Raw genomic sequence first — 112,338 nt, 5'->3', positions numbered from 1 at the left:
GATAAGGACTGCCTTACCTTCGTGACTCCCTTTCGGGATCGCACGTCACCTTCGCTCCGGTCGTTCGTTGGGCCAGCACGGGGGTCGACAGGGCGACCCCCCCCACCATCGAGGTTCCTCACTCATGCTTCGCACTCTCCGCCGTACGGCGGGCGCCGCCGTCGCCACCTCGCTGCTGGCCCCGGCACTGCCGCTGGCCGCCGCCGCGACGGTCGTCGCACTCGCGCCGGCCGCGCAGGCCGCCGACCCGGCGCCGTCGTTGACCTGGAAGATCTCCGACCGGTTCGACGACCACCTCTCCACCCACGTCCTCGCCGACGGCGCCACCGAGGCCTCCAACGGCGTGATCACCTTCCCCAACGGGGCCGGTACCTACGACGCGGCGACCAAGACCGCGACGATGGCCTACCAGGGCAAGGTGTCCGGCTCCTTCGTGATCCTCGGGGCCACGCAGTACACGGTGACCCTCGAGGACCCGATCGTGTCCGTCGACGCGACGGGCAAGGGGCAGATCACGGCCCTGGTGTCGGCCTCGAACGCCGGAGGCATGGGCAACCAGGCCGCCACGACGCAGCCCAAGCGCGTCGTCGCCACGACCTTCACCGCGACCCCCGTCACCACCGTGTCGGGCACGTCACTGCTCGCTGAGACCGCCACGCCCGACTGGGCGGGGGTGCTCCCGTCCACCGATGCCCGCGCCCGGGCGCTCGGCATCCCCGAGGGCCAGCCGATCGACGGCAAGTCCTGGCACCCCGACTTCCTCGGCCAGATCACCCCGGGCGTCCGCGCGCACTTCTACGCGAGCGGCTCGAGCTCGGACGAGGCCAAGAAGCCGTCGCCGTTCACTGCGCAGCTTCCGTCCTCGACGACGCCGACGACGCCGACCGACCCCAACGCACCGACGACCCCCGACCCGGCGGACACGCTGGCGTGGAAGGTCTCCACGGCGTTCGACACCACCACCGCGAACCACACGCTCGCCGACGGGGCCACCGAGGCCAACGACGGCGTCATCAGCTTCCCGCGCACCGGTGGCACCTACAACCCGCGCACCGGCGTCGCGACGGTGACCTACAAGGGGGCGGTGACGGCGGCGCGCACGCGCTCGACCAACCCGCTGCCGATCCCGTTGCCAGGCTTCCCGACCGAGACGGTCTACACCGTCAAGATCGCCAACCCGACGGTGATCGTCACCGCCGACGGCAAGGGCTCGATCACGGCCGACGTCTCGTCGTCCGCCAAGAGCGCTCCGCTCGGTGCCGCCAAGCGCGTCACGGTCACCACGTTCACTCCCGGGAACGACCCGTGGGTCGACACCAAGACGCTCGGCACCCTCAGCAAGACCCCGGCGTGGGACAACGTCCTCCCCCCGAGCACCGTGCAGTCCACGCAGCTCGGCATCCCGTCGGGCCAGCCGGTCAAGGGCCGTTCCTTCGCCCCGGAGTTCATCGGCCAGCTCGTCGCCGACGCCCGTCCGCAGTTCTACTCCACGGCGGAGGGCGACAGCGCTGCCAAGGCCCCGGCGCCGTTCAAGGCGGTCGCGCTGCGCGGCGTCGACGACCAGCCCACCGCCAAGCCCGTCGTGGGTGCTCGGATCACCTCCAAGAGCAAGGACGGCGTCACCTGGAAGGTCGCCGGAGTCGGCTTCACTCCGAAGGTGAACGCCTCCGACGACGGCGTCTTCGTGGGGCTGTTCAAGTCCGGCGGTCTGCCGGATGTCTCCAAGCAGGAGAACACCTCGCTGTTCGCGGCCGTCACCAGGGTCCCGGCCGCCTCGATCACCGACGGCTCGTTCGTCACCGATCTGGTGCTCGACGGCGACAAGGGTCGCGCGCTCGACCGGACGGTCGACTACGCGATCTACACCTGGCAGGCGCCGACGCACTCCAACACCACCCAGGACACCCAGACGCAGGTCACGGTGCCCTTCGCCACCCTGGACGACACGGGCAGCGAGCCCGGTGACGGTGACGTCGACTTCACGGCCACGGGTTCGATGAGCAAGGCCTACGGTGTCGCCGGCTCGATCGTCCTGCGAGTCAGCGGCCCGACGTCGGGTCGCGTCACGATGACCGGCCTGGGCGCCGCGCAGTCGGCCGCGATCTCCGGCGGTCGTGCGACGTTCACCGTGCCGGCGAAGCTGGCGGCCGGTCGCTACCGCGCGACGTTCGACTACGCGGGTGGCGGTGACTTCGCCGCGCACCGAGAGACGATGACCTACCTGGTCAGCAAGGCCGTCACGTCGCTGAGCTCGCGCTTCCTCAGTGTCAGGCAGGTCGAGGTGTCGCTCACCACCGCCAAGAACGCGGGCAAGCCGACCGGCAAGGTGACGATCAAGGCCAAGCGCAAGGGCGGCGGCGGCTCGTTCAGTCGCTCGGGCACCGTGAAGAACGGCAAGGTCGTCATCTCCATCCCGACACTGCGCTCGGGCACGTGGACCTACGTGATCCGGTACGCCGGCTCGAAGGTCTACGCCAAGACCTCCGTCTCGGGGAGCGTCAAGATCCTGTGATGCGGTGCGTGCGGGTTTCACCGGCCGACCGGTGAAACCCGCACCGCCGCTCTGCCGGTTTCACCGGCCGGCAGGCAAAACCAGTACGGGACGGGCGAACCTTCGCCCGTCCCGTGCTGGTTTCGAATGTCCGGATCCGGATCCCACGTGGTCCGCCGGGTGCTGGCGGGGCTGTGGCAGTGGCGCCCGGCGCCGTCAGATCAGCGGCACGATCCGGCCGAGCAGGTCGCCCATCCGCGACGCCGCGGCGCGCCCGGCGTCCAGGACCTCCTGGTGGTCGAGCGGCTCGCCGCTGATACCGGCTGCCAGGTTGGTCACGAGGCTGATGCCGAGCACCTCCAGTCCCGCCTCTCGCGCCGCGATCGCCTCGAGCGTGGTGCTCATGCCCACCAGGTGGCCGCCGATCGCGCGGACCATCCCGATCTCGGCCGGTGTCTCGTAGTGGGGGCCGGGGAACTGCACGTAGACGCCCTCGTCGAGGGTCGGGTCGACCTCCCGGCACATCGCGCGCAGTCGCGGCGAGTAGAGGTCGGTCAGGTCGATGAACCGTGCGCCGCGGATCGGTGAACGACCGGTCAGGTTGATGTGATCGCTGATGAGCACGGGAGTGCCCGGCGACCAGGTGTCCTTCAGCCCACCGCAGCCGTTGGTCAGGACGACGGCGCGACAGCCGGCGGCGGACGCCGTCCGGACGCCGTGCACGACGGCGTCCACACCGCGGCCCTCGTAGTAGTGGGTTCGGCTCAAGAAGACGAGCAGGTTCTTCTCGCCGGCGCGGATGCTGCGGATCTTGCCGGAGTGACCTGCGACCGCCGCGGCCGAGAAGCCGGGCAGGTCGGTGGTGTCGATCTCGGCGGTCGCACGGCCGAGGGCATCTACGGCCGGTAGCCATCCGGAACCGAGAACTAGTGCGACGTCGTGTCGTTCCACGCCCGTCAACTCCGCGAGGCGGGCTGCGGCGTCGTCGGCCAACTGGTACGGGTCGGTGGTCTCGCTCACGTGGGTGAGACTAGTTCGTCGTGAGAGACACGGCGGCCCGCGTGGTGACTCCGCCCGACCCAGGTGGTGAGCAGACAGTCCGCCAACTGCCGACATGGGCCGCTGTAGGGCGTTCGTCCACAGCCAACACCCGGCGCCGACGAAGCGCCGTCGGGTTCGCGCGAGAACTGAGGTCATGCCCCTGAACTCGACGCCCCGCGTGAGCCAGCTTCCCGACGTCGTCTTGGCGCGTGATCTGAAGCGACTCGGCCACGACGACCGCAGTATCGCCAGGCTCCTGCGCGGCGGCTCCCTGCGTCGCGTGCGTCACGGTGCCTACGTCGAGGACATCGCCACCTGGGATGCGATGTCGCCGCACGAGCGCCACCGCGTTCGGGCCCGTGCGGTGCTGCGCCAAGCGCGCACCGACGTCGTGCTGTCGCACGCGAGCGCTCTGTTGGAGTACGGCGCGCCCACGTGGGGCGTGCCGTTGGACTACGTCGATCTGACTCGCACTGATGGTCGATCCGGGCGCAAGGAGGCGGGCGTTCGGCAGCATCGCGGCGCAATCACGCCGTCCGAGATCGTGCTGCGGTCGGGAGTGCCGGTGACCGCGGCCACCAGGCTGGCGGTAGAGGTGATGTGCTGTCTCCAGGCCGAGGCGGCCCTCGTCGCGGTGAATCATCTCCTCGGTACTGGCGAGGCCGATCTCGACGTCATCCGCCGTCTCGCCGCCGAGCGCTCCTCGTGGCCCGGCTCGCTGAGCTCGCACGTCGTCCTTCGCCTGGCTGACGGAGCAGTCGAGTCCGTGGGTGAGAGTCGCACGGTCTTCGCTTGCTATCGAGCCGGCATCCCGTCGCCGGTCCGCCAGTACGTCGTCTACGAGAGCGACGGCACTGTGGTGGCAAGACTCGACTTCGCCTGGCCGGAGCGAGGGATCTGGCTGGAGTTCGACGGCCGGATCAAGTACGGCGCGGGCCATGCCGGCTCCTCGAGCGACGTCGTTTTTCAGGAGAAGCGGCGCGAGGATCGTGTGCGCCAGCTCACGGGGTGGAGATGTCTCCGGATTACGTGGGCCGACCTCGAACGCCCGGCGCGCTTCGTGGCCGAGTTGCGGGCCGCTCTCCAGATCGCCTCGTGAGGTTCCTGGCCGGGGGACGTCGGCGGCGTGGTCACCGGCAGTGGGGGTAGGCGCCGGAGTCTGACGGGCATGACTGTCACTGGGCGGGCATTCCTTTCCCCGTCCAGGGCAGGTTTTGCCTGCTGGCCGGGGAACCCGCACACGCACCCCCGCGGGTTTCCCCGGCTGACCGGGGAAACCCGCACTGGACGGGCAAACCCGCAGGCCGTCGACCCGCGACGAGCGAGGTCTACAGCCCGGTCGAGCGGCAAGGGCGACGACGGAGGGCGTCGACGTAGTCGGCGGGGGCGCCGGCGGCCTCGGCGGCGCCGGCCAGGACGCCGAGGGTGACCGCCGACGGCAGACCGCCCTCGTAGGCGTCCAGCACGTAGGTCCAGGTGACCTGCTCGCCGGCCATGGTCGAGACCCGCACCTTGGTCTTGCGGTAGAGGCCGGTGTCGGCCTGCTCCCACTGGTCGAGCACGTGCTCGTCCTCGCGGTTGACGTCGTAGATCGCGACGAAGACCTGCTCGAAGGGGTCCTGGACGATGGTGGCGAGGGCGCCGTCCCAGCCGTGCTCCTCGCCGCCGAACGTCAACCGCCAGCCGGTCAACCACCCCGTCGTCTGCAGCGGGGAGTGCGGGCAGCGGTCGCCCATCCGGCCCGGATCCAGGTTGCTCCCGTAGGCGGCGTACAGGGTCACGCGCAGCAGGGTAGTGCCCCGCGGGTCGAGCGGGATGCCCGTACTCGGTAGTACGCGCAGGCAGCACTACGCTGGAGAGCGTGAGCCACTTCGACGTGATCGTCCTCGGCGCGGGCCCTGGTGGCTATGTCGCCGCCATCCGTGCCAGCCAGCTCGGCAAGTCCGTGGCGGTGGTGGAGGAGAAGTACTGGGGCGGGGTGTGTCTCAACGTCGGCTGCATCCCCTCCAAGGCTCTGCTCAAGAACGCCGAGCTCGCCCACGTGCTGACGCACGAGAAGAAGAAGTTCGGCATCGAGGGCGACGCCACCATGTCGTTCGGGCCGACGCACGCGCGCAGCCGCCAGGTCAGTGCGGGCATCGTCAAGGGCGTCCACTTCCTGATGAAGAAGAACAAGATCACCGAGATCGACGGCTGGGGCACGCTCACCGGAGGGGCGGGCGGCAAGCAGGGCATCGACGTCAAGGGTGCCGACGGGTCGACGACGTCCTACACCTGCGACGACCTGATCATCGCCACCGGCGCCACCGTGCGACTCGTGCCCGGCGTCAGCATCAGTGAGAACGTGGTGACCTACGAGGAGCAGATCCTCGAGGAGAACCTGCCGAACTCGATCATCATCGGGGGCTCGGGCGCGATCGGCGTCGAGTTCGCCTACGTGATGAAGAACTTCGGCGTCGACGTGACGATCGTCGAGTTCGCCGACCGGATGGTGCCCACCGAGGACGCCGACGTGTCCAAGGAGCTCGCCAAGCACTACAAGAAGCTCGGCGTGAAGGTGCTGCTCTCCACGGCCGTCAAGAACGTCGAGGACACCGGCTCGGGCGTCCGTGTCACCGTCGAGCCCGCAGGCGGGGGCGAGAGCACGGTGCTCGAGGCCGACAAGATGCTCGCCGCGTTCGGATTCGCGCCGCGGGTCGAGGGCTACGGCCTCGACGCTGCCGGGGTCTCCCTGACCGAGCGCGGTGCGATCGACGTCGACGCACGTGGGCGCACCAACGTCGAGCACGTCTACGCGATCGGCGACGTCACCGGCAAGTTCATGCTCGCCCACGTCGCCGAGGCGATGGGCATCGTGGCGGCTGAGACGATCGCGGGTGCGGAGACGATGGAGATCGACTTCGTGATGATCCCGCGCGCGACCTACTGCCAGCCGCAGATCGGGTCCTTCGGGCTCACCGAGGCCCAGGCCGAGGAGCAGGGCTACGACGTCAAGACCGCGACCTTCCCGTTCTCGGCCAACGGCAAGGCGCAGGGGCTCGGCGACGCCGTCGGGTTCGTCAAGATCGTCGCCGACGCCGAGCACAACGAGTTCCTCGGGGCACACATGATCGGACCGGACGTCACCGAGCAGCTCCCCGTGCTGACGCTGGCCCAGCAGTGGGACCTGACCGCCGACGAGGTCTCGCGCAACGTCTTCGCCCATCCGACGCTGTCGGAGGCCGTCAAGGAGGCCGTCCACGGCATCGCCGGCCACATGATCAACTTCTGATGACCGGCACGCTGGCCGGCGAGGTCGTCATCCTCGGGGGCGGGCCTGGGGGATACGAGGCGGCCCTCGTGGCCGCCCAGCTCGGCGCCCACGTCACCGTCGTCGACTCCGACGGCCTCGGTGGGTCCGCGGTGCTCACCGACTGTGTGCCCAGCAAGACCCTGATCGCCACCGCCGAGGTGATGACCGAGGTCGGCGCGGCCGCCGAGCTCGGCGTCCAGTTCCACGACAGTGACGGCGGCGCGGCGACGGGTCTGCGGGTCGACCTGGCCCGGGTGAACGCCCGCGTCAAGCAGCTCGCCGCCGACCAGTCGGCCGACATCGCCCGTCGGCTCGCCAAGGAGGGCGTCGATGTCGTGCAGGGGCGCGGTCGCCTCGACGGGCCCTCACGCGTCGTGGTCGGAGACCGGACCCTCGACGCCGACGCGATCCTGATCGCGACGGGCGCCGCACCCCGCACGCTGCCCACGGCGCAGCCCGACGGGGAGCGGATCCTGACCTGGGAGCAGGTCTACGACCTCACCGAGGTACCGACCGAGCTGATCGTGGTCGGCTCGGGCGTCACCGGCGCCGAGTTCGCCAGCGCCTACCTTGCGCTCGGCATCCCCGTCACCCTGGTCTCCTCGCGCGACCGCGTGCTTCCGGGCGAGGACGCCGATGCCTCACTGGTGCTGGAGGAGGTCTCCAAGCGTCGCGGCATGACCGTCCTCTCACGCTCGCGGATGGAGTCGGTGACTCGCGACGGCGACGTCGTCACCGTGGCCCTGACCGATGGCCGCACGGTGCAGGGCTCGCACTGCATCCTTGCCCTCGGCTCGGTGCCCAACACCACCGAGATCGGCCTGGAGGAGGCCGGCGTGATCCTCAAGGACGGCGGCTTCGTCAACGTCGACCGCGTCTCGCGCACCTCCGCCCGGGGCGTCTACTCCGCCGGCGACTGCACCGGCGTGCTGATGCTCGCGAGCGTCGCGGCGATGCAGGGCCGGATCGCAATGTGGCACTTCCTCGGCGACACCGTCCACCCGCTCGATCTGCGCAAGGTCTCCTCCAACGTGTTCACCGCACCGGAGATCGCCACGGTCGGGTGGTCGCAGCAGGCCGTCGACGCCGGCGAGATCCACGTCGAGTCGGTGACGCTGCCGTTCGCCGGCAACCCACGCGCGAAGATGCAGGGGATCCGTGACGGGTTCGTCAAGCTCTTCTGCCGTCCCGGCACCGGGATCGTCGTCGGCGGTGTGGTCGTGGGACCGCGAGCCAGCGAGCTGATCCACCCGATCTCGCTCGCTGTCGCGGAGTCGTTGACCGCCGACCAGCTCGCTCAGGCGTTCACCGTCTACCCGTCCAACAGCGGGTCGATCGCCGAGGCCGCGCGCCGCCTGCACCGGTTCTGAGGAGACACCAGGCTCCCGGGCGCATCGCCCGGTCGCGTGCGTCGAGTCTCAGCCGATCGCGCGCAGCACGGCGTCCATCCGCGCGATCTCGGCGCTCTGTCCGGCGATGATGTCGGTGGCCAGCTCCTTGACGCGCTGATTGCGACCCTCGCCGATCACCTCGCGCGCCATCGTGAGTGCCCCGCGATGGTGGGCGATCATGCCGCGCAGGAAGAGCTCGTCGAAGCGGGCGCCGCGAGCGGCAGCGAGGGCGTCGAGCTGGGCCTCGGTCAGCATGCCGGCCATCGCGGAGTGATCGGCGTCGTGGCCGTCGTGCCCGAGGGGGGTTCCGGCGTCGGCCAGCCACGACTCCATCAGTGAGATCTCCGGCGCCTGGGTGACGGCGATCCGCTCGGCGAGGGCACGCACGCTGCGGCTGCGTGCGTGCAGGGCGGCCAGATCGGTGAGCACGAGCGCCTGCTGGTGGTGCGGCACCATCTGCTGCAGGAATGCGATGTCGCCCGGGTTCAGGCTCGGGAACGGCTCCGGAGCCGCGGTAGCGGTGCGGACGGGGTCACCGGGGCCCCCGGGCTGCAGCTCGACCGTGCCGTCGTCGCGCAGGGCGCCCGGGTACGGATCGGACGCCGATCTCTGCTCGCCGTGCTCGCCGTGCTCGCTGTGCGCGGCGACGGGCGGTGCGGCGGATCCGGCTCGATCGCCGGCACAGCCGGACAGCGCGGCCAGTACGAGGCACGTCGCGAGTGCGGTCGCACCGCCGCGGCGCATCGACCGTGGACGGGCGGGAGGGGGAGGGTCGGACTGCACGGACCCAGGACATCACGCTCCGCTCCCGTGTGGCAGCGATACTCGTCCTTGCGGTGTGAACAACCTCATCCATAACCCATCGCCGGATGTGGGGTTAGACCCGTGCCGACTCCCTGCTCGAAAGGCCGTCCGATGACCTCTGCAGCACCCCGACCCGCTCGGCCGCGCACGCTCATGACCGTCGTCGGCTCTGCTGTGGTGGCCCTCGCTCTGGCCGCCGGCCTGGGCGTCGCCGCGCTGCCGTCGGCGACGGGGGAGTCCACGGGCACTCCGGACACCGGCGCGCGCGTCGCGAGCGAGCAGGTGGCCGCCGAGAGCGGTGTCCGCAGCAGCCGGATGAGCCTGATCGCCCGCTCGCCCCTCTCGGGATCCTTCCGGGCCGGCGACGCGTACGGCACCGACCTCGCCTTCAAGGGCAAGTACGCCTTCGTCGGCAACTACTACGGATTCAGCGTCTACGACATCGCCCGGCCGTCGCGCCCGCGCCAGGTGGCTCAGGTGCTGTGCCCGGGCGCCCAGAACGACGTGTCGGTCTACGGCGACATCCTGGTGCTGAGCGTCGATGCGAGCCGCAGCGACGACTCGTGCTCGAGCAAGGACATGAGCGAGACGAAGAAGAAGGCCTGGGAGGGCATCCGGGTCTTCGACATCTCCCGGCCGGCCAGACCGCGGTACGTCGCTGCCGTGGAGACCGCGTGCGGCTCGCACACCCACACGCTGGCGCCGTCGAAGAACGGCAAGGACCTCTACGTCTACGTCTCCTCCTACTCTCCGAGCGAGGACTTCCCCGACTGCAAGCCGCCCCACGACATCATCAGCGTCGTCAAGATCCCCGTGGCCAAGCCGTCGGCGGCTCGCCTCGCCGCAACGCCGGTGCTCTTCCCCGACGGCGGTAACCCCGGAACCGGGCTGCCCACGCTCGGCATCGGTCCCAGCGAGACCAGCGGCTGCCACGACGTGACCGCCTATCCGTCCAAGGATCTCGCGGCCGGTGCCTGCATGGGCGACGGCATCCTGCTCGACATCTCCAACCGTGTCCGTCCGAAGGTGATCGACCGCGTCACCGACGACACGAACTTCTCCTTCTGGCACTCCGCGACGTTCAACAACGCCGGCACCAAGGTGATCTTCACCGACGAGCTCGGCGGCGGCTCCCTGCCGACCTGCACGCCGCTGCTGGGCTCCACCCGGGGCGCCAACGGCATCTACGACATCCAGGGCCGCTCGCTGGTCTTCAAGAGCTACTACAAGCTGCCGCGCAGTCAGGCGCTCACCGAGAACTGCGTGGCGCACAACGGCTCGCTGATCCCGGTCAAGGGGCGCGACATCATGGTGCAGGCCTGGTACCAGGGCGGCACGTCGATCTTCGACTTCACCGACTCCTCGAACCCCGTCGAGCTGGCCTACTTCGACCGTGAGGCGATCTCGAAGACGAATCTGGTACTGGGGGGCTCGTGGTCCTCCTACTGGTACAACGGCTTCGTCTTCTCCAGCGACATCACCCGCGGTCTCGAGGTCTTCCGCGTCAACACGGCTTGGGCCAAACAGGCCGCCCGGGTGAAGATGGGCACCTTCAACGCTCAGTCGCAACCCTCGTACAACGGATAGCGAGTCCTTCATGCGGCCTTCTCGGGTCACCGCGGTCATCCTCAGCCTCACGACGTCGGCTGCGGCCCTCGTCGGGTTCACCTCGTCCCCGACGGCCTCCGCGGCCTCCGCGGCAGCGGGCGGAGGAGGGATATCGCTGGTCGGCAACGGATATGGCCACGGCCGCGGGCTCTCCCAGTGGGGCGCCCACGGCGCAGCATCCCAGGGGGCGAGCTACGAGCAGATCCTGCGGTTCTACTACCCCGGCCTCAAGGTGGGCCGCCAGCGCGGCACGGTGTCGGTGCTGATCAGCGCCGACACCAGCGACGACGTGATGGTCGCGGCGCGCACCGGGCTGCAGGTCACGAGCCTGGGCTCAGGCCGCACCTATCGACTCAACCGTTCCGCGGCCCGGTGGTGGAGGATCACCGCGGCACAGGGCGGCAAGCGCAGCGCGATCGCGTGGAAGCCCTCGCGAGGCGGCTGGCGCACGGCCCGCACCGTGCCGGGCGAGGCGCAGTTCGAGGCCGGCGGTGCCCCGATCATGCTCCGGACCCCGGCGGGGAACCGCTCCTACCGCGGAATCCTCCGCTCGGCGTCGCCCGGGCCGGGATCGGGGCAGCGCGACACGGTCAACGTGGTGCGCCTCGACGACTACCTCAAGGGCGTCGTGCCACGTGAGGTGCCGGCGCTGTGGCCCACCGAGGCCGTCCGTGCGCAGGCGGTCGCGGCCCGCACCTACGCCGCCTTCGAACGTCGCCAGCCGCTGGCTCGGCACTACCAGATCTGCGACACCGCGCAGTGCCAGGTGTACGGCGGCTACTCCGATGAGTTCCCGGCATCCAACCGTGCGATCCAGGCGACGGCGGGCCAGGTACTCCTCGACGGCGGCAAGCCCGCTTTCACGCAGTTCTCCGCGAGCAACGGCGGGTACACCCTGGGCGGCACCGTGTCCTACCTGCCGGCCAAGGAGGACCCCTTCGACACCGCCTACCGCGGGTGGCGAGCCACCGTCACGGGCACCGCGATCGCGCAGGCGCTGCCCGCCATCGGCACCTTCCAACGTGCCGAGGTGATCGAGCGCGACGGTAACGGTGCCTTCGGCGGCCGGGTCGTACGCATCCGCATCGTCGGTTCGAAGACCTCGACCGTGATCAGCGGCGACAGCTTCCGCTCCTGGTTCGGGCTCCGCTCGACGATGTTCCGGATCACGGGCTGAGTCCACTGATCGGCGCGTCGCCGGCGGGCATCGGTGGGGTCGGCCGTGGCCGCACGCCGACGCCGGTCAGGCGAGCACCGCGATCAGGTCGCCACCTTCGACGGCCTGGGTGCCGGTGACGGCGACCCGCTCGACACGCCCCGCGACGGGAGCGGTGACCGATGCCTCCATCTTCATCGCCTCGATGGTGGCGACGGTCTGGCCGGCTTCGACGACGTCGCCCTCCGCGACGTTCAGCGTGATGACGCCCTGGTACGGCGCGGCGACGTGCCGCGGGTTGCCCGGCTCGGCCTTCTCCGCGGCGGCGACGTCGGCGGCGATCGTCCTGTCACGGACACTGACGGGGCGCAGCTGACCGTTGATCGTGGTCATTACCGTCCGATAGCCACGCTCGTCCGGCTCGCTGATGGCTTGGAGGCCGATCAACAGGGTCTTGCCGGGGTCGATCTCGACGGCGTGCTCCTCCCCGTACTGCAGGCCATAGAGGTAGTCCAACGTCGGCAGCACGGAGACGTCACCGTAGGTCTGCCGCAGTTCGTCGAAGGCACGTGTGGGCCCGGGGAACAGCAGGTGGTTCAGGGTGCGTCGTCGGCTCGGTGAGCTCGTGGTGACCTGGGCTTGGAGCGCCTCGGACTGCCCGGGGTCGAGCGCGACGGCGGGCGGGGTCCAGGAGCGACCCTCCAGGGCGCGGGTGCGGAACGGCTCCGGCCAACCGCCAGGTGGGTCGCCCAGTTCGCCGCTCAGGAACCCGATGACGGAGTCGGGGATGTCGAAGCGAGCAGGATCGGCGGCGAACTCGGCCGGGTCGATGTGCTGTCCGACCAGGGCGAGGGCCAGGTCTCCCACGACCTTCGAGGACGGCGTCACCTTGACGACGTTGCCGAGGATGTCGTTGGCGGCAGCGTAGGTGTCCTCGATCTGCTCGAAGGCGTCGCCGAGCCCGAGCGCGATGGCCTGCTGGCGCAGGTTCGAGAGCTGCCCACCGGGGATCTCGTGGCGGTAGACGCGACCGGTGGGGGCCGGCAGGCCCGACTCGAACGGCGCGTACACGCGGCGGGTGGCCTCCCAGTAGGGCTCGAGCGCGTTGACGGCGGCCAGGTCGAGCCCGGTCTCGCGCCCGGAGTGGTCGGTGGCGGCGACGAGCGCGGACAGCGGTGGTTGCGAGGTGGTGCCGGCCATCGCCGCCGAAGCGGCGTCGACGGCATCGACTCCGGCGTCGATCGCGGCGAGGAGGGTGGCGAGCTGACCGCCGGTCGTGTCGTGGGTGTGCAGGTGCACCGGCAGGTCGAAGCGCTCCCGCAGCGCGCCGACCAGGGTGCGGGCGGCGGGTGCGCGGAGCAGGCCGGCCATGTCCTTGATCGCGAGCACGTGAGCGCCCGCCTCGACGATCCGCTCGGCGAGCCGGAGGTAGTAGTCGAGGGTGTAGAGCTTCTCGTCGGGGGAGGAGAGGTCGCCGGTGTAGCAGAGCGCCACCTCCGCCACCGTGGTGCCGGTCTCGCGCACCGCCTCGATGGCCGGGCGCATCTGCTCGACGTCGTTGAGGGCGTCGAAGATCCGGAAGACGTCGAGCCCGGTGGCGGCCGCCTCCCGGACGAACGCCGTGGTCACCTCGGTCGGGTACGGCGTGTAGCCGACCGTGTTGCGCCCGCGCAGCAGCATCTGCAGGCACACGTTGGGCACGGCCTGCCGCAGCGCGGCGAGTCGGTCCCAGGGATCCTCGCCGAGGAAGCGGAGCGCGACGTCGTAGGTCGCTCCTCCCCAGCACTCCAGCGACCACAGCTGCGGCGTCGTCCGGGAGACGTGGCCGGCGACGGCCAGCAGGTCTCGGGTACGCACCCGGGTGGCGAGAAGCGACTGGTGAGCGTCGCGGAACGTGGTGTCGGTGACCGCGACCTGGTTCTGGGCGCGCAACCGCCGAGCGAACTCGTCGGGACCCAGCGCGAGCAGGAGTTGCCGGGTGCCTTCGGGAGCGGGCACGTCGAGGTCGACGTCGGGCAACTTGGTCGCCGGGTCCAGGCTCGCCGGCGCGGGTCCGTGGGGTTGGTTCACAGTGACGTCCGCGAGATAGCTGAGCAGCTTGGTGCCACGGTCGCCGGAGCCGCGCGCGGCCAAGAGCTGCGGGTGGGTCTCGATGAACGACGTCGTGACGCGCCCCGCGGAGAAGTCGGGATCGTCGAGGACGGCCTGCAGGAACGGGATGTTGGTGGAGACGCCGCGGATGCGGAACTCCGCGACGGCGCGGCGCGCCTTCTCCACCGCGGCCTCGAAGGTGCGACCTCGGCAGGTCAGTTTCGCGAGCATCGAGTCGAAGTGCGCCGAGACCTCCGCCCCGGTGTAGACGGTGCCTCCGTCCAGTCGTACGCCGCCGCCGCCGGGTGATCGGTAGGTGGTGATCACGCCGGTGTCGGGGCGGAAGTTGTTGGCCGGGTCCTCGGTGGTGATGCGGCACTGGAGCGCAGCACCGCGCAGCCGCACGGTCTCCTGGGCGAGACCGAGGTCCGCGAGGGTCTCACCGGCGGCGATCCGCAGCTGGGAGGTCACCAGGTCGACGTCGGTGACCTCCTCGGTCACGGTGTGCTCGACCTGGATGCGGGGGTTCATCTCGATGAAGACGTAGTCGCCGGCCGGGTCGAGCAGGAACTCCACGGTGCCGGCGTTGCGGTAGCCGATCTCCCGGGCGAAGCGGACGGCGTCGGCGCACATGCGATCGCGGAGCTCGGGGTCGAGGTTCGGCGCGGGCGCGATCTCGACGACCTTCTGGTGGCGCCGCTGGACCGAGCAGTCGCGTTCGAAGAGGTGGATCACGTCCCCTGCGGCATCGGCGAGGATCTGCACCTCGATGTGGCGCGGCTCGACCACGGCCTGCTCCACGAACACCGTCGGGTCGCCGAAGGCGCCCTCGGCCTCGCGCATGCAGGTCTCGATCGCCTCCCGCAGCAGAGCCCCGTCGACTCCGGGGTCATCGACACGCCGCATGCCGCGGCCGCCGCCACCGGCCACGGCCTTGACGAACAGCGGCGCCGGGATCTGCTCGGCGGCGGCCACCAGTTCCTCGACGTCGGTCGAGGGCGGCACCGAGGCCAGAGTCGGGACGCCTGCGGCCTTGGCGGCCGCGATGGCACGCGCCTTGTTGCCCGTCAGCTCCAGCACCTGAGAGGTCGGACCCACGAAGGTGATGCCGGCGTTGGCGCAGGCCTCGGCCAACGCGGGGTTCTCCGAGAGGAATCCGTACCCGGGGTAGACGGCGTCGGCGCCGGCACGCCGGGCGACCTCGACGATCGCGTCGGGGTCGAGATAGGCCCGCACCGGGTGGCCGCGCTCACCGATCTCATAAGCCTCATCGGCCTTCAGTCGGTGCTCGGACCACCGATCCTCATACGGGAACACCGCGACGGTGCGGGCTCCCACCTCGAAAGCCGCCCGGAACGCGCGGATGGCGATCTCGCCGCGGTTGGCCACGAGCACCTTGGAGAACATGTCACCCAACCTAGGGCCGTGCCGGGCCCTGGGGTCACGCCCGCCGGGTTGCGATCGGCGAACGGTGCGATCACGCGGTGAACGCGTCGAGGAGTCCGGGGGTCGTCTCGTCGGCCAGGGCGAGCGCCGCTGCCCGCGGTACGTCGAGCGCCACGACCCGGCCGTTGCCGCCGGCGGTGGTGGCGCAGAGTGTGACGAGGCCGGCTCGACGCTGGAAGTAGGTGCTGCGCATCGTCCACCCGATCACGTGCCGGTCGCGCAGCACCTCCCGCCGTCGGGTCAGGCTTCCCGAGCGCACCACGAGGCGTCCCCCGATCGATGCGCTGCCCAGCCCACGGGCCCGGTCGAAGGCGAGGGCCGCGGCGATCGCCACCGCGGGCACGCCCAGAGCAGCCGTCCACCACCATGCGGGGGAGCCGGCTACGGCGACGTCGCTCGCAGCGAGGGCGACCAGCGCCGCGCCCAGGATGACCGCTGTGATCCCGAGAGCCCGGATCCAGCGACGTCGTTCAGCGGCGGCGCCGTGCCGACGCAGGGGGGCGTCCACCGGCGCGGAGTCTCCGGCGACCCGTCGTGCTGCGTGCTCGACGTCGGTCGCGGGCGCGGCGGGCACCAGCGTGGCGCTGCTGCTGTCGCTGCGATCGACCCCGGTGACGATCGCCCGCAGCGAACGACCGCCGGCCACGCGCAGCGCCCACGACTCGCCGAGGGAAATCCCCGCGACGCGCTCGCCGTCCACCGTGGTCTCCCGGGTGGTCAGCAGGCCTCGGCGGACACGCCACGAATCGGGCTCGCGAGTCAGCAGGAAGTTGCCGTTGGTGACCAGGTAGCCGAGCACCGAGGCGACCAGCAGGACCACCGCTCCACCGAGGGCCAGCAACGTGATCAGCAACGACGGGGAGAGTGTCAGGCTGACGTCGGTCCGCTCGACGTCGTCGTAGAGGTTCAACATCTCGGCGAGCTGCGCCAGGCCCCCCACCAGCGCAGCGGCGACCACGACGCCTGCCGCGGTGAAGGGCGCGAAGCGCAGCCACGCGGGGCTGAAGGCGGCCACCACGTCCGGTGCGGCCGGCCGAGCCGCGGTCGGCAGGACGCCGTCGAGGTCCGGAGCCGGCGTCGCGAGCGGCCTCCCGGGCGTCCGAAGAAGTTGCTCACGCAGTGCGCGAGCTCCCACGGCGTCCAGCGCATCGAGCTCGAGCTCGTCGTCGTCGCCGCTCTGGGCCAGCCCGGTACCGATGCGGACCGCCGTCAGGCGCAGGATCCGGTGCACGGGGCTGGCGGTGAGGTCGACAGCACGGATCCGGTCGCGGGGGATCGACACGGTGCGTCGCTCGAGCAACCCGCGCTTGAGCTCGACCGTCGCGGCGTCGATGCGGTAGCTCGTGGTCAGGTACCGCACGACGCCGAGCACGATCGGGATGGCGACGCCACCGACCTGCCACCAGGTGCCCGACGCGGTCCCTGCCACGACCAGGCCGATCAGCAGGGGGAGGAACTTGCCGAGCTCGCGTACCGGGTGCACCAGCAGCATCCGCCGGTCCAGGCGCTCCCACGCGCCACCGCCCCGGCCGGCTCCGGGGGCGCCCGGTGCGATCTGGGGCTGCGTCACGTCGCGTCGCCGCCCTCCGCCTCGGCGCGCCGGGTCAGGCGCTCGACCAGCTCACGCGCGAGTCGGCGGTCGAGCCCGGCGATGGTCAGGGCACCCGCCGCCGACGCCGTCGTCACGGTCACGGTCGCGAGACCGAAGAGCCGCGCGAGGAGTCCCTCGGTCAGGTCGACGGTCTGCACGCGACTCATCGGTGCGATGCGCTGCTCGATCGCCCACCACCCGCTCTGGGTGTAGACGGCGGTGTCGGTGGTCTCCCAGCGGTGCACGCGGTAGCGCCACTCCGGCAGCCCGATCGCCCAGGCGACGCCGAGGGGGATCGCCAGGGCGGGCGACCACGACGGCACGTCGTCCCACAGCCACGGCGCGAGGACCGCTGCGCCGATCACGATCGCGGCCTCGATGCCGGCCTCGGCTCGCCACATCCACCGCGCCCGAGGGCTGACCCGGTGCGCGGGCTCGCGCAGCCGCAACGGCTCGTCGTCCATGCTTCGAACCTAGCCATCGCCTCCCACCCCGATGCGTTGACCCGTCTTTCGATCAAGACGGGTCAACCTCGAACTGGGCGTTGACCCGTCTTTCGATCAAGACGGGTCAACGCCGAGGGGCCTCAGAGCCGGGCGACGGCCCGGCCGGCGGCCCGGCCGGAGAAGATGCAGCCGCCGAGGAAGGTCCCCTCGAGTGCGTTGTAGCCGTGGACGCCGCCTCCGCCGAAGCCGGCGACCTCGCCGGCCGCGTACAGCCCGGGCACCCGCCCGCCACCGGGAGCGATCGCCTGTGCGTCGAGGTCGGTCTCGATCCCGCCGAGGGTCTTGCGGGTCAGGATGTTGAGCCGGACGGCGATGAGCGGGCCGTGATCGGGGTCCAGGAACCGGTGCGGCTTGGCGACCCGGACGATCTTGTCGGTGCGCGAGCGGCGGGCGTTGGCGATCAGCATGAGCTGGGCGTCCTTGGAGAAGTCGTTGCCGGTCTCCCGGTCGCGCGCCTCGATCATGGTGCGGATCTGCTCGACGTCGAGCTGCGGCCCACGCGCGATCTTGTTCATGCCCTCGACGAGCTCGTCGAGGGTGTCGGCCACCACGAAGTCCTCGCCGTGCTGCTTGAACTTCTCCACCGGCTCCGGCGCGCCCTTGGCCAGGCGCGCCTTGAGAAGCACCTTGATGTCCTTGCCGGTGATGTCGGGGTTCTGCTCCGAGCCCGAGAGGGCGAACTCCTTCTCGATGACCGTCTGGGTGGTGATGAACCAGGAGTAGTCGTAGCCGGCGGCGAGGATCTCCCGCATGGTGCCCAGATTGTCGCAGCCGGGGTAGTTCGGCGCGGCGAACCGCTGCCCGGTGGCGTCGAGCCAGAGCGAGGAGGGGCCGGGAATGATCCGGATGGCGTGGGCGGGCCAGATCGGGTCCCAGTTGTGGATGCCTTCGGTGTAGTGCCACATCCGATCGCGATTCACCAGTCGGGCGCCGGCGTTCTCGGAGATCGCGAGCATCCGACCATCGACGTGGGCGGGCACGCCGCTGATCAGGTGCTCCGGTGCCGGGCCCATGCGGTCGACCGGCCACGTCTCGCGCACCAGATCGTGGTTGCCGCCGATGCCGCCCGAGGTGACGATGACCGCCGGCGCGCTGAGCTCGAACGAACCGACGACGTCGCGGTTGGAGGCGAAGCCGCGCTCGGAGTCGTCGGGGGCGAGGGTCGCACCCCGGACGCCGGTGACGGCGCCGTCCTCGACGATCAGCTTGTCGACGCGGTGCCGGAACGCGAAGGTGACCAGGCCCTTGGCCTCGGCCGCCTCGACGGGCTCGCGGAAGACCCGCACCACCTCGGGTCCGGTGCCCCAGCTGAGGTGGAAGCGCGGCACGGAGTTGCCGTGGCCCTGTGCGCTCGCGGCTCCTCGCTCGGCCCAGCCGACCATCGGCAGCACCTTCAGGCCGAGGGCGCGCAGGTAGTCGCGCTTCTCGGTCGCCGCGAAGCGGACGTAGGCCTCGGCCCACTGCCGGGGCCAGTGATCCTCGCCGGGCTGGTCGGCGGTGCCCTCGGTGCGATCGAACTGGGCCGAGCCCTGCCAGTCCTGCCAGGCGAGCTCGAAGGAGTCCTTGATGCCCATCCGGCGCTGCTCGGGAGAGTCGACGTAGAACAGACCGCCGAGGGACCAGAAGGCCTGGCCGCCGAGGTTGTGGCGGTTCTCCTGATCGAGCACCAGGACCCGCTTCCCGGCGAGCGCGAGCTCGTGGGTGGCGACGAGCCCGGAGAGGCCTGCTCCGACGACGATGGCGTCGAAGGTGGTGGAGTCCAGATCAGAGGCGGTGGCGTCGGTCACGGGGTGAGGCTATCCGCATCACGCCCATCAGGAGGCCGCCGGCGACGAGCGCCCAGAACGCGGCGCCGATTCCGGCCAGCGTGAGGCCCGACGCGGCGACCACAAGCGTGAGCGCGGCAGGCTCGCGGCTGCGCTCCTCCGCGAGAGCCGACGTCGCGGCGGAGGCGAAGGTGCCGAGCAGCGCGAGGCCCGCCACCGCGGTGATCACGCCGGACGACGTCGCGGCGACGGCGGTGATCGCCGCGGCCGTGAGGCCGAGCACGAGGTAGGAGACACCGGTCGAGACACCGGCGATCCAGCGACGTCGCGGATCCTCGTCGGCGGTCGGGCCGGCGGCCAACGCCGCGGAGATGGCCGCGAGGTTGATCGAGAAGCCGCCGGCGGGCGCTGTCAGCACCGTGGCGACACCCGCGACGCCGAGGGCCGGTCGCAGCGGGGCCTGATAGCCGAAGGAGCCGAGCACGGCGACGCCCGGGATGTTCTGGCTGGTCATCGTGACCAGGTAGAGCGGAACTCCGATCGCGACCATCGTCAGCGGATCGAAGGTGGGAGAAGTCCAGGTCAGCGACGGCGTCAGCATGCCGGCGTCGAGGGAGCCGAGCGCGCCATCGAGCGCGATCACCACCAGAGCGACGGCGAACGCCGCCGGTACCGCCCACCTGCGGGCCAGACGCTGCATGACCAGCCAGGTCGCCAACACCGGCGCGATCACAGCGGGGTCGTCGGCGAGGGCGCGGAACGGAGCGACGCACAGGGTGAGCAGCACCCCGGCCAGCATCGCGTTCGCCAGCGGCGCAGGGATCGCCCGGACGGCGTCGCCGAGCGGGCGTACGGCGGCGGTCAGCAGATAGAGCAGCCCCGCCACGACGAACGCCCCCACGGCGTCGGCGTACCCGCCGTCGGGGATGGTGGCGCCGGCGAGCAGCGCCGCGCCGGGGGTCGACCAGGCCATGGTGACCGGTGTCCGGGTGGTCCAGGACAGCAGCACGCAACCGATGCCCATCGTCACCGAGAGCACGAGCAGGCCCGACGAGGCCTCGTCGGGGCTGGCGCCCATCGCGGCGAGCCCGGTCAGCACCACCGCGAAGGACGACGTGAAGCCGACCACCGCCGTGATGACTCCGGCGATGATCGGCTGTGCACGCGATGCCCGGCGTCGCGGGCCGGACACGGTCAGTCCTTGAGTTCGCAGATCACAGCGCCGTTGGTGACAGTCTCACCGACGGTCGCGGCCAGGCCGGTGACGGTGCCGGCCTTGTGCGCCTTGAGCGGCTGCTCCATCTTCATCGCCTCGATGACCACGACGGTGTCGCCCTCGGCGACGGTCTGGCCCTCCTCGACGACGACCTTGACGACCGTGCCCTGCATCGGGCTGGTGACGGCGTCGCCCGACGCGGCCGCGCCGGCCTTCTTGCCGCCGGCGCGCTTGGGCTTCTTGCCGCCAGCGCCTGCGGTCGGACCGCTCGCCAGACCGCCGAGACCACCGGGCAGGACGACCTCGACCCGCTTGCCGCCGACCTCGACGACGACCTTCTGCCGCTCACCGGCCTCCTCGGCCTCGGCGGAGTCGCCGGAGAACGGCTCGATCTGGTTGTCGAACTCGGTCTCGATCCACTGCGTGTAGACGTCGAAGGAGCCCTCGCCGGTCGGGTTCGAGGCGCCGACGTAGGCGGGGTCGTTGAGCACCGCGCGGTGGAACGGGATGACGGTCGGCATGCCGTCGACCTCGAACTCCTCCAGGGCACGGCGCGAACGCTCGATGGCCTGGGTGCGGTCGCGACCGGTGACGATGAGCTTGGCGATCAGCGAGTCGAACGAGCCCGGGATGGTCTGGCCGTTCTCGTAGCCGCCGTCGACGCGGACGCCAGGCCCCTGGGGCGGCGTCCAGGCGGAGAGCGTGCCGGGGGCGGGCATGAAGTTGCGGCCGCCGTCCTCGGCGTTGATCCGGTACTCGATGGAGTGTCCACGGACCTCGGGGTCGCCGTAGCCGAGCTCCTCGCCCGCCGCGATGCGGAACATCTCGCGCACGAGGTCGATACCGGTGACCTCCTCGGAGACGCAGTGCTCCACCTGCAGGCGCGTGTTGACCTCGAGGAAGGAGATGGTGCCGTCCTGTGCGACGAGGAACTCGCACGTGCCGGCTCCGTAGTAGCCGGCCTCCTTCAGGATGCGCTTGGAGGACTCGTAGAGCTCGGTCATCTGGGCGTCGGTGAGGAACGGCGCCGGTGCCTCCTCGACGAGCTTCTGGTTGCGGCGCTGGAGCGAGCAGTCGCGCGTGGAGACGACGACGACGTTGCCGTGCTGGTCGGCCAGGCACTGGGTCTCGACGTGGCGTGGCTTGTCGAGGAACTTCTCCACCAGGCACTCGCCGCGACCGAACGCCGTGACGGCCTCGCGGACCGCCGACTCGTAGGCGTCGGGGATCTCCTCGATCGTGCGGGCGACCTTGAGACCGCGACCACCGCCGCCGAAGACGGCCTTGATCGCCACCGGGAGGCCGTTGGCCTTGGCGAACTCCACGACCTCGTCGGCGTCGGCGACGGGGTCCTTGGTGCCCGGCGCGAGCGGCGCCTTGGCCTTGTCGGCGATGTGCTTGGCCTTGGCCTTGTCACCGAGCGCCTCGATGGCGGCCGGCGGCGGGCCGATCCAGATCAGCCCGGCGTCCATCACGGCCTGGGCGAAGTCGGCGTTCTCGGCCAGGAAGCCGTAGCCGGGGTGCACCGAGTCGGCGCCGGCCTGCTGGGCGACCGCGATGATCTTGGCGATGTCGAGGTAGGACTCGGCAGGCGTCGCGCCCCCGAGGGAGTAGGCCTCGTCGGCCATGCGCACGAAGATGGCGTCGCGGTCGGGCTCGGCGTAGACCGCCACGCTTCCGATGCCGGCGTCCTTGCACGCCCGGATGACCCGGACGGCGATCTCGCCACGGTTGGCGATCAGGACCTTCTGCAGCGGCTTGACGTCGGGCACGGGTGCTCCTGCTTCCTGGTGCGACGAGCGCTTGCTCGCCGAGCGTGCTGGGGGTGGAGTCCGGCGACTCCCGGGGCAGGCTATCGGCACTCGGTGGATCGCTCGGCAGGTGGCTCTCGTCGTGGACGAGAGGCCCCGCGTTCTCGTGCGGGCACTCCGTTCTATGCTCGCCGACGTGTCCGAGTACCAGCAGGAGCGCAAGGGTTTCTGGCACGAGGCCGACGGCCGCGGCACCTCGGAGGCCATCGCTCTCGAGGCGTGGGCGCGCGCGGCCCATCCGATCCTGGAGGAGGCGGCGCAGCGCTACCACGCCGTCGTCGAGGACCACGTGCTCGCCGAGCAGGTGCAGGTCGAGTCCGGCATCCGCACGACCAGGCATTTCGACAAGTGGCTCGTGAAGGTACTCGTGCCGCTCGCCGCACTCCACGAGCGGGACGGCTACCCGCTGCTCGCCGCGCTGGTGGTCGACGGCAACGGGTGGGTGGGCGAACGCCATGACGACGTGCTGCGGGCGCTGAGCCGCCCGATCCCGGGTGGTGTGGCCGTGCGGGAGCAGCAGGCCGCCCACGATCGTCTCGCGTGTTACCAGTGGGCAGGCTCGGCCCCCGAGGACGGCGGCGTGGCCGCACCCGTCGCGCTCCGCGCCGGCGGTCGGGCGCGGAGGGCCGCGAGCGGCTCGACGTCCGCTGCGGGACGCGCCCCGCGGGCGTCCCGGGAGCCGAGGCCCGCCAAGCCGGCACGGGTCGCCGCGACCGACCGGCCCGTGACGATCTGTCCGCGCTGCTTCATGGCGCTCCCGGCCACGGGTGTGTGCGACACCTGCGACTGAGGCCGCGCAACGACCGCCCGCCGTGGTTAACAATCGCTAACCATCGGGCTAGGCTCGCCGCCATGACCTATGAGTTGTCGCCCGAGCACGAGGCGTTCCGGCGCAGCGTGCGGGAGTTCGCCGAGGCCGAGATCGCTCCGCATGCGGCGCAGTGGGACCGGGACCACCACTTCCCGGTCGACGTCGTGCAGCAGATGGGCGACCTCGGTCTCTTCGGACTCACGGCTCCCGAGGAGTTCGGCGGTGCCGGCGAGGACGGCGACTTCACCAGCCTGTGCGTGGCGATCGAGGAGTTGGGCCGCGTCGACCAGTCGATGGGCATCACGCTGCAGGCCGGTGTCGGCCTCGGCATCAACCCGATCCTCACCTACGGCACGCGCGCTCAGCAGGAGACGTGGCTGCCCGACCTGGTGGCCGGGCGCACCCTGGCCGGATTCGGGCTCACCGAACCTGGTGCGGGTTCCGACGCCGGCGCCACCCGCACCCGTGCCGAGCTCGACGGCGGGGAGTGGGTCGTCAACGGGGCCAAGCAGTTCATCACCAACTCGGGCTCCAGCATCACCAGCCTGGTCAACATCACCGCCCGTACCGGCACGCGCGACGACGGCCGCCCGGAGATCAGCACGCTGATGATCCCCAGCGGCACGCCGGGATTCGTCGCGGAGAAGGCCTACGACAAGCTCGGGTGGCACGCCTCCGACACCCATCCGCTGGCCTTCTCGGACTGCCGCGTGCCGGAGGAGAACCTGCTCGGCGAGCGGGGACGCGGCTACGCGCAGTTCCTCGCCACCCTCGACGACGGGCGCGTCGCGATCTCGGCGCTGAGCGTCGGCTGCCTCCAGGCCTGCCTGGACATGTGCGTCACCTACGCGGGCGAGCGTCAGACCTTCGGCGGTCCGATCGGCCGCAAGCAGGGCGTCGCCTTCCAGATCGCCGACATCGCGGTGATGCTCGAGGCGAGCCGACTGCTCACCTATCGCGCCGCCGCGATGAAGGACGCCGGGGCGCCGTACCGGCAGTTCAAGCAGGCGGCCTCGATCGCCAAGGTCTACGCCACCGAGTCGGCGGTGACCGCCACCCGGATCGCCACCCAGGTCTTCGGCGGCTACGGGTTCATGGAGGAGTACCCGGTCGCGCGGTTCTACCGCGACGCCAAGGTGCTCGAGGTCGGCGAGGGAACCTCCGAGGTCCAGCGCATGCTGATCGCGCGGGGACTCGGCCTGCCCGTGGAATGAGTGCCTGTCGGATCCCACGCGCCCGATAGGGGAGGATCGGCTGCGTGAGCGACCGGTGGAAGCGACTTCTGGGCGAGGTCTGGCGGTTCTTCGCCGTCGCCCAGGCCGCCACCTGGGTGTCGTTCCTGCTCTTCAACGTGCTCGTGCACGGATGGGTGGTCGGCGACGCGCTGATGCCGCAGCACGCTTTGACGGCCTACGTGCTGGCCAACAGCGTCGGCATGGTGATCAGCTATCACGGCGCGCGGGGATGGGTCTTCCCGCATCGTCCGCCGCGTCAGGCCGACGGCGGGTGGACGGCCTACGTGATCATCAACCTGGCAGCGATGGCGTTCCCGGTCTCGTGCCTGGCGCTGAGTCGTCACGTGCTCGGCCTGGAGTCGGCACTGGCCGACAACGTCTCAGCGAACCTCGTCGGTCTCGTGCTCGCGTTCGGGGCGCGGTTCTACCTGTTCCGTCGGTTCGTGTTCCGCCGGCCCGAGGGTCATAGCGCCCAGAGATCCGTCCAGGTGTAGCCGAGCTCGCGCACCAGGTCGCGCAGCAGCGGCAGACTCACGCCGACCACATTGTGATGGTCGCCGTCGATGCGTCGCACGAACGCCCCGCCGAGGCCGTCGATCGTGAACGATCCCGCGACGTGCAGCGGTTCGCCGGTGGCGACGTAGGCGTCGATCTCGTCGTCGTCGACGACGGCGAACTCGACCGTCGTCGAACCGGTGCTCACGACCTCCTGGCCCGACGTCGTGTCGATCAGGCAGTGCCCCGAGTGCAGCACGCCGGAGCGCCCGCGCATCTGGCGCCACCGCGCCGTCGCCGTCGCGGCATCGCCGGGCTTGCCGAGTGCCTCGCCGTCCAGCTCGAGCACCGAGTCGCAGCCCAGCACCAGCGCGCCGCGGGGGACGTCGGGGCGCGAGGCCACGGCCTGCGCTTTGAGCCGGGCGAGCCCGGGCGCGAGGTCGCGGGGGGCCTCGCCGTCCAGCACGCTCTCGTCGACGCCGGACACGATGACCGCCGGATCCAGTCCCGCGCGACGCAGCGTCGCCAGGCGAGCCGGTGAGGCGGAGGCGAGCACGAGCGACGTCACCGCACTCACAGGTCGGCCTCGATGAGTTCGGCGACGGCGGTCATGAACGCCGGGAGCGGGTGGAACGGGGCCGCGCCGTCCTTGGCCTTGAACTGGCCGTTGACCCACGGTTCGGGGGAGCAGATGGTGTGATCCGCGCTCGCCGTCCAGATGTCGACGAATCCGATGTCGGCGCTCTCGGCGGCGCTCCTGATCGTCTGGTCGATCTGCTCGTTGAGCCCCCGGGCCCACGGGTAGTCGCGCCGGGCGATCGGCAGCTGCCCACGGCACACGCCGTCTTCGGGCACCACCTGCGGGTAGCCGACCGCGAGGATCGTGGTGTCGGGGAACCGAGAGCGCAGCTCGGAGAATGCCGCGCGCAGGTTCACGCCCATGGAGACGATGCGCTCGCCCATGTCGAAGTCGGCCGCCCGGTCGGCATCGGCGCACGGCGTCCCGTCGGGGTCCTCGACGCCCAGGGCCGAACAGCCGCTGAGCGCGAGGCCGGAGATGTCGTGGTCGTTGCCGCCGATGCCGATCGTGATCAGCTCGGGGTCGACGTCGCTCAACGCGTTGCCCTGGGGCGGAACGGTGGTGAAGTCGCCGAACTCCTGCTCGACGACGAGGTCGGCGGTCTTCGCGCCGCTGCAGCTCACGTCGACCAGCCGCAGGCCGGTGGCCTCGGACACCAATCGCGGGTAGTTGGCCAGCGACCGGCCGCAGTGCGGCTTGCCGTCCTGCGGCTCCAGTCCCAACCCCGCGGTGTAGGAGTCGCCGAGGGCCACGTAGAGGCCCGGTTCGACCGGGGTGTCGTCGCCGCACGCCGCGAGCGTCGCAGTGGCGGCGACCAGGATCGCCGCCACGCTCCAGCGCGCGGGGATTCTCATCGCGGCAGACCGCTGCTCCGCCAGCCGCCGACGCCGTGGTGCAGCGTCTGGCGCGCGAGACGCGCCGGGTGGTTCCACTGCGGACGCCGCGGCGGCGCGGACGGCGCACCGCCACCCATCGCGCTGAACAGCGCGACGATGGTCGCGATCTCCTCGGGCGTCGCATCCGGGTTCACGATGCGCAGCAGGGGAGCCGCNCAGGGGAGCCGCCGAGACCTCGGTGGTCTCGGCGGCGGCCTCGCTTGCGGCGGTGTCGCCGGCGTCGGGGTTCGTCACAGCGGGATGTTCCCGTGCTTCTTCGCCGGCAGGGTGGCCCTCTTGGTGCGCAGCAGCCGCAGCGCGCGAACGATCTCGACCCGCGTCTCGTGCGGCTGGATGACCGCGTCGACGTAGCCACGCTCAGCGGCGATGTAGGGGTTGGCCAGCGTGGTCTCGTACTCGTCGATCAGCTCGGCGCGCTTGGCCTCGACGTCGCCGCCGTCGGCCTCGATGGCGGCCAGGGTCTTGCGGTGCACGATGTTGGCCGCGCCCTGGGCCCCCATAACGGCGATCTGCGCGGTCGGCCACGCCAGGTTGATGTCCGCGCCGAGGTGCTTGGAACCCATCACGTCGTACGCGCCGCCGTAGGCCTTGCGGGTGATGACGGTGACGAGCGGGACGGTCGCCTCGGAGTAGGCGTAGATCAGCTTGGCGCCGCGGCGGATGATGCCGTTCCACTCCTGGTCGGTGCCCGGGAGGAAGCCGGGGACGTCGACCACGGTCAGGACCGGGATGTTGAAGGCGTCGCAGAAGCGGACGAAGCGCGCGGCCTTCTCCGAGGCGTCGATGTCGAGGGTGCCGGCGAACTGCATCGGCTGGTTGGCCACGACGCCGACCGGGGATCCCTCGACCCGGCCGTAGCCGATGATGAGGTTGGGGGCGAAGAGCTCCTGGACCTCGAGGAACTCGCCGTCATCGAGGATGGCGGTGAGCACGTCGTGCATGTCGTAGGGCTGGTTCGCGCCGTCCGGAATGATGGTGTCCAGCGCCCGGTCCTCGTCGGTGACCTCCAGGATCGGGTCCTCGGGGAAGGTGGGGAGCTCGTCGAGGTTGTTCTGCGGGAGGTAGGACAGCAGCGCCTTGACGTACTCGATCGCGTCCTCCTCGTCGGAGCCCATGTAGTGGGCGTTGCCCGACTTGGTGTTGTGCGTGCGAGCGCCGCCGAGGTCCTCCATCGAGACGTCCTCGCCGGTGACGGTCTTGATCACGTCGGGACCGGTGATGAACATCGCCGAGGTCTGGTCGACCATGATCGTGAAGTCGGTGACGGCGGGGGAGTAGACGTGGCCGCCCGCGCAGTTGCCCATGATCATGCTGATCTGGGGGATGACGCCGGAGGCGTGGACGTTGCGGCGGAAGATCTCGCCGTAGAGGCCGAGGGAGACCACGCCCTCCTGGATGCGGGCGCCGGCGCCTTCGTTGATGCCGATGATCGGGCAACCGGTCTTGATGGCGAGGTCCATGACCTTGGTGATCTTCTCGCCGTAGACCTCGCCGAGCGAGCCGCCGAAGACGGTGAAGTCCTGGGAGAACACGCAGACCTGGCGCCCGTCGATCGTGCCGTAGCCGGTGATGACGCCGTCGCCGTAGGGGCGGGTCTTCTCCAGGCCGAAGGCAGTGGAGCGGTGTCGCGCGAGCTCGTCCAGCTCGACGAAGGATCCCTCGTCGAAGAGCATCTCGATGCGCTCGCGGGCGGTCTTGCGACCCTTGGCGTGCTGCTTCTCCACGGCCTTGGCGGAGCCGGCGTGCACGGCCTCGTCGAGACGTCGCTCGAGGTCGGCGAGCTTGCCCGCGGTGGTGTGCAGGTCGATGCCGGCGTCCTCTGAGGGGACGTCGGTGCCTTCTCCTGGCTGTGCGCTCACTGTCGTATTGCTCCGCTCGTTCCTTGGCCTACCGAGTTCGGTAGGACAGGCTAGTGCGCGTGACCTCGGACTCTGCCGCGCGCCCACCCCTCGATAGTTCGCGCCTCATCGACGGCGACCCGGCCCTGATGCCGGAGTTGAGTGTCGAGGTGGTGCAGGTCGTCGCATCGACCAACGCGGCCCTGGCGGATCGTGCCCGTGCTGCCGACCTCGCTGACACCCCCGACGGGCTGGTGCTGGTCGCCGAACAGCAGGAGCGGGGACGCGGTCGCCTCGATCGCACCTGGGAGAGCCCGGCGCGCGCCGGACTGACCTTCTCGATGCTGGTGCGGCCCACGGTGCCGACCCGGGCGTGGCCCTGGCTTCCGCTGCTCGTCGGCTACGCGGTCGACAAGGTGCTCAAGGCGCGCGGCCTCGACGCCGGTCTGAAGTGGCCTAACGACGTGCTCGTCGGCGAGGAGAAGGTGGCGGGTCTCCTGGTCGAGCGGATCGAGACGCCCCAGGGGCCGGCCGCGGTCGTCGGGGTCGGGCTGAACGTCTCCCAGACCCGCGAGGAGCTGCCGGTCCCGCACGCCACGTCGGTCGAGCTGGCGCTCGGCGAGCCGGTCGACCGCACCGACCTGCTCATCGAGATCCTCAACGCGATCCGGGAGGCGTTCGACGCCTGGGAGGCCGGTGGTGACGACGGTGGCATGCGCCTGGCCGAGTCCTACGCCGCCGCCTGTCGCACGGTCGGCCAGCGGGTACGCGTCGACCTGCCGGGGGGCGCGGTGCTCGAGGGTGAGGCGGTCGCGATCGACCCGGCCGGGCAGCTCGTCGTCGACGTCGACGGTGTGAGGCACGCAGTTTCGGCGGGCGATGTGATGCACGTGCGTGCCACGAGGTGAGAGGCTGCTCGCCGTGGTCATCTCCCAGAAGCTGCTGAATCCCGGCGAAGAGATCCTGGTCAGCACCCGCACCCATGCCAAGGTGCTGATCCTGCCGATCATCACGCTCGCGCTGCTCCTCGCAGCCGGCGTCCTCTTCCAGATCAAGATCGACAACGGCACCGCCCAGTTGGTGGTGTGGGGCGTCATCGGCGTGTTGATCCTGTGGCGCGTCGTCGGGCCGTTCCTGGTCTGGCTGACCGCGTCCTACACGATCACCAACCGCCGCCTCATCACGCGGCACGGTGTCATCACCCGTCGCGGTCACGACATCCCCCTGGGCCGCATCAGCGACGTCGCCTACGAGCGGGATCTGATCGACCGGGTGCTCGGATGCGGCACCCTCGTCGTCAGCGACGCCTCGACCAACGGTCAGGTGCTGATCTACGACATCCCGCGGGTCGAGGAGACCCAGCGCGAGCTCAACCAGCTGCTGCACCGTCTCCACGGAGGCGAGACGCGGACCCACGAGGGACACTGAGCCCCGGTGGTCCCCGAACCCACCGATCGCCCGCCGGAGCCGTCGGCGACGGCGGACGAGGCTCCGCTCGTTCCCGTCTCGGTCGACCCGCTCGCCTCCGAGCTCCTCGCCGCCTCGGCCTCGGGAGCGCGGGCCGCGGATACGGCCGAGGCCGTCAGCGACCTGACCCGGGCGATCCTGGGTGAGGATCCTGTGCTCACCGCGGCCGAGGTCGCCGCGGTCGCAGGACTCAGCGTCGACCAGGCGCGCAGGCTCTGGCGGGCTCTCGGGTTCCCCGAGGGCGAGGGCGCCCGCCTCTACACCTCCTCCGACGCCGAGGCGCTGGCGACCCTGGTCTCCTCGGTGCACCGAGGGCTTCTCGACTTCGATCTCGCCGTGGCGGTCACCCGGGCCCTGGGCCAGACGATGGCGCGGCTGGCCGACTGGGAGGCCTCGGCGCTGGTGCACCGCATCGAGGAGCTGCACGAGGCGGAGTCGGACGGATCGGAGGAGAGCACGCCCGAGCGCGTCGCGCTCCGGATGTTCTCCGAGCTCGGGATGCCCTTCGAGGAGCTGATGATCTACGCGTGGCGGCGACACCTCGGGGCTGCTGCCGCCCGGATCGTGGGGCTCAGCGACGTCGATCCGCACACCATCGAGCTCACCGTCGGCTTCGCCGACCTGGTGAGCTTCACCGCGCTCAGCAACGAGCTGTCACGCGAGCGGATCGGCGACCTCGTCGAGCTCTTCGAGTCCCGCTGCGCCGACGTCGTCGCCGGGCAGGGCGGCCGCGTGATCAAGAGCATCGGCGACTCCGTGCTGTTCGTGAACGACGATCCGATCCGGGCCTACGACACCGCTGAGGGCATCATCGCGGTGATCGGGCGCGACCCGCGGATGCCCGACGTGCGGGTCGGTCTGGCCAGCGGATCGGTCGTGACCCGCCTCGGGGACGTCTTCGGCCCGCCGGTGAACATGGCGTCGCGGCTGACCCACGTCGCACGGCGCAACCGGATCATCGTCGACGCCGCCCTCGCCGCGCTGCTGCCGGACGACCAGTTCGAGTCCCGGCTGCTCCCGGCGCGTCCGGTGCGCGGCTTCGGAATCGTCGAACCGGTGGCCGTGCGGCGGATCTGAGGTCCGCGGGCGGCCGGCGCTGACCCACTCACCGGGTACGTGGACCTCAGACGGCTCCTCTACCCTTCCTCCGTGCCCGACCTCGCGCCCACCGTCGCCGTCATCGGCGGCGGCCAGCTCGCCCGGATGATGGCCGAGCCCGCCGCGGCGTTGGGCATCCCGCTGAGACTCCTCGCCGAGGCGCCCGGTGTCTCGGCCGCGCAGGTGATCCCTGATCAACGCATCGGCGACCACACGGTGCTGGCCGACCTGCGCAGCGTGACCGACGGCGCGGCCGCGGTCACCTTCGATCACGAGCACGTGCCGACCGAGCACCTGCGCGCCCTCGCCGCCGACGGCGTCGCGGTGCGCCCGGGCCCGGATGCCCTGGTGCACGCGCAGGACAAGGCCGTGATGCGTGAGGCCGTCGAACGCCTCGGGCTGCCGAACCCGCGTCATCGGGTGGTCGCGACGGTCGAGGAGGTCTCCGGTTTCGGCTTCCCGTGCGTGCTCAAGACGACGCGGGGCGGTTACGACGGGAAGGGCGTGTGGGTCGTCCACGACCCGTCCGAGTGCGTCGAGCCCTTCGCGGTCGCCGAGGCGGCCGGGGTTCGGATCCTCGCCGAGGAGCTGGTCGACTTCCGTCGCGAGCTCTCGGCTCTCGTGGCTCGGTCGCCGAGCGGGCAGGCGGCCGCCTACCCGGTGGTGGCCTCGACGCAGCTCGACGGGATCTGTCACGAGGTCATCGCCCCCGCGCCCGAGCTCGACGAGTCGCTCGCCGGGCAGGCCCAGCAGATCGCGCTCACGATCGCCGGCGCGCTCGACGTCACCGGTGTCCTCGCGGTGGAGCTCTTCGAGACCCGCGACGGGCGCATCCTGATCAACGAGCTCGCCATGCGGCCCCACAACACCGGGCACTGGACGCAGGACGGCGCCGTCACGTCCCAGTTCGAGAACCATCTGCGCGCGGTGCTGGACCTGCCACTCGGCTCGCCGACCCCCCGCGCGAGGTGGACCGTGATGGTCAACATCCTCGGTGGGCCCGACACCGGCGTCGGGCGTCTCTACGACGGCTACCCGCACGCTCTGGCGCGCGACCCGCACCTGCGTGTGCACCTGTACGGCAAGGAACAGCGCCCGGGCCGCAAGGTCGGGCACGTCAACGCCTACGGCGACGACCTGGACGACTGCCTCGAGCGTGCCCGGCACGCGGCGGCGTGGTTCCGGGGCGACCTGGGCAACGAGAGCGAGTGAGGTGACCGCCATGGTCGACGCAGTCGAGGCCTCCGGCAGCAGCGCTGCCGGGAGTGGGGACGTGGCCCCGCGAGTCGGCATCGTGATGGGCTCGGACTCCGACTGGCCCGTCATGAAGCTCGCCGCGGAGGCCCTCGCCGAGTTCGGCATCGCCTACGAGGCGGACGTCGTCTCCGCTCACCGGATGCCCGCCGAGATGATCGCCTACGGCGAGGAGGCCGCGAGCCGCGGACTGTCGGTGATCATCGCCGGAGCCGGCGGCGCCGCGCACCTGCCCGGCATGCTGGCCGCGGTGACGCCGTTGCCGGTGATCGGTGTCCCCGTCCCGCTCAAGTACCTCGACGGCATGGACTCGCTGCTCTCGATCGTGCAGATGCCGGCCGGCGTCCCTGTCGCCACGGTCGCCATCGGCGGCGCCCGCAACGCCGGCCTGCTCGCCGTCCGGATCCTGGCGGCAGCCGACCCCGGATTGCAGCAGCAGATGGTCGAGTTCCAGGCCGGGCTCAAGGCGGCGGCCCAGGAGAAGGGCTCGGCCGTGCGCGGCGAGGCCGGCGGTCGCCGCCTCGGCTTCTGACCGAGCCCCCAGGGTCTTCGTCAGGAGGGGCCCGACCGACGCCACTCGATGGCGGGGCAGGTGTCCATCACCATCGGCACGCCCGCGGACGTCGTGCGTGCGAACGCGTCGGCGTCGATGACGCCGAGCTGGAACCACACCGCCCGTGCGCCGACGTCCACGGCCTGGTCGGCGAACTCGCCGGCGGATTCCGAGCGCCGGAACACGTCGACGACGTCGATCGGGAACGGCACGTCGGCGAGCGTCGCGTAGCCGGTCTCGCCGAGCACGGTCGGCGCGGCCGGGTGGATCGGCACGATCCGCTTGCCGCGCGACTGCAGGAGCGCGGCGATCGAGTACGCGGTGCGCGAGGAGTCGTCGGACAGGCCCACGATCGCCCACGTCTGACAGTCGTCCAGCATGAACCGCACGACGTCGGGGTGCTGCCACTCGGTCGTCGAGACCGGGCCGGGTGTGGAGGCGGGCGTACTCATGAGGGGAGAACGCGGGGCAGCTGCGAAGCCTTCCCGGTGAACCGCGGTGCCCGCTTCTCCAGGAACGCGGCCACCCCCTCCTTGCCGTCGCCGACCGAGGTGTGCCACATCGCCACCGAGTCGGCGAGGTGGGCCTCGAGCGGGTGTGCGGCGGCGCTGCCGCTGTAGAGCAGCTGCTTGGCGAGGCCGAGCGCGACCGGTGAGCGGTCGACGACGAACGAGCGCGCCAGCTCGTAGGCCGCCGGCAGCAGGTCCTCGGGCTCGTGGACCGAGCGCACCAGGCGGCCCGCGAGGGCCTGGTCGGCGGTGAGGATGTCGGCGGAGTAGACCCACTCGAGGGCCTGCTGGATGCCGACGATGCGTGGCAGGAACCAGGTCGAGGCCGCCTCGGGCACGATGCCCAGCCGTCCGAAGACGAAGCCGATCCGGGCCTGGGTCGAGGCCAGGCGGAGATCCATCGCGAGTGTCATCGTGGCCCCGATGCCGACGGCCGGCCCGTTGATCGCCGCGATCACCGGCTTGGGCAGCGCGTGGATGGCGAGCGTCACCTTGCCGCCGGTGTCGCGCACGCCGTCGTCGTAGGCGGGATCCTCGAAGTGCTCTCGCAGGGTCTCCGGGGTCACCTCGAGCGACTCGTCGAGCCCGAAGACGTTGCCCTCGGCGCTGAGGTCCATTCCGGCGCAGAACGCGCGGCCCTCGCCGGTCACCACGACGGCGCGTACGTCGTCGTCCCACGCGTCGGTGGTGAAGACGGCATACAGCTCGCGCGCCATCGTCAGGTCGAAGGCGTTGAGCGCGTCGGGGCGGCTCAACCGCAGCGTGGCGATGCCGTCGGCATCGACTGACCAGTCCAGGGTCTCGTAGCTCATGTCGTCCTTCGTGGTCGTCGGCCCGGTGCCGGGCCGGACTCGTTCGGGCGGTGAGTGGTCACCGCACGATGCCGTTGCCCGTGCACTGGCGGCGGGTGATCCGGTCGGTGTCGTCGGCCTTGATGGCGTCGAAGATCGGTTGGGCGCGGTCGGTGTCCCAGGTCTCTGCGGAGAGGTCGGTCACCGGCATCGTGCAGGTCAGGCCGACGTGGGTCATCGCCCACGCCCACCTCATCGCGTCGAGCTTGGAGGTGTCCTTGCCGAAGACGAAGAAGTTCGGCACGGCCTTGTTCAGGTCCCACCAGCGGAACGGATTGAGCACGGTCCAGGGCGAGAGCACCTTGTCGCCGATCGCGGCGACGACCTCGCGCTGACGTCGGACCCGTTCGAGGTCGCCGTAGGCGGAGAACTTGCGCGAGCGCGAGTAGGCCAGCGCCACTCGGCCGTCGACGGTCTGGCAGCCCTTGCGGATGTTGAGGCCGGCGAAGGGATCCTTGATGCGTTCGCGCGGGCAGACGTCGATGCCGTCGACGGCATCGACCACGTCGGCGACGCCGCCGAGACCGATCTCGACGTACTTGTCGATCCGGATGCCCGTCTCGTTCTCCAGGGTCTGGACCAGCAGTTTCGCGCCGCCACGCGGGTAGGCGGAATTGATCTTGCTCGCGCCGTAGCCGGGAATGTCGACGATGGAGTCGCGTGGCACCGAGAGCAGCACGTTCGGCCCTGATCCGCTGTGCAGGATCATGATGGTGTCGGTGAGCTCCGAGGTCGGGTTGCCGGTACGGAATCGCCGGCGCTCCTCGGCGCTGAGGCCCTTGCGGGAGTCGCTGCCGACCAGCAGATAGGTGGTGCCGTCCTGCTCAGCCGGGCGGTCGCCGACCGGTTCGAAGGCGCGTTGGTCGGCGCTGCTCCACGTGACGAACGGCACGGTGACCACGAAGATCACCCAGACGAGCAGCAGCACCAGCACCGACCGGATCCAGAACCGCGGACGTCGCAGCCGCCGGAGCAGCGGGTTCCCGCCGCCACCACCACGGCCGGCCCCCGCCGGCGCCGGCATCGGGGCCGGCGGCTGGTGCTGTGGGGGGACGGCCTGCCGCGGCACGGTGTCGCGCGGGCGTGCGGGGCCAGCCTCTCCGTCGCGGGGCTGGACGCGGATCGCCCGGGTGGGGTCTGCCGGAGGAACCGATCCATCAGGGGCACTCGGTCTGGCCGACTCGGCGTTCTTGCCGTAGAGCCACCCGAACTCCGACCCGTGGCCGGTTGCTCGGCGATCATCTGACACGGTCCAACGCTACATCGTCTCGGTTGTGTGACTTCCGACCGCAGGCACCAGTCAGCGGGCGAAGTCGCTATCCGCCGGTGACGAACCATCCGATGGTGACTACTAGGGCATACACCAGAAAGAGAATGACCGGAATGAGCATGATCATGCACCCGCATGAGATAAGTGCGTTACCCACAATGTGCCTCTCGTATGGCCAGACATATATGTTCCCATCGTAGGGCAGCCCTTCCCCTTTCGTCGTGTCTTCTCGCGTTGCGCTTGTTGAGTTCTGCGGTGCTATGTAGGTCGATGCTGTCACTCGTCGGCGCGTCGTGACGCATGTGACGACTGAGCCTGGTGATACTTGCCGACAGTTTCTGCGTCCTTCCCCAGCAGAGAGTGATCCATCGTGACCCCCGACAGCCGTCCCGTGCGTCATCCTGCGAGCTCGCCGACCTCTCCGGCCTCCGAGCGCGCCGCGCGCGTCCGCTTCCGTCGCGCACTCTCGCTGATGGCGATGACGCTGATCGCGCCGGGCACCGCGCAGATCGCCGCCGGCAACGCGAAGGTCGGCCGGGCCGCGTTCCGGATCTGGCTGGGTGTGCTCACGGTGGCGTTCTCGGTGCTCCTCGTCGTCCTCGTCCACCGTGAGTTCGCGCTCTGGCTGGTGACCAACACCGCCGTCCTGGGATGGCTCAAGCTCGCGCTCATCGTGGGAGCGATCGGGTGGGCGCTGCTCTTCCTCGATGCCTGGCGCCTGGGCCAGCCGCTCTCCTTCGGCCTCCGCGAGCGCCGCGCCGCCGTCGGCATCAACGGGATCCTCTGTTTCAGCGTGGCGGGCACGTTGCTGTTCGGAGCCCACATCGTCGGCGTCCAGCGCGACTTCATGGTCACGATGTTCGGCGACGGATCCGCGTCCGCGGCGAACCACGGGCGCTTCAACGTGCTGCTGATGGGCGGCGACTCCGGCGCGGGTCGTTGGGGGCTCCGCCCCGACTCGATGACGGTCGCCTCGATCGATGCCGAGACCGGCCGCACGGTGCTCATCGGCCTGCCGCGCAACATGATGAACTTCCCGTTCGCGCCCGGGTCGGTGATGGCCGAGCAGTTCCCGAACGGCTTCGACTGCGAAGGCTGCATGCTCAACGGGGTGAGCACGTGGGCAGGCGACAACACCGAGCTGTTCGGGAAGTCCAAGAACCCCGGCGTCGACGCCACCATCATGGCGGTCGAGGGCATCACCGGCCTCACCATGAACTACTGGGCGATGGTCAACCTCCAAGGCTTCAAGGACCTGGTCGATGCCGTCGGCGGCGTCACGCTCACCGTGCGCCAGTCCATCCCCGTCGGTGGTCTCGGGTCCGACGTCACCGGCTACATCGACCCGGGCACGCGCAAGCTCAACGGGTTCGAGACGCTCTGGTACGCCCGCGCCCGCGAGGGGTCCGACGACTACTCGCGGATGGCGCGCCAGAAGTGCGTGATGAACGCGATGCTCGAGCAGATCAGCCCGCAGAGTGCGCTGCGCAACTTCTCCCAGATCGCCAAGGCGTCGGCCGCAATGATCTCGACCGATCTGCCGGGTTCCGAGGTCGACCGCTTCATCTCCCTGGCGCTGAAGGCGCGGGGGCAGAAGATCTCCACGGTCTCCCTGGTTCCGCCCCTGGTGAACACCTCGGCGCCCGACATCGCGCTGATCCAGACCAAGGTCGCCGAGGCGATCGACCGCGCCGAGGGGAACGCGCCGAAGTCGCCCACGACCCGACGGACGAAGAAGGACGCCGCGGTGACGGGCGGCTCGATCGGTTCGCTGTCCACCGGATACGCCGCCAACCAGGCCGAGGACCTCGACGCGACCTGCTGACTCGCCGAGTTCAGCCGCGTAGCCACTCCGCCGCGGCCAGCCGCTCCAGGACGACGTCGACGGTGGCGGCATCACGCGCCACCACCAGAGGGCCGATGACCTCGTCGCGGGGCTGGTACGGCGCGCCGTCCAGATGCGCGGCCGCCCCGCCCGCCTCGGTGACGAGCAGGCTGCCGGGAGCGTGGTCCCACGGCTTGAGGCCCCGGTACAGCACGTAGTCGGCCTCGCCGGAGAGCAGCCGGGGGTAGTCCACACCGCAGCAGGCCCACGTGATCTCCAACGGCGCGAGCCCGTCGCCCTGCTCGCGGACCCAGGGCCAGCGCGAGGTCACGCCGCGCCACGACGCCGGGTCGGGCGGCGTCGGAGCGGCTGTCAACCTCACGGCGTTGCAGAAGGCGCCGCTGCCCCGCTCGGCGACGTAGGTCGCGGCCCACTGCGGCTGGTAGATCCAGCTGCGGACCACGGCGCCGTCGCGCAGCTCGGCGACCATCACGGCGTGATCGGGCGACCCGTGCACGAAGTTGCGGGTGCCGTCGACCGGGTCGACGGTGAAGGCGTGGGCAGCGTCGCGATAGCGGTGCATCACGCGCGGGTCGGCCGCATGCGCCTCCTCGCCGAGCACCACGGCATCGGGGTAGGCCGCCTGCAGCGCCGCCGTCAGGAGCACCTCGGCCTCGCGGTCGGCCACCGTGACCAGGTCGCCCGGGTTCTTCTCGTCCACCTCGCCGTCGGCGAGGGCCCGGAACCTGGGCGTGATCACGTCGGCGGCCACCTCGTGCAGCAGCGCCGTGATCGCGTCGGTCTCCACACGACCACCGTAGACGTCGGGAGGCGCGGGTCGCGCCTCGGGATCCGTCGGCCTGGGCGCACCCCGCGCGCCCGGCGCAGCGCGTCAGCGCTTCCCCTAGGGTTGCGCCGTGTCCACCGCCCCCGCATCCCGGCCGAGCCGGATCGCCGCGGTGGTCGTCACCTTCAATCGGCAGCCACTGCTCCAGCGACTGCTGGCGCGGCTGGCCGAACTGGACGCCGTCAGCGAGGTGATCGTCGTCGACAACGCCTCCACCGACGGCACGTCGGCCTGGTTGACGACGACGGCCGCCTCGCCCGACAGCCGCGTGGTGGCCCTGACGCTCGAGACCAATCGCGGCGGCGCCGGCGGGTTCGAGGTCGGTACCCGGACCGCCGTCGAGCGCGGCGCCGACCTGGTGTGGCTGATGGACGACGACGGTGTGCCCGACCCCGACTGTCTCGACCGACTCCTGGAGCGGTCCGGTGATCTCGACTTCTGGGGCCCAGCCGTGCTCGCCGAGCAGGATCCCTCGCGACTCTGCTTCCCGATCCGTCTGCCGGGCGGCACCCGGGTCGTCCACGCGATGGCCGACGTCGAGCGCGCCGCCGCCCAGGGCAACGGGCTGATCGAGGGCGTCGTGATCCCCTTCAACGGCGTGCTGGTGACGCGCGACCTGGTGATGCGCATCGGGGTGCCGCGCGGTGAGCTCTTCATCTGGGGCGACGACGTGGAGTACCTCTGGCGTGCCCAGCGCGCCGGTGCCCGGATCGCCACGGTCGTCTCGGCCCACTTCCAGCATCCGGCGACCGACGACCTCGGTACGCCGATGATGTTCGGCCGCACCACCTACAACCACACGGCGAGCCAGCTCAAGCACTACTGCATGGCGCGCAACAACACCGTCAACCTGCGCACCTACCGGGGGTGGCCCTTCGTGCTGCTGTTCTGGCTGAAGACGATGTGGTTCTACCTGTTCACCCGACCCCAGCCCGCGCGGATCGCGATGAGCGCGCGCGCGGCTGTCGCCGGTCTGCGGGGCGACTTCACCGGACACACGAGGTACCTGACATGAGTGAGGCGGCCCCGGGGTCGACCACCGAACGCGTCGCCGTCGTCGTGGTGACCTACAACCGCGCCGACCTGCTCGCCGCGATGCTGCCTGCCCTGGCCGCCTCGGAGCGGCTGCCCGACGCGGTGATCGTGGTGGACAACGCGAGCACCGACCACACGCCGTCCGTGCTGGCCGCCGCGACGAACCCGGGCCTGCAGGTGATCCGCACCGAGGAGAACCTCGGGGGAGCGGGTGGTTTCCACCGGGGTATGCAGACCGCCCACGAGCAGGGGTTCGACCGCGTCTGGCTGATGGACGACGACGTGCTCCCGGCGCCGGACTGCCTCACCCGCCTGCTCGAGCACGACCTGCCAGCGTTGATGGCGGTGCGGGAGAACCGCGCGGGAGAACTGTGCGAGAAGGCCGCGACCCGGTTCGACCTGGCCAACCCATTGGCGATCCGGCCCAAGACGGCGATGGTCGAGACCGATTTCGGGCGTCGTGACGCCATGCCCGAGCTGGTGCCGTTGGAGAACGTGGCGTTCGAGGGCTTCCTGGTGCGACGCGACGTCATCGACGCGATCGGTCTGCCCGACCCGAGCTTCTTCATCTTCTACGACGACGTCGACTACGCCGTCCGCGCTCGACGAGCCGGATTCACCGTCCATGCCGTCCGCGACGCCGTCCTGGTGCGGCAGCTGGACTTCGACCAGCAGCACGACCTGGCGGGATGGAAGGGGTACTTCATGTACCGCAACCTCTTCGTCGTCCACTTCCGGCACGGGGAGAACGCCGCGGTGCGGTTCAAGCCGTGGCTGATCGCCCTGGTCGTCGCCGTGCTCAGCCCGCTGCGCGGCGGCCGCGCCGAGGCCCGCAACGTGCTGCGCGCCGTCCGCGACGCGCGCCGGATGCGCTGACGGGACGACGCGCCGACCGGCCCGCGATGCGGTCCCGGGTCGCGGACCGGCCGTCTCGGACCGTTCCGCGTCAGCGTGGGGCCGACGTCGAGGGCGTCAGGTCGTGGTCGGTGGTGTCGAGCTGCGGGCGGAGGCCGACGTGATTCCCCGTGACCATGGCGGCCAGCCAGACCGTGACCGACCCGACGGCCGCGCCGCCGATCACGTCGATGAAGAAGTGCCACCCGAGGTACAGCGTGGCGATCACGGTCAGCCCCAGGAACACCCAGGCCGTGACACGGATCCACTTCGCGAGGCGGAAGTAGGTCACCATCAGGCAGATCGTGACCATGATCCCGGTGTGCAGGGACGGGAACGCTGCGATGGTCTGCAGCGTGTGTGCACCGAAGCGATCGGCCCAGACAGCCACGCGCTCGTCCCACATGGAGTCGGCCAGCGCGGTGTTGTAGGTGTCGGGGAGGCTCGAGAAGTCCGCCGCGCCTGCGGTGTTGCCGTTGCGCTCCATGTAGATGGGCCCCACCGAGGGGAACATGATGTAGACGGCGGCACCGAGCAGCCAGTCGAACGCCAGCGCGGTGACGTACCAGGAGCCCGCGCGGGTGTGCCGGGTCCAGACGAGCGCGATCGCGATGCTGACCGGCACCAGGGCGATCCAGATGAAGTAGACGGCGGAGAAGAAGTGCGCCGCCCATCCGGTGCCGAACAGGTGATGCATCACCGTCGCCGGGTCGTGGCCGAACCACAGTTCGCGGTCGAGGCGGGCGAACTCGTCGTCCCAGTTCTTGCCGTTGATGAACGGCGCCATGCTCTTGAGGTTGCGGAACGCCGCGTAGCAGACGTACCAGGCGGTCACGCCTCCGATGGCGAACACCCAGTGCGACCGTGGCCAGCGCTCTCGCATGATGTCGCGCCAGACCTGAGGCACCGACGAGATCGATGTCCGGCAACGCCACACGAGTCGGGGCACGACGTCGAGTGCGATCGCACCCAGCACGATGGCGGGGAAGCGGATGTATCCCGGGATGAACGCATCGGGATCACGCATCGGCAGTTCGCGGATCGCGGCGAAGACGACCATCGCCACGACCATCGCCAAGCCCGCAGCCCACGCTCCCGCGAAGTTGCGCTCCAGGAGAGCGCGGACAGAACCTGACTGTTGCACGGAGACAGGGTAGACGCAGGAACCGTCGCGGCAACGATCTGCGCGGGTGTGGTCTGAACCTCATGGTGGCCGACGCCACCGCGTGCCAGAGCCACGGAACGCTCCTCTCGACCGTAGACTGCTGCCTCGTGTCTAGTCCCTCCGCCCCCGGCCGGCCCGCAGATGCCGAGCACCTCAGCTCGGCTGGCCTACCCGATCTGGTCGTCGTCGGCTCCGGCTTCTTCGGCCTGACCATCGCGGAGCGCTGCGCGACCGAACTCGGTCTGCGCGTGCTCGTCATCGAGCGCCGGGCTCATCTGGGTGGCAACGCCTACAGCGAACGCGACCCGCAGACGAACGTGGAGGTGCACAAGTACGGGGCGCATCTCTTCCACACCTCCAACGAGAAGGTGTGGGAGTACGTCAACCGGTTCACCAGCTTCACCGACTACCGGCACAAGGTCTTCGGCAAGTACCGGGGACAGGTCTACTCCCTGCCGATGAACCTGGCCCTCATCAACCAGTTCTTCGGGACCAGCCACACCCCCGACGAGGCACGTGCGCTCATCGCCGAGCAGGCCAGCGAGTTCGACACCGCCACCGCGTCGAACCTGGAGGAGAAGGCGATCAGCCTGATCGGCCGGCCCCTCTACGAGGCGTTCATCAAGGGGTACACCGCCAAACAGTGGCAGACCGACCCGCAGCAGCTCAGCGCCGACATCATCACGCGGCTGCCCGTGCGCTACACCTTCGCCAACGGCTGGTTCAGCGACACCTACGAGGGTCTTCCGGTCGACGGCTACACCGCGTGGCTGACGCGGATGGCCGAGCACGAGAACATCGAGGTGCGCCTCGAGACCGACTTCTTCGATGTCGCGGAGAGCTACAAGGGTCAGGTGCCGATCGTCTACACCGGACCGGTCGACGAGTACTTCGGCAACGCCGAGGGGCGGCTCTCGTGGCGCACGGTCGACCTGGAGGAGTCGGTCGTCGACGTCGACGACTTCCAGGGCACCGGCGTGATCAACTACAACGACCAGGACGTGCCCTTCACCCGGATCATCGAGTTCAAGCACTTCCACCCCGAGCGTGAGAAGACCCACCTGCCGGGCAAGAGCGTGATCGTGCACGAGTACAGCCGCTTCGCCGAGGAGGGCGACGAGCCGTACTACCCGGTCAACACCGCCGAGGATCGTGCCAAGCTGCTGAAGTACCGCGATCTCGCCGAGAAGGAGCCGATGGTGCTCTTCGGCGGCCGTCTCGGCACCTACAAGTACCTCGACATGCACATGGCGATCGGGTCCGCGCTGTCGATGTTCGAGAACAAGCTGCGCCCGCACTTCGCCGAGGGTGCGCCGCTGAAGAGTGGGGGAGTGGACGAGTGAGCACCAGGGAAGCGACCGCAGGAGCGACCGTCGCCCGGCTCCTGCAGCGGCAGATCATGCCGCTGGACCGCGACTTCGACGTGCTCGCCCTCTACGTCGACCCCGAGGACGCGCGTCTCGATGCCGACAAGTACGAGGTCGGTGGCAACCGAGCCGCCAAGGACCTCAACAACGCCGCGATCCGGCAGTCGACCTCGACCGGCCGCGCCCTGCACCCCGACCAGATCGAGTCCCGCACCGCCCTGCGGGTGAAGTCGGGCGAGCGTCTCTCCTTCGGTACCTACTTCAACGCCTTCCCCGCCAGCTACTGGCGGCGGTGGACGGTCGTGGACGCCGTCCGGTTGAGCGTCACGGTGTCGGGCCACGGCACGACGGTGATCGTCTACAAGTCCATGGCCAACGGTCGCTCCCAGCGCGTCGACAGCGCGATCGCCTCCTCCGCGGAGTCGGAGACGTTCACCTTCGACCTCACGCTGAAGCCCTTCGTCGACGGCGGGTGGTACTGGTACAACGTCGTCGCAGGTGACGAGGACGCCGTCGTCGAGAGCGCCGAGTGGACCGCCGAGGTCCCGGCCGACCGGGCCGAGCACGGCACGACCGACATCGCGATCACCACCATGAACCGCCCCGACTTCTGCGCCAAGCTCCTGGGCCAGATCGGCTCGGACGAGACCCTCGCGCCCTATCTCGACACCGTCCTGGTGATGGAGCAGGGCACCGACAAGGTGGTCGACTCGCCGGAGTTCGCCGCGGCGCAGGAAGCGCTCGGTGACCGGCTGCGGATCATCGAGCAGGGCAACCTCGGCGGGTCCGGCGGCTACGCGCGCGGGCAACTGGAGTCGCTGCGCAAGGGCACGGCGACCTACGCCCTGATGATGGACGACGACGTCGTCTGCGAGCCCGAGGGCATCGTCCGCGCGATCACCTTCGGCGATCTGGCTCGCCGTCCCACGATCGTGGGCGGCCACATGTTCAGCCTGTACGCCAAGTCGCGGCTGCACAGCTTCGGCGAGATCGTGCAGCCCTGGCGCTTCTGGTGGCAGACGCCGCTCGACGGATTCTCCGACTGGGACTTCGCGGCCCGCAACCTGCGGTCGGCGCGCTGGCTGCACAAGCGCTGCGACGTGGACTTCAACGGGTGGTTCATGTGCCTGATCCCGCGCGCGGTCCTGGCCGAGGTGGGCCTGTCGCTGCCGCTGTTCTTGAAGTGGGACGACTCCGAGTTCGGACTCCGAGCCCGTGCGGCGGGGTACCCGACGGTGACCTTCCCCGGCGCCGCGGTGTGGCACGTGCCGTGGACCGACAAGAACGACGCCCTGGACTGGCAGGCCTACTTCCATCAGCGCAACCGGTTCGTCGCGGCGCTGCTGCACTCGCCCTACCCGCGCGGCGGCCGCATGGTGCGCGAGAGCCTCAACCACACCATCGCGCACCTGGTCTCGATGCAGTACTCCACCGTCGAGCTACGCCTGATGGCCATGGAGGACGTGCTCGCGGGTCCCCAACGGCTGCACGCCGACCTGCCCACCAAGCTCGCCGAGGTCAACGCCTTCCGCAAGCAGTTCAGCGACGCCCAGCTCCAGCCCGACCTCGAGGCATTCGCCCCGGTGCGACGCGCCAAGCCGCCGCGCAAGGGCCGTGATCTCGCCGAGGTGCCGGGGCGCCGGGCGCAGTTGATCAGCGCCGGCCTGCAGCCGCTGCGGCAGCTCACGCGCCCGCGTCCGCTCTCTCGCCAGTACCCCGAGGCCGCGGTGCCTGCGATGGACGCCAAGTGGTACCGGCTCGCCGGCTTCGACTCGGCCGTCGTGTCGATGAACGACGGCACGTCGGCAGCGCTCTACCAGCGCGATCCCGAGCGCTTCAAGGAGCTCGCCCGCCGCATCGCCGCGCTGCATCTGCGGATGCGCAACGAGTGGCCCGAGCTCGCCGAGACCTACCGGGCCGGCCTCGCCGACGTCACCTCGCCCGAGACGTGGGCCGAGACGTTCCGTCCGTGGACGGGGGAGGCGTGAGCGAGTCCGCGACGCCGGTCGAGGACGCCGCGCCGACGTCTCCCGCTCGCCACGTCGACGCGGAGCTGGCGCCACCGTCGGCCGGCAACGGCCTGATGGCGGTCTTCCAACGCCGCTACCTGCTCAGACTGCTGGTGCGTCGGGAGATCAGTGCGCGCTACCAGGGCTCGTTCCTGGGTCTGCTGTGGTCCTACATCAACCCGTTGTCGCAGTTCTGCATCTACTACTTCATCATCGGCCAGATCTTCAACCTGCGCCAAGGCGTCCACAACTTCCCGCTGCACATCTTCTCGGCGATCATCATCGTCCACTTCTTCACCGAGACGTTCAACGCCGGAACCCGCTCGATCGTGCGGAACCGACAGATCGTGCAGAAGATGGCCATGCCGCGCGAGATGTTCCCGGTGGCCACGATGTTGGTCTCGCTCTACCACGTGGGCCCGCAGATGGTCATCCTGCTGATCGCATGCCTGGCGAGCGGGTGGTCGCCCGATCCGGTCGGCATGGTGGCGTTCGTGATCGCGCTGTTGATCATCATGGTGCTGGGGACGGCGCTGGCGTTGCTGTTCAGCGCCGCGAACGTCTTCTTCCGCGACGTCTCGAGCGTGGTCAACATCTTGACCAACCTGGTCCGCTTCGGGGTCCCGATGATCTACACCTACGAGATGGTCGACGACCGCTTCGGGTCCTTCGCGCCGTACTACCTGCTCAATCCGATCGCGAACGCGGTGCTGATGTTCCAGCGGGCGTTCTGGGTCGGCACCGCCGACGATCCCGACGCGCTCATCGCGACCGGGATGCCCGACCACATTCTCGAGCGGGGGCTGGTGATGCTCGGCGTGTCGATCATCGCCCTCGGCATCGGCCAGCTGGTGTTCAGCCGTCTGGAGAACAAGATCCCGGAGCGCCTGTGATGGGTGAGGAATCGATCCGTCTGACCGAGGTCACCAAGACCTTCACGCTGCGTTACCAGCGCACCGCGAAGCAGGTCGCGGTCGCCAAGATGCGCGGACAGCAGACCGTCCGCGCCTTCAATGCCGTCGACCAGGTCAGCTTCTCGGTGCAGCAGGGGGAGTCGGTCGGACTGATGGGGCTCAACGGCTCAGGCAAGAGCACGCTGCTGAAGATGATCAACGGCGTGATGCGGCCCGACTCCGGCATGCTGCTCACCCGGGGTCGGATCGCGGGCCTGATCGCTACCGGGGCGGGGTTCCACCCGCAGCTGACGGGCCGGGAGAACCTGGTGCTCAACGCCGCCATCCTCGGCATGAGCGAACGGGAGACCGCGCGCAAGTTCGACGAGATCGTCGACTTCGCCGAGATCGGCGACAAGCTGGACACCCAGGTGGGCCACTACTCCTCGGGTCAGAGCGCCCGACTCGGGTTCTCGGTCGCCATCCACGTCGACTCCGACATCTTCTTGGCCGACGAGGTGCTGGCCGTGGGTGACCGCCCGTTCAAGCGCAAGTGCCTGGCGAAGATGGAGGAGGTCCGCGACGGCGGTCGCACCCTGGTCTACGTCAGCCACGCCGCCGGGTCGGTGCGTCGGATGTGCAACCGGGTCATCGTCTTGGAGGACGGTCGTGTCGGCTTCGACGGTGACGTCGACGAGGGCATCAGGTACCTGAAGTACGACGACGACCGCACCGAGAACATGCCCGAGGGCATGGAAGACGAGCACGACAACGACTCCGAGTTCGGGGCCGAGCTGTAACCACGACCCCCCGACCGACGGGGCGAGACTCGTGTCGGGCCGGGAGTGCCGGTAGCGCGGTTGCGCGACGCCGTGGGCGACGGAGGAACGTCAGGACGGGCAGATCTCTGCGGAGGTCTGCCCGTTCTGCTGTCCGTCGGCTGCGGAAATAGGTGGATCAGCGGCGCATCCTGCCGATCAGACTCTCTGAGATCTATCGGCGTGTCGACTGGAAATTACAGAGTTGTAGTTACTCACGAACTCTTCCCAGGCCGTGTGACTGATGTGAAAGTTGCTACTCGTGTGACTCTTCCCCGCGCACTGGAGCTAGTGATTTCGATGTCTTCTCGCCATTCCCGTTTCGTCACGATGTGCCAGCAGATGCTGGTGCTCGGTGTGGTGTGCGCCGCCATCACGCCGGCGGCCACCATGCTGTCGCTGGACCTCGTGCCGAGCCCGTCGGCCGACCGTGCCCACAGCGTCGGCGCCGGCGGCAGCACCGCATTGGCCGCCTACGTCGCCGCCAACAGCACGCCGTCGGTGGTTCCCGACGCCGTCGTCGAGCCCGTCGTCCACGAGTACGCGCTGACGCCGCCTGAGGGTGCGCGGATCGCCGCCCGCTCGCTGGCCACGACCGCACGCCGGGTCGTCGGAGGGTCGGCCGAGTTGCTGAGCACGCCGCAGCCGGTCAGCGGCTACGGCGCGGTCGGCGTCACCTGGGCGCACGGCACGGACCTGGAGGAGGACGACATCAGCGTCGAAGTCCGCACCCAGGACGGTGACGACTGGTCGGACTGGTCGTCGATGGAGTACCACGACGAGCACGGCCCCGACCCCGACACTCGCGAGGCGCTGAGGGCCCGCCCCGGTACCGACGAGATGCTCGTCGGTCGGGTGGACCAGGTGCAGGTGCGCGTCTCGACCCGCTCGGCCGCACCGCCGGACCTCAAGCTCGCCGTCATCGACCCCGGCGTGGAGACCACCCACCGCCGCGAACGCGCCGCGATCGACACCGGCGACCTGCCCGCCCCGGCAATGCGCCAGGGAGGGGAGAGTGCGCCCTCGGCGGCGACGGAGAACGCCGACGTCCCGGTCGGAGAGGACTCGCCCGAGGTGCCGGCGAGCGAGCCCGACCTCAGCTCCTCCGACGGTGACCTGAACCTCGCCGCAGCGGCGTTCACGCCCAAGCCGGTCATCTACTCCCGCGCCCAGTGGGGCGCTGACGAGTCGATGCGCGACGCCTCGTCGCTGCGCTACTACGAGGTCCACGCGGGATTCGTGCACCACACGGTGAACGCCAACGACTACAAGGCCAAGGACGTGCCGGCGATCCTGCGCGGCATCTACGCCTACCACACCAAGTCACGCGGCTGGAGCGACATCGGCTACAACTACCTGGTCGACCGATTCGGTCGGATCTGGGAGGGCCGCTTCGGCGGCGTGGACCGTCCGGTCGTCGGCGCCCACACCCTGGGCTACAACGACGGTGCCTTCGCGATGTCGGCCATCGGCAACTACGAGATCGCCCAGCCGAGTCAGGCCATGATCCAGGCCTACGGCGCCCTGTTCGCCTGGAAGCTCTCGCTGCACGGGGTTCGTGCCGGCTCGGCGAAGCAGTGGGTGGTGAAGAAGAACTTCCGCGCCATCAACGGCCACCGGGACGCCGCCTCGACGGCGTGTCCGGGCAAGTATCTCTACGCCAAGCTCCCCGAGATCCGGAAGCTGGCGGCTCAGGCGCAGGTCGGGTTCACCGGCCGGCAGCTGGAGTCGAACCTCGCCAGCACCCCGCATCCCGACATCGTGGTGCGCCGTGCGAGCGACGGCCAGGGCTTCATCATCCCGTTGAAGCCGGCCGCACAGGCCAAGAAGAAGAAGGGCTCGGCGAACGCGGCGTACAAGGCCGGCAAGCCGATCCAGATGGGCGTCAACTTCTCCGGCGACAACCGGATCCTCAACGTCGGCGACTGGGACCGCGACGGCTACTCCGATGTGGTGAGCCGCCGCAAGAGCGACGGCGCGCTGTTCCTGCGCCGCGGCCTGGGCAACGGTGCGTTCGCTCCGGTGCAGCGGCTGGCCACCGGCTTCGGCAAGGTCGGGCTCCTCGCCGCCGTCGGCGACATGACCGGTGACGGTTGGCCCGATCTCATCGGCCAGCCCAAGGGCGGCAAGATGATGATCTACCCGGGCCTGGGTCTGCAGGGCCTGGGAGCCCCCTACGTCGCCTACAGCGCGGTGCAGGCTCAGCGCCAGGTGGGTGTCGGGCTCTGGGGGCCAGACGGCGCTCCGGACACCCTGATGCGCAAGGGCAAGAACCTCCAGGTCTTCAGCGGCAACGGGCCGGGCGGGTTGACCGGGGCGCGCACCCTCGATGTCGACCTCAGCTCCTTCGACTGGGTCGTCGGCATCAGCGACATCGCGATGGCAGGTCACCCCGACCTGGTGCTGCGCACCAAGAAGACCGGTCAGCTCTGGCTGGTCAACGGGACCCCGACCGGCGTCGAGCAGCCGCAGCTCCTCGGCACGGGGATGGAGATCTACGACATGGTCGGCTGAGTCGATCCCGACGTCCCGGTCCTCAGGCGGGGAAGCGGGCAGTGACGTGCTCGGCGATCTCGATCGCCTCGAGCCGGTCCTGCCCGGCCTGAGCGACCAGGACCAGCGAGCCGCCGCATGCGAGCGGCTCGCTGAACGAGGCGAGTCCTGGTGGGGAAGCCGGGACCGCCTCAGAGAGGAGGCGGCCGCCGTCCGCGACGAGAGTCGCGGCGGCGGCCGTCTNCAGGGAGGCGGCCCCCCCCGCCCCCGCGGGGGGGGGCGGGGGGGCGGCCCGTCTCCCACAGTTCGCGCTGCGTGGTGACCGACTCGCCCCACTGGTAGGCCGCGTCGTCGCCTGACGGCGGGTCCCAGGGCGTGAAGGCGTCGGGCTGCGACCAGATCTCCACGCCGACGTCGTGCACGCCGGGCGGTACGCCGTCGGCGAACCGGACTCCCAACGGCAACAGCGAGCAGGCCAGCACGCTCGTCGAATCCGCACGTGCCGCCCACGTCGGCAGCGTCGCGGGCCCGCACACCACGGCATCCGGCTCGTCGTCGTCGCTGATCACCAGCCCGGCCAGCCAGGCGGCGCCGAGGAAGACCGTGCCGAGCCAGTGGGCCGGCAGATCGATCCGAAGCCGTGAGCCGCGCTCGAGGTCGAGCTCGTCGACGAGCAGGCTGGCCGCCTTGGCCACCCAGTTCGCGTAGGTGATCACCGAGAGTTCGACGCGTTCGCCCGTCGCCTCGTCGTAGAAGGTGACCAGCGGCTGACCGGGCGCCTGCCGGACGCGATCAGCGAGGACGTCGGCGAACGTGGTGTGGCGCGGGCCCCTACTCATGGGCACCAGTGTGCCGAGGCGCTCCCGATGCCCTCTCGATAGCCTCCCGGCGTGGACGCGACGCATGAGACCCCTCACGACGTCCGAACCGCTCCAGAGGCCGGGGACGGGTCGGAGTTCTGGGCGGTGATCCCGGCCGGCGGTGCCGGTACCCGGCTCTGGCCGCTCTCCCGTGCGGCGTCGCCCAAGTTCCTCCTCGACCTCGTGGGCTCCGGCCGCTCGCTGCTCCAGGCGACCGTCGACAGACTCGCGCCCGTGGCGGGGGACCGCATCCTCGTCGTGACCGGTGCGGCGCACCGGGACGCCGTCGCCGCGCAGCTCCCCGAGCTGCCGTCCGGCTCCGTGGTGGCCGAGCCGAGCCCGCGCGACTCGATGGCGGCGATCGGGCTCGCTGCCGCGATGCTCGAGGCACGTGATCCGCGGGCGGTGATGGGTTCGTTCGCGGCCGACCACGTCATCGGCGATGCCCAGGGTTTCCGTGAGGCGGTCGCGGTCGCGGTGGAGGTGGCCCGTCACGACCTCCTTGTCACGATCGGGATCGAGCCGACCTGGGCGTCCTCGGCCTTCGGCTACATCCACGCGGGCGCGCCGCTCGACGGTCTCACGGGTGCTCTCGCCGTCGAGGCCTTCGTGGAGAAGCCGTCGCCCGAGGTCGCCGCGCAGTACGTCCAGGCCGGTACTCATCGCTGGAACGCAGGCATGTTCGTCGCGAGGTGCGGGGTCCTGCTCGACCTCCTGGCGGCTGGTGACCCGGACTTCGCGGCCGCTCTGCGCGCCATCGCCGCCGATCCGAGCACGTTGGAAAGCGTGTGGCCCACGCTGCCGAGGATCGCGTTCGACTATGCCGTCGCCGAGCCGGCGGCGGCTGCCGGCCGGGTCGCCGTGGTGCCGGCGTCCTTCGGATGGGACGACGTCGGGGACTTCGACGCCCTCGGCGAGATCGTGGACAGGCCCGGCGAGGTCGCGGTGCTCTCTCCCGGAGCCACGGCGTCCGACGTCGCCCCGGAGAGTCTCGTCGTGGTCGAGGGCGCCACCGGGCTTGTGGCCCCGGGCTCGGGACGCGTGGTGGCCGTCGTCGGCCTCGACGACGTGGTGGTCATCGACACCCCCGACGCCGTGCTGGTCACCACGCGCGAGCGCGCGCAGGACGTCAAGCAGATCGTGGCCCGACTGCGTGAGCGCGGGCGCGACGACGTCCTCTGATCCACGCCGCCCGGCCGCTCTGTCCGGAGACACCCGTGCCCGGGCCGTCACGGCCCGGGCACGAGTCGGGTCGGGCGCGCCGCGCCCTCTCGCGAGTCAGATCGCGTTCGGCTCCGGGGAGTCGGTGTAGGGGTACTCGTCCATGAAGTCGCGGACGGCCTCGCCGCTGAGCTCGGAGCAGTACTGCCACACGCCCGTCGACTTCTCGGCGTCGCCCTTCCAGTGGGTGAAGGCGATGTGCTGGCCCTCGGGGAACGACTTGCTGTCCTTGGCGAGCTCGACCTTGTCGTCGTCGGCGGAGGTCCACGGAGCCGCGATGAACTTCAGGCGGAAGTTGTCGTCGTCGGCCTTGAACTTCTTCGCGAGCGCCTGGATCTCGGTCATCTGGTCGTCGTCGGCGGCGATCGTCTCGTCGTACCAGAGGATCGTGTAGCCGTGCTCCAGATTGTGCACGAGGGACTCGAGCTCGGGCCGGTCCGAGTCGTCGTAGAACTTGTCGGCGAACGGTGCCGGGGCGACACCGGCCTCGTTCCAGTGCGGACCGAAGGCAGGTGGCGCGTCGGTGTAGGTCACCGACTGGCCGAAGGGGACGTGGTCGCTGACGCCCTCGGCGTCGTGGGTCACGATCTCCTGGCAGGCCGACGCCGGAGCGCCGATGTCGGCGAGCTCGAGGTCGTTGTACTGGCGGAGGTCCCACCAGTCCATGACGGGCCGCCAGGCGGCGGCGCCGACGATGAGGGCGGCGACCAGGATGCAGACGCCGACGATGGCGAAGCCGCGGCGCTTCTCGGCGCCGCGCTGCTTCTTCATCGCGTCGTCGATGAGCTTCTGGCGCTCGGACTTGGCGGACTTGCTCGACTTGGCCACGCTCGGCATACCTCATCAGTTCGCGCCGACCTCGGTCGGCTCACGGCGGATCGCGCAGAGTCTACGGACTGGTGGGGCGGAGGTGGCGGGTGCCCGCCCCGCGGTGGGCGTCGTCGACGTCCCACCCGTGGGTGAAGGCGACCAGGTCGACCAGCCGCGACGTGACGGCGTCGGGTGCCATGAGGCTCACGTGGGCCGGGGACTCCTGCACGGCCTGGATGCCGAGTGCCTGCGTGAGCGCCAGGACGAGCTCCTCGGCCGGGACGCTCGTGCCGAACGGACGGCGGTCCTCGGGCTCGCCCGCGATGGCACGCAGGACCGCCTCGCGCGCGCCGAAACCGAACAGGTCGGCGCCGTCGTCGCGGATCAGGGCGCCGGCGCCCGGGCCGGCGTCGCCCCGGGGGAGCACCAGGTCGCCGCGGCCCCCGACCCCGGCGACCCCGCCGGCCACGGCCGGTGCCGTGACGACGAGATCGTTGCCGTAGCCGTCGCGGCGTCCGGCGAAGTCCTCGCTGACGCGGAGCCCCGCCGCCCCGATCGCGATGTCGGTCTGCCCGTCGCGCCAGGCCCGGCCGGCGGTGTCGGTGACGACGACGCCGACGGTGGGACCGTCGTCGCCCAGCGCGGCGTGGAGGGCCGAGCGCAGCGCGCGGGCCGAGCCGTCGGGGTCGCGCGGCAGCAGGACGACGGTGCCCGCGACGGTGTTGGAGGCGTCGATGCCCGCTGCGGCGAGGGTCAGTCCGTGGTGGGTGCGCACGATGGTGGTCGGGCCGCGGCGTGCGACCACGCGCGCCGTCTCGGCAGCCAGGTGGTCGTCGCGGGTGCCGTGGCCGGTGCGTCCCTCGCTCTTGCTGACGACCTTGCTCGTGACCACCACGACGTCGCCGTCACGCAACCTCGTCCGCGGGTCGATCTGCGTCAGCCCCAGCAGGATCGCCGCGAGGTCGTCTCCTTCTCGGACCTCCGGTGCGCCGTCGGGTGCGTAAGCGCTCACGACGACGCCGCCACGGGGAGCCCCGGACGCGGCGTCGGTCACCGGGCGTTCCGCGCGAGTGCGACCGCCGCCGCGGCCATCGCGGCCGTGGCGTCGTGGTCGGTCATCATGAGCGGCACAGCGTCGCAGGCGATGCCGGCGGCGCGGATCTCCTCGACGGCGTCGTGGTCACGGCTGTCGATCAACCAGCCGTCGAGGACGCCGCCGGCGGTGCGTGAGCCGTAGTGGCGCGCCACCCCGGCAGCGCTCACCTCGACACCGATGGAGGTGAGCATCTGCTCGGCCATGCCGCGCACGTGGGTGCCGCCGACGATGGGCGAGAGTCCGACGACGGGCGCCGGCGTCGACTGCAGGGCCTCCCGCACGCGCGGGACTCCCAGGATCGTGCCCACCGAGACGACGGGGTTCGAGGGCGGCAGCACGACGAGGTCGGCGTCGGTGATCGCGTCGATGACACCAGGCCCCGGGCTGGACTCGTCGAGGCCCACCACGACGACCATCTCGGCCGGGACGGCGGCGCGCAGGCGCACCCAGTACTCCTGGAAGTGCACGACACGACGTCCGCTGGGCGACTCCTCGTCGGCGATGGCCACATGCGTCTCGACGCGGTCGTCGGTCATCGGAAGCAGGGTGACGCCGGGATTCCAGCGGTCGCAGAGCGCGGCGGTGACCTGGGAGAGCGGGTAGCCGGCGTCCAGCATCTGGGTTCGCACGAGGTGGGTGGCGATGTCGCGGTCGCCGAGGCCGAACCAGGTGGGCTCGACGCCGTAGGCGGCCAGCTCCTCCTTCACGTGCCAGGTCTCGGCACGCCGTCCCCAGCCCCGGTCGGTGTCGATGCCGTCGCCGAGGGTGTACATCACGGTGTCCAGGTCCGGGCACACCTTCATCCCGTGGACCCAGATGTCGTCGGCGGTGTTCGCGATCACGGTCACGTGCGCGTCGGCGTCGAGGCCGGGCACGGTGCCGTTCGCGATGCCGTGCAGCAGCCCCTGGAGGAAGCGGGCGCCGCCCATCCCGCCGGAGAGCACGGTGATCTTCTTCATGGACCTAACTCTGCCGCCCCGTCCCGGCGCGTCCGGACGGGGCCCGCTGGATGGTCTTCGCAGGTGCCATTACCAGAAGGGGGCTTGACTGCGGGTGTACGACAGGCATGTAATTCTCACGTTGTACTTCCAGCGTGTCCGGTGTGCTGGTCCAGGGTCGAGAGGACGCAGAGATGAGGGAGTTATTTCTCCTGACGCCGGAGACGGACGAGGCCGGGTGGCAGGAGCGTGCATTGTGCGCGCAGACCGACCCGGAGGCGTTCTTTCCGGAGAAGGGCGGTTCCACGCGAGAGGCCAAGAAGGTCTGCCTCTCGTGCGATGTGCGAGACGACTGTCTGGAGTCGGCGCTCATGAACGACGAGCGTTTCGGTATCTGGGGCGGTCTGTCCGAGCGCGAGCGACGCAAGTTGAAGAAGCGGGCCGTCTGAACGGCCGCGCGGCGTCGCGCCGCACAACAGCAGGAGGGTGACCCCGGCCGAATCGGCCGGGGTCCCTCTGCGTTCACGGGGCTTCGAGACCCGGCGAGCCGGTCGCCCGCCTCGGGCATCTCGATCCCCGTGCGCGGGCGGTAGTGTCCCTCCTCGTGGCGGCTTCGGTTCCGCACGGCGCCGTGGCCGTGCTCCTGGTCAGTCACGATGGCGAGCAGTGGTTGCCCGGAGTGCTCGAGGGTCTCGCCGAGCAGGGAGATCTGGTCGGCCGGGTGATCGCGGTCGACACCGGCAGCCGCGACCAGAGCCCGCAGCTGCTCGAGGCTGCGTTCGCCGACGCGCACGCCCCGTGCGAGGTGCTCGCCGCCGGTTCGGGTACGAGCTATCCGACGGCGGTCGCGCTCGGGATGGCGCGCCTCGCCGAGGTCGACCCCGACCAGGCCACGCCGTGGGTCTGGCTGCTCCACGACGACGCGCGCCCGGCTCCCGACGCGCTGCGGCAGCTGCTGAACGCCGCGCGCCAGCGCGAGGACGTCGCGGTACTCGGGCCGAAGCTGCGCGAATGGCCCTCGTTGCGTCGGATCCTCGAGATCGGTGTGACGATCTCGGGCACCGGGCGGCGCGAGACTGGCCTGGAGCGGGGCGAGTACGACCAGGGCCAGCACGACCAGCCCAGCGAGGTGCTCGCCGTCAACACCGCCGGCATGCTCGTCCGTCGCTCGGTGCTCGAGGAGCTCGGCGGGTTCGACGAGAACCTGCCGATCTTCGGCAACGACCTCGACTTCGGGTGGCGTGCTGCCGCGGCCGGCCACACCACGCTCGTGGTGCCGCGCGCGGTGGTCTTCCACGCGGAGGCGTCCCACCGAGGCGTGCGTCGCACTCCGCTGACCGGACGCCACACCCACTACCAAGAGCGCCGCGCCGCGTTGTGGACGCTGCTTGTCAACGGGACTGCGCGTTCGCTGCCCTGGCGGATCGTGCGGCTCACGTTCGGCACGGTGCTGCGGATGCTGGGATTCCTGCTGGTCCGCTCGCCCGGGGAGGCGCTCGACGACCTTGCCGCTCTGGTCTCGGTGCTCTCCAAACCGGGCGAGATCGCAGCGGCGCGCCGTCGCCGCGCAGGGCGCGGCGCGGGCAGTGGAGACAACCGGCTGAACGGACTTCTGGCGCCGTGGTGGTTGCCCTACCGCCATGGCCTGGACTTCGTGGGGGATCTGGTCGGCGCGGCGATGAATCAGGCCGCCGACGTGGCCGAACGCCGTCGCCTCGCGGCGGCAGAGCGCGACCCCGCCTCGTTCGCTGCCGCCCGGGTGCGCGCGGAGGAGGACGACGAGCTCACCGACTCAGGCGCGCTGGCGCGCTTCCTCACCAACCCGGTCGCGGTCGCTCTGACCGTGGTGGCGGTCGGCACCGTGCTGTCGTCCCACGTCGCGTGGGGCGCGGTCTCGGGGGGAGCGCTCTCGCCGGCCCCGACGTCGTCCGGCACGTGGTGGTCGCTCCACCTCGACGCCTCGCACGCCCTCGGTCTGGGTTCGGACGTACCCGCACCGGCCTACGTCGTGGTGCTCGCCGCCATCGCTCTGGTCACCGGCCCCCAGGGTGCGATCAGCCTCCTCCTACTCGGTGCGGTGCCGGTCGCGCTGTGGGGGGCGTGGCGCTTCCTGCGGGTCGCCGGGCGGCTCGTCCGTCCTCGCGGCACGCCCCGCGCGATCCTGGCCGGCGGAGCCATCACCTACGCCTTGGTGCCGCTCACCAGCGGAGCGTGGGGGCAGGGCCGGCTCGGGCTCGTCGTCGCTGCGGCATTGGTCCCGTGGATCGCCCACGCGGCCGTCGGTTTCCTCGACCCCGACGTCGAACGGCGTCGTCGCGCCGGCTGGCGCGCCGGCGCATTGCTCACCATCGCCACCGCCTTCACCCCGCTCTCCTGGCTGGTCCCCGCCGTGCTCGTGGGGCTGGTCGTGGTGATCGGGCGGCGTCGCGCGCCTGAGCTCTTCACCCGCGGAGTCTGGGGGCCGCCGGTGCTCGCGGTCGCCCTCCCGTGGGTGGTCCTGCTGCCGTGGTGGCTCCCCGCGCTGCTGCACGGCGCCGGGCCGGCACTGCTGCTCGACACCGGCCGCCTTCCGTCGGGCGCGACGTCGTCCTGGGACTTCCTCGCCGGGCGTCTCGACGGAAGCGGCGCACCGCAGTGGCTCGGACTCGCCGTCGTCGCCTTCGCCTTGCTCGCCCTGGTGCCGCGCGCGACCCGGGTGCCGGTCGCGCTCTGCTGGTTGGTGGCGCTCGTCGCCACGCTGTGCGCCGTCGCCGTGGGGGCCGTGGAGTTCACGGTCGCCTCGGTCGAGACGCCGGCCGGGCTCGGCATCGTCGCGGTGATCGTGCACGCCTGCCTGATCACCGCGGTGATGCTGGGGGCCCAGGGTGTGCGGGACGTCGTACCCGGCGAGCGGGTCCGGATCGGCCTGGTCGCCCTTGCCGTGGCCGCTGCGGCGGTTCCCGTGCTCGGGTGGGGGTGGTTCGTGACGGCCGACACCGAGATCGGATCGACGCCGGCCCGCGTCGCACCGGCCTACATCGTGCAGAACAGCGAGGCGGCCGCGGGCAACGGCGTGCTCGTCCTGCGCGGCACCGTGACCGAAGGCGTCACCTACAGCGTGCGACGGGGCGAGGGAGTGGTCGTCGGTCAGGACGAGATCCTCGCGCTCACGCCGGAGGACGCGGGGGCCTCGGACACGGTCCGCGTCCTCGTGGCTCGCCCCACCGACGAGGTCGCCGAGGAACTCAGCCGTGCGGGAATCGCCTGGGTGGTCCAGCCCGCCCCTGCGGACGGCGCGATCGCCGCCGTCCTGGACTCCGCCGAGGGTCTGGTCCAGGTGAGCTCGGAGCCGGGCACCCGCGCCTGGCAGGTGGTGCCCGGCGGGTCGGAGGCGACGCGGCCGCAGGCGCCGGACAGCGGTCCGGGAGCAATGCGCAGCCTGCTGATTCTGGTGCAGATGGTCGCAGCCGTCGTCGCTGCGGTGCAGTGCGCGCCGACGATCCGGGCGGGCCGCGGCGTGAGTCGGGCCACACGACCGTCGCCTGCCCAGGCTGGGGACGCGGCCACGCAGGAGGTGGCGTCGCGGTGACCGAGAAGACCGGACGTCGGGCCGCGGTGTCCGACCAGACCGCACGCCGTCGTATCCAGGCAGCACGAGCCGTCGATCCGCTCACCGCGGTGATGGTCGTGGTGCCGTTGCTCGCCGTCCTCGCGGCGCTCGGGGTGCGGGCCGCCGGCGGCACGTCCCCGAGCCACGGGCCGCAGAACGTGCCGTTGAGCAGGTCGGTGATCATCTGCCCGCCGGGTGCGACGGATCTCGCCGTCGCCTCGATGTCGGGTGCTCGCGGGACGATCGAGGTCCGCACCGGCGGGATCGACCGAGAGGCCGAGGTCGGCCCGGGCATCACCGACTCGCTGTCGCTGGGGAACAAGTCCGCGGTGCTGGTGGGCCGCGGCGACCTCGCGCCAGGGCTGGTCGCCGGACGCTTCGGGCGGCCGCTCAGCAACATCGACTGCCGTCCACCCGACTTCGACGAGTGGTTCACCGGCGTGGGCGCCGGTGCGAAACACCAGTCGGTGCTCCAACTCGCCAATCCGGACGGCGGGCGCGCGATCGTCGACGTCGTCGTGCTCGGCCGCAAGGGGCCCGTCGACGTCCCGGCGTTGCGCGGGGTGGCGGTGCGTGGAGGCGAGACGCGGGAGTTCGACCTGGCGCAGTTGATTCCGCGAGAGGACGACCTGGCCCTTCGGGTGCGCACGCTGCGCGGGCGGATCGCGGCGTCCGTACTCGACACCTTCGCCGAGATCGGCAACGGCCAGTCCGGTACCGACGGACTGCCGCCCCAGTCGGCGCCGGCCACGCGCAACCTGTTGATGGGCCTCCCCGGGGGTGCCGGCAAGCGTGTGCTCGTCGTCGCGAATCCGGGCGCGGACGCCGGCCGCGTCAGCCTGCGCTTCGTCACCCGCGACGCCACCTTCGCCCCCGAGGGCGCCGACGACATCGCACTGCCGGCCGGCAGCGTCGTGCGGGTCCCGCTGGCGAAGTTCCTCAAAGGTGCCGGCACCCGTGACGATGAGCGGCCGCTCGGTCTCGAGCTCGTCTCCACCGTGCCCGCGACGGCCGGACTGGTGATGTTCGTGGACGGCGACCTGACTCACGCGGTTCCGACCGATCCGCTCACCGGCGCCGGCAGTACGCCGCTTCCGCCCGGCACCAAGCAACTCGTGCTCGGCGGAGCCACCAAGCCCGGGGTGGTGCTGGTCGATGCCTACGACGATGCGGGGAAGGCGCTGCCGGATCAGCGGATCGAGATCGCGGCCGGACGGGGCGTCTCGGTCGAGGTGCCCGCGGCGGCGCGACTGATCACGGTGACGCCGCAGCGCACGAGCGTGTCGGCCGTCGTGATCGTCACGGGGCTCGGCGCGACACTCGTGCGGCCCCGCGAGCCGATCGACACCGGGCTCGTGCCGCACGTCGCCCCCGGACGACCCTAGGCCTGCCACGACTCGCCCGAACTTTCAACGCTCGAACACCGGGTGGGCCGGTGGTCGAGGAGGTCGCTCCGCGACCGTCACGAGACCTGGTGCTCGGGCGTCGACGTCGGCCAGCGGGGGGTTCGAGGTGCTCGCTGCGCCCGCTCCTCCACCACCACCGGGAGTGGTACTCGGCAGCTCGCTCCTCGACGACCGGGAGCGGCGGTCGGGCCGGCCGGGAGCGCTCAGGTTCAGGTTCCCCAGACTCCGAGGTTGCGTAGCACCTGCCGCAGCCGCGGTACCGGGATCGCGTGCGGCACGTACGCGCTCGCGTGGCCGCCGACGGTGTCGATGACGCGCTGGTGCGGCACCTGCACGGTGGGGGAGCGGCTGTCGCCGATCTCGATCACGCGCGTCGAGGACGGCGAGAACGCGGCCAGGTGGAGCGCCGTCCCGGCCGACCCGGCCAGCACCGACGCCTCCGCGGCCAGCCGCACTTGATCGCGCAGGGCGAGCGACTCGGGCTCGACGACGAGGAAGCCGGCGTCGCCGAAGACCCGGTCGAGCCGGTCGTCGCGCTGGGGACTCGTCCGGACCGTCGCGCCCTCGGCACGCTTGCGCGCGTTGAATCCGCGTCGTGACAAGAAGACCTTGGCGCCGTCGCCCTCCGGCTGCGAGGTCGCCGCGGCGGCGGCGATCCGGCCCCAGACCCGCCCGGCGCCCTCATGGGCCCATCCGTTGACCACGACCGAACGGTTCGGCAGCACCAGACGCTCCACCCGTCGCGGCCGCTCGTCGATCACGACGACCGGCAGGTCGCCGTAGCCCGCGAGGTCGAGCAGCTCCTGCTGCCAGGTCTGCACCCCGGCGAAGCGGCCGCTGTAGCGATGGAAGACGAGACCGTCGATCTGTCCGAGGGCCTCGCGCTCGGGCCACAGCGTCGTCACGGTCTCGGTCATGAAGTGTCCGAAGTGCCCGATCCAGTGGCCGCCGTACAGGTGGGTGCCGGTGAGCACGGGCGTGTCGTCGCGCGCGGTGGCGCGACGCGGATCGGCCTGGGCGAGCTCGTTCCCACCGAGGCCGCCGATCTTCTGGCTGGCCGGGATGAGCAGGCCGTCAGCGTCGTGGACGGCGCCGGTGATCCACCGAGTGGGTACCTGCGCGGTCCGCAGCGGCCCCTGCCGCACGCGCGTGAGAAGGGCTGAGCGCACCTCCTGCAGACGCGGCTCGGCGTCGTCGGGGTCGAGCGGGGTGTGCGGGAACGTCGGCGCGAACCACTCCACACCCTCGACCCAGCGGTCGACCTGGGCCGGGTCGGCGTCAGATGCCGAGGTCACGGCGCAGCTCGCGGCGCACCTCGCCGAAGGGTCGCAGCCCGAAGACGTCCTCCTCCAGCACCATCTGCTCGAAGCTGAGCGAGCCGACCTCGGTCACCGAGCGCTCGGTGACCTGGGCGCGACGGTGGCGCCACACGACCGTCTGGCCGTGGTTGTTGGAGATCGTGCGGTGGGTGAGGTTCGGGCAGAAGGTGTCGATGAACCACACCAACTTGTAGACGTCGCCCATCCAGGCCTCGTTGGTGTCGCCCAGCCAGGCACGCAGCCGACCGAACCGCTCCATGCTCGGGATCGAGGCGTGGTAGGTGGGAGGCACGGTGTCGTCGATGACGATGACGCCCTGCGGCTGCAGGTGGTGCAGCGCGTTCATCAGGTCGCGCAGCGTCTGTTCGAACGTGTGCAGCCCGTCGAGGTAGATCACGTCGAAGCGCTGCTTGGCGCCCGCGATCTGCGCGAAGTACTCATCGCTGGTCACCTGGTGGTACTCGGCTCCGGGGTTGGCCTTCGCCGCCGCGACGTGGTCGAAACGGAACTCGGGGTCGACGGCGACCTTCCGGGTGGCCTCGACCCGGTCGAACGTGAAGCCTTCGCAGACGCCGATCTCGAGATAGCGCGGGCTCTCGTAGAGGTCGAGCAGGCGGCGCAGCACGCCCGCGCGGCCCAGCGGCTTGGCCGCCGGGGGCTCGCCCGGCTCGGTGGAGCCGGGGGACGCGGGCGTGTCGGAGCGATCGGCCGTCTCAGTCATCGCTGCCTACGCTAACGGTCGGACGACCTCGGGGCGCCGTCGGATGCCGGCTCATCGGTCGTCCTCCTCGCCGACGCGCGGGTCGACGTCCTCGGGGTCGATGCCGAGCAACTCGGCGACCTGCTCGACCACCACGGTCAGGACGAGCGCCTCCAGTTCGCTGCGGGACGACGTCCGGTGCTCGATCGGGCGGCGGAACACCACGATGCGAGCGGGCCGCGCGCCGGCGCCGCGCACCAGGGAGGACAGCGGCACCTGCGTGTCGTCCCAGTCGTCAGGCACCTGCGGGGTGTCCTCCACGGCGTACTCGATCAAGCCGAGTCGGGTACCCCAGCGTTCCTCGATCTCGGCGACCACGGCGAGGACGAGATCGTCGAAGCGGTCGCGCGCGGTGCGGGTCTCCGGTCGTCCGGGCACGCGAGGGCGGACGCCGGGGCCGCGGAGTCCGCGCTCACGGCGATCGCGCCGTCGACGGGGCCGGGAGGGCACGACGTCGGCGGACTCATCTCCCGCAGGCGCCTGGGACGGCGTCGGGTCGTGCGGAGGGGTGGACACCACCCGGGCGAGCCTAGGCCGACTCGGGCCGATCTCCGGGTAGCGTCTGCGTCGTGAGTCTCGCCCGGCGCTGTTCGCGCACCGCCTGCGACCGCCCTGCGGTGCTGACGCTCACCTATGTCTACGCCGATCAGACCGCCGTGCTGGGTCCGTTGGCGATCTACGCCGAACCGCACGCCTACGACCTCTGCGCCGCGCACGGTGAGCGCCTGTCCGCACCGCGCGGGTGGGAGGTGCTGCGACTCGTGTCCGACGTCGACACGCGCGGGCCGTCGGAGGACGACCTGCTCGCTCTGGCCGACGCCGTCCGCGAGGCGGCACGCCCGGCGCCGGTGGAACGCCGTCCGGCGGCTGAGGAGCCGGGCCGCGAGATCGCCCGCAAGGGTCACCTCCGCGTGCTCACGACCGACTGACGCCCGCACTCGAGGGCGTTCTCCTCGGTCGGTGGGACTCCGTCCCGCCTCCCTCCTCGGCGGCACCCCTGCACGCACCGGAACGACGCCCACCTCGACAGCCCCTCCTGGCGCAACCTCTAGGGTGCACCCATGGCCGACTCGCTCGACCCCGTCAACCTCGCCGCGATCTTCAAGGCCTACGACGTGCGCGGCACGGTGCCCGACCAGCTGGATGAACAGTTGGCGCACGCGGTCGGGCGCGCGTTCGTCGATGTCGTCGGTGCGGAGTCCGTGGTCGTCGGGTACGACATGCGACCCAGCTCGCCCGGTATGGCCGGAGCGTTCGCGGACGGCGCGAGCGAGCAGGGCGCCGACGTCACGCTGATCGGCCTCGCCTCGACCGATCAACTCTACTTCGCCTCCGGGCACCTGGGCGTGCCCGGCGTGATGTTCACCGCCAGTCACAACCCCGCGCAGTACAACGGCATCAAGATGTGCCGCTCGCATGCGCAGCCGATCGGCATGGACTCCGGACTTGCCGACATCCGCGACGCGGCCGCGGCGGGGTCGTTCCGGGCGGCACGTCGCACCGGCTCGATCACCGAGCACGACGTGCTGGAGGCCTACGCCGCCCACGTCCTCTCGCTCGCGCCGGTCAGGGGGCGGCGGCTCAAGGTCGTGGTGGACGCCGGCAACGGCATGGCGGGGCACACCGCGCCCGCGGTGTTCGGCCGGTTGGGGGACCGGGTCGACCTCGTGCCGCTCTACTTCGAGCTCGACGGGACCTTCCCCCACCACGAGGCCAACCCGATCGAGGCCGCGAACCTGCGCGACCTGCAACGTGCGGTGACCGAGCAGCGAGCCGACATCGGTCTGGCGTTCGACGGCGACGCCGACCGCTGTTTCCTGGTCGACGAGCGTGGCCGCGCGGTCTCGCCGTCCACGCTCACCGCGCTGATCGCCGACCGTGAGCTGGCGCGCGATCCGGGGGCCACGGTCATCTACAACCTCATCACCAGCCGCGCCGTGCCCGAGCTGGTGCGCGAGCGGGGCGGCGTCCCCGTGCGCACGCGGGTCGGTCACTCCTTCATCAAGGCGACGATGGCCGAGACCGACGCCGTCTTCGGCGGCGAGCACAGCGGCCACTTCTACTTCCGCGACTTCTGGCGTGCCGACTCCGGCATGCTCGCGGCGCTGCACGCTCTCGCCGCCCTGGCCACTACCGAAACTCCGCTCTCGGAGGTGCTCGCACCCTACGAGCGGTACCCGCTCTCGGGAGAGATCAACTCCACGGTCGCCGACCAGGATGCGGTGCTCGCCGCCGTCGAAGCGGAGTTCGGCGGCCGTGCGGGTGTCGAGCTCGACCATCTCGACGGGCTCTCGGTCCTGCACGAGGACTGGACCTTCAACGTGCGGGCCTCCAACACCGAGCCGCTGCTGCGCCTGAACGTGGAGGGCCGGGACGAGGCGACCATGACGATGGTGCGGGACCAGGTGCTCGACCTGATCCGTGCCGATCGCTAGGCATCCCTCGCGGAGCGGACCCAACGAACCTGAACCCGGGGTCGCCGAGCGACTCCGTCACGACGACCCACCAGGCTGGAGGCCACCTGTGAACGACACGCCCACGCATCCGATCGATCCCGCCCTGCTCGAGATCATCGTCTGCCCGGACTGCCACGGCGAGCTCACGGTGGCCGCAGCCGACGACGGCGTCGAGCTGACCTGCGGTTCGTGCGGGTTGGCCTACCCGGTGCGCGACGGCATCCCCGTGCTGCTCGTCGACGAGGCGCGCCGACCGTCCTGACCGCCTCCGCGCGGCGGATCGCCACCGCCGGCGCGACGTCTGATCGCCGACAGCACCTGCGCTGAGAGGGAGTCTCCTGATGGTCTGGTTCGACGAGTCCCGGCTCGATGCCGAGGTGGCCCTGGCCACCCGCGACCTGCGGCTGCGCACGCTCGCCGAGTCCGGCGCGCGGGTGCGTCAGGAGGCCGGGGGCGTGGCCGAGGCGATCGCACTCGGCACCGCTGACGCGCAGGACGCTCGTCCGCGTGCGGTGATCGCGGCGGGGCCGGACTCGCGCCTGCTGCGCGCCGTCCTGGAGCCGTGGTGCCCCGTGCCGTTCGTGGCCTGGCCGGGCCCGGCCCTCCCCGGTTGGGCCGGCAGCCTGGATCTGGTGGTCGTGCTGGCACCGCACGGCGCCGACACCGGCGCGGCGTCCGCAGTGGCGGAGGCGGCCCGGCGCGGCTGCCAGGTGCTCGTGGCCTGTCCGGCCGGCTCGTTGGTGGCCGAGCACGCGCACGCTCGCTGGTCGACGGTGCTGCCGACCGTCACCGGCGACCAGCTTGCGACCGCCGTCGTCGTGCTCACCTACCTCAGCCGCGTCGGGCTCGGCCCCGAGACCGACGCCGATGCGGTCGCCCAGGCACTCGACGACGTCGCGATCTCCTGCTCGCCGCACCGCGACCTCGCCGTCAACCCGGCCAAGATGCTGGCGATCACGCTGGCGGACGCCAATCCGGTGATCTGGGGCGGCTCGGTGCTCGCCGCGCGCGCGGCCCGACGGGTAGCCGAGGCGATCCGCCGCGCGAGCGGACGCACCGCCTTGGCCGGCGACGCCGAGCACCTCCTGCCGGTCATCGAGGCCGCCCGCGCGCGCACCGTCTTCGACGACCCGTTCGCCGACGCCGAGGGGGTCGACCCGCGGCCCGTGCTCGTCGTGCTCGACGACGGCGCGAGCGACCCGGTCGTGCGGGAGCAGCGAGGGCGCCTCCAGGCAGCGGCGGCCGAGCGGGGCGTCCGCGTCGAGACGGTCTCCACCGAGGCCGTCTCGGAGGTCGCGCGCTACGCCTCGCTCCTGCTCACCGGCACCTATGCCGCGGAGTACCTCGGCCTCGGACTCGTCGAGGACTGATCCGTCCGGGCAGATCATCGAGCCTCCGGCCCGGAGGGGTGGTTTGCCGGCCGACCACCAGGGGACGCTGCACCCCCATGGCCTCCCGTGACCCCTGGCTCGACAACGCCAAGATGGCCCTGGTGACCCTCGTGGTCGTCGGACACGGGTGGATCCTGCTGCCCTCGGGGGCCCTCACCGACCAGTGGTACCACTTCGTCTACTTCTGGCACATGCCGGCGTTCGTCTTCGTCACCGGCTACCTCTCGCGCACGTTCGACTACAGCCGCGGGCGTCTGTGGGCACTGGTGCGCTCGGTGCTGGTGCCGTATCTGCTCTTCGAGTGCGCCCTCGTGCTCTTCCGCACCTACGTCGGCGACGAGACCATCTCCGACGTCTTCCTCGATCCGCACTGGCCCGTCTGGTACCTGGTGGCGGTGTTCTGCTGGCGGCTGATGACGCCGGTGTTCCGTGCCCTGCCGCCCGTCGTCGCGGTCGGCTCGGCTGTGGCAATCAGCCTGGCGGCCGGCTACCTGAGCTTCGAGTACGCGGTGTACTTCGACCTCGCGCGAGTGCTCGGGTTCCTGCCGTTCTTCGTGCTCGGTCTCGTCGCGACGCGGGAGCGCCTCGCGGTGCTCGAACGCTCCGCCGCGGCCGTCGTCGGTGTGGTCGTGCTCGCTACGGCCTTCGTCGCCGCGCGTTTCCTCGACGGTTGGGCCGGGCGCGACTGGCTCTACTACCGCAGCTACGACGTCGTCGACGCGAGCGGCCTCGATGCCGCGGCGACGCGCGCGAGCCTTCTGCTGATCGGGATCGCCTGTGCCTTCGCCTTCTTGACCCTCGTACCGCGCGCGGAAGGCTGGTTCACCCGGATGGGAGCGGCCACCCTCGTCGTCTACCTCTTCCACGGTTTCGCGGTGCGCGGGGCCGAGTACGCAGGTTTCGACGAGTGGGCGCAGACAGCGGTCGTCCCGGCGGCGCTGGCGATCGTCGCGGCCGGCATCGCCTGCTCGTTCCTGCTCGCGGCACCCCCGATCGCGCGGCGACTGGAGCGCGTCGCGGATCCGCTCGCCTACGCCCAGGAGCAGGCCGTGCAGGCCGTGGATCTCTCGATGGCGGTGGTCGAGCACGAGCAGGCACCCATCCGACCGCCGCTCGGTGCGACGCCTGACCACGTCGACCTGTCCGATCGCGAGAGGGTGCCGCACGGCACGAGTGCGCCGAGGCGGTAGGGAGCACTGCGAGGCGGCCGCGGTCGGTAGCCTGCCGCCATGGCTGCCGGGCTCTTCGCGCTTCTCGACGACATCGCCGCGCTCGCGAAGCTCGCGGCGGCCTCCATCGACGACGTCGGGGCAGCGGCGGGTCGTGCGAGTGTGAAGGCCGCGGGGGTCGTCGTCGACGACACCGCGGTCACGCCGCAGTACGTGCGCGGCATCGCCGCCGAGCGCGAGCTGCCGATGATCAAGCAGATCGCCGTCGGGTCGCTGCGCAACAAGCTGGTCTTCATCCTCCCGGCGGCGCTGCTGCTCAGCGAGTTCCTGCCGTGGCTGCTCACGCCAATCCTGATGATGGGCGGGGGATTCCTCGCCTACGAGGGTGCGCACAAGATCTGGGGCAGGATCGCGGGCCACGGCGGGCACGACGCGCCGGTCACCGAGCTCGGTCCCGACCACGAGAAGACGATGGTCTCCGGAGCGATCCGCACCGACCTCATCCTCTCGGCCGAGATCATGGTCATCGCACTCGACGAGGTCACCAACGAGAGCTTTCTCTCCCGCGCGATCATCCTCGCCGTCGTCGCCATCGGTATCACGGTGCTCGTCTACGGGGTGGTGGCGCTGATCGTGAAGATGGACGACGCGGGCCTCAGCCTTGCCCAGCGTTCCTCGGCACTCGCGCAGAAGACCGGTCGCGGCCTCGTCGCCGGCATGCCAAAGGTGCTCGCCGTGATCGCGGTCGTCGGCACCGCGGCCATGCTGTGGGTCGGCGGGCACATCCTGCTCGTCGGCGTCGACGATCTCGGGTGGCATGCGCCCTACGAGGCCGTGCACCATCTCGAGGGGAAGGTCCACCACGCCGTGGACGGCGTCGGCGGAGTGCTCGCCTGGCTGACCAACACCACCGCGTCGGCGCTGGTCGGGCTGCTCGTCGGCGCGGTCGTGCTCGCGGTGGTGCAGGTGCTGCCGCGGACGAAGAAGGCGCACTGAGTCTGAGTCCGCCGGTTGTCGGCGTGGCGAGCGAGATCGATGGAATCAGACTCAGGCACGAGGCGGACATCGAACGAGGTCACCGGCGTCGCCGATTGGGGCCGTGAGCAGCCGTCGGCCTACGCTCGGAGGGTCCGCGTGGGAGATCCCGACCGAGCGCGCAGATGCGCGGCGCAGACCTGACTCCCTGATCCGAGGAGACAACTTCATGGACTTCAAGGTCGCCGACCTCTCCCAGGCCGATTTCGGCCGCACCGAGATCCAGCTCGCCGAGCACGAGATGCCGGGCCTGATGGCCATGCGCGCTCGCTACGGCGACAGCAAGCCCCTCGCGGGCGCGAAGATCGCGGGCTCGCTGCACATGACGATCCAGACGGCGGTGCTGATCGAGACCCTGGTGGCTCTCGGTGCCGAGGTCCGCTGGGCCTCGTGCAACATCTTCTCCACCCAGGACCACGCCGCCGCCGCGGTCGTCGTGGGCCCGAACGGCACCGTCGACGCCCCGGCCGGCGTGCCCGTCTTCGCCTGGAAGGGCGAGACCCTCGAAGAGTACTGGTGGTGCACCCAGCAGATCCTCCAGTGGCCCGACGTCGACGGTGCTCCCCAGTTCGCGAACATGATCCTCGACGACGGCGGCGACGCCACGCTCCTCGTCCACCTCGGTCTGGACATGGAGAAGAACAACGTCGCGCCCGACCCGGCGACCGCGACGAGCGGCGAGCAGAAGATCATCTTCGAGGTGCTCCAGGCCAGCCTCGCCGAGAGCTCGGACCGCTGGACCCGCATCGCCGGTGAGATCCAAGGCGTGACCGAGGAGACCACCACGGGCGTGCACCGTCTCTACGAGATGATGAGGGAGGGCTCGCTGCTCTTCCCGGCCATCAACGTCAACGACTCGGTCACCAAGTCCAAGTTCGACAACAAGTACGGCTGCCGTCACAGCCTCGTCGACGGCCTCAACCGCGCCACCGACGTCCTGATCGGCGGCAAGGTCGCCGTCGTGTGCGGCTACGGCGACGTCGGCAAGGGCTGCGCGGAGTCGCTGCGCGGCCAGGGCGCTCGGGTGATCGTCACCGAGATCGACCCGATCTGCGCGCTCCAGGCCGCGATGGACGGCTACCAGGTCACCACGTTGGACGAGGCCCTCCCGATCGCCGACATCGTGATCACCGCGACCGGCAACAAGGACGTCATCACCGTCGACCAGATGCGCCGCCTCAAGCACCAGGCGATCATCGGCAACATCGGCCACTTCGACAACGAGATCGACATGGCCGGGCTGGAGTCCGAGGGCGTCGCGACCCGCAAGAACGTCAAGCCGCAGGTCGACGTGTGGACGTTCAACGAGGGCGAGGGCGCGGGCACCTCGATCATCGTGCTCTCCGAGGGCCGCCTGATGAACCTGGGCAACGCCACCGGTCACCCCTCCTTCGTGATGTCGAACTCCTTCACCAACCAGGTGCTGGCGCAGATCGAGCTCTTCACCAAGCAGGAGGAGTACCCGGTCGGCGTCTACGTGCTGCCCAAGCACCTCGACGAGGAGGTCGCGCGCCTCCACCTCGACTCGCTCGGCGTCAAGCTGACGACGCTGACCGACGACCAGGCCTCGTACCTCGGCATCGACGTCGCGGGCCCGTACAAGCCGGAGGCCTACCGCTACTGAGCGGCGCCGACCGGCGTCGGACCGAGGGGGCGGGCGACCTGCCCCCTGGGTCCGCTGCATTTCGGTGTGACGACGCCGCATCCGTGAGGCCCCTGACGCTCCCGGACCTGCCACTAGGATCGTGAACATGACTGAGCTGTCGAGTGACCTGGCGACGAATGGTCGCGTCCTGGTCGTCGACGACGATGCCGCGCTGGCCGAGATGCTCTCCATCGTGCTGCGGCAGGAGGGCTTCGACTCCCACACAGTCGGTCGGGGCGACCAGGCGCTGGCCGCCGTGCGCGAGTACCGCCCCGACGTCGTGCTGCTGGACCTGATGCTCCCCGGCCGGGACGGCATCGACGTATGCAAGGAGATCCGCGCAGAGTCGGGAATCCCGATCGTGATGCTCACGGCCAAGGGGGACACCGTCGACATCGTCGTCGGGCTGGAGTCCGGTGCCGACGACTACGTGGTCAAGCCGTTCAAGCCCAAGGAGCTCGTCGCCCGCATCAGGGCGCGGGTGCGACGTCGCGAGGGCAACACCCACCAGGAGCAGATCAACGTCGGCGACCTCGAGATCGACGTCGCCGGGCACTCCGTGTCCCGCGCGGGCGAGCCGATCAACCTCACGCCGCTCGAGTTCGACCTCCTGCTCTGCCTGGCGCGTCAGCCGTGGCAGGTCTTCACGCGCGAGATGCTGCTGGAGAAGGTCTGGGGCTACCGGCACGCCGCCGACACGCGTTTGGTCAACGTGCACGTACAGCGCCTGCGCTCCAAGGTCGAGCACGACCCCGAGCATCCCGAGATCGTGCTGACGGTGCGCGGCGTCGGCTACAAGGCCGGCAAGCAGTAGGTCGTGGTGCGGGTCCTGCCGGTGCCGGTCGCCGTTCGTCGGGGCCTGACGTTCTGGCGTCGGTCGACCCAGGCGCGTGTCGTCGTCAGCATCCTGCTGCTCTCGGGCGTGGTGATCACCGGCGTCGGGCTGCTGCTCCTCCAGCAGATCCGTGACGGCCTCCTCGAACACCGCGTCGACGCGGTCGTCGCCGAGGCGGCCAGCGAGACCGACGACGCTCGGGTGCGGCTCGCGGCCGCCTCCGGAACCGAGGTCGACGCCGCCCGGCAGGTGCGAGAGCTGGCGGATCCGATCATCTCGCGCGGCGACACCCGTGGCTACGGCGTCGTGCTTGCCGGCCCGGTCGACGACGACCTGCCGCTGGGGAGCGGCCTTGCTGCCTCGACCAGCGGTCTCGATCTTGCGGCGAGCATCCCCGCGCGGCTGGAGGAGCGGCTGGCCCAGGCCGCACCCGGTGCGGTGTGGACTTACACCAGCATCGTCACCGAGCGCGGCGAGGAGCGCACCAGCGAGCCGGGCATCGCCGTCGGGTCGCGCATCACACTCCCCGCGGACGGCCGCACGTACGCGCTCTACTACCTGTTCCCGCTGGAGGAGGAGGGCGAGACGCTCGCTCTGGTCACCCGGGCGCTGCTCACCGCCGCGGCGCTGCTGCTCGTACTCGTCGCGGCGCTGACCTGGCTCGTCATCCGGCAGGTGGTCACGCCGATCCGGATGGCCCGGCGGGTCGCCGAACGACTGGCCGCGGGGCGGCTGCAGGAGCGGTTGCGGGTCAGTGGGGAGGACGACATGGCCCGCCTGGCGACGTCGTTCAACCAGATGGCGTCCAACCTCCAACGCCAGATCCGTCAGCTCGAGGAGCTGAGCCGCGTGCAGCGCCGGTTCGTCTCCGACGTCTCCCACGAGCTCCGCACCCCCCTGACGACGGTGCGGATGGCCGGCGACGTGCTCCACGACGCGCGCGTCGGCTTCGACCCCGCCACCGCGCGGGCCGCAGAACTGCTGCAGACCGAGCTCGATCGCTTCGAGGTGCTGCTCAGTGACCTGCTCGAGATCAGTCGGTTCGACGCCGGCGCCGCCGTCCTGGACCTGGACGACGTCAACCTCGGCGACGTCGTGCGACGCGTCGTCGAGCAGACGACCGCGCTCGCCGAGCAGCGCGGTGTCCGGGTCGCCGTCCTGGACGACGGCCGACCCTGCCTGGCCGAGGCCGACGTGCGCCGTGTGGAGCGGATCGTGCGCAACCTGGTGACCAACGCGATCGATCACGCCGCGGTCGACGGGCGTGACCCCGGCATCGTCGTCCACCTCGCCAGCGACGACGCCGCCGCCGCGGTCGCGGTCCGCGACTACGGCGTGGGCCTGGAGCCGGGGGAGTCGGCGATGGTGTTCAACCGCTTCTGGCGTGCCGACCCCGCTCGAGCGCGCACCAGCGGAGGCACCGGCCTCGGCCTCTCCATCGCGATGGAGGACACCTTGCTGCACGGCGGGTGGCTACAGGCCTGGGGGCGACCTGGCGACGGTGCGCAGTTCAGACTCACGCTTCCGCGCCATGTTCGCCACCCGGTGCGTCGCAGTCCCCTCCCGCTGCAACCGGCCGACGCCGTGTCGCGCGAGGGCGACGGCGCGGACCAGCAGGGTGTCCCCGTGGGACGGTCGCCGGGATCGCCACCGGACTCGTCCCATGCGCCGGGGTCGCCGAACCGTGACACGCGCGCCGCCTCCGGGCCGACCGCAGGGGGTGCCCGATGAGGGGCGGACGTCGTCTCGTTCGGGCGCGTCGCGCGCTCGTGGTGCTCCTGGTCGTGCCGGTGCTCGCGGCCTGTGCGGGCCTCCCCGAGTCCGGTCCGGTGGTCGAGGCCGACGCCGACTCCCAGGCCGCCGATGCCGAGGCGTTCGATCTCACCGCCCTCCCGCCCGTCAGCGGTGCGAGCCCGGTGGAGATCGTGCGCGGCTTCCTCGATGCGATGACCGCCTCGCCCCTGCGCGTCGACGTCGCCCGCCAGTACCTCGCCGCCACGGCCGCGCAGGAGTGGGCGCCCGAGACGACCACCATCACCTACGCCGACAAGCTGCCGCCGCAGCAGGAGTCCAGCCTACGTGTCTCGGTGCGGCTGGCCGAGGCCGAGCTGCTCGACCGGGCCGGTGCGTGGCGTGGCCGGCTGCCAGCGCCACGTCAGACCCTGCGCTTCGACCTGACCGTCGAGAACGGCGAGTACCGGATCGTCAACCCGCCCAATGCGCTCGTCGTCCCGGATGCCTGGTTCGCCCAGCGGTTCCAGCAGGCCTCGCTCTACTTCTTCGATCCCTCGGGATCGGTCCTGGTACCCGAGCCGGTCTACGTGCCGCGCGGCGACCAGCGCGCGACGTCGTTGATCAGCGGTCTCCTGGCGGGCCCGGGATCGGCGTTGGCCGACGTCGTCAGTACGGCGATCCCGGCGGGGCTGAGCCAGGGCCTCTCGGTGCCGGTCTCGGCGGACGGCGTCGCCGACCTCTCGCTGGCCGGACCCGCGGTTCCGCCGAACCAGTCCACCGTCGATCGGATGCTGGCGCAGCTGGTGTGGACGCTGCGTCAGGATCCGCGGATCAAGGCGCTGCAGCTGACCATCGGCGACCAGGTGGTGCGCGACGCGTCGGGAGCCACGGCGTTCCCGGTCGCCGAGAGCGGGCGGTACGTGCCGGCCGGCATCGGGGGACCGGGAGATCTCTACGGCCTCGCGCGTGGGCGGCTCGTGCTCCTCCCGGGCGGGCAGCCCGAGCCTCGGCCGACGTCGGGGCCGTTCGGAGCCGGACGGGCCGGCCTCCGCGACGTGGCGGTCGATCTCGACGGGGTCCGCGCCGCCGGAGTCGGCGTCGCCGGAGATCGGGTCCTGGTGGCGGGGGTGGGTCGACCGATCGACGTCACCGGTGGTGGGGACGGCGCGACGCCGCCCGGCGCGGCCGATCCGGGCGATGAGGTGGTCCCGGTGCTCACCGGCGGCACCGACCTGCTCGCACCGGTCTGGGATGCGATGGGACGGGTGTGGGTGGTGGACCGCACGGCCGCCGGAGCCGTGGTGTGGTGCATCGTGCCCGACCCGAGCGGGGTGCCGCGACGTGTGCGCCGGGTCGAGGTTCCCGGCGTGACCGCCGCCGAGGTGGTGCGTTTCCTCGTCTCGCCCGACGGCACCCGTTTCGTCGCGGTCGTGCGCGGCGAGGACAGCGACCGGATCCGCGCGGGGAGGGTCGAGGTCGACCAACGCGGACGGATCGCGTCGGTCACTCCGACCGTGGAGATCGACACCGGACGAGCGACGTTGCGGCGCATCGTCGACGTCGCGTGGCACTCGGCCACCACGATCGCGGTGCTTGCCCCGGTGGTGCCGGCGGAGGTCGTCGAGGTGCACACCGTCTCGGTCGACGGTGCGCCCGCGGGCATCGACTCGCTCGCCGCCACGGTCTCGCGGCCCCTGACCGGGCTCGCCGGGGGAGTCGCGCTCGGCCAGCCGACGTGGGGACTGACGCGCACCGGGAGCGTCGACCTGGCGACCAGCCGGGAACTGAGCTTCGGCGTCCTCGTCACCGCCGTCGCCTACCGTGGCGGATAGAGCCTCCCCGAGCGGCAGGCCGGCCGTCCCTCCACAGCGTCGTGCCGGTGCGGGGCCGTCGTCGCCGGGGTGCGTGGTGCCATGACCTCGTGATCGGCTCCGACCGTGCCCACCTGGCTGCCACGACCGACGACGCACGATGGCTGCGGGCCGCGGCGTCCGACGTCTTGCTCGGCGGTGCCTGCGTCGGCTGCCTGAGGCCGGGCCTGGTGCTGTGCACGGCGTGTCGCCGCTCGCTCCCGGGCGGCGGGTACGTCGTCGAGACCCGGGACGCCTCGGGTCCGCGCGTGCCCGTGGTGGCCGCGGCACCCTACGAGGGTGTGGTCCGCGAGGCGATCGTGGGCCACAAGGAGCGGAGGCTGCTCGGGCTTCGCCCGCCGTTGGGCGCGTTGCTCGCCGGGGCCGTCGAGGCGATCGTGGAGGTGCTGGCGATCGAGGACGCCAGCGCGCCGGCGCCCATCCTTCTGGTTCCGGTGCCCTCGCATCCGGCCTCGGTGCGAGCGCGCGGTCACGATCCCGTGGCAGCGCTGACCCGCCGCGCGTGTGCGTCGCTCCTCACCGCGACGGACCGACGCGCCGAGGTCGCGCCGCTCCTGCGGACGCGCACCGGCGCCGCCGACCAGGCCGGCCTGGACGCCGTCGGGCGGGCCGAGAACCAGGTGCACGCAATGGCGGCCCGCAACCGGGAGCTGCGCCGGTGGGCGCGGCGCGGTGTCACTGCCCACGTCGTCGTCTGCGACGACGTCGTGACGACCGGCAGCACCGCACGGGAGGCCGAGCGAGCGCTGGCGAGCATCGGGGTGAGGGTGGCCGGCGTGGCCACCATCGCGGCCACGCCCCGCGGGAGGACGCCGTCCGCCCTACGGTGATGACGACGCGAGGCACCCGATCGTGGGCCCGGATCTCGGCCACGGCTCAGGCCGGTTCCGGTGCGCGCGCCTTCTCGGCGAAAGTTCAGGAACGGAGGTTCCCCGGTGCCGACGGACCGACTAACGTCTCTGCATGGAGTCCGCCCGGGTCCGTGGTTGCGCCGTCCCGGGGGCAGCCCTGGGGTGGCAAGCCGATGCCAGTCGCAGGCGAAACGGCCCACGTAACCCGTCGGTTCGGTCCTCGGACCGAACCTGGGGATCACGGTGCGGCTTAGAAGTAAGTCCTGCCTCGTCCCGACCGTCAGATGCGGTCTGCCGGCGCGTGCGCGGAGTCGTCCTCGAGACGACTCTCCCGCGCTCCGGTGGCGGGAGAAGGTCAGTAGTGGCAGACAAGCTGCGAGAGCCTCAGCAGGCGGTTGTGGGGTCGAAGACCAGGTCGGCCGGGCGGACTCCTCCCATTCCCAGATGGTCCTGTCTGGGAGACGCACCCTAAGCGGGAGGTTCATATGGACGTCGTCGTCACCGGACGCCACTGCGAGATCACCGATTCCTATCGCCGTCACTGCGCGGAGAAGCTCGCCAAGCTCGAGAAGCACGACCACCGGATCATCCGGGTCCACGTGGAGGTCGACTGCGAGCCGAACCCCCGCCAGCACGATCGCTCGGTACACGTCGAGCTCACCGCGTTCTCCAAGGGCCCGGTCATTCGGGCCGAGGCGGCCGCCGACCACCAGATGGCGGCGCTCGACCTGGCTCTGGACAAGATGGCCACCCAGATGCGCCGGGCTGCCGACCGTCGCCGCGTGCACCACGGGCGTCGCAGCCCGGTCTCGGTGGGGCAGGCGCTGACGTCGGGCGACCTGGTGCCCGACTCGCTCGTCGACGCCGTCGCCGCGAACGATTCCGTCGGCCACGAGGGCGAGACCCGCGACCACGCGGTCGGATCGATCGACATGCTCGGTGACGGTCCACTGGTGGTGCGTGAGAAGACCCACCCCGCGACGCCGATGACGTTGGAGCAGGCGCTGTACGAGATGGAGCTGGTCGGCCACGACTTCTACCTCTTCGTCGACAAGGAGAGCGAGCGGCCCTCGGTGGTCTACGCGCGCCGCGGCTACGACTACGGCGTGATCTCGCTCGACGTCGTCGACGACTAGGGTCGCGACCGGAGCCGGACGAGCGACCCTCGTGGCGAGCCGTGCGGTGTTGTCGTGGTGACATGACATGATCGGCGAGTGGCTGACGAGACCCGATCGACCGGCACGGAGCCCATCCGGGTGCTCGTGGTTGATGACCAGGAGCTGTTCCGGCGAGGGCTGACCATGCTGCTCGCCGTCGAGCCGGGGCTCGAGGTCGTCGGCGAGGCAGGAGACGGAGACGCAGGGGCGGTGCTCGCGGAGAGCGCCGCCCCTGACGTCGTCCTGCTCGACGTGCGGATGCCGAAGAAGTCCGGTATCGAGGCCTGCAAGGCGATCAAGGAGTCGGTGCCCTCGGCGAAGATCATCATGCTCACGGTCTCCGACGAGGAGGCCGACCTCTACGAGGCGGTCAAGAGCGGCGCTTTGGGCTACCTGCTCAAGGACTCCTCGATCGAGGAGGTCGCGCAGGCGATCCGCGTGGTGGCCGACGGGCAATCGCTGATCAGCCCGTCGATGGCCATCAAGCTGATCGATGAGTTCAAGCAGATGTCGAAGCCGGAGCGTGCCAGCGGGCCGGCCCTACGCCTGACCGAGCGTGAGCTCGAGGTGTTGCGCCACGTCGCGCAGGGCCTGTCGAACAAGGAGATCGCCGCGACGCTGTTCATCAGCGAGAACACGGTGAAGAACCACGTGCGCAACATGCTGGAGAAGCTGCAACTGCACTCGCGCATGGAGGCCGTGATGTACGCGGTCAAGGAGAACCTGCTCGAACTGCCCTGACCGGACGCCTCGGTCGCGTTCGGCAGCCGACGCGCTGTCGGCCCCCTGTGTTTGAGTGCGTGGTGTGACCTCACTGTCGCGCGCTCAGGCGCGTCGCATCGCGCTGGCGGCCCAGGGCTTCCTCGACCCACCGCACCTCCCTCCGACCATGCGCACGCTGTCGCGATCGGTCGAGCGCACCGGAGTGCTCCAGGTGGACTCGGTCAACGTGCTTCAACGCGCGCACTTCATGCCGCTCTACTCGCGGATGGGTGCCTACGACGAGGACCTCCTCCGGCGAGCAGGAGGCGGACGTGCCGATCGGCGTCTTGTCGAGTACTGGGCCCACGTCCAGGCGTTGATGCCGGTCGACCTGTGGCCCCTGATGCAGCACCGCATGCGCCTGTATCGAGAGCAGCAGGGGAAGTGGTGGCGCAACGTGCCCGAGGAGCTCACCAGCCGTCTGCTCCACCAGGTCCGGGACGTCGGGGCGAGCACGGCCCGCCAGCTCGACGACGGCGCCCCGCGCAGCACCGATCATTGGGGTTGGAACTGGTCCCAGGCGAGAGCCGGACTCGACTATCTCTTCATGGTCGGCGAGCTCGCCATGGCCGGTCGCACGGCGTCGTTCGAGCCGATCTACGACCTGCCGGAACGGGTCCTTCCCGATCGGGTGCTCGCTGCCCCCACCCCGGACGATGCGCAGGCGCACCGCGAGCTGGTCCGGCGTGCCGCTCGCTCACACGGCGTCGCGACGGCGTCCTGCCTCAAGGACTACTACCGGATGACTCTCGCGCAGGTGCGGCCGGCCATCGCTGAGCTGGTCGATGCGGGTGAGCTCGAGCCCGTCTCGGTCGAGGGGTGGCGACGGCCGGCCTTCCTGCATCGCGACGCCAGGCGGCCCCGCGCCGTGCGCTCGCGGGCGCTGTTGAGCCCGTTCGACCCGCTGGTGTGGGAGCGCGAGCGCACCGAGCGGCTCTTCGACTTCCACTACCGCATCGAGATCTACACCCCGGCGCACAAGCGGGTGTACGGCTACTACGTGCTGCCGTTCCTGCTCGACGACGCGGTGGTCGGGCGTGTCGACCTCAAGGCCGACCGGAAGGCTCGGGTCCTGCTCGTGCAGTCGGCTCACAGCGAGCCAACCGCTCCCTCGCACACCGCTGTGGAGCTCGCCGCCGAGCTGCGCTCGTTGGCCGCCTGGTTGCACCTCGACGACGTCGTCGTCGCTCCGCGCGGCGACCTCGCGCCGACGCTGCGCCACGCGCTCGGCTGACTCGCGACGCGATTCGCCGGGTCACGACACCGGCCGCGCGCCACCGTGCACACCGGCTCGTTACGATGGTCGGCGGCGTGCCCAGTGCCCGCCGGGCCGTGTCGGTCCGAACCGCTCGAATTACTGTCCTCGACCAGGAGTCATCACCCGTGCCCGTCATCATCGACAAGCTTCTCCGTATCGGAGAGGGCAAGATCCTCCGTCAGCTCGAGGCCATCGCCAAGGCCGTCAACGCCATCGAGGACGACTTCGTCGCGATGAGCGATGAGGAGCTGCGCGGCATGACCGTCGAGTTCCGCAAGCGTCTCGACGCCGGCGCGACGCTCGACGAGATCATGCCCGAGGCGTTCGCGACGGTCCGCGAGGCGGCCAAGCGCGTGATCGGGCTGCGCCACTTCGACGTCCAGATCATGGGCGGCGCGGCGCTGCACCTGGGCAACATCGCCGAGATGAAGACCGGCGAGGGCAAGACCCTGGTCGCCACGCTGCCGTCCTACCTGAACGCGCTCGAGGGCAAGGGCGTGCACGTCGTCACGGTCAACGACTACCTCGCGAAGTTCCAGTCCGAGCAGATGGGCCGTATCCACCACTTCCTGGGCCTGAGCGTGGGTGTGATCCTCCCGCAGATGCGGCCGGAGGAGCGTCGCGCCGCTTACGCCTGCGACATCACCTACGGCACCAACAACGAGCTCGGCTTCGACTACCTGCGCGACAACATGGCGGGCTCGATCGAGGAGTGCGTCCAGCGCGGCCACAACTTCGCCGTCGTCGACGAGGTCGACTCGATCCTCATCGACGAGGCCCGCACCCCGCTCATCATCAGCGGTCCCACGCAGGACGAGGTCAAGTGGTACGGGGAGTTCTCCCGGATCGCCGCCAAGCTCGTGCGCGACGAGGACTACGAGGTCGACGAGAAGAAGCGCACCATCTCGGTGCTCGAACCCGGCATCACCAAGGTCGAGGACCACCTCGGCATCGAGAACCTCTACGAGTCGGCCAACACCCCCCTCATCTCGTTCCTGAACAACTCCATCAAGGCCAAGGAGCTGTTCCGCAACGACAAGGAATACGTCGTCATGGGCGACGAGGTGCTCATCGTCGACGAGCACACCGGCCGCATCCTCTCCGGCCGCCGCTACAACGACGGTCTCCACCAGGCCATCGAGGCCAAGGAAAACGTGCGCGTCCGCGAGGAGTACCAGACCCTCGCCACGATCACGCTGCAGAACTACTTCCGTCTCTACGACACGCTGTCGGGCATGACCGGAACGGCCATGACCGAGGCCAGCGAGTTCGACAAGATCTACCAGCTCGGCGTCGTCCCGATCCCGACGAACAAGCCGATGGCGCGCATCGACCAGCCGGATCTGGTCTACCGCACCGAGGAGGCCAAGTACGACGCGGTCGTCGACGACATCGTCGAGCGGCATGCCGAGGGCCAGCCCGTGCTGATCGGCACCGTCTCGGTCGAGAAGTCGCAGTACCTCTCCGAGCAGCTCACCAAGCGCGGCGTCGCCCACTCGGTGCTCAACGCCAAGCAGCACGCCGACGAGGCCAAGGTCGTTGCGCTCGCCGGTCACCGTGGCGCGGTCACCGTGGCCACGAACATGGCCGGCCGCGGTACCGACATCATGCTCGGCGGCTCGGTGGACTTCCTCGCCGACCAGGAGCTGCGCAACCGCGGACTCGACCCGGTGGAGAACACCGAGGAGTACGACGCCGCCTGGCCCGAGACTCTGGAGAAGGTCAAGAAGACCGTCGCTGCTGAGCACGACGAGGTCCGGGAGTTGGGCGGCCTCTACGTCATCGGCACCGAGCGCCACGAGTCGCGTCGCATCGACAACCAGCTGCGTGGACGTTCGGGACGGCAGGGCGACCCGGGCGAGTCCCGCTTCTACCTGTCCCTCCAGGACGAGCTGATGCGGCTGTTCAAGTCCGACTGGGTCGACCGCGTGCTGCAGATGCTGAAGATCCCCGATGACGTCCCGATCGAGAACAAGCGGGTCACCAACGCGATCGCCAACGCCCAGGGTCAGGTCGAGTCGCAGAACTTCGAGTCTCGCAAGAACGTCCTGAAGTACGACGACGTGATGGATCGCCAGCGCAAGGTGATCTACGCCGAGCGTCGCGAGGTGCTCGAAGGCGCCGACATCGAGGAGCAGATCCGCGGCTTCGTCAACGACGTCGTCGACGGCACCGTGCGTGGTTCGCTCGAGGACTTCGCCGAGGAGTGGGATCTGGAGCAGCTGTGGACCGACCTCGGCCAGTTCTGGCCGATCGGACTGACCATCGAGGAGCTCGAGGCCGGAGCCGGTGGTCGCGCAGAGCTCGACAAGGAGACGCTGATCGCGCGTCTCCAGGAGGACGCCCAGGCCGCCTACGACCGGCGTGAGGCCGAGGTCGGCGAGGAGGTCATGCGCGAGCTCGAGCGGCGCGTGCTGCTCTCGGTGCTCGACCGCAAGTGGCGCGACCACCTCTATGAGATGGACTACCTGCGCGAGGGGATCTACCTGCGCGCCTACTCCCAGCGCGACCCGCTCGTGGAGTACCAGCGCGAGGGCTTCGACATGTTCGCCGCCATGATGGACGGCATCAAGGAGGAGGCCGTCGGATTCCTGTTCAACCTGGAGGTCCAGGTCGAGGAGGACCCCGACGAGGAGGAGTTCGAGGCCTACGAGGCCGGCGACGGCGAGCCGGAGGAGCCGATGCGGCGCGCCGTCCCGACCGAGGGTGCCCCGCAGATCCGGGCCCGGGGGCTGGAGGCGCCGCAGACGCCGCAGAACCTGACCTACTCCGCACCCAACGAGGATGGCGAGGCCGAGCAGGTGGGCGCGACGGCGAGCAACGCCGACGACCCCTTCGCGGGCGTGGGCCGCAACGCCAAGTGCCCGTGCGGTTCGGGCAAGAAGTTCAAGCAGTGCCATGGCGCTCCGGGCGGCCCGACGGGCCTCACCGCCCGCGCCTCGGGCTGAGTCTCGACAGGCTCGACCACCGACAGGCTCTCGATCCTGACCGAAGAACCCCGCTCGCCGATGCCTCGGCGGACGGGGTTCTCGGCGTCCGGGGACCGGCTCAGCTCCAGTCGAGGGCCGTGCAGACCCAGCGGAGCCCCGCGCGATCGCGTCGCCGTTCGAAACGGGCGGCCAGTGCGCGGGAGCGTTCGGCATAGCTGACGTGCAGGGCCACCTCGGCCACGTCGGTGTCGGGGAAGCTGGCGTGTGCCGAGCGCACGCGGGCTCGGACCGGTTGCACCCGTTGCTGACCGGGCTGGTGGGCACCTGCCCGCGCCACCAGTACGGCGCGCCGGTCCAGGTCGCGGAGCACGGTCGGCGTCATCCATCGCACCAGCTGGCTGATCGGACGGTCGCCGCCCACGATCTCCACGGCGGCCTGCCCGAAGCGCAGGGCCCAGGCCTCGATGTCATGGCGCCGTCGACGCTCGTCGACATCGATCGGCGGCGGATCCAGGCGTGGCTCGAGATCGAGCGCGAGGGTGCCCTGCATCGTCGCGACCGGCACCGGTGGCCGCAGCGGGACGACGTTGTCGCCGAGGCCGTGCCTCCCGCGGGAGGGAGCTGCTCTCACGGACGAGCCGGCGGCGGAGGACAGCCTCGAGGTGCGCGGCGAGGTGGCCAACGGGGTGGGGAGGGAGGAGGGCATCAGCGGTTCCTTTCCTGACGGAGTTGAAGTCGTTGGCCGGGGTGGATCACGTCGGGATCGGCGCCGATCACGGCGTGGTTGTCGGCATGGACCTGGATCACGAGCGCAACCACGTCCTGGTCGGTGGCAGACGGGGGGAGCCGGTCACGCGCGATGGACCACAGGCACTCGCCCGGCTGCACGACCACCTCGCTGGCGGGAGCGCGTCCGCCCGAGTGGCTCCCGCGATGGGCCCGGGAGCTGTTCGACGCGACTGTGGGCGTCGGCTCCGGGTCGGGAGCGTCCACGCGGCGAGCCGGGTGGTCCGCGACCCGGCCGTCGGCACGATCGGGGAGGGGGAGGTAGCGCCGCACATCGGCACCCCGCGTGGATCCGTCGCGAATGTCGGTCGCTGTCGGGGAGGGTGGCGATGACAGGTCGGCGTGTGCGCCCGGAATCATGCCGATGTTGAGTGCGGCGACCCCGCAGGTACCGAGCACCACGCGGCGCGTCCACGCAGGGACGCCGTGTGTCATGCCAGGCCGTTCGCCCCGGGCGTGAAGCGCGAGGGCCTCGCCGACCAGCACGGTGGCGACCCAGAGCGCCCACCACAGACACGCGAGCAACGCCCAGGCCGCAAGTTCTGTCACGGCACCGGCTGCGGTGGGTCGAGAGCTGGGCTCGCCCGACGGTCGGGCGACGAGGCCGGGGCCGAGCTGCCACGTGCCGAGGGCTACCAGCAGCCAGGTCACCGCGGCGCGAAGAAGTGGAGTCATCCCGAGAGTCCAAACCATTCGTTTGCGTGTGTTTACATCATTTCACGCGTGTTCAATGCTCTTGTCAACGGTCATTCCCCCAGGTGCCAACCGTCCGGCGCCCCTAGGCTGGGTCCATGTGGGAGGAGGAGCTGTTCGCGTTCCTCGACGACCTCGAGCAGCAGGCGGTCGCCGCCTTCGACACCGAGCGCTCGGCGGAGATGGCAGACCGCGCGCGGGCGGAGTACGCGCAGGTGGCGCTCGCCGGCCGGCTGATGGCCTCGCTCGACCGCGAGCTCCTGGTGCACCTACGGGGCACCGATCCGGTGCGCGGCGTGCTGCGGCGTGCCTGTGCGAGCTGGATCCTGCTCCGTGGCTCCGGACACGACTGGGTGGTCCCGATCGCCGCGATCGGCTCCCTGGAGGGCTGCTCGGAGCGCGCCGTCCCCGACGTCGCCTGGCCCGCGACGGCCCGACTCGGGTTGGGCTCACCGCTGCGTGGACTGGCGGATGCGGGGGCGCGATGCGTGGTCCGGCTGCTCGACTCCACCTCGGTGGACGGCGTGCCCGTCCGCATCGGCTCGGACTTCCTCGAGCTCGCGGTCGAGGCTCGCGAGCGGCGGGTGCTGGTGCCCTTCGCCGCTATCGCTGCGGTTCAGTCGCGCTGAGAGTCCCGAACTCGCCCGTGAGGCGCCGGCCTCAGGTCGCCTCGACGTCGAAGGGCGGGAGTTCGCCCTCGCCGAGGGGGCGAAGTCCGCGCCGGCGCGGCGCGGCGGCCTCTTCGTCGGCGTCCTCCATCGCCTCGATGATGTGACGCCGCACGATGGCGCGTGGGTCGAGATCGCGCAGCTCGAGGTCGGAGTACTCCGGCCCGAGCTCATCGCGCAGGTCGTCGCGTGCGGCATTGGCGAAGTCGCGGGCGCGCCGCAGGATCGCCCCCGCCTGCTTGGCCAGCTCGGGGATCTTGTCGGGGCCGAAGACGAGCACCGCGACGAACGCGATGACGGTCAGCTCGCCGAGGCCGATGCCGAACACGGTCGGAGTCTCAGAACTTGCTGGTCGGAGTGAGGCCGAGTTGCATGCCGGCGAGACCGCGCCCGCGTCCGCCCAGCGTGGTGGCGATCCGGGTGAGCTCGCGCGCCGCCGCGGCAGTGGGGTCGGCCTCGACGATCGGCTTCCCGGCGTCGCCGCCCTCGCGCAGCGAGATGTCGATCGGGATCCGCCCCAGGATCGGGACGTCGTAGCCGAACCGGGCACCCAGGGTTGCCGCGACGCGGTCGCCACCGCCGGATCCGAAGATCTCCAGCCGGTGGTCGGTGCCCTCCGGCGTGCAGTGCGGGCAGGGCAGGTAGCTCATGTTCTCCACGACGCCGACCACGCGCTGATGCATCATCGAGGCCATCGTCCCGGCGCGCTCCGCCACCTCGGCCGCGGCCTCCTGCGGCGTGGTGACCACGACGACCTCGGCGCCGGGCAGATGCTGGCCCAAGGAGATCGCGATGTCGCCGGTGCCTGGGGGGAGGTCGAGCAGCAACGCGTCGAGGTCACCCCAGTAGACGTCGGACAGCATCTGCACCAGGGCTCGGTCGAGCATCGGGCCGCGCCAGGCCACGACCTGGTCGCGGCGCGGCTTGAGCATGCCGATCGAGATCACCGAGACGCCGCTGGGCGTCGGGACGGGCATGATCAGGTCCTCGACCTGCGTGGGCCGGGCGTCGGCGACGCCGAGCATGGCCGGCACCGAGTGGCCGTAGATGTCAGCGTCGACGACGCCGACCTTGAGGCCCTGGGCCGCCATGGCGATGGCGAGATTGACCGTGATCGAGGACTTGCCGACGCCGCCCTTGCCGCTGGCGATCGCGAAGACCTTGGTGAGCGAGCCGGGCTGGGAGAAGGGGATCTCGCGCTGAGCCTGGCCACCCCGGAGCTGCTCGTGCAGGCCGCCACGCTGCTCGGCGGTCATCACGCCGAGAGTGAGGTCGACGTCGGTGACGCCGTCGACGCGCCTGAGGGCGGCGGTCACGTCGCGGTTGATGGTGTCCTTGAGCGGGCAGCCCGCCACGGTCAGGAGCACCGTCACGCGCACCGCGCCGCTCTCCTCGATCTCGACGCCGTCGACCATGCCGAGCTCGGTGATCGGACGCTTGATCTCGGGGTCGTTCACGGTGGCCAGCGCGGCCATGACCTGCTCGTGACTCGGTGCACTCATGATGTGGCGAATTCTAGTCGCGGGGGCCTGGTCGGCCTGATTCGCGGTCAGGCTGTGGCGCGGTCGGCTCCGTCGTCGCAGCCTCGGTCGCGCTCGCCCGTTCCGTGGCGCGGTCGTCGAGCTCCGCGAGCAGCGAGCGCAGTTCGGAGCGCAGGTAGTCCCGCGTCGCGACCTCGCCGAGTGCCATCCGCAGCGAGGCGACCTCGCGGGCGAGGAACTCCATGTCGGCGTGAGCGCGCGCGTTGGCCTGGCGGTCCTGCTCGGCCACCACCTTGTCGCGCTGCTCCTGGCGGTTCTGGGCGAGCAGGATCAGGGGGGCGGCGTAGGAGGCCTGCAGACTCAGCATGAGCGTCAAGAAGATGAAGGCGTACGGGTCGAACCGCACGTCGGCGGGCGCCACGGTGTTCCACACGAGCCACGCCGCGACGAAGAGCGTCATGTAGATGAGGAAGGTCGCGGTGCCCATGAACCGCGCGAACTGCTCGGCGAAGACGCCGAAGTTGTCGCCGTCGAATCGGGGGCGCCGCAGCACCTGACGCCGTGGGCCGACGGGGGTGTCGAGACGCTCTCGCCGCTCAGCCACGGCGACCGCCTCCGGCGCCGCGTCCGAAGGAGGCGCGGTCGCGCCAGCCTGCCGGGAGCATGTGGTCGAGCAGGTCGTCGACGGTCACGGCGCCCAGGAGATGCCCGTTCTCGTCGACCACGGGGGCGCACACCAGGTTGTAGGTCGCGAGGTGGGCCGCGACCTCGTCGATCGTCGCCTCGGGTCGCAGGCTCTCCAGGGACTTGTCGAGCGCGCCCGCCACCAGTGTGGAGGGAGGCTCGCGGAGCAGGCGCTGGATGTGGGCGACGCCGAGCAGCTTGCCGGTGGGGGTCTCCAGTGGTGGGCGGCAGACGTAGACGATCGCAGCGAGCGCGGGGGTCAGGTCCGGGTTGCGCACGTGGGCCAGTGCGTCGGCGATCGTCGCGTCGGGACCGAGGATGACCGGCTCCGGCGTCATCATGGCGCCGGCGGTGTTCTCCACGTAGGAGAGCAGTCGCCGGACGTCCTCGGCCTCGTCGGGTTCCATGAGGTCGAGCAGGATCTCCGCCGTCTCCGGCGGAAGGTCGGCGATCAGGTCGGCAGCGTCGTCGGGGGACATCTCCTCCAAGACGTCGGCGGCCCGTTCGGAGTCCAGGTGCTCGAGGATCTCGACCTGATCCTCCTCGGGCAGCTCCTCCAGGACGTCGGCGAGCCGCTCGTCGTCCAGCGCGGCGACGACGGCGGTGCGGCGTTCCAGCGGCAGGTCGTGGATGACCGTCGCCGCGTCGGCCGGGCGCATCTCGTTGAGGGCGTGGAGCAGGTGGGTGGCGCCCTGGGTGTCGGCGTCGGCGCGGCCGAGGCCGTGCACCTCGCTCCACTCCACGACGTGGGTCTGGCCGCGACGGCGTAGGCCGCGACCGGGCTCGGTGACCGCCACGCGACTGAGCACCCAGTCGCGGGTCCGGCCCTGCTCCATGGCGACGTCGGAGACGGTGCCGGCGACCTCGGTACCGCGGATCGTGACGTTGCGGTCGAGCATCTGTCCGATCACCAGGGTCTCGGTGGAACGTTGCTCGAAGCGGCGCATGTTCAGCAGGCCGGTCGTGTACACCTGCCCGCTGGCGATGTTGGTGACGCGCGTCATCGGCACGAAGATCCGCCGCCGGCCGAAGACCTCGCCCACCAGGCCCAGCACGCGCGGTTGGCTGACCTCGGTGCGCATCGCGACGACGAGATCGCGCACCTTGCCCACCTGGTCGCCCTGAGGGTCGAAGATCGGGAGTCCGACCAGTCGTGCCGCGTAGACGCGGGAGGGCGCGGTGCTCACGAGAGACGAGCCTAGTGGCAGGCCCGGGAAGTGCTGAGGCGCTTGACACGCCGGCGTCGCGGTCCACGCCGCGAAGATCTGGGCCGAGTGTCTCCGCGGTCGATGACCGGTCCCGTGGACCTATCGGCGCAGGCGGTGTTCTGCCTACAGTGCCTGCATGGTGCGAACTGTGCGGAGCACGACCGCCGCGGCGATGCTGACGACGGTCCTCCTGGTCGCCGCGGGAGGATGCGGGGACGACGGCCCTGGTCCGGTCGCACGGGACCCGGAGCCCGGTTCCGCCGGGGCCGCTACGCCGGCCGACGCGACCGGATCGGAGACCTCCGCCGACGCGACGAGCGGCCCGCCGTGCGTCGACATCTGGAAGGACGGCGAGCTGCTGCCCCGGCGATACGCGGGGTGCACCGACGAGGACGGCGGGTGGATCGCGGCGGCCAAACGCGAGTGCTCGCTCGGGATCCCGCTGATCACGTTCGGCGACGCGTTCTACGCCGTTCCCGGGGGGCCGGTGAATCCCACCCAGGGCCCGGTCGAGAAGGACCGCGACTACCGCAGCGCCCTCGCGTCCTGCACGGCCTGACCTGCCCGATCGGGCAGGGGTCGTAGCCCGATCGTCACACCAGTCACACGAACCCCTGGCGCCTCGTCCGCCTCTCGCATACCATCCTTGCTCGTGACTTCCCCGTTGCGACACGCCGTCGATCCCGTGTTGAAGATCGCGCTGCGCTCCGTCGCTGTCGCGACGCTGGCCTGGGCGGTGGTCGTCGGGCTCGCCGCGGTGGCGCCGGCGACACCGACCGGGATGCTCCCCGCGGCGGCGCGCGCCGGCGCGGTGGTGCCGGTCGAGGGGCAGATCATCACGACCCGGCCCGGAGAGCCGATCAGCTACCAGCTCCAGGTCACCGCCGAGGAGCAGAACCGTCCCACGCTGGTGTTCGGTGTGGTCTCGGGGCGTCCGTCCGGCGTGACGCTGAGCCCGACCGGTCTCATCACCGGCACGGTGGCGCGCGGAGGCCGCTGGACGATGACCTACAGCGTGCGCAACAGCGCGACCACGGACCCGGCGGTCCAGGGCACCGTCGACATCGTCTCGAACGTGCTCGAGCCCCGCCCGGGCGTCGTCGCCGGCGGCATGACCACCTGCCAAGTCCGCAACGACGGCACGGCCCTGTGCTCGGGCGACAACGACTTCGGCCAGCTCGGCGTCGGCGACAGCCAGGACCGGCTGCGACTCACCCAGATCGGTGAAGCCGGCGAGTGGGCGCAGCTCAGCACGAGCGGGCTGTCCACCTGCGGCATCAAGCGCACCGGAACGCTGTGGTGCTGGGGGCAGAACATGAACGGCCAGCTCGGCATCGGCGACGCGGGGCAGCGCTGGACGCCCCAGCAGGTCGGCACGGCGAGCAGCTGGACGACGGTCGACGTCGGCTGGAGCACGGCCTGCGGTGTCGCGTCGGGTTCGCTGTTCTGCTGGGGCGGCAACTCCGCCGGACAGCTCGGCACCGGCGATCGCCAGACGCGACGCTCGCCCGCCCGGGTCGGGACGATGACCACCTGGAGCGACGTCTCGGTCGGCGGCTGGCACGTCTGCGGCACGCAGACCTCCGGCGCCGCGTCGTGCTGGGGCCGCAACGACTTCGGACAGCTCGGCACGGGGACCCGTACCGCGATGCTGCGTCCGACGCCGATCAAGGCCACGGCGTCCTTCCGTCAGATCGACGCCGGGTGGTCGACGACCTGCGCGGTCTCGCTCGCGGGCGCGTTGCGCTGCTGGGGGCTCAACGACCAGGGCCAGATCGGCGACGGGACCAAGACGCTGCGGCTCGTGCCCACCGCGCCGTCGGGTGCGGCGCGCACCTACCGTCAGGTGAGCCTGGGCGATGCGTTCGGTTGCGCCCTCGACGCCCAGAGCGCCGCCTACTGCTGGGGCGGCAACAGGTACGGCCAGCTCGGCACCGCGCTCGCCAGCGACTCCACGAGCCCGGTGGCCGTGGCGGGCGGGCGCACGTTCTCGACGCTCTCGGCCGGGTGGATGCACGCCTGCGGCGCGAGCACGGCCAACGGCGGCACGAACTCCGGCAGCACCGCGGTGCAGTGCTGGGGCAACAACGAGCAGGGCCAGCTCAACCGCGGCAACCGGGTGAACCGGGGGACCCCGCCCGGCGTGGCTGCGCCGGCCGCCCGCCGCAAGGTGCGCGCCGCCGACGGCCAACTGGTCGTGACGAGCTTCAACGTGCTCGGCAGCCAGCACACCAAGCCGGGCGGTGGCGCCGCGTCGTACGCACCCGGACGTATCCGCACCGAGTGGAGCGCTGACTCGCTGAAGGCCGGTGCGGCCGACATCGTGGGATTCCAAGAGCTCCAGCACGACCAGTACCGCCAGCTCGTCGCCGCGCTCGGCGACACCTACACGTTCTATCCGGAGAACACCACGCGGAACCCGAAGGTGGTCTGGCAGGCCGTCATGTGGCGCACCAGCGAGTGGGAGCTGGTGCGATCCGAGGACGTGATGATCCCGATGGCGGGGACGACCCGACCCAACTCGATGGTGCTGCTGCGCAATCGAGCCTCGGGCAGGGAGCTGTGGATCCTGAACGTGCACAACTCCTCGAAGAACACCAAGGAGCGGCAGCGTGAGCGCAACCGCGCGGTGAAGATCGAGATCAACAAGATCAAGCAGCAGCGCGCCAAGAAGATCCCGTTCGTCTTCCTCGGCGACATGAACGAGCGCAAGACGGTCTTCTGCAAGGTGGTCGGTCAGACCGACCTCGAGGCGGTCAGTGGGGGCAGCGTCCGGGGCAAGAAGTGCTCCCCGCCGTCGGTGATGCGGCTCGACTGGCTCTTCCACTCACCCGAGCTGACCCGTCGTGCGCACCTCTTCGACCGGTCGCCCTTCGTTGCACGGATCACCGATCACGCCATGCTCAGCGGGACCTTCGGCTTCGTCGGCGCCTGACCGGTCCGGCGTCAGCGCCTGAGCCGGTGGCGTAGACGGCGCGCCTGGTCGCTCAGCGAGCGGCCGGCCTGATCGTCGGCCGATTGCTTGGTGAGTCGGCGGACCTCGCCGAGCAGGTCGGCCACCAGATCCAGCGCGACGTCGGCGACCTCGGCGTCGGTCACCGACTGGGGGTGCCGGCGTTCGGGCAGGTCGGCTGGAACCCGCAGCGCGTCGATGTCGCCGACGACGTCGAACCCGGCCGCTCGCACGAACTCCACGGCGTCCTCGCCGCGGCGACGGCACTCGGTGATCTGGTCCGCGTCGGGCCAGAAGGGGTCGCCCGCGCGCACCGCGAGCCGGTCGTCGGCGAGATAGCTGCGGATCCACACGCCGCGGTCGAAGGCCCGGTCGAAGCCTCGCAACCGTTGGTTGAGACGGCGCAGCGTCTCGGCCTCGCTCACCCCCATCGAGGAGTTCGCGAAGCCCGCTCCCGCGTCGGCGACATCGTCGGGAAGACCGAGAACCGAGCAGAACCGCTGCCACAGCTCGGCGCGCGGAGCCTCGCTCGGGGGCGGGGTGATGACGTGCACCTGGGCGGGGTCGGTGAGGGTGCCCCAGCGATCGAGCACGAGGCGCAGGTCCAGGGCGCGCCAGTTCCAGATCACGGTCGGATCCGTGGAGACCTCCCGCGCGTACCGGGCGATCGGCGTCGTGCCCTTGTTCTTCAGGTGCTCCTGCCAGCTGGAGGTGAACAGGCCCAGCGGGTCGCGGGCCGTCACGACGACATGCACCTCGACGTCGTCGGCGCGGAGGGCGTCGACCATCGCGGCAGCCTGGCGATGGGAGGCCGCGCCGAAGAACTCGTGGCTGATCAGGACGTCTCCGCTCCAGGCACGGCTCTGGTCGCGCACGACCTGCCACGCCTGCGGGGCGCGACGCCCCCGTCGCTGCAGGCTGGGGTCCTCGCGGATCTCCAGGGAGGCCCAGAGGTGGTCGCGGCGCTCACGGCCGGGCACGAGGAGGCCGGCGTCGCGCAGTTCCTCGCGATGGGACCACACGATCGTCTGGAGGTAGCTGGTCCCCGTCTTGGGCAGGCCGACGTGCAGGAAGACCCGCCGCATGCGCTCGCTCACCGGTCCCGCTTCAGAGCTGGTCGGTGTACTCGGCCAGGACCCGATCCAGTGCGGCCCGGTCGCTCGTGGCCAACGGCACCATCAGCGCCTGCACGAGGTCGGTGAGCTCGGCGGTGCGGTGATGGTGACGGCGGCATTCGCGCACCGCCTCCTCGAGCTCGCGAACGCGCTCCTCGAGCTTGACCATATCGACCCGCGAGCGCACCGGCGCGAACCGCATCAGGGCCCGGGCGCGTGAGCGGTCTCCCGTCGCCGCGTCGGAAGCGCTGTCGTTCAGTCCCATGCGACCACCATTCTGCAGGAGCGCCGCAGCGCTCGATATGTGTCGTTGGCGCCGCGCACGCCCATGCGCGGCGACCCGATCTCCTTGGCGATGACGACGCGGCCACCACGTGCCTCGACCTCGGCACGCACCTGCTCCTCCTCCAGCGGCGCGAGCAGGTTGCGCTGTGCCCACCGGTCGTCCTCGACGGGCGACATCAGGAAGTCCAGATAGGACCGGCCGCCACCGGAGCAGGCGAGCGCGAGGAAGCGCCACAGGTGCTCGCGGCCGTCGTCGGGGAGGCAGTCGGCCACGTGACGGGCCAGGGCGACGCGATGCCCGCCGCGCTGGGCGATACGGGCGCCCCAGGCCAGGGTGGAGCGCAGCTCGAGCAGGTTGAAGGGGGCGAACTCCAGCGGGAGACCCGGTTCGTCGGCCGTCTGGCGCGCGACGAACTCGTAGCCGCGGGGGGAGTAGTCCAGACCCAGGGTGGGGGCCCCGCGACGGGCGAGCCAGCGGCTGGTGTGCCCCCGTCCGCAGCCGACGTCGACGACCAGGTCCGGGATGCCGGAGCCGAGCGTGCGTTCCTGGCGCATCAGCATCCGAGCGAGGGGGTCGGGCCCGGCCTGGGGCTTGGCGAACCGGGCCAGCTGGTACTTGCGATCCCAGGTCGAGCGGTGGGCGGTCGTGCCGCGGAACCAGTCGTTGAGGCGGTCGGTGGTGCTCCGCGGCGTCTCGAACTTGAACGCCGGGTCGGGCGTTCGCCAGTGCGGACCGTAGGTCGCCGTGAGCACGCGGTCGGCATCTGCCGGCGCCGGCAGATCGCGTCCCTCCAGAGTGGTGGTCGCCAGCGGGAAGATCCAGGAGCGCTCGAACGGCGTGCGGATCTCGCCCAGGAGGATCAGGAAGCCGTCGTCGAGGTACCCGCCGAACACGTCGAGACCTCGCGTGGTGCCGTCGGCCTCCACGACGTCGACCTTGAAGCCGGCACCGCTGTAGCGCGTGACGGCGTACCCCATCCCGCGGAGCCGGCGCTGCAGTGCGAACGACTCGCGGATCACGTCGATCGGATGGGAGAAACGGCTCACGTAGCCGAGGTCGGCGTCGCTGTCGTGTCCGATCAGCGCACCGTCGCGCACGGCCCCGAGGAGGGTGCCGTAGGCGGGGAAGGCCTGCACCCCGGCCCGGTCGAGTGCGTCGATCACCTCCTCGATGGAATCGAGCAGCGGTGCGACCTGGGAGGCGTCGCGCGTGTCGAAGGTGACCTGCAGGCGTCCGGACTTGTCCAGCGCCAGCTCCGCGCCGTGCACGTTGACGACGCGCACCCGGCCGTCGGCCTCGGTATTGCGCTCGGGGTCGCCGAAGACGTGCTCGGCGTCGTAGAGGTCGACGTCGGCGACGTGGGCGCGCACGCGCACCCGGGTCCGACCGTGCAGGAAGCGACGCAAGGGTCGGGGCCAGGCCGCCCGGCGCTCACTGCCCCGCGGCGCGCCGTCCTCGGCCTCGGCGGTGTCGCGCTCGGCCCAGAACGACCACACCCGTCGATCGTCGAGCAGGACGTCGAGCACGGCGTCGTCGGCACCGAGCGAGCCGAGGGAGATGCCGTCGTCGTCGACCGCGATGATCTGCGGTGCGGTCGATGCGGCGCTCAGGATCTGCTCCTCGGATGAGTGGGACGGATGGCGGGCGGGCTCAGACGAGCCTGCGGGCGATGGACCAGTATCCCCGGCTGACGGCGCGGGCGGGCGCGGGGACCTGCAGCCCGGGCACGCGCGGGTCCAGGTCGCCGGTCAGCAGCCGTGCCACCTCGCGGTCGGGTCGACGGACGGCGGCGCGCGCGCGGCGTCGTCTGCGGGCGATCGCGCCTGGGTGGCGCAGCAGCCACACCCAGGCGCGCAGCAGATGGCGGACCCAGCCGTCGCGGATCGCGATCGCGGTGGTGGCGAGCTCGAGCGCGATCATCGGAGGAAGGGCCCACACGAGCATCGCGGGGGAGTAGAGGGTCAACACCATGAACCAGCGGTTGCGCTGGAGCAGGAAGAACTTCTCGGGGTTGCGGGAGAACTCGTAGCGATGGCGTACGACGGCCTCCGGGGTGAAGACGACGCGCCAGCCGCGCTGCCACGAGCGCAGGCTCAGGTCGGTGTCCTCGCAGTAGGCGAACATCTCCTCGCAGAACCCGCCGAGCTCGCGGAACCGGTCGAGTCGGCACACGGTCGCGGCCCCCGAGGCGGAGGCGACGTCGCGTTCCGAGGCGTGTCCGGCGGCGTCGTCGCCGAGCCCGCCGGCCCAGCTCAGCCCGGTGAAGTGGACCGGGTTGCCGACGGTGTTCACCGTCTCCGGCTCGTCGTAGAGACGCACCGAGGCCGTGACCAGGCCGACGTCGGGCTCGGCGGCGAGGTCCACCATGCGTGCCAGCGCGTCCGGTTCGACCACGGCGTCGCCGTTGACGAAGGCGACGTACTCGCCGGTGGCCGCGCGAGCGCCCTCGTTGCACCCACCGGCGAAGCCGAGGTTGGCGCCGGGGTCGATCACGGTGACGCCCGGCAGCCCGCGCAGCACGCCGACGGCGTCGCTGGTGCAGCCGTTGTCGACCACGACGACGTCGACGTCGATCTCTTGGGAGGCGAGAACCGCTTGCACCGCGTCGACGAGCAGAGGTTCGTCACGCCACGCCAGCATCACCGCGGACAGGCGTGGCATGACTGTCATGATACCGACGCCGGACCCGCCCGTCGGGCTCGACACGTGCTGGCGCCGAGCCGTTCCCGGCCCAGCAGCCCCTGCCGTGAAGGAGCCTGACCGTGACCGCACCCGACGTCGCCCCGCCCAGCGCGACGCCCTCGGCCGCGCCCGGATCGAGCACGCTGCTCGGGCGGCTCTTCGACGCCGCCCTCGACGCCTCGGTCGTCTCCTTCGCTCTCTGGACGCTCCTGTACTCCCTCGGGCTGCCCACCCAGTGGTCGTTGTGGCCGAGCGGCTGGCTCTGGCTGGCGCTCACCGTCGGCGTCGTCGGATGGGAGGTCTGGCGAGCCCGCCGCGGTGCGGTCGACGAGGTGGCCGTGCGCGCGGGCGCTGACGGGGGCCCGGTCCGCCCGCTGCTCGGCGAGCGCCGCGAGTCCGGCCTGCTCGCACTCGGGGTGGCACTGATCGGCGGCGCGGGCCTGGGTGGCCTGGTCTGGACGCCGGGCACGTTCCGCGCGACGTGGGCCGCGCTGGCGTTGGGGCTCGCCGTCCTCGCGGTGTGGGCCTGGGTGCGCGGGAGGGTCCGTCCCGCGGGTGACTGGGGCACGACGGAGGGGAGCGACGCCACTCGTGCCCCGGTGATCTCGGCGCGGGGCGGCCGTGCGGACCTCTCGGCCGATGGTCGGCAGCCGCGGTGGGCGACGTGGGAGGAGCTGGGGGTGCTGGCTGCGATGGCGGTCACGGCCGTGGTCGCCTCCTTCATCCATCTCGCCGACACCGACGACCCCTACTACGTCAATCGGTCCGTGTGGATCGCCGAGCACGGCAACGCCGCCCTGCGCGACACCATGTTCAGTCCCGAGGTCTTCAACTCTCCCTACGGCGGCGGCGTGCCGATCTCCTCGGTCGAGGGGCTCTTCGGTGTGATCGCGCACATGAGCGGGCAGCTCGCGGGCACCGTGACCTACCTGTGGGTTCCCCCGGTGGCCGCGGCGCTCGCCGTCCTCGCGATCTGGCGCCTGACTCGTCGGTGGGCTGCGCGCCGCGCGTTCGCGGCGTTCGTCGTCGCGTTGGGGTTCCTCACCCTCAGCGGCGACTCGATGCTCGGCAACTTCTGGATCCCGCGGATCTGGCAGGGCAAGGTCATCGCCGTCGTTGTCCTGATGCCGCTGATCTGGGCCCACCTCACCGAGCTGCCCGCCTTGGCCGAGCGACGGGCGCAGTGGCGCCACGCCGTCCTCCTGCTGCTCGCCGGCGTCGCCTTCTACGGACTGACGCCGACGGCGGTGGTCTGGGCGCCGATCATGTGTGCCGCGGTGCTCCTGGCAGCGGCGGTGCTGCGATCGGGGTGGCTGGCCCTCGGCGGCCTGGCGATGGTCGTGGGCCCGGTGCTCTCCGGGCTGGCCGTGGTGCTGTTCTCCACCGACGTCGGCGGGGTCGATCCGGTGGCGCTTCCTGCGCGGGCCTCCTTCGTGCGGATCCTCGGTGAGACACCCGCGATGGTGGCGCTGGGTCTGCTCGCCCTCGGTGGGGCCGTCGCACTGGCCCGGCGAGGCACGCCGGCCGCGCTCGCCGGCGCCTCGGCGCTGGCCTCGGTCTGGGTGTTCGCGCCTGGCGTGCTGCCGCTGATCAACACCGTCACGGGCTCGGGGCCGATCCTGTGGCGGATGCTGCTCGTCGCCCCGATCCCGGTGCTGGTCGGGCTGCTCGTCACCGCGCCGATCCCGGACCTGCGCAGGTCCGGCGACGACCCCTCGGTCGCATCGACGACCGATACGAGCAGGGCCGATCGAACCTCGCCGAGACTCGCCGTCGGTGTCGCCCTCGTGCCGGCGTTGGTCGCGGTGGTGCTCCTCGGCATCGGTGCAAGACCGGTCTGGTCGCACACCGGCCACGGCGGTCCCGTGACGGTGACCAAGCAGCCCGAGTGGAAGCTCGACCTGCCGGCCCTGGCCGACGTCGAGCTGCTCGTGCGGGAGGGGGTCACCGGCACCGTGCTGCTGCCGCCGCGACGGATGAAGGTGCTCACGATGTACAGCACCCAGGCGTTCCCCGTCGTGCCGCGCGAGTGGTTCATCGAGAACATCGAGGAGCCGCGCGCGGCGACCCGTGCCCGCCGCACGCTCTATCGCCTGGCTTCGGGGGAGAAACAGAAGTTCCCCGGCGTGGCCACCACGCGCGAGGCGCTGGAGAGGCTCGACGTCTCGCTCGCGTGCGTGGGGGAGACCGACTTCACCGACCGGGTCCTCAAGCTCTATGCCGCTGCCGGCTACGACGTGGTCGAGCGCTACGGCACGCTGCGTTGCGGACGTCGGGCCTAGGACCGCACCGGCCGTGCCGACGAGGTTCGTCGAGGCCCCTCGGGGACGCGACCTGACCGGTACCATGACGGCGGGCCCGGACGACGTCGCGATGTCCGAGCTCAGCGTGGGATGGACGCGATCGTCGCGTCGTGTCGCCGGGGGACGAGAAGTGGAGTGAGGCGAGTGAGCGCACCACGTGCGGTGCTGCACGTCGGTCTGCCCAAGACCGGCACCTCGTTCCTGCAGAACCTGTGCCGCGACAACGCGGACCTCCTGGCCGAGCACGGAGTGCGTCAGCCCACGCTCGGCAAGGAGGAGGTCTTCCAAGCCGTCCTCGCCGTCACCGGTCGCTCGTCGTCCTGGGGGCGTGACCCCGACGCCGGACAGCGCGCCTGGGAGCGTCTGGCCCGCGAAGTCGTCTCCCACCGCACGACCACCCTGATCAGCAGCGAGACGCTCTGCCTGGCCGACCTGGGTCAGATCGAGGCGATCCTGGACGATCTACCCGGCGTGGACGTCGAGGTGGTGGTGACCGTGCGCGACCCTGCCCGGCAGATCCCTGCCGAGTGGCAGGAGGGCATCAAGCACGGCCGTCGCCACTCCTTCCCCAAGTTCTTGGACTCGGTGCTGGACGAGGATCCGCAGGGTCCCGGTCGCGCGGACGCCCGCGAGCGGTTCTGGAACGCCCAGGACCCGGTGCGAGTCCTGCACCGGTGGTCGGCGGTGCTGGGCCCCGAACGCGTCTCCGTGGTCGTCAACCCGCGATCGGGCGCGCCGCGAGACGAGCTGTGGCTGCGCTTCGCTCGGGTGCTCGGTGTCGCGGACGCCCCCGTGGTGATCCCCGACAGCGAGGTGAACTCGTCGCTGGGCTGGGCCCAGACCGAGGTGCTGCGCCGGGTCAACCGTCGATTCGTGCGCCGCGGCAACGAACGCGCCTACGGAGACCTCGTCAAGCGGCTCTACGCGGGCACGATCCTGCGCGGCCAGGCCGGCACGAAGGTCACCCTGCCGCCGGGGCGCCACGACGACGTGATGGCCCTGGCCACGGCCTGGGTCGAGACGATCGAGGCGGCGGGTCACCCCGTGGCGGGCGACCTCACCGAGCTCCTGCCCCTGCGACCGGACGCACAGGCCCGCGCCGAGCGCGGGTCCGTCTCCACCGACGACATGCTCGAGGTGGCACTCGACGCCAGCGCCGAACTGCTGGTGGAGATCGAGCGGCTGCGTGCCGAGCTGGCCGTCGCGCGCGGCGGCGCCTCCGCGGCCGTGCCGCGCCAGGTGGGCGCGATGCGTCGGCTCCGAGGCGAGCGTGGCACCCGCGCCGGGAGGGTCTCGTGAGCGGACGACGGGCCGCGCCGAAGCGGTCGGCGAGGACGCCGGCCGAGGCGGGCACGCGGGCGCCGCTTCCACGCGCTGGTACCCGCGGAACCGGTGGCACCCGGAAGCTGCGCAAGGAGCATCGACCGCGCATCGTCACGCTGGGGGCCGACACCACCGCGATCGCACTTGTCGTCGTGCTGATGCTGGTCGGTGTCGTCCTGGTCGCGACGTCGGTCGGCGGCGACTCCGGGCGCCAGCGCGAGACGGTGGTGAACGCCGGCTCGCGCGGTTCGGAGGAGCTCGCCGTCGACGCCGCCACGCGCGTGCTCGGCGCTTGGTCGCAACCGGCACGCGGCTACCGCGACTGGTGGGACGCTCTGAGCCCGATGCTGACGCCGGGTGGACGGCAGGCCTACGCCTACACCGATCCCCAGAAGGTGCCGGTGCTCGGTGACCTCGCCACCTCCGACGTCCGGATGAGTGCCGCCGGGACGACCGCGACGGTCTACTTCGAGACCTCCGCGGGCCGGTACGGCGTCGACCTGTCCTGGAAGTCCAGCGCCGGTGAGTGGCTGGCCAACCGCGTCGTCTTCCCGGGGCGGGAGTCGATGTTCGGATGAGCGAGATCTCCCGGGATCCACTCGCGGTCCCGCGCCCCGGCGCTCCAGCACTGCGGGCGACCGTCGTCGCGTTGACGATGGTGGTGCTCGCCTGCCTCCTGGCCGCCGCGCTGACAACCGACGCGACGGCCCGCGACGGACGCGGCAAGCCCGAGCGCGTAAGCCCCGTCGACGCCAAGCTCACGGCGTGCGCCAGCCCGGCGCTGGCCCCCGGCCTCCGGATCGCCGAGCGACCGCGACGCGGCCGTGACTCGGGGGTGGAGAAGAAGGCTCGGGCGGTCGCCCGGATCGCCTACGAGCGCGGCATGGTCGCTCGTGCGCAGGCGCTGGCCGTCACCGCCGTCCTCAGCGGCGAGATCGCCGGTGCCGCCCAGGGCCGCGATTTCCTCAAGCGGCTGGCCAAGCTCGACCGCTGGCGCACCCTGCCGCCCACGATCGTGATCCATCGTGTGCTCCGCACGCCCGACCCGTTCGCCTATGAACCGCACTGGCAGCGCGCAGTCAACCTGCTCGGCTCCTTCGCGCAGCAGTTGGACGGCTCCGCAGAGCGCGTGGTCTCGGTGGGTGGTCGCGCACCGAAGGCGTGCCGAGCCTCGGCGGCGGACACCAGCGCCCTGCCGCTCCCGGCCGGCTCCTCCTACGAGGTCGAGCAGGCCGGCAGCGCCCCCGGCGCGACGCCGGAGCCATCGGCCACCGCGACCACCTCCGGCAAGGGTGCAGGGAAGGCCGCAGGCCCCGGCCGGGGTCGCGGCGGTGCCGAGCGGGGCGCCACGGCAGCGCGGCGTCCAGCCGAGATCGTGGTGCCCGACGGTCAGGAGACACGCTTCGTGGCCTCGTGCGGCACCCCGGTGCTCGCCGCGGCGGCAGGCACGGTCGAGGTGATCCACGACGACCTTGCCGCAGGCCCCTGGCTCATCCGGGTGCGCAACGGTTCCGGCGACGTCGTCATCGACTACGCCCACGTGCAGAACCCGACGGTCGCGAACGGTGCCACCGTGCTGGTGGGCCAGCAGCTCGCGGAGGTCGGCGACCTGGGCGACGTCGACCAGTGCGCGCTGGGCCTCGCCGTGCGCACGCGCGTGGACGGTGCGCTCGTCATGGTGGACCCGCTGCGCTGGCTGACGTCGCAGCTGCCCACCCCGGAGCCCGAACGTCCGATGGTTCCAGAGACTCGGTTCCGGGTCGCCTCCTACAACGTGCTCGGCCACCATCTGACCGTGCCCGGTGGCAGCAAGCGCGGATGGGCGCCCGGCACCACCCGCGTGGCCAACGGGCTGGCGAGGTTGGAGGCGGCCGGAGTCTCGATCGTCGTCCTCAACGAGTTCGAGAGCCCTCAGGCCAGTGTCGTCCTCGCCGACGGCGACTGGGGCCTGCACCGCGCGACCCCGAACAACGTCTTCCGCGACGGGAACTCCAACGGCAACGCCGTCGCCTGGCGCGTCGACACCTGGAAGTTGATCGCCAGCGATGAGTTCACCGTGCCGTGGTCGACCCGGCTGCACATGCCGGTGGTCTACCTGCAGCACCTGACCACCGGTGCGATCGTCGGAGTCATCGGTATCCACAATCCGGCCTCGACCGCTCGCGCCGGCAATCAGCAGGGTGCGCGCGAGTTGGCGCGCGGCATCGAGCTCGACTGGATCGCCCAGCACCTCGACACCTACCCGGACATCCCGGTCATCCTGGCCGGCGACTTCAACGAGCGCGACACCGCCTTCTGCGGCCTCACGGCCGGTGGGCTCCTGGCCTCCTCTGCCGGCGGCAGCGTCGGCCCGGCGTGCTCGGTGCCGCGCCACGGTCCGGTGGACTGGATCTTCGGCACCTTGGGTGTGCAGTTCCTCAGCCAGTACATCGACCGCGGCTTCCTCGGCTCGATCAGCGACCACCCGCTGGTCTCGGCCGATGTCCTCTTCGGGGAGCACCGCGCGCCGGACCTGGGCTGACCGGTCGAGCACGCTGCGGGTGGGTCGGGATCAGGGGTTCGACGGGGGCTCGACGTCGGGTCGCGGCCGCCGCTCTGGCTCGACCGTGCGCCGTTCCAGATCCAGACGCAGCAAGGCGATCTCCTCGGCCAGCACCCGGGTCTTCTCCTCCAGACGTCCCAGCTCGTAGCTGTGCTGGAGGGTGAGCATCAGCAGCACCAGGCTGGCGAGGAAGAACAGCAGGTTGACCGGAACCTCGACGCCCGCGATGTCCGCGACACCGGTGAGCAGCCCGGGGAAGATCGCCAGGGCGAGCACGCCGAGAGCGACCATGAACCACAGCACCGCGTACTTCTCGCGCAGTCGATGGCGCCGCATCATCTCGAAGAGGGCGACGATGACGGTCGCCGATCCGGCGATGCCGAGGATGAGTGTCGACTTCACGACCGACTCCCCGGGAGAGCCGTGGGGGTGTCATCGAGGTCGACGGCGGGCCAGCGGCGCACCAGCGCCAGCGTCAGCGCGACGACGGCGCGCGCGAGGTACAGCGCGGCCTTGACGGGTGTCTGGCTCGCCGTCCCGGCCTGCCGCGAGCGCATCTGCACCGGCACCTGGGCGACTTCGCAACCGGCCCGGATCGCGATCACCGTGGACTCCACGGTGTCGCCGAGATACTCGGCGGGGTAGTGGGCCGCGAAGAGCGCGAGGGCGCGGCGGGTGGCGACCCGGAACCCGCTCGTCACGTCGGTCAGACGCGTCCTCGCCATCCGCGAGAGGGTGCGGGCCAGGACACGCATCGCCAACCCGCGAGCCAGGCTGACCCGGTAGGGCTCGCCTTCGCCGGCGAATCGCGCCCCGATGACCAGGTCGGCCCCACCCGTACCGCCGGGCCGGCGCAGCGCCGCTTCGAGAGCGGCCAGGTAGCGCGGGTCGTGCTGGCCGTCGGCGTCGATCTGCACCGCGACGTCGTAGCCCCGCGCCAGCGCGTACCGGTACCCCGCCCGCATCGCGCCCCCGACGCCGAGGTTGAAGGGGAGGCGGCAGACCTCGGCACCGGCTGCGCGCGCGACGGCGGCCGTGCGATCGCTCGAGCCGTCGTCGACGACGAGGAGGTCGACGTCGGGACGCACCTCACGGATGTCGGCGATCGTTCCGGGGAGCGCGTCCTGCTCGTTCCATGCCGGAACGATGACGAGAACGTGGGCGGACACACGCGCACTGTAGAGGTTCCGGGGCTGCGCGTGTCCTGCCCGCCCTGCCGAGGCTGACCGCGCCCCGGGCACGCGCCCGCTGCGGCCGTCGGGGGGCGGTGGCGCGGAGAGCAGGGTGGCGTAGATCATGTCCTTCGGACGGCCGACGTCGTGTCGACCGCGCGACAGGCGGTGCTACCGGTGGGTAACATTGCTGTGATCGCGGGCCGCCCGCTCGCCGCATCGTGCCGACATCTCGCCAACAAGGAGCTAGCCCATGGGCCGCCTGTGCCAGACCGACGGACTGACCGAGGACCAGACCGAGATCCTCAAGGCTGTCCGTACCTTCGTCGAGGAGCGGATCATCCCGGTCGCCACCGAGCTCGAGCACGCGGACGAGTACCCGCAGGAGATCGTCGACGGCCTCAAGGAGCTCGGGATCTTCGGTCTGATGATCCCCGAGGAGTACGACGGCCTCGGGGAGTCCCTGTTGACCTACGCCCTGTGCGTGGAGGAGATCGCGCGCGGCTGGATGAGCGTCTCCGGCGTGATCAACACCCACTTCATCGTCGCCTACATGCTGATGCAGCACGGCACCGAGGAGCAGAAGCGCACCTACCTGCCGCGGATGGCCACCGGCGAGGTGCGCGGTGCGTTCTCGATGTCCGAGCCCGGTCTGGGTTCCGACGTGAGCGCCATCAAGACCAAGGCCACCAAGAACGACGACGGCGGCTACACGATCAACGGCCAGAAGATGTGGCTGACCAACGGCGGTTCCTCGACGCTGGTCGCCGTCCTGGTCAAGACCGACGAGGGTGCCGACTCGGTCTACAAGAACATGACGACGTTCCTGGTGGAGAAGGAGGCCGGCTTCGGTGAGACCGCGCCCGGCCTCACCATCCCCGGCAAGATCGACAAGATGGGTTACAAGGGCGTCGACACCACGGAGGCGGTGTTCGACAACCACCAGATCTCGGCAGAGCAGATCCTCGGGGGTGAGCCGGGCAAGGGCTTCTACCAGATGATGGACGGCGTCGAGGTCGGTCGGGTGAACGTCGCTGCGCGCGCCTGCGGCATCGCCAACCGCGCGTTCGAGCTCGGTGCCGCCTATGCCCAGCAGCGCGAGACGTTCGGCAAGCCGATCGCCGAGCACCAGGCGGTGCTCTTCCGCCTTGCCGAGATGGCGACCAAGGTCGAGACGGCCCACACGATGATGGTCAAGGCTGCCCGCTTGAAGGACTCCGGCCGACGGATGGACGTCGAGGCCGGCATGGCCAAGATGCTCGCCTCCGAGTACTGCAACGAGGTGGTCGAGGCGTCCTTCCGGATCCACGGCGGCTACGGCTACTCCAAGGAGTACGAGATCGAGCGCCTCTACCGCGAGGCGGCGTTCATGCTGATCGGCGAGGGCACCAGTGACATCCAGAAGATGATCATCGGCCGCTCGCTGCTCAAGGACTACGCGCTCAAGGGCTGACGGGCGGGTCCACCGGATGGTGCGTGAGCTGGTGCTGCACGTCGGCCTGATGAAGTCCGGCACCAGCCACCTGCAGGCATTGCTCGCCGCGCAGCGCGACACTCTCGCGCTGCGCGGCGTGCTCTTTCCCGGGCCTACCTGGGCCGACCAGGCCGCGGGCGTGCGGGAGTTCCTCGCTCCGGGTGGCCCGGGGCCGCGATGGGCGCGTCTGCGCGGCCAGATCCTGGCTCATCCCGGCGCGGTCCTGGTGTCGATGGAGTTCCTCGGGCCCGCACCGAGGCCGGCCATCGAGAGGCTGCTCGCCGAGCTGGGGCACCCGGAGCTGCGCGTGGTGATCACGGCGCGCGACCTCGCCCGATCGCTCTCCTCGATGTGGCAGGAGAGCCTCCAGAACGGTCACTCCTGGACGTGGGAGGAGTACCTCGACGCGGCTGAGGCCGCCAGGCCGGGGGAGCGGGGCTCCCAGGCCGGCTCCGCGGGCGCGGGCACCCACTTCTGGCGGCGCCAGGGGCTCGCTCGGGTGGTGCGCAACTGGAGCGCCGTCGCCGGCACGGATGGCGTCACCGTGGTGACGGTGCCTCCGGCGGGCTCGCCGTCGGGCGTGCTCGAAGAGCGGTTCGCCGGGGCCTGCGGCGTGCCGATCGAGACGGGTCTGGACCTGGATCGCCGCAACGAGTCGCTGGGACTGGCCTCGTCCCTGGCGCTGCGTCAGCTCAACGAGAACCTCGACGCCCGCGGTCGGGCGTACCCCGCCGGGGCCTACGTACGCAAGCGGGTCGTGGCCAAGACCGTGCTCGCGGCGCGACGCGCGGCCGAGTCGCCGCTGCGCGTCGACCCGATGCCGTGGATGCACCAGGAGTCCACGCGTCTGCGAGCAGCGGTGGAGCGTGCCGGTGTCGGAGTGGTCGGCGATCTGGACGACCTCGTTCCACGTCCCGTGCCCGGCGTCGGGGTGGGCGAGGTCGACGGAGCCGACGTCGCGGCCTCCGCCCTGGCCGCACTGGCGGAACTGGTCGTGCTGTACGCGGACACGAATCCCCGTCAGGGACTGGCCGCAGGCGTTCACGCCGCTGAGGCGGGCGGCGGCGACCCGGTGCCGTTCGCCGAGCCACCGCCGGGTTAGGGTCCCCGCTGGGTGCGATGAGGGGCCCAGCCTCTCGGGGCCGTAAGGTCTGCCCGTTCGCCTATGTCTTGAAGGGACTTCCATGCGTGCTGTCCGGTTGACCGTCGGAGCCGTCGTGCTCGCCGTCGTCGCCACCCTGGCCACCGTCCCGCCGCAGGGAGTCGCGCCCGGCGCGGCGGCCGCGCAGGCATCGAGCGGCTGGACGCCGCCGGGTGGCGTGCTCTTCAGCGACCCCTACTCCGCTGACAGCCGCAACATCCTGCGACGCGTGATCAAGACCATCCGCAACACCGGCAAAGGTCAGTACATCCGCATCGCCGTGTGGAACTTCGACGACGGTCCGACGCGCGAGGCGCTGATCAACGCCGACAAGCGGGGCGTCCACGTGCAGGTGATCGTGGCCGGGAGCGTCGAGAACGCCAACTACACCGCGCTCGCCAAACAACTGAACCTGCGTCGCAACGACGAGAGCTTCGCGCGCAAGTGCAAGGGCGCGTGCCGCAGCCGCTCCAAGATCATGCACTCCAAGGTGTTCCTCTTCAGCAGGGTGCGCTCGACCAAGCACATCAGCATGTTCGGCTCCTCGAACCTGACCGCTCCGGCCGGCAACCGTCAGTGGAACGACATGGTCACCACGTTCGACACCCCGCTGTACAACTACTTCGTCGGCATGTTCAACGAATATGCCGCCGACAAGCCCGCCAAGAAGGTCTTCCAGCGCGTGGACCTGGGCAAGTACCGCGCCTACCTGTTCCCGACCAACGGCCGTAACCCGGTGCTCGAGGAGCTCAAGCTGGTCAGGTGCACCGGGGCGAAGGGCATGCCACGTCAGCGCACCCGGATCCGGATCGCCATCGCCGGCTGGTTCGACGAGTTCGGCGCCGACATCGCGCGCCGGGTGCGCACGCTGTGGGAGCAGGGCTGCGACATCAAGATCATCACCACGCTGGCGGGCCGGTCCGTCAACCGGATCCTCAAGGCGCCTCGCGGCCGTGGACCGGTGCCGATCCGACGTCTCGAGGTCGATGCCAACTTCGACGGCGTGGCCGAGCGCTACCTGCACATGAAGAACGTCGCGATCGCCGGCAACTTCGACGGCGACCGGCGCGGCAAGGTGATCATCACGGGTTCGCCGAACTGGAGCGCCCGCGCGGCCCGCTCCGACGAGATGCTGGTGCGGATGAGCAAGGTCGGCGGCATGGTGTTCAACTACCAGCGCTGGATCGACAAGCTGTACGCCTCGCCGTACTCCCACACGCGCACGCCCGCCCAGACGCTCGACGAGGGCGACTTCGATGCTCGTCGTCGCGTGGCACCGGTGAGCTACAGCCCGCGCGAGCTCTACAAGATGGCCCACACCCTCCCGTCCTGGTACGAGCTCGACTGACCGCGCGTCACGCCCTCGCCCGCAGCGCCCGTGCGCGCGGGCGAGGGCGTCGCTGTGTGCAGCCCGACCCTCTGAGAGGATCGGGCCTCGTGAGCAAGACCAACCCGGGCAACTTCTTCGAGGACTTCACCGTCGGCCAGGTCATCGAGCACGCGACGCCGCGCACGATCACCGACGGCGACCGCGCGCTCTACGGTGCGCTCTACCCGACGCGCTTCGCGGTGCCGTCCTCCGCCGAGTTCGCCGCCGCGGTCGGCCTCCCCGGGGCACCGGTGGAGGAGCTGATCGCGTTCCACGTCGCGTTCGGCAAGACCGTGCCGGACATCTCGCTGAACGCCGTGGCGAATCTGGGCTACGCCGAGTGCCGCTTCCACCGGCCGATCGTGCCCGGCGACACGCTCCGCACCTCCTCCGAGGTCATCGGACTGAAGCAGAACTCCAACGGCAGGTCGGGGGTCGTCTACGTGCGCTCCACCGCCACCGACCAGCACGGCGATGTCGCGCTGGAGTGGGCGCGGTGGGTGATGGTGCACAAGCGCGACGCCGACGCTCCGGCCCCGGAGCCCGTGGTGCCGCAGCTGGCCGACGTCGTGGCTCCGGCGGACCTCGTGCTGCCGACCGGGCTGGACTTCAGCGCCTACGACACCGCTGCCGCCGGCGAGGCGCATCGGCTCGGCGACTACAGGGCGGGGGAGCGCATCGACCACGTGGACGGCGTCACGCTCACCGACGCCGAGCACATGATGGCCACGCGACTGTGGCAGAACACCGCCAAGGTGCACTTCAACACCGAGGCCCGCCCCGACGGGCGTCGTCTGATCTACGGCGGCCACGTGATCTCGATGGCGCGGGCGCTCTCGTTCAACGGCCTCGCGAACGCTCAGTTGATCGCAGCCGTCAACGGTGGAGCTCACACCGCCCCGGCGTTCGCGGGCGACACCGTGTACGCCTGGTCGGAGGTGCTCGACGTCGTCGACCTGTCCGACCGCGCGCCCGGGGTGGGCGCACTCCGCCTGCGGCTCGTCGCCACCCGCGGGCGCGACGAGTCGATGACGCTGCGCGACGAGGACGGCAAGTACGCCGACGGTGTGCTGTTGGACCTCGATTACTGGGCCCTGATCCCGCGGTGACCGCCCGGGTCGGCAGGACCACGCCGCCGACCCGTTGCGCAGCCGGTCCAGACGGGACAGCGGCTTCTCCGCACGTTTCCACGGATCTGCCGATCGCGGTCGTCGGGCTCTGCCACCATGGTCCTTTGTGGCACGGACCGGATTACAGATGCGTCGGCGCACGACGCAGGCGCTGAGCGCACGTCAGAGCGAGAGCTCGGGCGGCAAGGATCGCAGCGAGATCGCGTGGCGCGCTCGACTGCGCTACGCCTTCGACAACTCCATGGCGAAGGGGACGCCGGCGCTCATCGCGTGGCTGACCGTCGCCACGGTCGTGCTCATCACGTTCTTCGCCGTGCTCACCCTCGTTCTCGGCCTGCGGGGCGACTCGGACAACGGCTTCGCCGACGAGGTCTTCCAGGCGCTCCTGCACGCGCTGGACCCGGGCACCGTCGCCGGCGACACCGGAACTCCGTGGCGCTTCATCATCACGATGCTCGCGCTGACCATCGGCGGCCTGTTCATCGTCAGTGCTCTCATCGGCGTCATCGCTGCGGGGATCGACGCCAAGATCGCCGAGCTCCAGCGCGGTCGCTCGATCGTGCTCGAGACCGAGCACACCGTGATCCTCGGATGGTCCGAGTCGATCTTCACGATCCTCTCCGAGCTCTCGATCGCCAACGAGAGCCGCAAGCGACCGGTCATCGTGGTGCTGGCGGACCGCGACAAGGTCGAGATGGAGGAGGCGATCCGCGCGAAGGTGCCGGACCTGCGCGGAACGCGGGTCGTCTGCCGCTCCGGCTCGCCGATGGACGTCGACGACCTCGCGTTGAGCAGTCACGCCAGTGCTCGCTCGGTGATCCTGCTGGCCCCCGATGCCTCCGACGACCCCGACAGCGAGGTCATCAAGACCCTGCTCGCCCTGACGCACGACGGCGATGCCGGGCCGGGCATCGTCGCGGAGATCCGCAACCCGAGCAATCTGGAGGTCGCCCGGCTGATCGGTCGCAACCGGGTCGTCCTGCTCGACATCCGAGAGACCGTGGCCAAGCTTCTCGTGCAGACCTCGCGGCAGTCCGGCGCCGCCGCCGTCTATACCGAGCTCTTCGACTACGACGGCGACGAGATCTACTTCCTGGACGAGCACGGGCTCGGCGCCAGGACCTACGGCGAGGCCGTTGCCGCGTTCGAGTCGGCCTCGGTGATCGGGCTCGTGCGCGACGGTGCGCCGACCCTCAACCCACCGCCGGAGACGGTCCTCGGCGACGCGTCGCTGGTCGTCGTGGCGGCCGACGACGACGAGCTCGCGAGCCTGACGCCGGCCCGCGTGGCCGGCGATCTCGACGCCCTCGGAGTGGTGGCCGACACCGCTCCGCAACCGACGCAGGCGCTCGTGATCGGGTGGGACGCTCGCGGACCGATCGTGCTCCGCGAGCTCGACAAGTACGCGCCGCCCGGGTCGACCCTCACCGTCGTCACCACGTTCGGTGAGGTCGTGCTGCCGCAGCTGCGCAACCTCGACGTGCGCGTCGTCGTCGGCCCGACCACCGACCGGGCCACGCTCTCCGCGCTGCTCACCGAGGACCTCGACCAGGTGATGGTGCTCTGCTACTCCGAGCACCTCGAGCACCAGGCCGCCGACGCCCGCACACTGGTCACGCTGCTCCACGTGCGCGACATCCTCGCCGCGGCCGGCGTCTCGGTGCCCGTCGTCAGCGAGATGCTCGACGACCGCAACCGTGTGCTGGCCGAGGTCGCCCACGTCGACGACGTCGTCGTCAGCGGCGAGATCGTCAGCCTGCTGGTGACCCAGATGTCGGAGGACCGGCGCCTCGAGGCGGTGTTCGACCAGTTGCTCGGTGACGAGGGCAGCGAGATCTACCTGCGCCCGGTCGAGTGGTACGTCCAGCCGGGCGAGCGCAGTTATGCCACGGTCGTCGCCGGAGCGCTGCGCCGCAACGAGACCGCGCTGGGCTACAAGCAGGGGCACGACGTCGTGGTGAATCCCGCGAAGTCCGATCGGATCGTCTTCGGCCCCGACGACCGCATCGTGGTGCTCGCCGAGGACTGAGCCTGATTCCACGCTGAGCCGCGTCGCGGATCCGCTGCCCGGGCGGGTCGGCGCCGAAAGGCGTCTTGACGCCTCGCGGGGCGGGCGGCGAGCGTTCTCCCATGCGCGCCGAGTGCCCCCGTTGCGGCGGTGAGGTCGCCGAGGAGCCGGACTCCTGGGCATGTGCGCTGCACGGGGTCGTCGTACCGCTGTGGCGGCCGCGCGAGTCGAGCTACGAGGTGTTCGCCCATCACCTGGCGCGCGCCGGAGACTTCCCCACCTACCTGCCGTGGCCGCTGGGATCGGACTGGCGGGTGACCGACTTCGCGGTGATGGCCGAGGGCGGGCGCGTCCGGGCGAGCGTCACGGCCTGTGCGGGCACCAGCCTGCTCGACGGTCCGGTCGAGCTCCTCGTGGTCGCCGAGGAGGCCGGAGCCGGGCTGGGCTCGCGGGTGGCAGGCACCGTGCACGACGACCCGGGCGCCGAGGTCGCCGACCACCCGCCCGTCGTCCGGGTGCGCATCGGTCATCAGACCGTGCCGATGTGGTCGGTCTCGACCAGCGCGGCGCCGGGGGAGTGGGACCGGTCCGTGGTGGTGGGGGAGGCCTTCGGCCGCTGGCTGTGGCTGGTGGTGCGCCCGGCGTCGGCGATGCTGCTGCTCCGCGACGACTGGATCCTGCGTGACGTCTCCGCGGCCGGTCCGCATCTGGTCGAGCTGCCCTTCGGCGGCCCGCCCCCGGCGTGGTGAGGTCGCGTCCGAGGCGCGACCTACTTGCGGCCCATCGACTGGAACCGCTGCAGGGCCTGGTTGGGCACGAACTTCGCCAGGCTCGCGATCGTCTTGTACTGCACCCCGGGAATCGAGTAGACGCGACCCTTGTCGAAGTCCTCCAGCGCCTTGGTGACCAGGAAGTCGACATCGAGCCACATGAAGCTGTCGCCGCGCTTGACCGACATCCGCTCGTGGAACTCGGTCTTGGTGAACCCGGGGCACAACGCCATCACCGTCACGCCCTGGGGCCGGTACTCGGTGGCGGCCCACTCGCTGAACGAGTTCACCCACGCCTTGGCGGCCGAGTAGCTGCCGCGTGGCAGGAACGCGGCGACGCTGGAGACGTTGATGACGCCGCCACGGCCGCGCTCGGCCATGCCGCCGAGTGCGGCGTGGCTGAGTCGCAGCACGGCGGTGACGAGGACGTCGAGCATCGCGTGCTCCTCGTCCACCGCGTTGTCCAGGAAGCGCTGCTTGAGTCCGAAACCCGCGTTGTTGACGAGGAGGTCGACGGGACGATCCGCGTCGCGCAGCCGCGCCTCGACCGCTGCCAGCTGGGCCGGGACGACGAGGTCGGCCGTCATCGTCTCGACCTCGACGCCGTGGGCGGAGCGGAGCGCTTCGGCGACGTCGTCGAGGCGTGCGCCGTCACGGGCGATGAGCACCAGGTCGTGTCCGCGCCGGGCGAGGTGTTCGGCGAACGCGTGCCCGATGCCCGCCGTCGCGCCGGTGACGAGTGCGGTGCCGGCGGCGCCGTCGGAGGCCGGAGAGGTCGATGAGGAGGAAGCCATGGGTCGTATCCAACCAAATCCGGGCGCGTCGGAGGTGGTCGTCCCCGCGCGATCACACGCCGTCCGGCATGATGGCCGCGATGACCACGACCCTCGCGATCGCCAACCAGAAGGGCGGCGTCGCCAAGACGACCAGCGTCGCGTCGATCGGTGCTGCCCTGGCCGAGCTCGGCCAGTCGGTGCTGCTGGTCGACCTGGACCCGCAGGCCTGTCTCACCTTCTCCCTCGGTATCGACCCGGAGGACCTGGAGATCTCGGTGCATCAGGTGCTGACCCAGCGGATCGACCCGACCCAGGTGGTCATCGAGACCGAGGACGGCGTCGCCCTGATGCCCGCCACCATCGAGCTCGCGCGGGCCGAGGCGGACCTGTTGACGCGGACCGGTCGCGAGCACGTGCTCCGCGGCATGCTGGAGGACCTCGCCGAGCGCAACGCCTCCTACGACTGGATCCTGCTCGACTGCCCGCCCTCGCTCGGGGTGCTCACCGTCGCGGCGCTCACCGCCGCGGACGGTGTCCTCATCCCGTTGCAGTGCGAGACGCTGTCGCACCGAGGTGTGGGGCAACTACTCGACACGGTGCACGACGTCCGCCGGTTCACCAATCGCGACCTGGCCGTGTGGGGCGTGCTCCCCACGCTCTACGACGGACGCACCACGCACAGTCGGACGGTGCTCGAGACGATCGCGGAGACCTACGACCTCGACGTCGTCGAGCCGCCGATCCCCAAGACGATCAAGTTCGCCGAGGCGCCGGCCGCCGGTCGTTCGATTCTCGCGACGAGCCGGTCCAGCAAGGGCGCCCAGGCCTACCGCGAGGTCGCCCGGAACCTCCTGGCCCGAGCCTCGCGCGACCGACAGGTCTGACGGGACCGCTCGATGAGTCGCCATCGCGCCCAGCACAACCCGGTCACGCGGGTGCGGTACGGGCGCCTGGGGCTGCTCGGGGTCTCGGCGCTCACGACGGCCGTCGGCGTGCTCGGCGGTGTGGGTGCGCTGCCCTCGGCCGCCGACGAGGACCACGGTGCCACCTCGTCGTCCCACGACGTGCGGGTGAGCAGCGAGACGTCCGGTACGGCGGCCCTCACCGACGTCGCGGCTCTGACCGGGCCGATCGCCCCGGAGACGGCCGACGTCGGCCCGACCGGATCCGACGCTCGCGACGACACCGGACGCGCGCACACGCCGCCGGCGGTGCCGGACGACTCCGGAACCGGTCGACGCGTCGTGTTCAGCGAGGGCGGTCAGCGGGTGTGGCTGGTGCGTGCCGACGGGTCGATCGCGCGCACCTACCGCGTCTCCGGCAGCGTCCTGGACAACCTGGACCCCGGCACCTACCAGGTGTTCTCGCGCTCCGAGGACGCCGTCGGAATCGACGACTCCGGCACCATGAAGTGGTTCGTACGGTTCACCAGGGGCCCCTCGGGCGCTGCGATCGGGTTCCACACGATCCCGGTCAAGGACGGCGTCCCGCTGCAGACCAAGGGTCAGCTGGGCACGGCGCTGTCCCACGGCTGTATCCGTCAGAAGACGGTCGACGCCCTGGCGATGTGGGACTTCGCGCCCATCGGCACCACGGTCGTCGTCGTCTGATGCGTTGACCCGTCTTCAAGTAGAGACGGGTCAACACGGCTACCGGGGTTGACCCGTCTTCAAGTAGAGACGGGTCAACGCCTCAGTTCAGGACGAGGCGGGGGCGTCGCTCGATCCGGCGCCGGAACCGCCGCCCGGACCACGACGACGGCGTCGGCGACGCGCGGCGCTGGACGACGTGCCCTCGCCCGCAGCGCCCGGCTTCTCGCTCGCGGTGGCCGCGGAGTCGGCCGGAGCGGCGGATGCGCCGGCGGACGACGCGCCGCCGCCGACCTCCTGGCCGCCGCGGGTGCGGGTGCGGCTGCGGTTGCGCGCCGGACGCTGACGCGGCTCGGAGGAGCGCCCGCCCTCGGAGCGGCCCTGGGGTCGGGTGGACTCTGCGGGCTTGGGCTCGGCGATCCGACCGCGGGTGCCGGGGGCGATGCCCTGGTCGTGGAAGAGGTGCTCGGAGGTGGAGTAGGTCTCCTGCGGCTCGTCGAAGGGCAGGTCGAGCGCCTTGTTGATCATCTTCCAGCGATGCAGGTCCGCCCAGTCGACGAAGGTGATCGCGATACCCGAACGGCCCGCGCGGCCCGTACGTCCGATGCGGTGGACGTAGGTCTTGTCGTCCTCGGGGCAGGTGTAGTTGACCACGTGCGAGACGCCGGTGACGTCGATGCCGCGGGCGGCGACGTCGGTGGCGACGAGCACCTGGAGCTTGTCCTCGCGGAACCGGTTCAGGGTCTTCTCACGCGCCACCTGGGCCATGTCACCGTGCAGCGGGCCGGCCTTGAAACCACGTTCGACGAGGTCGTCGGCGACGCGCTGGGCCTGACGCTTGGTCCGGGTGAAGACGACGAACTTGTCGGCGTCCTCGGACTGGAGCAGGCGACCGATGATCTCCGGCTTGTCGAGGTCGTGGCACTGGTAGATGAACTGCGCCGTGGTCGGCACGGTGGCGTTCTCGTAGGAGGACTCCGCGCGGATGTTCATCGGGTGGCGCATGTGGGTGCGAGCGAGCGCCACGATCGCCGAAGGCATCGTCGCCGAGAACAGCATGGTCTGGCGCGAGTCGGGGGTCAGGCGCAGCAGCTTCTCGACGTCGGGCAGGAAGCCGAGGTCGAGCATCTCGTCGGCCTCGTCGAGGACGAGCGCGTGCACGTGGGAGAGATCGAGCGCACGACGGTTCGCCAGGTCGATCAGGCGGCCCGGCGTGCCGACGACGATGTCGACACCGGCCTCGAGCGCCTCGAGCTGCGGTTCGTAGCCGACGCCGCCGTAGACGGTGAGCACGCGGGTGCCGAGGTCCTTGCCGGCGAACTGGAGGTCGCTGGAGACCTGGAGCGCGAGCTCACGGGTCGGGGCGACGATGAGCGCCTGCGGCTTGCCCTGCGGCAGGTCGGCGTAGGCCGGGTCGTCGACGGTGACGCTGCGCTGCAGCACCGGGATGCCGAAGGCCAGCGTCTTGCCGGTGCCCGTTCGTGCCTGGCCGATCAGGTCGGTGCCGAGGAGAGCGACCGAGAGCGTCATCTCCTGGATGGCGAACGGCGTCACGATGCCGGAGCGCTCCAGCGCGTCGCAGATCTTGGGGTGGACGCCGAGGTCGCGGAAGGTGGTGCCGGTCGTCTCCGGCGTGGACGTCGAGGTGTCGTCGGACGCCGGGGCGCCCGACTCCGTGGTGGTGTCGGTAGTCAACGGTCTGCTTTCGAGTCGTTGCGGTCGACCCGGGCAGGCGGCCCGGAGGCCGCATTCCGCCGATCGTCAACCGCGCACATGCGGTGTGGCCGACACGTCGTGCGGAGCGGATGCGGGCGATCGAGGTGCGATCGGTCGGCAAGCTGCTGGGCAGGCCTGCGCGGCCACGGGATGACCTCACTGTATCGATAGGCTGCGCGCATGCCCGCATCCCCGGCTGAGACCACGTCCGTCACACTGCCGGAGGCGTTCGAGGACCCCGTGTACCGCGCCGCCGTCGTCGACCTGCTGGGAGTGATCTCCTACGGCGAGATCTCCGCCTTCGAGCGTCTCGCGGACGACTCCAAGTTGGCGCCCACCTTGGAGGACAAGCTCGCCCTGGCGACCATGGCGAGCGTCGAGCTCGGCAAGGTCGCGGCCCTGCACACCCACCTGCGCGCGCTCGGCGCCGACCCGTTCGCCGCGATGGCGCCCTTCCGCGCTGCGATCGACGAGTTCCACCGTCACACCGCCCCGGCCGACTGGGTGGAGGGCCTGGTGAAGGCCTACGTCGGCGATGGACTCGCCAACGACTTCTACCGCGAGATCGCCACCTACCTCGACCCCGACACCGGCGAGCTGGTGCTCAGCTCCCTCGACGACGACGGCGGGCATGCGGCGCTGGTCGTCGACCGCGTGCGTTCGGTGATCGCCGCCGACCCCGCGCAGGGCGGACGCCTGGCGCTGTGGGGGCGCCGGCTGATGGGGGAGGCGCTCACGCAGGCGCCGCGCGGCGCCGTGGACCGCGACGCGCTGACGGCGCTGCTGACCGGCGGCGTGGACCGCCCGGGTCTGGACCTCGCGGCCCTCGGGCGGATGTTCACCCGGCTCACCGAGCGCCACCAGGAGCGGATGGGCGAGCTGGGCCCCGACGCCTGAGCCTCGAACCAGGTGGAGGATCCAGCCACACGACGAGGGGGCCCTCCACCGCGCGAGCAGGGCCGG

General features: G+C 70.8%; 96 protein-coding genes. 57 read left to right on the top strand and 39 right to left on the bottom strand.

Annotated elements, in window-relative coordinates:
• Window positions 1-124 precede the first annotated feature (124 nt).
• Window positions 125-2,512, top strand: coding sequence for an HtaA domain-containing protein (locus tag KSO97_RS13095; RefSeq protein ID WP_232679572.1), 2,388 nt, complete (start codon window positions 125-127; stop codon window positions 2,510-2,512).
• 195 nt (window positions 2,513-2,707) lie between these two features.
• On the opposite strand, the gene KSO97_RS13090 is transcribed toward KSO97_RS13095, so the two are convergent.
• A complete protein-coding gene (locus KSO97_RS13090) occupies window positions 2,708-3,511 on the bottom strand; it encodes a purine-nucleoside phosphorylase (protein WP_232679571.1) in 804 nt (267 codons plus the stop codon).
• Between the two features lie 175 nt (window positions 3,512-3,686).
• On the opposite strand from KSO97_RS13090, the gene KSO97_RS13085 reads away from it, so the two are divergent.
• Window positions 3,687-4,631, top strand: a complete 945-nt coding sequence (locus tag KSO97_RS13085) for a type IV toxin-antitoxin system AbiEi family antitoxin domain-containing protein (RefSeq protein ID WP_232679569.1) — start codon at window positions 3,687-3,689, stop codon at window positions 4,629-4,631.
• Window positions 4,632-4,860: 229 nt separating this feature from the next.
• Here KSO97_RS13085 and KSO97_RS13080 read toward each other — a convergent pair whose 3' ends face one another.
• Window positions 4,861-5,313: a gamma-glutamylcyclotransferase family protein gene (locus tag KSO97_RS13080; protein ID WP_232679567.1), complete on the bottom strand. Its 453-nt coding sequence runs from the start codon at window positions 5,311-5,313 to the stop codon at window positions 4,861-4,863.
• Window positions 5,314-5,393: 80 nt separating this feature from the next.
• On the opposite strand from KSO97_RS13080, the gene lpdA reads away from it, so the two are divergent.
• Both lpdA and KSO97_RS13070 read left to right on the top strand, forming a co-directional pair.
• Window positions 5,394-6,803, top strand: a complete 1,410-nt coding sequence (gene lpdA / locus KSO97_RS13075; RefSeq protein ID WP_232679565.1) for a dihydrolipoyl dehydrogenase — start codon at window positions 5,394-5,396, stop codon at window positions 6,801-6,803.
• Window positions 6,803-8,194 carry an NAD(P)H-quinone dehydrogenase gene (locus KSO97_RS13070; RefSeq protein ID WP_232679563.1) on the top strand — a complete coding sequence of 464 codons (1,392 nt, stop codon included), beginning with the start codon at window positions 6,803-6,805 and terminating at the stop codon, window positions 8,192-8,194. The genes lpdA and KSO97_RS13070 overlap by 1 nt, the downstream gene beginning before the upstream one ends.
• 48 nt (window positions 8,195-8,242) lie before the next feature.
• On the opposite strand, the gene KSO97_RS13065 is transcribed toward KSO97_RS13070, so the two are convergent.
• Window positions 8,243-8,998: a DUF305 domain-containing protein gene (locus tag KSO97_RS13065; RefSeq protein WP_232679561.1), complete on the bottom strand. Its 756-nt coding sequence runs from the start codon at window positions 8,996-8,998 to the stop codon at window positions 8,243-8,245.
• A gap of 132 nt (window positions 8,999-9,130) precedes the next feature.
• Between KSO97_RS13065 and KSO97_RS13060 the strand changes: the two genes are divergently transcribed.
• Both KSO97_RS13060 and KSO97_RS13055 read left to right on the top strand, forming a co-directional pair.
• The gene (locus tag KSO97_RS13060) at window positions 9,131-10,606 is read left to right on the top strand and encodes an LVIVD repeat-containing protein (RefSeq protein WP_232679559.1); all 1,476 of its coding nucleotides are present in this window, start codon (window positions 9,131-9,133) and stop codon (window positions 10,604-10,606) included.
• A 10-nt stretch (window positions 10,607-10,616) separates the two neighbouring features.
• Complete coding sequence (locus KSO97_RS13055) at window positions 10,617-11,804, top strand: SpoIID/LytB domain-containing protein (RefSeq protein WP_232679557.1); 1,188 nt, start codon at window positions 10,617-10,619, stop codon at window positions 11,802-11,804.
• 66 nt (window positions 11,805-11,870) lie between these two features.
• On the opposite strand, the gene KSO97_RS13050 is transcribed toward KSO97_RS13055, so the two are convergent.
• The 6 genes from KSO97_RS13050 to KSO97_RS13025 form a co-directional block, all read right to left on the bottom strand.
• Window positions 11,871-15,281 carry a pyruvate carboxylase gene (locus KSO97_RS13050; RefSeq protein ID WP_232679555.1) on the bottom strand — a complete coding sequence of 1,137 codons (3,411 nt, stop codon included), beginning with the start codon at window positions 15,279-15,281 and terminating at the stop codon, window positions 11,871-11,873.
• A 70-nt stretch (window positions 15,282-15,351) separates the two neighbouring features.
• Entirely contained in the window at window positions 15,352-16,890 is a 1,539-nt protein-coding gene (locus tag KSO97_RS13045) for a PH domain-containing protein (RefSeq protein ID WP_232679553.1), read from the bottom strand.
• Window positions 16,887-17,375, bottom strand: coding sequence for a PH domain-containing protein (locus tag KSO97_RS13040; RefSeq protein WP_232679551.1), 489 nt, complete (start codon window positions 17,373-17,375; stop codon window positions 16,887-16,889). Before KSO97_RS13040 ends, KSO97_RS13045 begins: the two co-directional genes overlap by 4 nt.
• A 122-nt stretch (window positions 17,376-17,497) precedes the next feature.
• Window positions 17,498-19,204, bottom strand: a complete 1,707-nt coding sequence (locus tag KSO97_RS13035; RefSeq protein WP_232679549.1) for an FAD-binding dehydrogenase — start codon at window positions 19,202-19,204, stop codon at window positions 17,498-17,500.
• Window positions 19,182-20,375, bottom strand: a complete 1,194-nt coding sequence (locus KSO97_RS13030; RefSeq protein WP_232679547.1) for a benzoate/H(+) symporter BenE family transporter — start codon at window positions 20,373-20,375, stop codon at window positions 19,182-19,184. The genes KSO97_RS13035 and KSO97_RS13030 overlap by 23 nt, the downstream gene beginning before the upstream one ends.
• 2 nt (window positions 20,376-20,377) lie before the next feature.
• On the bottom strand, window positions 20,378-22,171 hold the full coding sequence (locus tag KSO97_RS13025) for a biotin carboxylase N-terminal domain-containing protein (RefSeq protein WP_232679545.1): 1,794 nt from the start codon (window positions 22,169-22,171) through the stop codon (window positions 20,378-20,380).
• Window positions 22,172-22,346: 175 nt separating this feature from the next.
• On the opposite strand from KSO97_RS13025, the gene KSO97_RS13020 reads away from it, so the two are divergent.
• The 3 genes from KSO97_RS13020 to KSO97_RS13010 all read left to right on the top strand — a co-directional run bounded on the left by KSO97_RS13020 (window position 22,347) and on the right by KSO97_RS13010 (window position 24,750).
• Complete coding sequence (locus KSO97_RS13020; protein ID WP_232679543.1) at window positions 22,347-23,000, top strand: hypothetical protein; 654 nt, start codon at window positions 22,347-22,349, stop codon at window positions 22,998-23,000.
• A gap of 62 nt (window positions 23,001-23,062) precedes the next feature.
• Entirely contained in the window at window positions 23,063-24,235 is a 1,173-nt protein-coding gene (locus tag KSO97_RS13015) for an acyl-CoA dehydrogenase family protein (RefSeq protein WP_232679541.1), read from the top strand.
• A 44-nt stretch (window positions 24,236-24,279) separates the two neighbouring features.
• Complete coding sequence (locus KSO97_RS13010) at window positions 24,280-24,750, top strand: GtrA family protein (protein WP_232679539.1); 471 nt, start codon at window positions 24,280-24,282, stop codon at window positions 24,748-24,750.
• Here the strand turns inward: KSO97_RS13010 and KSO97_RS13005 are convergent.
• The 4 genes from KSO97_RS13005 to KSO97_RS12990 form a co-directional block, all read right to left on the bottom strand.
• Window positions 24,720-25,319 (bottom strand): nucleoside triphosphate pyrophosphatase, encoded by a 600-nt coding sequence (locus KSO97_RS13005; protein ID WP_232679584.1) that lies wholly within the window; start codon window positions 25,317-25,319, stop codon window positions 24,720-24,722. The genes KSO97_RS13010 and KSO97_RS13005 overlap by 31 nt on opposite strands.
• A 5-nt stretch (window positions 25,320-25,324) precedes the next feature.
• Window positions 25,325-26,185: an SGNH/GDSL hydrolase family protein gene (locus KSO97_RS13000; protein ID WP_232679537.1), complete on the bottom strand. Its 861-nt coding sequence runs from the start codon at window positions 26,183-26,185 to the stop codon at window positions 25,325-25,327.
• On the bottom strand, window positions 26,182-26,364 hold the full coding sequence (locus tag KSO97_RS12995) for an acyl-CoA carboxylase subunit epsilon (protein ID WP_308188303.1): 183 nt from the start codon (window positions 26,362-26,364) through the stop codon (window positions 26,182-26,184). The genes KSO97_RS13000 and KSO97_RS12995 overlap by 4 nt, the downstream gene beginning before the upstream one ends.
• A 93-nt stretch (window positions 26,365-26,457) precedes the next feature.
• Window positions 26,458-28,035, bottom strand: a complete 1,578-nt coding sequence (locus KSO97_RS12990; protein WP_232679582.1) for an acyl-CoA carboxylase subunit beta — start codon at window positions 28,033-28,035, stop codon at window positions 26,458-26,460.
• A gap of 110 nt (window positions 28,036-28,145) precedes the next feature.
• Between KSO97_RS12990 and KSO97_RS12985 the strand changes: the two genes are divergently transcribed.
• The 5 genes from KSO97_RS12985 to purE all read left to right on the top strand — a co-directional run bounded on the left by KSO97_RS12985 (window position 28,146) and on the right by purE (window position 32,416).
• Window positions 28,146-28,973 carry a biotin--[acetyl-CoA-carboxylase] ligase gene (locus tag KSO97_RS12985; RefSeq protein WP_232679533.1) on the top strand — a complete coding sequence of 276 codons (828 nt, stop codon included), beginning with the start codon at window positions 28,146-28,148 and terminating at the stop codon, window positions 28,971-28,973.
• Between the two features lie 13 nt (window positions 28,974-28,986).
• Window positions 28,987-29,493 carry a PH domain-containing protein gene (locus KSO97_RS12980; RefSeq protein WP_232679531.1) on the top strand — a complete coding sequence of 169 codons (507 nt, stop codon included), beginning with the start codon at window positions 28,987-28,989 and terminating at the stop codon, window positions 29,491-29,493.
• Window positions 29,494-29,499: 6 nt separating this feature from the next.
• Window positions 29,500-30,609, top strand: a complete 1,110-nt coding sequence (locus tag KSO97_RS12975) for an adenylate/guanylate cyclase domain-containing protein (RefSeq protein WP_232679529.1) — start codon at window positions 29,500-29,502, stop codon at window positions 30,607-30,609.
• A 72-nt stretch (window positions 30,610-30,681) separates the two neighbouring features.
• A complete protein-coding gene (locus tag KSO97_RS12970; protein ID WP_232679527.1) occupies window positions 30,682-31,842 on the top strand; it encodes a 5-(carboxyamino)imidazole ribonucleotide synthase in 1,161 nt (386 codons plus the stop codon).
• A 10-nt stretch (window positions 31,843-31,852) separates the two neighbouring features.
• A complete protein-coding gene (gene purE, locus KSO97_RS12965; protein ID WP_232679526.1) occupies window positions 31,853-32,416 on the top strand; it encodes a 5-(carboxyamino)imidazole ribonucleotide mutase in 564 nt (187 codons plus the stop codon).
• A gap of 20 nt (window positions 32,417-32,436) precedes the next feature.
• On the opposite strand, the gene KSO97_RS12960 is transcribed toward purE, so the two are convergent.
• The 3 genes from KSO97_RS12960 to KSO97_RS18355 are packed head-to-tail and all read right to left on the bottom strand — an operon-like array spanning window position 32,437 to window position 35,046.
• Entirely contained in the window at window positions 32,437-32,889 is a 453-nt protein-coding gene (locus tag KSO97_RS12960) for a CoA-binding protein (protein ID WP_232679524.1), read from the bottom strand.
• Window positions 32,886-33,758 (bottom strand): crotonase/enoyl-CoA hydratase family protein, encoded by an 873-nt coding sequence (locus tag KSO97_RS12955; protein ID WP_232679522.1) that lies wholly within the window; start codon window positions 33,756-33,758, stop codon window positions 32,886-32,888. Before KSO97_RS12955 ends, KSO97_RS12960 begins: the two co-directional genes overlap by 4 nt.
• Window positions 33,759-33,816: 58 nt before the next feature.
• Complete coding sequence (locus KSO97_RS18355) at window positions 33,817-35,046, bottom strand: LCP family protein (protein WP_232679520.1); 1,230 nt, start codon at window positions 35,044-35,046, stop codon at window positions 33,817-33,819.
• Between the two features lie 391 nt (window positions 35,047-35,437).
• Here KSO97_RS18355 and KSO97_RS12945 point away from each other — a divergent pair, with 391 nt between their 5' ends.
• Window positions 35,438-36,892 carry an LCP family protein gene (locus tag KSO97_RS12945; protein WP_232679519.1) on the top strand — a complete coding sequence of 485 codons (1,455 nt, stop codon included), beginning with the start codon at window positions 35,438-35,440 and terminating at the stop codon, window positions 36,890-36,892.
• A 10-nt stretch (window positions 36,893-36,902) separates the two neighbouring features.
• Here KSO97_RS12945 and KSO97_RS12940 read toward each other — a convergent pair whose 3' ends face one another.
• Window positions 36,903-37,700, bottom strand: coding sequence for an inositol monophosphatase (locus KSO97_RS12940; protein ID WP_232679517.1), 798 nt, complete (start codon window positions 37,698-37,700; stop codon window positions 36,903-36,905).
• 109 nt (window positions 37,701-37,809) lie between these two features.
• Between KSO97_RS12940 and KSO97_RS12935 the strand changes: the two genes are divergently transcribed.
• Window positions 37,810-38,754 carry a glycosyltransferase gene (locus KSO97_RS12935; protein WP_232679515.1) on the top strand — a complete coding sequence of 315 codons (945 nt, stop codon included), beginning with the start codon at window positions 37,810-37,812 and terminating at the stop codon, window positions 38,752-38,754.
• Window positions 38,751-39,650, top strand: coding sequence for a glycosyltransferase family 2 protein (locus KSO97_RS12930; protein ID WP_232679513.1), 900 nt, complete (start codon window positions 38,751-38,753; stop codon window positions 39,648-39,650). Before KSO97_RS12935 ends, KSO97_RS12930 begins: the two co-directional genes overlap by 4 nt.
• Before the next feature lie 70 nt (window positions 39,651-39,720).
• Here the strand turns inward: KSO97_RS12930 and KSO97_RS12925 are convergent, their stop codons facing one another.
• Window positions 39,721-40,812, bottom strand: a complete 1,092-nt coding sequence (locus tag KSO97_RS12925; protein ID WP_232679511.1) for a phosphatase PAP2 family protein — start codon at window positions 40,810-40,812, stop codon at window positions 39,721-39,723.
• 197 nt (window positions 40,813-41,009) lie between these two features.
• On the opposite strand from KSO97_RS12925, the gene glf reads away from it, so the two are divergent.
• The 5 genes from glf (at window position 41,010) to KSO97_RS12900 (ending at window position 48,434) form a co-directional block, all read left to right on the top strand.
• A complete protein-coding gene (gene glf / locus KSO97_RS12920; protein ID WP_232679580.1) occupies window positions 41,010-42,176 on the top strand; it encodes a UDP-galactopyranose mutase in 1,167 nt (388 codons plus the stop codon).
• The gene (locus tag KSO97_RS12915) at window positions 42,173-44,188 is read left to right on the top strand and encodes a glycosyltransferase (protein WP_232679509.1); all 2,016 of its coding nucleotides are present in this window, start codon (window positions 42,173-42,175) and stop codon (window positions 44,186-44,188) included. Before glf ends, KSO97_RS12915 begins: the two co-directional genes overlap by 4 nt.
• A complete protein-coding gene (locus KSO97_RS12910; protein WP_232679507.1) occupies window positions 44,185-45,102 on the top strand; it encodes an ABC transporter permease in 918 nt (305 codons plus the stop codon). The genes KSO97_RS12915 and KSO97_RS12910 overlap by 4 nt, the downstream gene beginning before the upstream one ends.
• Window positions 45,102-45,902, top strand: coding sequence for an ABC transporter ATP-binding protein (locus KSO97_RS12905; protein ID WP_232679506.1), 801 nt, complete (start codon window positions 45,102-45,104; stop codon window positions 45,900-45,902). Before KSO97_RS12910 ends, KSO97_RS12905 begins: the two co-directional genes overlap by 1 nt.
• A gap of 318 nt (window positions 45,903-46,220) precedes the next feature.
• A complete protein-coding gene (locus tag KSO97_RS12900) occupies window positions 46,221-48,434 on the top strand; it encodes an FG-GAP-like repeat-containing protein (protein WP_232679505.1) in 2,214 nt (737 codons plus the stop codon).
• Window positions 48,435-48,604: 170 nt separating this feature from the next.
• Here KSO97_RS12900 and KSO97_RS12895 read toward each other — a convergent pair whose 3' ends face one another.
• On the bottom strand, window positions 48,605-49,252 hold the full coding sequence (locus KSO97_RS12895; protein ID WP_232679504.1) for a TIGR03089 family protein: 648 nt from the start codon (window positions 49,250-49,252) through the stop codon (window positions 48,605-48,607).
• A 51-nt stretch (window positions 49,253-49,303) separates the two neighbouring features.
• Here KSO97_RS12895 and KSO97_RS12890 point away from each other — a divergent pair, with 51 nt between their 5' ends.
• On the top strand, window positions 49,304-50,455 hold the full coding sequence (locus KSO97_RS12890) for a sugar phosphate nucleotidyltransferase (protein ID WP_232679503.1): 1,152 nt from the start codon (window positions 49,304-49,306) through the stop codon (window positions 50,453-50,455).
• 96 nt (window positions 50,456-50,551) lie between these two features.
• On the opposite strand, the gene KSO97_RS12885 is transcribed toward KSO97_RS12890, so the two are convergent.
• The 3 genes from KSO97_RS12885 to cofD form a co-directional block, all read right to left on the bottom strand.
• Window positions 50,552-51,322: a DUF3105 domain-containing protein gene (locus KSO97_RS12885; protein WP_232679502.1), complete on the bottom strand. Its 771-nt coding sequence runs from the start codon at window positions 51,320-51,322 to the stop codon at window positions 50,552-50,554.
• A gap of 61 nt (window positions 51,323-51,383) precedes the next feature.
• Complete coding sequence (locus KSO97_RS12880) at window positions 51,384-52,316, bottom strand: coenzyme F420-0:L-glutamate ligase (protein ID WP_232679501.1); 933 nt, start codon at window positions 52,314-52,316, stop codon at window positions 51,384-51,386.
• A gap of 38 nt (window positions 52,317-52,354) precedes the next feature.
• A complete protein-coding gene (gene cofD / locus KSO97_RS12875; protein ID WP_232679499.1) occupies window positions 52,355-53,359 on the bottom strand; it encodes a 2-phospho-L-lactate transferase in 1,005 nt (334 codons plus the stop codon).
• A 173-nt stretch (window positions 53,360-53,532) separates the two neighbouring features.
• Here cofD and KSO97_RS12870 point away from each other — a divergent pair, with 173 nt between their 5' ends.
• From KSO97_RS12870 to KSO97_RS12860, 3 genes are all read left to right on the top strand, one after another.
• On the top strand, window positions 53,533-53,787 hold the full coding sequence (locus KSO97_RS12870; RefSeq protein ID WP_232679497.1) for a WhiB family transcriptional regulator: 255 nt from the start codon (window positions 53,533-53,535) through the stop codon (window positions 53,785-53,787).
• Window positions 53,788-53,942: 155 nt separating this feature from the next.
• Window positions 53,943-56,906: a glycosyltransferase family 2 protein gene (locus tag KSO97_RS12865; protein ID WP_232679495.1), complete on the top strand. Its 2,964-nt coding sequence runs from the start codon at window positions 53,943-53,945 to the stop codon at window positions 56,904-56,906.
• On the top strand, window positions 56,903-58,312 hold the full coding sequence (locus KSO97_RS12860) for a DUF5719 family protein (RefSeq protein ID WP_232679493.1): 1,410 nt from the start codon (window positions 56,903-56,905) through the stop codon (window positions 58,310-58,312). Before KSO97_RS12865 ends, KSO97_RS12860 begins: the two co-directional genes overlap by 4 nt.
• Window positions 58,313-58,542: 230 nt before the next feature.
• Here KSO97_RS12860 and KSO97_RS12855 read toward each other — a convergent pair whose 3' ends face one another.
• Genes KSO97_RS12855 through KSO97_RS18350 form a run of 3 tightly spaced genes read right to left on the bottom strand, consistent with a single transcriptional unit; the run spans window position 58,543 to window position 60,931 of the window.
• Window positions 58,543-59,628, bottom strand: a complete 1,086-nt coding sequence (locus KSO97_RS12855) for a DUF563 domain-containing protein (protein ID WP_232679491.1) — start codon at window positions 59,626-59,628, stop codon at window positions 58,543-58,545.
• Window positions 59,612-60,373, bottom strand: coding sequence for a class I SAM-dependent methyltransferase (locus KSO97_RS12850; RefSeq protein WP_232679490.1), 762 nt, complete (start codon window positions 60,371-60,373; stop codon window positions 59,612-59,614). Before KSO97_RS12850 ends, KSO97_RS12855 begins: the two co-directional genes overlap by 17 nt.
• A gap of 51 nt (window positions 60,374-60,424) precedes the next feature.
• A complete protein-coding gene (locus KSO97_RS18350) occupies window positions 60,425-60,931 on the bottom strand; it encodes a metallopeptidase family protein (protein ID WP_232679488.1) in 507 nt (168 codons plus the stop codon).
• 50 nt (window positions 60,932-60,981) lie between these two features.
• On the opposite strand from KSO97_RS18350, the gene KSO97_RS12840 reads away from it, so the two are divergent.
• From KSO97_RS12840 to secA, 15 genes are all read left to right on the top strand, one after another.
• Window positions 60,982-61,341 (top strand): DUF3499 domain-containing protein, encoded by a 360-nt coding sequence (locus KSO97_RS12840; RefSeq protein ID WP_232679486.1) that lies wholly within the window; start codon window positions 60,982-60,984, stop codon window positions 61,339-61,341.
• A gap of 132 nt (window positions 61,342-61,473) precedes the next feature.
• A complete protein-coding gene (locus KSO97_RS12835; protein ID WP_232679484.1) occupies window positions 61,474-62,847 on the top strand; it encodes a phosphomannomutase/phosphoglucomutase in 1,374 nt (457 codons plus the stop codon).
• Window positions 62,848-62,959: 112 nt separating this feature from the next.
• Window positions 62,960-63,130, top strand: coding sequence for a Trm112 family protein (locus KSO97_RS12830; RefSeq protein WP_232679578.1), 171 nt, complete (start codon window positions 62,960-62,962; stop codon window positions 63,128-63,130).
• Window positions 63,131-63,209: 79 nt separating this feature from the next.
• Window positions 63,210-64,238 carry an SIS domain-containing protein gene (locus KSO97_RS12825; protein WP_232679482.1) on the top strand — a complete coding sequence of 343 codons (1,029 nt, stop codon included), beginning with the start codon at window positions 63,210-63,212 and terminating at the stop codon, window positions 64,236-64,238.
• 77 nt (window positions 64,239-64,315) lie between these two features.
• Complete coding sequence (locus KSO97_RS12820) at window positions 64,316-65,449, top strand: acyltransferase family protein (protein WP_232679480.1); 1,134 nt, start codon at window positions 64,316-64,318, stop codon at window positions 65,447-65,449.
• A gap of 39 nt (window positions 65,450-65,488) precedes the next feature.
• The gene (locus KSO97_RS12815; RefSeq protein ID WP_232679478.1) at window positions 65,489-66,424 is read left to right on the top strand and encodes a DUF808 domain-containing protein; all 936 of its coding nucleotides are present in this window, start codon (window positions 65,489-65,491) and stop codon (window positions 66,422-66,424) included.
• A 208-nt stretch (window positions 66,425-66,632) separates the two neighbouring features.
• Window positions 66,633-68,087 (top strand): adenosylhomocysteinase, encoded by a 1,455-nt coding sequence (gene ahcY, locus KSO97_RS12810; RefSeq protein ID WP_232679476.1) that lies wholly within the window; start codon window positions 66,633-66,635, stop codon window positions 68,085-68,087.
• A gap of 127 nt (window positions 68,088-68,214) precedes the next feature.
• Window positions 68,215-68,922 (top strand): MtrAB system response regulator MtrA, encoded by a 708-nt coding sequence (gene mtrA / locus KSO97_RS12805; RefSeq protein ID WP_232679474.1) that lies wholly within the window; start codon window positions 68,215-68,217, stop codon window positions 68,920-68,922.
• A gap of 3 nt (window positions 68,923-68,925) precedes the next feature.
• Complete coding sequence (gene mtrB, locus KSO97_RS12800) at window positions 68,926-70,674, top strand: MtrAB system histidine kinase MtrB (RefSeq protein WP_232679473.1); 1,749 nt, start codon at window positions 68,926-68,928, stop codon at window positions 70,672-70,674.
• The gene (locus tag KSO97_RS12795; protein ID WP_232679471.1) at window positions 70,671-72,509 is read left to right on the top strand and encodes a GerMN domain-containing protein; all 1,839 of its coding nucleotides are present in this window, start codon (window positions 70,671-70,673) and stop codon (window positions 72,507-72,509) included. Before mtrB ends, KSO97_RS12795 begins: the two co-directional genes overlap by 4 nt.
• Before the next feature lie 89 nt (window positions 72,510-72,598).
• Window positions 72,599-73,378 carry a ComF family protein gene (locus KSO97_RS12790; protein ID WP_232679469.1) on the top strand — a complete coding sequence of 260 codons (780 nt, stop codon included), beginning with the start codon at window positions 72,599-72,601 and terminating at the stop codon, window positions 73,376-73,378.
• A gap of 506 nt (window positions 73,379-73,884) precedes the next feature.
• Window positions 73,885-74,535: a ribosome hibernation-promoting factor, HPF/YfiA family gene (gene hpf, locus KSO97_RS12785; RefSeq protein ID WP_232679467.1), complete on the top strand. Its 651-nt coding sequence runs from the start codon at window positions 73,885-73,887 to the stop codon at window positions 74,533-74,535.
• Window positions 74,536-74,613: 78 nt separating this feature from the next.
• Window positions 74,614-75,297 (top strand): response regulator transcription factor, encoded by a 684-nt coding sequence (locus KSO97_RS18345; protein ID WP_232679465.1) that lies wholly within the window; start codon window positions 74,614-74,616, stop codon window positions 75,295-75,297.
• A 64-nt stretch (window positions 75,298-75,361) separates the two neighbouring features.
• Complete coding sequence (locus KSO97_RS12775) at window positions 75,362-76,552, top strand: winged helix-turn-helix domain-containing protein (protein ID WP_232679463.1); 1,191 nt, start codon at window positions 75,362-75,364, stop codon at window positions 76,550-76,552.
• 149 nt (window positions 76,553-76,701) lie between these two features.
• On the top strand, window positions 76,702-79,524 hold the full coding sequence (secA, locus tag KSO97_RS12770; RefSeq protein WP_232679461.1) for a preprotein translocase subunit SecA: 2,823 nt from the start codon (window positions 76,702-76,704) through the stop codon (window positions 79,522-79,524).
• 100 nt (window positions 79,525-79,624) lie between these two features.
• Here secA and KSO97_RS12765 read toward each other — a convergent pair whose 3' ends face one another.
• Both KSO97_RS12765 and KSO97_RS12760 read right to left on the bottom strand, forming a co-directional pair.
• Window positions 79,625-80,212, bottom strand: a complete 588-nt coding sequence (locus KSO97_RS12765; RefSeq protein ID WP_232679458.1) for an Rv3235 family protein — start codon at window positions 80,210-80,212, stop codon at window positions 79,625-79,627.
• Complete coding sequence (locus tag KSO97_RS12760; RefSeq protein ID WP_232679456.1) at window positions 80,212-80,967, bottom strand: LysM domain-containing protein; 756 nt, start codon at window positions 80,965-80,967, stop codon at window positions 80,212-80,214. The genes KSO97_RS12765 and KSO97_RS12760 overlap by 1 nt, the downstream gene beginning before the upstream one ends.
• A 116-nt stretch (window positions 80,968-81,083) precedes the next feature.
• Between KSO97_RS12760 and KSO97_RS12755 the strand changes: the two genes are divergently transcribed.
• The gene (locus tag KSO97_RS12755) at window positions 81,084-81,614 is read left to right on the top strand and encodes a hypothetical protein (protein ID WP_232679454.1); all 531 of its coding nucleotides are present in this window, start codon (window positions 81,084-81,086) and stop codon (window positions 81,612-81,614) included.
• Window positions 81,615-81,645: 31 nt separating this feature from the next.
• Here the strand turns inward: KSO97_RS12755 and KSO97_RS12750 are convergent, their stop codons facing one another.
• The 4 genes from KSO97_RS12750 to KSO97_RS12735 are packed head-to-tail and all read right to left on the bottom strand — an operon-like array spanning window position 81,646 to window position 85,005.
• Window positions 81,646-81,981, bottom strand: coding sequence for a sec-independent translocase (locus KSO97_RS12750; protein ID WP_308188301.1), 336 nt, complete (start codon window positions 81,979-81,981; stop codon window positions 81,646-81,648).
• A gap of 10 nt (window positions 81,982-81,991) precedes the next feature.
• Window positions 81,992-83,155 carry an Mrp/NBP35 family ATP-binding protein gene (locus KSO97_RS12745; protein WP_232679452.1) on the bottom strand — a complete coding sequence of 388 codons (1,164 nt, stop codon included), beginning with the start codon at window positions 83,153-83,155 and terminating at the stop codon, window positions 81,992-81,994.
• Window positions 83,156-83,168: 13 nt separating this feature from the next.
• Window positions 83,169-83,738 (bottom strand): DUF1003 domain-containing protein, encoded by a 570-nt coding sequence (locus tag KSO97_RS12740; RefSeq protein WP_232679450.1) that lies wholly within the window; start codon window positions 83,736-83,738, stop codon window positions 83,169-83,171.
• Entirely contained in the window at window positions 83,731-85,005 is a 1,275-nt protein-coding gene (locus KSO97_RS12735) for a magnesium transporter MgtE N-terminal domain-containing protein (RefSeq protein ID WP_232679448.1), read from the bottom strand. The genes KSO97_RS12740 and KSO97_RS12735 overlap by 8 nt, the downstream gene beginning before the upstream one ends.
• 157 nt (window positions 85,006-85,162) lie before the next feature.
• On the opposite strand from KSO97_RS12735, the gene KSO97_RS12730 reads away from it, so the two are divergent.
• A complete protein-coding gene (locus tag KSO97_RS12730; protein WP_232679446.1) occupies window positions 85,163-85,585 on the top strand; it encodes a hypothetical protein in 423 nt (140 codons plus the stop codon).
• 93 nt (window positions 85,586-85,678) lie between these two features.
• A complete protein-coding gene (locus KSO97_RS12725; protein WP_232679444.1) occupies window positions 85,679-87,961 on the top strand; it encodes a hypothetical protein in 2,283 nt (760 codons plus the stop codon).
• Between the two features lie 11 nt (window positions 87,962-87,972).
• Here KSO97_RS12725 and KSO97_RS12720 read toward each other — a convergent pair whose 3' ends face one another.
• The 4 genes from KSO97_RS12720 to KSO97_RS12705 all read right to left on the bottom strand — a co-directional run bounded on the left by KSO97_RS12720 (window position 87,973) and on the right by KSO97_RS12705 (window position 92,041).
• On the bottom strand, window positions 87,973-89,076 hold the full coding sequence (locus KSO97_RS12720; protein ID WP_232679442.1) for a hypothetical protein: 1,104 nt from the start codon (window positions 89,074-89,076) through the stop codon (window positions 87,973-87,975).
• A 10-nt stretch (window positions 89,077-89,086) separates the two neighbouring features.
• Window positions 89,087-89,359, bottom strand: a complete 273-nt coding sequence (locus KSO97_RS12715) for a DUF6752 domain-containing protein (RefSeq protein ID WP_232679441.1) — start codon at window positions 89,357-89,359, stop codon at window positions 89,087-89,089.
• Entirely contained in the window at window positions 89,350-90,876 is a 1,527-nt protein-coding gene (locus tag KSO97_RS18340; protein ID WP_232679438.1) for a methyltransferase domain-containing protein, read from the bottom strand. The genes KSO97_RS12715 and KSO97_RS18340 overlap by 10 nt, the downstream gene beginning before the upstream one ends.
• A gap of 154 nt (window positions 90,877-91,030) precedes the next feature.
• On the bottom strand, window positions 91,031-92,041 hold the full coding sequence (locus tag KSO97_RS12705; protein WP_232679436.1) for a glycosyltransferase family 2 protein: 1,011 nt from the start codon (window positions 92,039-92,041) through the stop codon (window positions 91,031-91,033).
• Between the two features lie 101 nt (window positions 92,042-92,142).
• Between KSO97_RS12705 and KSO97_RS12700 the strand changes: the two genes are divergently transcribed.
• From KSO97_RS12700 to KSO97_RS12685, 4 genes are all read left to right on the top strand, one after another.
• Complete coding sequence (locus KSO97_RS12700) at window positions 92,143-94,344, top strand: DUF6077 domain-containing protein (RefSeq protein WP_232679433.1); 2,202 nt, start codon at window positions 92,143-92,145, stop codon at window positions 94,342-94,344.
• Window positions 94,345-94,509: 165 nt separating this feature from the next.
• The gene (locus tag KSO97_RS12695) at window positions 94,510-95,664 is read left to right on the top strand and encodes a hypothetical protein (protein WP_232679431.1); all 1,155 of its coding nucleotides are present in this window, start codon (window positions 94,510-94,512) and stop codon (window positions 95,662-95,664) included.
• Window positions 95,661-96,266 (top strand): hypothetical protein, encoded by a 606-nt coding sequence (locus KSO97_RS12690; RefSeq protein WP_232679429.1) that lies wholly within the window; start codon window positions 95,661-95,663, stop codon window positions 96,264-96,266. The genes KSO97_RS12695 and KSO97_RS12690 overlap by 4 nt, the downstream gene beginning before the upstream one ends.
• Window positions 96,263-98,209, top strand: a complete 1,947-nt coding sequence (locus KSO97_RS12685) for a peptidoglycan DD-metalloendopeptidase family protein (protein ID WP_232679427.1) — start codon at window positions 96,263-96,265, stop codon at window positions 98,207-98,209. Before KSO97_RS12690 ends, KSO97_RS12685 begins: the two co-directional genes overlap by 4 nt.
• A gap of 30 nt (window positions 98,210-98,239) precedes the next feature.
• Here the strand turns inward: KSO97_RS12685 and KSO97_RS12680 are convergent, their stop codons facing one another.
• Together KSO97_RS12680 and KSO97_RS12675 are read right to left on the bottom strand one after the other, a co-directional pair.
• Window positions 98,240-98,632: a DUF2304 domain-containing protein gene (locus KSO97_RS12680; RefSeq protein ID WP_232679425.1), complete on the bottom strand. Its 393-nt coding sequence runs from the start codon at window positions 98,630-98,632 to the stop codon at window positions 98,240-98,242.
• Window positions 98,629-99,399 carry a glycosyltransferase family 2 protein gene (locus KSO97_RS12675; protein WP_232679423.1) on the bottom strand — a complete coding sequence of 257 codons (771 nt, stop codon included), beginning with the start codon at window positions 99,397-99,399 and terminating at the stop codon, window positions 98,629-98,631. Before KSO97_RS12675 ends, KSO97_RS12680 begins: the two co-directional genes overlap by 4 nt.
• A gap of 256 nt (window positions 99,400-99,655) precedes the next feature.
• Between KSO97_RS12675 and KSO97_RS12670 the strand changes: the two genes are divergently transcribed.
• The 6 genes from KSO97_RS12670 to KSO97_RS12645 all read left to right on the top strand — a co-directional run bounded on the left by KSO97_RS12670 (window position 99,656) and on the right by KSO97_RS12645 (window position 107,273).
• Window positions 99,656-100,855 (top strand): acyl-CoA dehydrogenase family protein, encoded by a 1,200-nt coding sequence (locus tag KSO97_RS12670; protein WP_232679421.1) that lies wholly within the window; start codon window positions 99,656-99,658, stop codon window positions 100,853-100,855.
• Between the two features lie 16 nt (window positions 100,856-100,871).
• On the top strand, window positions 100,872-101,978 hold the full coding sequence (locus KSO97_RS12665) for a hypothetical protein (RefSeq protein WP_232679419.1): 1,107 nt from the start codon (window positions 100,872-100,874) through the stop codon (window positions 101,976-101,978).
• Window positions 101,979-102,060: 82 nt separating this feature from the next.
• Complete coding sequence (locus KSO97_RS12660; protein WP_232679417.1) at window positions 102,061-103,365, top strand: phospholipase D-like domain-containing protein; 1,305 nt, start codon at window positions 102,061-102,063, stop codon at window positions 103,363-103,365.
• 89 nt (window positions 103,366-103,454) lie between these two features.
• On the top strand, window positions 103,455-104,495 hold the full coding sequence (locus KSO97_RS12655) for a MaoC family dehydratase (protein ID WP_232679415.1): 1,041 nt from the start codon (window positions 103,455-103,457) through the stop codon (window positions 104,493-104,495).
• A gap of 148 nt (window positions 104,496-104,643) precedes the next feature.
• Entirely contained in the window at window positions 104,644-106,545 is a 1,902-nt protein-coding gene (locus KSO97_RS12650) for an NAD-binding protein (protein WP_232679413.1), read from the top strand.
• Between the two features lie 101 nt (window positions 106,546-106,646).
• Window positions 106,647-107,273 carry a DUF6758 family protein gene (locus tag KSO97_RS12645; RefSeq protein ID WP_232679411.1) on the top strand — a complete coding sequence of 209 codons (627 nt, stop codon included), beginning with the start codon at window positions 106,647-106,649 and terminating at the stop codon, window positions 107,271-107,273.
• Between the two features lie 20 nt (window positions 107,274-107,293).
• Here KSO97_RS12645 and KSO97_RS12640 read toward each other — a convergent pair whose 3' ends face one another.
• Complete coding sequence (locus KSO97_RS12640) at window positions 107,294-108,088, bottom strand: SDR family oxidoreductase (RefSeq protein ID WP_232679409.1); 795 nt, start codon at window positions 108,086-108,088, stop codon at window positions 107,294-107,296.
• An 80-nt stretch (window positions 108,089-108,168) separates the two neighbouring features.
• On the opposite strand from KSO97_RS12640, the gene KSO97_RS12635 reads away from it, so the two are divergent.
• Entirely contained in the window at window positions 108,169-108,954 is a 786-nt protein-coding gene (locus tag KSO97_RS12635; protein ID WP_232679407.1) for a ParA family protein, read from the top strand.
• Window positions 108,955-108,966: 12 nt separating this feature from the next.
• The gene (locus KSO97_RS12630; RefSeq protein WP_232679404.1) at window positions 108,967-109,680 is read left to right on the top strand and encodes a L,D-transpeptidase; all 714 of its coding nucleotides are present in this window, start codon (window positions 108,967-108,969) and stop codon (window positions 109,678-109,680) included.
• An 87-nt stretch (window positions 109,681-109,767) separates the two neighbouring features.
• Here the strand turns inward: KSO97_RS12630 and KSO97_RS12625 are convergent, their stop codons facing one another.
• Window positions 109,768-111,354: a DEAD/DEAH box helicase gene (locus KSO97_RS12625; RefSeq protein ID WP_374198508.1), complete on the bottom strand. Its 1,587-nt coding sequence runs from the start codon at window positions 111,352-111,354 to the stop codon at window positions 109,768-109,770.
• 201 nt (window positions 111,355-111,555) lie between these two features.
• Between KSO97_RS12625 and KSO97_RS12620 the strand changes: the two genes are divergently transcribed.
• A complete protein-coding gene (locus tag KSO97_RS12620) occupies window positions 111,556-112,272 on the top strand; it encodes a ferritin-like fold-containing protein (protein ID WP_232679402.1) in 717 nt (238 codons plus the stop codon).
• Window positions 112,273-112,338 lie beyond the last annotated feature (66 nt).

The organism is Nocardioides sp. R-C-SC26 (assembly GCF_021246465.1).
In the GTDB taxonomy this organism is placed as follows: domain Bacteria; phylum Actinomycetota; class Actinomycetes; order Propionibacteriales; family Nocardioidaceae; genus Nocardioides.
This window is presented reverse-complemented; position numbering and strand designations above follow the sequence as displayed.

Bases quoted from the DNA above. Each gene is read 5' to 3' on its own strand.
- KSO97_RS13095 (WP_232679572.1), top strand. From the start codon at position 125: ATGCTTCGCACTCTCCGCCGTACGGCGGGCGCCGCCGTCGCCACCTCG.
- KSO97_RS13085 (WP_232679569.1), top strand. From the start codon at position 3,687: ATGCCCCTGAACTCGACGCCCCGCGTGAGCCAGCTTCCCGACGTCGTC.
- KSO97_RS13070 (WP_232679563.1), top strand. From the start codon at position 6,803: ATGACCGGCACGCTGGCCGGCGAGGTCGTCATCCTCGGGGGCGGGCCT.
- KSO97_RS13060 (WP_232679559.1), top strand. From the start codon at position 9,131: ATGACCTCTGCAGCACCCCGACCCGCTCGGCCGCGCACGCTCATGACC.
- KSO97_RS13055 (WP_232679557.1), top strand. From the start codon at position 10,617: ATGCGGCCTTCTCGGGTCACCGCGGTCATCCTCAGCCTCACGACGTCG.
- KSO97_RS13050 (WP_232679555.1), bottom strand. From the start codon at position 15,281: ATGTTCTCCAAGGTGCTCGTGGCCAACCGCGGCGAGATCGCCATCCGC.
- KSO97_RS13040 (WP_232679551.1), bottom strand. From the start codon at position 17,375: ATGGACGACGAGCCGTTGCGGCTGCGCGAGCCCGCGCACCGGGTCAGC.
- KSO97_RS13015 (WP_232679541.1), top strand. From the start codon at position 23,063: ATGACCTATGAGTTGTCGCCCGAGCACGAGGCGTTCCGGCGCAGCGTG.
- KSO97_RS13000 (WP_232679537.1), bottom strand. From the start codon at position 26,185: ATGAGAATCCCCGCGCGCTGGAGCGTGGCGGCGATCCTGGTCGCCGCC.
- purE (WP_232679526.1), top strand. From the start codon at position 31,853: ATGGTCGACGCAGTCGAGGCCTCCGGCAGCAGCGCTGCCGGGAGTGGG.
- KSO97_RS12960 (WP_232679524.1), bottom strand. From the start codon at position 32,889: ATGAGTACGCCCGCCTCCACACCCGGCCCGGTCTCGACGACCGAGTGG.
- KSO97_RS12955 (WP_232679522.1), bottom strand. From the start codon at position 33,758: ATGAGCTACGAGACCCTGGACTGGTCAGTCGATGCCGACGGCATCGCC.
- KSO97_RS12930 (WP_232679513.1), top strand. From the start codon at position 38,751: ATGAGTGAGGCGGCCCCGGGGTCGACCACCGAACGCGTCGCCGTCGTC.
- KSO97_RS12905 (WP_232679506.1), top strand. From the start codon at position 45,102: ATGGGTGAGGAATCGATCCGTCTGACCGAGGTCACCAAGACCTTCACG.
- KSO97_RS12900 (WP_232679505.1), top strand. From the start codon at position 46,221: ATGTCTTCTCGCCATTCCCGTTTCGTCACGATGTGCCAGCAGATGCTG.
- cofD (WP_232679499.1), bottom strand. From the start codon at position 53,359: ATGAAGAAGATCACCGTGCTCTCCGGCGGGATGGGCGGCGCCCGCTTC.
- KSO97_RS12870 (WP_232679497.1), top strand. From the start codon at position 53,533: ATGAGGGAGTTATTTCTCCTGACGCCGGAGACGGACGAGGCCGGGTGG.
- KSO97_RS12850 (WP_232679490.1), bottom strand. From the start codon at position 60,373: ATGACTGAGACGGCCGATCGCTCCGACACGCCCGCGTCCCCCGGCTCC.
- KSO97_RS12835 (WP_232679484.1), top strand. From the start codon at position 61,474: ATGGCCGACTCGCTCGACCCCGTCAACCTCGCCGCGATCTTCAAGGCC.
- KSO97_RS12825 (WP_232679482.1), top strand. From the start codon at position 63,210: ATGGTCTGGTTCGACGAGTCCCGGCTCGATGCCGAGGTGGCCCTGGCC.
- KSO97_RS12820 (WP_232679480.1), top strand. From the start codon at position 64,316: ATGGCCTCCCGTGACCCCTGGCTCGACAACGCCAAGATGGCCCTGGTG.
- KSO97_RS12815 (WP_232679478.1), top strand. From the start codon at position 65,489: ATGGCTGCCGGGCTCTTCGCGCTTCTCGACGACATCGCCGCGCTCGCG.
- ahcY (WP_232679476.1), top strand. From the start codon at position 66,633: ATGGACTTCAAGGTCGCCGACCTCTCCCAGGCCGATTTCGGCCGCACC.
- mtrA (WP_232679474.1), top strand. From the start codon at position 68,215: ATGACTGAGCTGTCGAGTGACCTGGCGACGAATGGTCGCGTCCTGGTC.
- KSO97_RS12795 (WP_232679471.1), top strand. From the start codon at position 70,671: ATGAGGGGCGGACGTCGTCTCGTTCGGGCGCGTCGCGCGCTCGTGGTG.
- hpf (WP_232679467.1), top strand. From the start codon at position 73,885: ATGGACGTCGTCGTCACCGGACGCCACTGCGAGATCACCGATTCCTAT.
- KSO97_RS12765 (WP_232679458.1), bottom strand. From the start codon at position 80,212: ATGCCCTCCTCCCTCCCCACCCCGTTGGCCACCTCGCCGCGCACCTCG.
- KSO97_RS12760 (WP_232679456.1), bottom strand. From the start codon at position 80,967: ATGACTCCACTTCTTCGCGCCGCGGTGACCTGGCTGCTGGTAGCCCTC.
- KSO97_RS12755 (WP_232679454.1), top strand. From the start codon at position 81,084: ATGTGGGAGGAGGAGCTGTTCGCGTTCCTCGACGACCTCGAGCAGCAG.
- KSO97_RS12745 (WP_232679452.1), bottom strand. From the start codon at position 83,155: ATGAGTGCACCGAGTCACGAGCAGGTCATGGCCGCGCTGGCCACCGTG.
- KSO97_RS12730 (WP_232679446.1), top strand. From the start codon at position 85,163: ATGGTGCGAACTGTGCGGAGCACGACCGCCGCGGCGATGCTGACGACG.
- KSO97_RS12715 (WP_232679441.1), bottom strand. From the start codon at position 89,359: ATGGGACTGAACGACAGCGCTTCCGACGCGGCGACGGGAGACCGCTCA.
- KSO97_RS12705 (WP_232679436.1), bottom strand. From the start codon at position 92,041: ATGCCACGCCTGTCCGCGGTGATGCTGGCGTGGCGTGACGAACCTCTG.
- KSO97_RS12685 (WP_232679427.1), top strand. From the start codon at position 96,263: ATGAGCGAGATCTCCCGGGATCCACTCGCGGTCCCGCGCCCCGGCGCT.
- KSO97_RS12670 (WP_232679421.1), top strand. From the start codon at position 99,656: ATGGGCCGCCTGTGCCAGACCGACGGACTGACCGAGGACCAGACCGAG.
- KSO97_RS12665 (WP_232679419.1), top strand. From the start codon at position 100,872: ATGGTGCGTGAGCTGGTGCTGCACGTCGGCCTGATGAAGTCCGGCACC.
- KSO97_RS12660 (WP_232679417.1), top strand. From the start codon at position 102,061: ATGCGTGCTGTCCGGTTGACCGTCGGAGCCGTCGTGCTCGCCGTCGTC.
- KSO97_RS12650 (WP_232679413.1), top strand. From the start codon at position 104,644: ATGCGTCGGCGCACGACGCAGGCGCTGAGCGCACGTCAGAGCGAGAGC.
- KSO97_RS12645 (WP_232679411.1), top strand. From the start codon at position 106,647: ATGCGCGCCGAGTGCCCCCGTTGCGGCGGTGAGGTCGCCGAGGAGCCG.
- KSO97_RS12640 (WP_232679409.1), bottom strand. From the start codon at position 108,088: ATGGCTTCCTCCTCATCGACCTCTCCGGCCTCCGACGGCGCCGCCGGC.
- KSO97_RS12635 (WP_232679407.1), top strand. From the start codon at position 108,169: ATGACCACGACCCTCGCGATCGCCAACCAGAAGGGCGGCGTCGCCAAG.
- KSO97_RS12630 (WP_232679404.1), top strand. From the start codon at position 108,967: ATGAGTCGCCATCGCGCCCAGCACAACCCGGTCACGCGGGTGCGGTAC.
- KSO97_RS12620 (WP_232679402.1), top strand. From the start codon at position 111,556: ATGCCCGCATCCCCGGCTGAGACCACGTCCGTCACACTGCCGGAGGCG.